Genomic DNA, 106,425 nt, shown 5'->3' on the forward strand with positions numbered 1-106,425 from the left:
TAGCCCGAGACGATGATGTCCGGTTCGAACTCCTCTGCGTGCGCGCGTACCTCGTCGTAGTCGATGCGCCCCGTCTCCGGGTCGACCTCGTACTGCTCGACCTCGTAGGTCTGGCCGGTGAAGTTCGCCGGGTGCCCGTGGCTCAGGTGACCACCGTGAGTCAGGTCGAGCGAGAGGATCTTGTCGCCGGGGTCGAGTACCGCGAGGTAGACCCCCATGTTCGCCGACGAACCGGAGTGAGGCTGGACGTTGACGTGGTCTGCACCCCACAGCTCTTTCGCGTACTCGATGGCCTTCTCCTCGACGGCGTCGGCGTTCGCACAGCCGCCGTAGTAGCGCTTGCCCGGATAGCCCTCGGCGTACTTGTTCGTAAGGACCGAACTCTGGGCCTCCAGCACCGCCTTCGAGACGTGGTTCTCGCTCGCGATCATCGCGAGCGTCTCCTCCTGCCGCGTCACCTCGTCTTCCAGCGCGTCTGCGATGTCGGGGTCGACCGCCCGAACGTGCTCGTACTCCATACTGGATTGGCCGGTCGGTCACTTCATAAGTGTACCCTCTTCGGGGAAACGTGACGGTGCCTGCTATGGCGAGACGCACCCCCGCCCGATACATTGAACTGTCACTGGTGGTATCTACCAATTCGAATGATAGAGTGGGAGGAGAGGCAGGACGAGCTCCGGGTGGTCGACCCGGGTACCGCCGAGCTCACCCTCTCCGCTCCCCGGTTCTCCGTCGTCGGTGGGGAGACCACGCTCCCGCGACCGGTCGACACCACGCTCGACTGCTCGGTGAGGGAGCTTCGGTTCCCCATCTGCGTCGTCTACGCCACCTCGCTCACCAGCGACGAGACGTTCCGGTTCGAGAACGACGTCGACCGGCTCGAACTCCCGGCGGATGAGTACGTCGTCGACCTCGACGCTCGAATCAAGACGTACCTGCTGGTCGAGGGGCCCGTGACGCTCTCTCGGACGGGTGACTTCGAGGAGGTCGTCGTCTCCTTCCCACCATCGACCGTCGTCACGCTCGGGTTCCGGAGCCGGAGCGACCACCCGCCGGGGACTCTCACCGTGCCACCGACTCCTCGGGGCGTCGCGACCGCACTCTCGCACCTCTCCTCGGCCCACCGGACCGACGGTCCGAACCGGACCTATCCGACGCTCCGGGGTCACCCACCGCTCGTCGAGACCGGTGACGCGGTGGAGATTCCCGACGCCATCGCGAGAGCCACGCCCGACGTCGGTATCGAACTGCTCGTCCCGCCGTCGTTCCCGGAACTGTTCGTCACCGCACCCCTCGCGTACTACCTGCAGGCGGACGTCGAGGTCGTCGACTCCCTCGACGCACCGATGCTCTGTGCTCCCGGCGCCGGTATCAGACACGACCTGGGCTCCCTTCCCGCGCTCGAACGGACGGCCGCAGCCCTCCTCCGGAAGGTGTTCTTCCTCGACTGTCTGGTCCGAAACGCGGGACCGTACGGGACCGCGCTGGCAGAACAGAACCTGCTTCACGCGCTCGACCTCGACGCCGACCGACTGTACCACGGCTCCCCCGTCGACCGACTGGAGACGTACCTGTCGGTCCCGCAGGCAGCGATCGAGCACCGGCTCCCGGACTGGCACCTGTCGATGTACGTCGACCCGGAGCCGTCGATGGTGCAGACGCTCCCCTTCCTGCTGGACTCGCTCGCGCTCGTGTACCCGCCCAGAACCTCGGAGCTAGAAGGTGCAGAGCTCGTCAAGCGGTCGCTCGACGACTTCTATCGGGGTGGCTCCAGGAAGGGCCCCGGACAGGTCGCCTCGGTCGACGTGGTGAAACCCGAGTTGCGCGGCGGGCGCGTCCACGGCTGGCTCGCGGACGGGGTCCCAATCGACGTGTTCAAGTCGACGCCGGTGGCGTACCAGAACCGACTCGCGTTCCTCGACCACGGCCGGGAGACGGCACGGGTGACCGTCGTCCTCAACGACAGCGAGATGGACACCGAACAGGCGGACGTCGCGGCGATATACCACGAACGGAGCGAGGACCTCCCGCTCTCCGTCGACGTCCGCGACGACCTCTCTACGGCCGAGCTGGCCCGCGTCTTCGAAGCCGACAACGACTTCGTCCACTACATCGGCCACTGCGAGGAGGCCGGTCTTCGCTGTCCCGACGGCTACCTCTCGACCAGGTCGCTCGCCAAGTGCAACACCCAGACGTTCTTCCTGAACGCGTGCGGCTCGTTCCACGAGGGGATGGGGCTGGTCGAACGGGGTGCGGTCACCGGCGGCGTGACGTTCACGCAGGTCCTCAACGACCACGCGGTGAAGGTCGGCTCCGCCTTCGCTCGGCTGCTCATCCACGGCTTCTCGTTCGAACGGGCCCTCAGAATCGCACGGCGGCGCATCATGATGGGCAAGGACTACGCGGTCGTCGGCGACGGGACCCACGCGCTCGCGCAGACGACCAACCGGATTCCGACGACTGCGGAGGTCCGACTGCTCGACGAGGACCGGTATCACCTCTCGTTCGACCAGTTCTCGCTCCAACACGCCGGGAGCTACTACCAGCCGTACGTCGACGAGAACGAGTTCTCCTACCTGTGCGGGAACCAGTCCGAGTTCGTCCTGAGCCGGACGTCGCTCGTCGACTTCCTCGAACGGGCCGACAGCTGTGTCATCTACGACGGGGAGTTCTACTGGTCCGACGACCTGGCCGCACGTCTGTGAGAAGAGTCGTGCCGTGCAGCCGATTCCGCTTCAGGGGCCGGTCTACAGGTTCATGGCCCGGTGTACGGGCTGCTTCCTTTCTCCTTCGCTGGCGCTTCCGTCGAGCCCTGGTCGTGTATGTTACCCGTCCCCATGAGTAGTTGTTCACACAGTCCACGGGAAGATACCTTATAGTTTCTGGATGAAACGTTCACTTCTGCTCGGCCGAATCCGGGCGGATTCAACGCGCATACGGCAAGATTTGAGTATACTGAAGCCAATAAAATTAAGTATCTATCCGGCGTTTTGTTGTGTATAGGCATGACTTCGAATTTACTAGACAGGCAGATTGACGATATCCTCGAGAGCGTCCTCGAAACCTCGTCCGGGACGCTCCTCGTGGTCAACCCGTCCGCCGACGCCATCGAAGAGTTCGTCCGCGTCGCGACGGCGTTCGATGGCGACCTTCCGGCGGTCCGGATGCTCGCCGACGAGCGGACCCTCAAGGACGTCATGGACGACTTCATCGTCGCCTCGAACGCAGCGGACCTCATCGACCAGGAAGCACTCGAGCTTCGCACCGTCGCGGAGACGCCCGAGAACTCGCTCCTCATCACGGAAGAGAGCGTCGTAGCGCTCGTCACCGCCGGCAACCGCGTCGGCGGCCTGACCACCGACGACGAGGAGTTCGTCAGCACCGCGTACGACGCCTACGAGGCTGAATGGGCTGACGCCTCCTCGTTCAAGCTCCGGACGCCCCCGATCAGCCGCGTCCGCGAGACGCTCGAATCGGACATCTCCCCCGAGGCGGAGCAGGACTTCACGAACATCCTCAACTCGCTCGAGACCGCCCGCGGTGACGGCGAGGGGCTCGACGAGGTCACCATCTCGCTGCTGGTCGCCGCGAAGAACGAGGCGCTCCTGTACGACATCAGCAAGTGGGGCGAGGACGTCGGCATCGCGTCGAAGGCCACCTTCTCCCGCACGAAGACGAAGCTCGAGGACATGGGCCTCATCGATACCGAGAAGGTCCCCATCGACGTCGGCCGCCCGCGACTTCGCCTCAAGATCGGCGACGAGCGCCTGCGCACCGCCGACAACGGACAGCTCGCGACCGTCGCACAGTCGATTCTCAACTGAACCGGTTTCTCTCTCCGTCCCTCGCTCGAACCAGCAGCGCCGTCGCTCGATCTGCCGAGACCGCCACAGAACCACGACACGACTTCCTCGGTCGGTACCTTTAAGACATACCAGCAGTATGTTTCAGGTGACGCTTCGTCTGGAGGGCCGAAGCGTCAGCGGGGACCAATTCAGGGCGGCAAGCGGGCACGCGGGCACTATTTCCCCCGCGTGCTCCGCTTTCCTGTTTCGATACAGAACCACCAGCGACGAGTCTCTACGTACCGATTACTGGAACCCGTCCGTCGAAAGAAGAGTCTCTCCGCAGCCGCTGTCCCGTCTCACTCGACACTGACGTCGGCGTCGCCGCCTTCGTCTCGCTCGTCCCACTCGAGTTCGAACTCCACGCTGAGTTCACCCTCGGTCGCACCGCGGGAGGTCTCTCGTTCTGCTTTTATCTCGAACGTGGGCTGGGCCGGGGGGTCGAGCGTCACGGACTGATCGCCCGCAGACAGCGTTATCGAGTCGCCTGCTTCCAGTTTGTCCGCGACAGTTCGGAGCAGCGCTGCGATGTCAGCTCGGCTCTTCCGCGATTCGGTTTTGAACAACACTTCTTCTGGCATCGTCCGATGTACGTGGCCGGTGGACATAAAGACCAGCAGCGAACGAACATGAACGGCAAACATACATGACAGAATCGCAAGTGTATCCCCCTACACAAGCGAGGCGGTTGCTAACCAATGGTTACCGGAATCAGGTTTATCAAGCAGTTCTTTTTAAATACTCGGGCCGACACGTTTATTTCACCCCATGGCCAAATCTCAACAGGACATTTCCAATGTACGACTTGACAGGATTCCAGCGAGACTTATTGTATGTAATCGCAGGGAAAGAAGAGCCGCATGGACTGGCTATCAAAGAAGAGCTGGAGCAGTACTACGAGAAGGAGATCCACCACGGTCGGCTGTACCCCAACCTCGACACGCTCGTCGACAAGGGCCTCATCGAGAAGGGCCAGCGTGACCGGCGGACGAACTTCTACGTCCTGACCCGCCGTGGCCGTCGAGAGATCGAGGCCCGGAGCGAGTGGGAAGGACAGTACCTCAGCGCAGAAGCCTGAACTGAGTCAGACCGTCCCCACGGGGGGAGCCGAGCGAACGATTTTCTTTCACCGCCCACGTACGTCGAGCAGATGCCATCGCGCAAGACGCTCCTCGCGCTTGGACTCCTCCTGAGTGTCGCCATAACCGTCGTCCTGTGGGTGGTGTTCGACACGCTCGCCGTGTTCCTGTTCCTTCCACTGGTACCGTTCGTCCTCGGACGAGGGGGCGACGGAGCACCCGTCCGTCGCTGTCCCGTCTGTGGATTCGAGACGGCCGACGACGGGTTCGAGTACTGTCCGCGAGACGGTGAACGGCTGGAGTGAGGGTACTACGCCGCGTCCTGCCCCTCGTCCCCCGTCGGCTCGTCGTCCTCGGCCAGGACGAGTTCCTCTTCGACGTCGACCGGGGGCTCTACCTCGTCGACGTTCGCGCCGTGCTCGGGCGAGGTGAAGTACGTGGGGTCGACCGCATAGGGTTGGAGCGTCTCGCTGTGGAGCAGCTCAGGGAGGACGAGTCTGGCGAAGTGGACAGAGCAGACGAGCAACATCGGGCCGAGGAAGATACCGTACCAGCCGAACATGAGCGGCCCGAAGATGTACGCGAACATCACGGCTCCCACGTGGAGATTCCGCCCGGAGACGTACGGCCGTAACACGAGGTCGGGGATGACGTCGACGATGACGAACGAGACGGCGACGAACAGGATGGGGAACCAGAACTGTCCCGAGGCGTCGGCCTGTGCCGTCTCGTAGAACATGAACGCCGCGACCGGAAAGTAGACCAGTTTCATGCCGACGACGGGGATGAGACTCGCAGCACCGGCGAGCAGGCCGACCAGTGCCGCGTAGGGTATCGCAAGGCCTTCGGGCGCGTAAACGTTGAGCACGCTGTACGAGAGCGCGCCGATGACCCCGGTGAGGATGGCGTTCAGGATGTTCCCGAAGAAGATGTTCCGGAAGTCGCGGTCGACCGCGTCGAGATACGCGCCGAGCACGCCGCGTTCGTCGCCGAAGGTGCCGCGGAACCAGCGCGACAGTCGGTGGCCGTCCCTGAGCAGGTAGAACGCGAGGGCGATCATGATGAACAGGTGGAGCGCACCGGTCCCGACGATGCCGAGGAAACGCTGACTCTGGGTCAGGAGGTCGGCGATGACTGAGATGCCCTCCTGGTCGGTGAGCAGGTCCTGAGGATTCTTGATTCCTTCTGACAGCTTGAAGTACGGTTCGAGCAACGCCTGTATCTGACCGATGTCACCGTTCTCGGCCTGCAGCGCCTCGGTGAACGTGTTGAGCTCCTGCAGCCCGATCGCGAGTGCGTAGGCGAACAGGAGCAAGAACGGAAGCGCCAACGTGAATATCGCGACCGTTGCGGCGAGGCTGGGCGGCCGGATGCGCCGCTTCAGGCGGGAGTAGACGGGACGGGTCGAGTAGTAGATGAAGATTCCGAACACGAACGTCCCGATGAACGAGTAGACGACGAACAACAGCGCACCCCCCAGGAGGAACGCGAGCCCCCACCACGGCGCACGCGACCTGTCGATATCGAACCCACCGAGCATATGCGTGCAGGCGCGCGGAACCGTGAAAAACCTGTCGTGGACGTGAGAGCCTCAACGTCCGATTCGGCCGGTCTTTTATATGTCACCGTACGAAACGAACACCGTGGACGTCGTACTTCAGCAGTGGGCAACCTCGTCCTTGGACTTCGAAGTGGCGCGGATACTTCTAGCCGCTGCCCTGGGGCTGTTCCTCGGCCTCGAGCGAGAGTGGTCGCAGAAGGCCGCCGGCATCCGGACGTTCGCGCTCATCAGTACGGTCGGTTCCGTCTTCGCCATCCTCGCCGCCGAGACGGACCACGGCGAACTGTTACTCGTCGTCGGCGGGCTCCTCGTGGTCGCACAGGGAATCATGCTGGGCGTGAACGGGCTTCTCGGGGACGAGAAGAACACGCTCGCACTCACCACCTCGGTCTCGATGCTCCTCGCATACAGCATCGGGATTCTCGTCGCGAACGACTTCATCATCGAGGGGGTGACCGTCGCCGTCCTGTCGTCGACGGTGCTCGTCCTCAAACGCGAACTTCACTCGTTCGCGGACAACCTCTCCCGCGAGGAGGTCCGCTCGGGAGCGGAGTTCGCCATCCTCGCGTTCGTCGTCTACCCACTGTTACCGGCCGGTGAACAGGAGTACCCCATCCCGGGGTTCCAGGGTGAGACCATCACCATCGAACCGCAGGTCGTCTGGCTGATGGTCGTGACCGTCGCGGCCATCGGCATCGTCAACTACATCATCGTCCTGACCTACGGCGGTCGCGGGATAGCCGTCACCGGCTTCTTCGGCGGACTCGCCTCCTCGACGGCCGTCGTCGGGACGATGCTCGACCAGGTTCGACAGAACGCCGACGCCGTCTCGTACGCCGTCGCGGCCATCATCCTCGCCGACGCCGCCATGGCGCTCCGGAACATGCTCATCGTGGTCGCGTTCACCCTCTCGCGCGACTTCCTCCTCACCGCGACCGTCCCGTTGGTCGCCATCATCCTCGCCTCCATCGTCGTCGCCTGGTTCACCGCCGACTGGACGAAGTCGGTCGACCTCGAACTCGACAGCCCGTTCTCACTCCGGTACGCGCTCGGCTTCGGCCTGATGTTCCTCGCCGTCCTCGTCATCGGTGCCATCGCCGAGGCACAGTTCGGCGCCGCCGGGTTCCTCGCGACGGCGCTCATCTCCGGGCTCGTCTCCAGCGCCGGTGCGACGACCTCGGCCGTCCTGCTGTTCCGCGGTGGGACGCTCGACGCGAACACCACCGTCCTCGCCGTCCTCCTCGCGACCGGGTCGTCGGTCCTCGTCAAGGCCGGCCTCGCGGCCGCCAGCCCGAACGAGGACTTCGTCCGCCGAGTCGCAATCTACAGCGGCGTGCTCGTGGTCGTCGGGAGCCTCTCGACGGCGCTCGTGGTCCTCTCGTAGTAATTGCGGCAAACAACGAGAGTATTAAAGGGGGGCTTTCCCAACAGGTCTGCATGGACCGAGATACGGCCGAACCGCGGGTAGACACCATGCCCGGGCCGAAAGCGCAGGAGTGGGCGGAGTACCACCACCAGTTCGCCGCCCCCAGCACGTACGTCTACGACTTCGTCTGGGACATCACCGCCGACGCTGAGGGACCGTTCTGTACCGACGTCGACGGCAACGTCCTCCTCGATTTCACGAGCCACGTCGCAGCCGCACCCCTCGGGTACAACAACCCGAAGGTGATGGACAAGCTGGAGTCTCTCGAACTTCTCGACCCCGTCAAGATCGCAGGGCAGGACTTCTACGCCAGCGGTGGCTGGCCGCCGGAGGACCCCGACATCCCGTCGCCGACCCAGCTGATGGACCGCCTCATCGACGCGACCGACCACTACGATATGGACCGCGTCTTCCTCTCTAACTCCGGCGCGGAAGCCGTCGAGAACGCCATCAAGATCTGCTACAACCGCCGGGGTCACCGCGGCGTCTGCTTCGACGGTGCCTTCCACGGCCGAACGCTCGGCGCGCTCTCGCTCAACCGCTCGAAGGTCGTCCACCGGAAGGGCTACCCCGAGGTTCCCGGCATCATCTCCGTCCCCTACATCTCGACCGAGACGGACTATCGCGAGAAGTGGCGGACGGACGGCCCCGGTGGCAACGTCCTCGCCGACAAGCTCCACGAGAAGGTGGGCGTCATCGACCCGGCTGAGGTCGCCTACCTCATCCTCGAGCCCGTCCAGGGCGAAGGTGGCTACCGCGTCCCCCACGAGGGCTTCATCGACGACATCGAGACCATCCGCCGCGAACACGGTATCTACGTCATCGCAGACGAGATCCAGGCCGGGATGGGCCGAACGGGCAAGATGTGGGGCAGCGACCACCTCGAACTCACGCCCGACGTCATCACCAGCGCGAAGGGACTGCGCGTCGGTGCGACCATCTCACGCGCCGACGTCTTCCCCGAGGAGACGGGGCGTCTCTCCTCGACCTGGGGTGCCGGCGACATCATCTCCGCCGCACAGGGCGTCGCGACCATCGACGCCATCCACGAGTACGACCTGCTCGACAACGCGACCGAGCGCGGCCGCCAGCTGTGGGAGACCATCGCCGACGCCGACATGGACTCCGTCGTCGACATCCGCGGCCGCGGCCTGATGTTCGCCGTCGAGTTCGACACCAAGGACCGCCGCGAGGAGGTCATCAAACAGGCACTCGGCCGCGGCCTGCTGACGCTCGGCTGTGGCTACAAGAGCCTCCGTCTGCTCCCGCCGCTCGACGTGACCGAGCGCGAGATAGACATCGGTGTCGACATCTTCCTCGACGCCATCGAGTCGGCAGAACGGTCGGCACCGATGACGACGACCGACTCGAGCGACGCCTCGTAGTCGGACGGAAGACACCTCCTCGACTACGGAAGACACCTCCTCGACTGCGGAAGACACCTCCTCGACTACGGAAGACACCTCCTCGACTGCGGAAGACACCTCCTCGACTACGGAAGACACCTCCTCGACGGACGGGACCGACGACCGCTCTCCTCACTGCTACGCCGGTGTCACAGCGGGTTGATACTCTCAGCCAGCGATAGGTATCGTATGACTCTCTCCCGAAGACAGCTTCTGAGCGCCATCTCGGTCGCCGGAACCACGGTTCTCGCCGGCTGCACGTTCTCCGCGAATCTCGGCGGCGATCCATCGGGAACGCTCTTCGTCGACGTCGTCAACGAGGGCGAGGAGGACCAGACGGTGACGGTCGTCCTCCTCGACGACTCCGACTCTCCCGTCGACGAATGGCCGGAGACGGTCGTCCCGGCGAATACGAGCAAGTCGTTCCGGTTCGACAGCTCGGGCGGCCCGTTCGAGGCTCGCGTCGAGTCTGCCAGGTTCGCGTCCGCAGGGCGGTGGGACCCGTCGACCTGTACGAAAGAACGGTTCGTGACCCGCGTCGGCGTCCGTGACGGGACGCCGTACGTCACAGCCGAATCACGGTGTGAAGCGTAACTCCAGCGGAGATGCCGTTCAGGCGGCGATACGAGCGAAGTGCCGGCCGTACCACTCGACCGCGAGAGCGGTGACCTCGTTCAGCGCGCCCGGACGCTCGAACAGGTGACCCGCCCTGGGAACGACTGCCAGCTCCTTCTCGCAGGTGAGCCGCTCGAACGCCTGCTTGTTCAGCTCCAGTATCTGGTCATCGTCGCCGCCGACCACGAGGAGCGTGGGGCTTGTCACCTGGCCGAACACGTCGCTCGCGAGGTCCACCCGTCCACCGCGGCAGACGACCGCCGCGACATCCGTCCGGCCGATGGAGGCGCGGAGCGCGGCAGCCGCCCCGGTGCTCGCGCCGAAGTACCCGACCGGGAGCTCGGCACTCTCGTCCGTCTCACCCAGAACCTCGGTCGCAGCGACCAGCCGTTCCCGAAGGAGTTCGACGTCGAACCGCAGTGCCCGGTCGAGGTCTTCCTCTGGCGTGAGCAGGTCGAACAGGAACGTTCCGAACCCCTCCTCGCGAAGCGTCTCGGCGACCGCGTTGTTGCGCGGACTCAGCCGACTGCTGCCACTCCCGTGGGCGAACACGACGGTCCCACTCGCATCCGCCGGGACCTGTAGCTCGCCCTGAAGGGTCACTCCACCGACCGGTACGTCGACGAACCGCTTCTGTGCCCCAGTCATATAGCTACTTCGCGCGTGCGAGGCTTCAACCGAAGCCATGACCGACCAACCCACTCATTACCGTCTCGTGACCGTCTCGACGGCTGACAGCGGGGAGGTGGATTCAACAGGGAGTACACGTGCTCGACCACGTGGAAAAGGGTCGTCGCGCCGAGCGACACTCCTCGCCGGCCGTGGCGCTCAGCGGGGGCCCGGCTGGAATCCGCCCGGCGGGGACATCTCGCTGTAGGACATCCCGCTCAGGTACTCGTCGTAAGTGAGGTCGTACTCGGCCCGGAGGTGGAAATCGAGTGTACCGTTGCGGATCGTCGTCTCGAACAGCTGGTGGACCGCACGCTGGACGAGGTCGTTCGCGTCGGCCCCGAGACCGGTGACGAGCATGGCGAGCTCCTGACGGGTCTGGCGGTCCAGATCGGCCTGATAGCCGGCGAGTTCGGACGCGGTCCGTTCGAGGTCGGTCTGGAGATCGCCGAGGTCGTTGACGTCGTTCATACCTGATAGAAAGTCACTATCGCTAAAGTTGGTTATGCCCCGGAAATGGGGGTTCTGTGGCCTCACAGTCCCGTTCTATCGGCTGATGGTCGCGTCTCGACCACGCCGGAAACGGCACCACGGTCGGTCCCGAAGCAGCACGTTCAAAGGCCATCGACCCGGAGGAGCCAGCAATGACAGCGGGTGAGGAGTGGACGTTCCCGGTTGCAGACCTCGACGCGGTGCGCGACGCACTGGTCGAGTGGTACGAGGCCGACCATCGCGACTTCCCGTGGCGGCGGACCGACGACGCCTACCCCATCCTCGTCTCGGAGGTGATGAGCCAGCAGACCCAGCTGGAGCGGGTCGAGGCCGCCTGGCACGACTTCCTCGAGGAGTGGCCCACCGTCGCGGACCTCGCAGCGGCCGACCGGGCCGACGTCGTCGGCTTCTGGACCGAGCACTCGCTGGGCTACAACAACCGTGCGAAGTACCTCCACGAGGCCGCCCGACAGGTGGTCGAGGAGTACGACGGTTCGTTCCCCGAGTCGCCCGACGAACTCCAGGAGCTGATGGGTGTCGGACCCTATACGGCCAACGCGGTGGCCAGCTTCGCCTTCAACAACGGTGACGCGGTGGTCGACACGAACGTCAAACGCGTGCTGTACCGCGCCTTCGATGCCCCGGATGACGACGCGGTCTTCGAACGGGCCGCGAGCGAGCTGATGCCCGAGGGCGAGTCCAGGGTCTGGAACAACGCCATCATGGAACTCGGCGGCGTCGCCTGCGAGAAGACGCCGAGCTGTGACGAGGCGGGCTGCCCCTGGCGGACGTGGTGTCACGCCTACGAGACCGGCGACTTCACCGCCCCCGACGTCCCGACCCAGCCGAGCTTCGAGGGGAGCCGGCGACAGTTCCGCGGCCGGGTCGTCAGCGTACTGAACGAGCGCGACGAGGTTCCGCTCGACACGCTCGGCCACCAGATACGCGTCGACTACTCTCCCGACGGCGAGTACGGGCGGGAGTGGCTCAGGGGACTCCTCGCAGACCTCACCGACGACGGACTCGTCGCGGTCGACGAACGCGACGGCGAGGCTGTCGTCCGGCTGTCGTAGTTCTGCGACGGCGAGGTCAGCGTCTTCCGCCAGTAGCGTGAGCCCGAACCAAGCGAGGCGCTTCCCGCTGGAACGTCGAGACGAGATGGTCACCCTCACCTCCAGTGACCATCCGACCACACGACGACCGTTCCCTCATCACGAATCGCCATCAGAGGCCCGATACAAGGACGTTAGCGCCGTTATAGGGAGGCTCGACCTTACCGCACATGTACCACAAACAGTATGTCAACTGGACTGCTCGTAGGTGGTATGGGTGGTAGCGGTATGGACGAAACGATGTCGGCGGTGGCGAAGCGTCGGGGGTTCCTGGCAGCGCTAGCGGATGCACCGCACCAGAAGCCGGCGCTCGCGGACACGTGTGACGTTGCTCGCTCGACCGTAGACAGGGCGATTCGCGAACTCGAACTCGCAGGACTGGTCGAACGTGGGAACGACGGGTACGAGCTGACCGTCGTCGGCGAACTCGCCTACTCGCAGTTCAAGACGTACGAACAGGCGATGGAGGCCATCTGCGAGACCGCGGACGTTCTCGGACTGCTGCCACAGAGCGACCTCGTCGACCCCGCGATGCTGATCGGTGCGAACGTGACGCGGGCCGACATGCACGCACCGGACCGACCCCTCCAGGAGATCGTCGACCTCGTCTCCGACGCCGTCCAGGTTCGCGGTGCCTCTCCGGCGGCACACGGGGCGTACGTCGAAGCCTTCGACGAGCGTATCCACCAGGCGAACATGGCGGTCGAGCTCGTCTTCACGCCGGACGTGTTCACCGAGCTGGCGACCACATACGCGGAGTACATGGAGAAGTCGACGCCGGAGTGGGTCACCTTCTACGAGATTCCCTCGCTGCCACCGCACGGCGTGATGGTCGTCGAGCACGCCGATGGGACGCTCGAGGCGAGCTTCAGTATCTACACCGACAACGGCATCCAGGCCGTCGTCAGGAACACCCGCGAGGAGGCTGTGGCGTGGGCGATGAACCGCTTCGAGCAGTTCCGTGACCAGTCCACCGAGTTCCAGCTCTAGTTTTTTGGTTCATCGCCCCGTCGGTCCCGCCGTGACCGACGATACGCACGTCATCGCCCTCTGTGGGAGTCTCCGGGACAAAAGCTACACGCGAATCGCACTCGAGACGGCGCTCTCGGCAGCGGCGGACGTAGGCGCGACGACCGAGCTGGTCGACCTTCGCACCCTCGACCTGCCGGTCTTCGATGCCGACGACGACGAGGCGGGCGACGCACCAGAGCTCACTGCCGCAGTCCGTGCCGCCGACGCCGTCATCCTGGGGACGCCGATGTACCACGGTTCGTACTCCTCGCCGCTCAAGACCGCCCTCGACTACTGCGGTTTCGACGAGTTCGAGGACAAGACCGTCGGCCTGCTCGCCGTCTCTGGTGGGAGTTTCCCCGTGACCGCGCTCGAACACCTCCGTTCGGTCTGCCGGTCGCTGAACGCCTGGGTCATCCCGCACCAGGCCGCGATTCCGTCGGCGCACGCTGCTATCGACGAGGGGGCGTTCCTCGACAGCGGACTCGAGGACCGGGTCAGGACCCTCGGAGTACGGGCAGTCCAGTACGCGAACATCGAACCCGACCCGGACTCGTTCGAGAGCCGCGAGAACGTCGGTGCCGGCGACTGAGAGACCAGACACGAGTCGCCAGTCCGCGAGCGTCGTGACGATGAGCAACCGTTTTGGGGGTCCATCGTGGCAGTGAACCTATGCACGCCATCACGAACAGTGGGTGGATCGAGGTCATCACGGGCAGTATGTTCTCGGGGAAGACCGAGGAGCTGCTCCGTCGCCTCCGTCGGGCCGAGATCGCCGGGCAGGAGGTCGCAGTGTTCACACCCAAGCTCGACCACCGCTACGGTGAGGAGGTCATCGGCTCGCACGGTGGCCGGTCGTGGGAGGCCGTCCCCGTCGAGTCCGAGGGCGAGGACGTGTGGGAGGTCCTCGACCACCTGAACGGCGAACAGGTCGTCGCCATCGACGAGGCGAACTTCTTCGAGCCGTCGCTCGTCGACCTGTGCGAACACCTCGCCGACGACGGCCGCCGGGTCATCGTCTCGGGACTGGACCAGACTTTCCGCGGCGAACCGTACGAGCCGGTTCCCCAGCTCATGGCGATGGCGGAGTACGTCGAGAAGCTCCAGGCCATCTGCGTCGAGTGCGGCGAGCCCGCGACCCGGAACCAGCGACTCGTCGACGGCGAGCCCGCCCACCGTGACGACCCGACCACGCTGGTGGGCGCAGAGGAATCCTACGAGGCGCGCTGTCGGAGCTGTCACACCATCCGGAGCGAGTAGATGACCCAGTGGACCGAAGACCCCACCGGGGGTCGTGACCGCGGCCCGGTCGCACTCGCCCGGGCGTGGGTCGAAGTGCTGGTCCGTCCCCGGCGGTTCTTCCGGACCGGAATCGCACCGGGCGACCAGGCCCCCGGGCTCGTCTTCGCGATGGTGGTCGTCCTCGTCGAGGAGGCTATCCGTTTCACGCTCGTCGAGGGCGCGTACCCGGTCGTCGCCGGGAACGCCACGCTCTCTGCCGTGCTGTGGCTGGCGCTGGCGGTGCTGTTCGTGACGCCGGCCACCCTGCACCTCGTCGCGGCCCTCCAGACGCTGCTGTTGATTCCGTTCGCAGGCGAGCGGCGAGGCGTGAGCGAGACGGTCCAGTTGCTCGGCTACGCGACCGCACCCTGTCTCCTCTCGGGGATACCGGACCCGCGGCTCCGGGCGGTCCTCGGTCTCTGGGGTGGTATCCTCGTCGTCGTCGGCCTCTCGACCGTCCACGGGCTCACCTGGAAGCGGGCGGCGGTCCTGGGTGCCATTCCGGCCAGTCTCGTCTTCGGCCTGGGGTTCCGGGCGTTCGACGCCATCGGCGTCCTCCTGCGGCAGTGGTACATCATCTGACCGCATCCGAACGGGCGTGACAGATTCACGCCGGCCCGTCTTCTCCTTCTCGGGTTCCAGAATCAGCGTCCGATTCAGCGAGGTTGGTAGGTGACCCTGTAGCCGGAATCGGTCTCCTCGACCGTCTCCGCCTCGTAGAACCGTATCTCTCGCTCCATCTTCGTCACGACCGGGAAGTCGTAGTGTTCTGCCTCGTACCCGACGTCGTCGCCTGACTCCTGCCGCCGTTCGACGAACTCGCGGTGGCGCTCGAGTCGCCCATCGACCAGGGCTTCCGAGCGAGCCGGGAGGTCCTCGAGTCGGTCGTCGAAACTCGCGGCCACGTCGGGGTCGAGTTCGACGCCGACCGAGTCGCGGCCAGCCAGCATCGCCGCGAGCGTCGTCGTCCCCGTCCCCCAGAACGGGTCGAGGACGGTGTCGCCGTAGACGGAGTACATGTTGATGAGCCGGTAGGGTATCTCGACCGGGTATGCGGCCGACCGGTTCCGGGCGTCGCCGCTGTCGAACCGCTGGAGCGTGCCCGCGATGTCGGTCCAGACGTCCGAGAACCACTCGTTCCGCTCCTCCCAGAAGTAGGCGCTCTCGTACCGTCGTTCACAGCCCGGCTCGAACTGGCGAGTCTCCCCACCCTTGCGGAAGACGAGGATGTACTCGTGTTCGAGGGTCACGTAGGCGTTCGTCGGGAGCATCCCCGACCCCATGAACTTGCTCGCCTTGTTCGTGGGCTTGCGCCAGAGCACGTCCGGTAGCGGTCGGAAGCCGAGGTCGGTCATGTGCTCGACGACCCGGGCGTGGTTGGGGAACTGCGAGAAGGAACCGTCGACGCTCCGGGTGGCATCGCCGACGTTCAGGCAGACGATACCGCCGGAGCGGACGACCCGCGCCAGCTCCGCCCAGACGGCCGCGAGCTCCTCGTGCATCAGGTCGAACGCCCGGTCCGCATCGCCATCTTCCAGTGCGTCTGCGATAGCGGGGTTCAACGAGGCGAAGGCGTCGTCCCACATCTCTATCATCGGGTACGGCGGCGACGTGACCACCAGGTCGATCTCGCCGTCGTCGACGCTGGCCATGTCGCGTGCGTCACCTACCACACAGACGTGTTCACCCTCCATCTCGTCGGTCATTCTCCCCCTTACAGGGAGCATCACCTAAACCTGTGCATCACGCCGCACACCCGTGCCCCGAATCGACAGGAAAGCTATCACATTCGCAATATGCTTATAATCTCTCCCAGCATACTAATCGGTGATAGGATTATGACAGTACCGCTATTCATCGGGGGAATTGGCGGCCCAGAACTCATCGTCATCTTCCTCCTCGTGATACTCCTCTTCGGTGCGGACAAACTGCCGAAGCTGGCACGAGCGAGCGGTGAAGCGATGGGTGAGTTCCAGAAGGGTCGAGAAGAGATCGAACAGGAGCTGGAGGAGGCCCGGACGAAGGCGACGGAGAGCGTCACTCCCAGCACCAGCACCACGGTCGACGACGAGCCCGTGACGACCGAAGAGGTCGAGGCCGAACTCGAGACCGAGACCGACGACACCGACGCGTCGCCGGCCTGAACCGACCTCGGGACGACCGGCGGCCGATTTTTCCGGAAGCTGCTCGCGAGAGATCTCTCACGCACCTTGTCTCGACACGATACCTCCCCTACCGCCCGAGCCTGACGACGTAGCCGCTCCTCGTGGCGACGTAGACGCCCGACTCGGCGACGACGGGCTGACCGAGACTCCCGTCGTACCGGAACGACCAGCGCTCGCTCCCGTCCGGACCGAACGCGTACACGCCGGGCACGGACTTCCCGCTGGTCCAGACGACGACCGAATCACCGGTCGTCGCGACGCCTCGTGGGATGCCGGTTATCGACGACTGCCAGCGCCTCTCACCGGTCTCTCGGTTCACGGCGTGGAGCGACCCGTCCATCCCAGTGACGAACGCCGTGTCGGCCGTCACCGCCGGCGCGTCGCGAGTCTCACCCGAGACCGGGTAGGTCCACTGCTCTGCGCCGTCGGTGGCGTCGAGCCCGAACAGGAGTCCACCGTACTCGGTACCGACGACCTGTCCGCCGTCGATGACGCCGCCGGGGCAGACGAACGGCCCCTCGTCGCCCTCGTCGCTGGCGTACCGCCAGCGCTCGGTCCCGTCGGACGGGTCGACCCCGAGGACGGGGTAGTCACCGTTCCCGTCCTGTTCGACGGCATCGAGGAGGAGCAGCCCGTCCCCGAGCTCCGGTTCGCCGCCGACCGGCGCACCCGGATGGGTCCAGACCGTCTCGCCGTCCGCCGCAGAGATCATCGTCGTCACGCTGTTGGCGACGGAGTAGACGAGGTTCCCCTCGTGGAGGGTCGCGTCGCGGACGTCGCCCGACTCCATGCGCCACGCCTCGGTGCCGTCACCGTCGAGCGCGAACATCGACTCGCCCGACATCCCGATGGCGTCGTCACCGGTGCAGACGAACACCCTGTCGCCCTCGGTAGCCAGGAGCGAGAGATAGCTGCCCGTCTTCTCGGTCTGCCACCGCGACTCGCCTCCCTCGACGCGGACCACCCGCTGGTCGACCCCGTGGGTCCCGGCGTTCCAGCCGGTCGCGACGTAGACGCCCGACTCGGCCACCGTCGGCTCGAACACGCCGGCGTCGGCCTCGAACCGCCACCGCTCGCTTCCGTCGGTCCCGAGCGCGTAGAGGTTCTGGCCCGTCTTCGGCCGGATGTGCGACCCGCTCGGCGGGTCGCCGTTCCCGTTCGCGCCGCCGGCCACGAAGACGGTCCCGTCGGCGACGACGAGCCGTTCGCTTATCGGCCCGCCGGCGTCGAACCGCCACTGGACGGTCTCTCCCGTCGGCGGCTCGGTTCCGGGGCCGGTCGTTCCGCGGTTCCCCGTGCCGGTCGAGCTCGTCCGTTTCTGCTGACTGTTCGGCCCCTGGTCGGTATCCGTCGTACATCCCCCGAGCAGGACCGCTGCGCCTGCGAGGAACGTTCGTCTGGAGGGCATGACCGGAAATTGACGGGTGTGTGGAATAAGCTTCGTGTTGGGTGAAATAGATTTTTCGGGCGGCGTCGGGAGTGAGGCGTCGACGGGTGGGAGACGAGGGCTGAAGAGCCGCGCATCGCCGAGGGGCGTCGATATATCACCGCGCGACGCGCGAGGGAGGCTGGTCGGTAGATGCGCTCGCACAAGGCCAACCAGTACGGGACCGCCGCCGAGCACTACGTAATCGAGAAGCGGAATCTGGAGCCTGCTCGGTGCTACTGGCACGATGCCGTCTTTCAAAACGGGACGCCCGTCGAAATCAAGGCGTGCGACGTAGATTCGACGGGCTACTTCCAGATTTACGAGGAGGCACATCGGAAGCTGAGACGATCTGGTGGCTGGTACGCTTTTGCACCGTATCGGAGGTCATGGTCAAGTGCGCGGATTATCGAAGTGAGGTTGCGGCAGGCGAGTAAGATGCCGCTGATGCGGTGGTCAGAGACGGGTGGTCATCGAAGTAGCCGGAAGGCCAAGGTCGATGTGTCCCGAGTGGTGTGAAAATCTGGAAAGCTACCCTAAACCAAGCTTAGAATCAGCTATCTGCGGTCTGGCTCGCTTCGTATACCTGCTGGCGCAGGTGCTTCGTAATCACTTCTTGAACCTCCTCGTTGTCCATGAATTTCGCGAAGAGTTCCTGATTCTTCTTTCGACGGTCGATGAACATATTCGTGAGGATGTCATCGAATTCGAGAGCGAAGTTCTCTCTACTGCTCACTCGGGCCGTTTGGCGGAGGTCGTCATTTTCGAGCGCGTCTTCTTTGATCTGGTCAAGGAAAAGCTGGTCTGCTTCGGTGAAGTCGGTCCCAAGCTTCTCGTTGATCTTGTCGACGATAGTAGAGAGTTCAACTTCTTCGTCATCTTTTCCTCCCGTGCCAGTCTGCGTCGGGACAGACACCTCTCCGCCAGTGGAGTCCAATTCGATTTCACCCTCGTCGGATTTCTCCAGCCTATAGTATTGCAGTGCGAGTTCGTCGTTGAACTCTACGCGCGGGTCTTGTGAGTCTCTCGGGAGTTCTTTGTAGAGGAACCGACCGAATGTGTAGAGCTTCTCCAGCGTGGTATCATCATATGCGACCACCTGTGACTGGAATTTATACAGACGCAAGAAGGACCGAAGCTTAGAACGGAACTCGTCTTGCGTCTCCTCATCGGCAACCATGAACTTGTCACGCGCAGGCTGGATGAGACTACTTAGCTTCGCATGGGCCTGTTCAGTTCCCCTGTTATTGGGGCTGAAGAACGCCTCTGCAAACTGGTCTACCTGCTGTTGCGAGTATATCTGGAACGCATTGAGTTCACTTTCGAGCTGGTAGATGTGCTGCGGATCGGTTGACTCCTCTACGGTGGTCTTCTCGTAGTAGGGCTGGAACGCGTCGTAGATATCCTCTTTGTCGTTCTCAAAGTCGAGGACAAACGTGTCCTCTTTTCCAGGATGAGTCCGGTTCAGTCTAGAGAGTGTCTGGACGGCTTTTACGCCAGAGAGCTTCTTGTCGACGTACATTGTGTGGAGCAGAGGCTGGTCGAATCCAGTCTGGTACTTATCAGCGACGACGAGGACCTGATACTCGGACGTGTCGAACCGATTGGGAAGCTCAGACTCTTTGATACCGTCGTTCATTCCCTTCTCAGTGTATTCGAACCCGTCGTCTTCGACGGTTCCGCTAAAGGCGACCAGCGCGCTGAGGTCATAGTCGTTCTTTTCGATGTAGTCGTCGATGGCGTTCTTGTAGCGAACGGCGTGTACTCGCGAGGAAGTAACGACCATCGCTTTCGCCTTTCCACCGATCTTGTGCTGGGTGTGATTGCGAAAGTGTTCGACGATGATCTCGACCTTCTGTGAGATATTGTGAGGATGCAGCTTAAGAAACCGCGAAACAGCCTTTACCGCCTTCTTTTGTGGAACCTGTGGGTCCTCCTCGATGACCTTCGCGATATTGTAGAAGGTGTCGTAGGTCGTGTAGTGCTTGAGTGCGTCCAGAATGAATCCTTCCTCGATGGCCTGGCGCATCGAGTAGAGATGGAAGGGTTCCGGCTTGTCGCTCCCCTCGGGTTTGTGCCCAAAAGCTTCCAGCGTCTTCCCCTTCGGTGTCGCGGTGAAAGCGAAGAAGCTGAGGTTCTCCTGGCTACCGCGAGCTTTCGCGCTTTTTGCGAGTAGATCTTCCCAGTCGTCGTCCTCTTCGACGTTCTGCCCCGAGAGAATTTGCTTCATCTCCTTAGCCATCTCACCGGTCTGGCTGCTATGCGCCTCGTCGACGACAACCGCGTAATCCCGTTCTGGTAGCCCCTGTGTGTGCTCGATGACGTAGGGGAACGTCTGGAGCGTGGTGATGATGACGGGCTTCCCGTCTTCGAGCGCCTCAGCAAGTTCCTGAGATTTCGAGCCTTGGTCTCCCTTGATTGCTTCGACGACACCAGTCCTGTGGTCAAGTTCGTAGATGGTGTTCCGGAGCTGTTCGTCGAGTACCGTCCGGTCTGTGACGACGACAACGCCATCGAAGACTGAGTCGTCGTCATCGTCGTGGAGTGAGACAAGGCGGTGGACGAGCCAAGCGATAGACTTGCTCTTCCCGCTGCCGGTTGAGTGTTGGACCAGGTAATCCTCACCTGCGCCGTTCTCCCGCGCACTCGCGACCAGCTTCCGAACGCACTCCAGCTGGTGATACCGCGGGAAAATCATCGTCTCCTTCTCATCGACCTTCACACCGTCTTTCCTGATCTCCTCAACGTCGATGTGGATGAACCGCTGAATTATGTCCATCCAGCTGTCCTTCTCCCACACTTCTTCCCACAGATACGCAGTTCGGTGGCTCTCTTCGCGAGGTGGGTTTCCACGCCCGCCCTCGTGACCCTTGTTGAACGGGAGGAAGTAGGTATCTTCACCGTCCAGCTTGGTGGTGTATTCGATCTCATGCTGGTCGATGGCGAAATGAACTAACGCACCTCGCTTGAACTTCAGTACCGGTTCGCCGGGGTCGCGGTCGTTCTCATACTGTCTCTTCGCGTCCTTGATGCTCTGATCCGTTGACTTGTTTTTCAACTCCCCGGTGGCGACTGGAATCCCGTTGATACTCAAAGCGAGGTCGATACTCTTGTTTGGGTCAGTTGTTGAGTAGTACAGTTGGCGTGTGACTCCCAGGCGGTTTGCCTCGTAACGACGCTGGACTTCTGGATTAAGCCCGGTGTTTGGCTTGAATGCTGCTAGGTCGATTTTGGTGCCCGTCGTCCTGAGGCCGTGACGGAGCAGTTCGAGTGTCCCTCGACCTTCAAGCGCACTGGTAAGGTCCTGAAGGAACCGCTTCCGGGCATTTCCCTTGTACGCCGTTTCCAATTTATCCCATTTGTTAGGTTGAGTCTCCTTGACAAACGAAACGATGACATCTGGGAAGATGCCTCTTTGGCGGTCGAACTCTTCGTGAGGGACCCTTTCGTAGCCGCCTTGTTCAACCAGACAAGTTTCGATGTTTTTCTCGAAGCTTTCCTCGTCGTGTATTTTCGGGGTCATTGAGCGACTTCTTGCTTGTCAGTGGACTGCCATTCACTTAAATTAATTTGCCCCGTGACGGCCTTGGTTATCATAGATTGTCGCTTTTCACGAAGCAAATCTATTGATTTCTCAACCTTTCCATGTAACTCATCAATATCATTGACTTCGGTGTTGATTTTATCTACAATCTCCTTTTGCTCGTCAATTGGTGGCAAAACCGTGTCCATGCGAAGGAATTCATCAGGATATAGTCGACTTCTAGACTTCCATACGCCTTTAGAAAATCTCTCCATCTGCGTAACGTATGGTGGAGTTCGGTAGAGATAGTCGGCATATTCTGGATTCATCAGCTCGTTCGGTCGATACACGTGGTATGAGGGACTAACTAACCCTCGCTGGGGAGCTGACCCGACAGCGCCCATCCATGCCCACATTGTATTGATTACTAGATCTCCCTGATTAGCCCATTTATATCCCTCCAAAGAATCTGCCTCAAACATATTTACGTCTTTTTCTGTCCGTAGAGTGACACCAGTTTTATGAGAAACAGTCAATAGTTCTCCCTCCCCAGTTTCCGATTTATTGTCAATTTCCTGGAACACTGCTCGGTTGGGAACCACTCTCCAGTGCGATGGAATTTTCCCAATGGTTGGAATCCCAGAATCTTTAAGAAGTGTCTGTTCATCTAACCCACCAGTCACTGACTCAACAATTATCGCTTCTTTCTTTTCATCAAGTAAGTCAAGCAATCTCTGCTTTTTATCAATGAGTACGTCGATCTCCTTGGTATTCTCGTCTAGAAATCTAGCAATTCTGCGTTGAACAGGTATCGGAGGAATTGGGAGAGGTATCTCCTTCATGTCGGCCTGGGTAAGCTTATCACGAGTACTCCCACTAAGAAACGGATGGTAATCCACCGAGTTTAGGGCATAACAAAGGAATTTTTCATCGTAATTCTTCCTTGCCCGGAGAACGTGAATATGATTATTCACCCATACTTTTTCGTTCACGTAATGAGCTACAGGGCGATGCAGGTCGTCAAAAGGGGCTCCATCTTCGCCTAACAGAATGAGTGGTTCGTCAAATATCCACTCGTCAATATGGTCCACTACTCCACCTGCACCCCAATACGGAATCTCTCCTTGCCTCTCTGAACGTTCAGTTGAATTTAATGGAACGCGATCCCCATCAAGGCAGTCCATACAATATTTTAAAGATATCGAGTCCCAGTCTTCTGGTAGCTCAGGTAACCAGCGTCTTCGGGAACGAACCTCATCATCCATGTTACTCATTTTCCACCCCACAAATCAATCTCTCGGCTGTTAGATTCCTTCGAAGCGTATATAATTCCATTATTTACTCACCTCCGTCAGTAGTTCTCTAATTTCTCTTTCAAGTGATTGGATGTCTGCGTCAATTTCACCCACTTGGCGCGTCTGTTCTTTTTCGTAAAAATATCGGTTGAAATTAATTTCATATCCGACTATACCGAGCTCGCCGTCTTTGTCATCGTACCGCTTGGACTCCTCATTAATCCATGCATGAGGGGCATAAGGCTTTACCTCACGTTCGAAGTATTCGTATGGATCTTCCCCAAGTGGCACTAATTCGTACTCACGAAGATTCGTATCATACTCCGGGTTTCCGTTACTATCACGACAAATCTCGGCGTCGGGGTCACGCTCACCGAGTGCGTTCTCAATATTACCAATTACACTCTTTGTCACGCTGATTCCTTCGGATTCAAAAACGGTATTTACTTCCTGAAGGAACACTTCCCGGTCGTTCCAAACTTTGTCACTCGGAAGTTCGGAGAGTGCATCTTTTACCGCTTCTTGTTTCTTTTCATCTCTGTTAGTGAATGCACGCTCCTCATCCAAGTCATTAATTCGTTCTGAGGTCGCTCTGAAGCTTAGACGTAGAGGGCGGTCGATGACGATACGTCGGTATCCGAACTCTTCATTTGGGAAAATCTTTGAACGGCCATTGGCCTCTAAGTCGCCAAATATATTGGTTATCTCCGAGATGTGTTCTTCGGATATCTCGTGGCTCTTATCACCCAAGTTTTTATTCAACTCATCGTACATTTCTCGCGCATCGATTAGTTGGATTTTCCCCTTGCGTTGCTCTGGCTTGCGATTTGAGAGGACTAAAATGAATGTCGGGATACCAGTATTATAGAATAGGTTTTCGGGTAGTCCAACTATGGCTTCGAGCCAGTCGTTTTCAATAATCCACCGCCGAATCGCTGCTTCACCGCTGTTCGCACTGCCAGTAAATAATGGAGAACCATTAAAAACGATGGCCATACGCGATCCCCCTTCGGAGGGGTCTTTCATTTTACTGAGCATATGTTGAAGGAACAGAAGAGAACCATCGCTTGTTCGAGGGGTCCCAGCCCCGAATCGGCCTCCAAAGCCCATCTCCTCATGCTCACGTTCAATCCGGTCTTTTACTTTTTTCCACGATACGCCGAACGGTGGGTTTGACAACATATAATCAAACTCCCGATCAGCGAATCCATCAGCAGTGAATGAGTTGCCGTAGACGATGTTTTCGGGCTGCTGACCCTTGATGAGCATATCTGAATTACATATAGCGTATGTTTCGGGGTTCAACTCTTGCCCAAAGACATGGATTTTGGCGGCTTCGTTTAAATCTCGGACGTGGTCCTCAGCAACGCTCAGCATCCCCCCTGTCCCACAAGCGGGGTCGTAAACAGTCCGTACAGCTCCTTTCTGCGTTAGTGCATCGTCATCCTCATCGAAAATGAGGTTGACCATCAGTTCGATGACCTCACGCGGGGTGAAGTGTTCACCAGCCGTCTCGTTGCTGAGTTCGTTGAACTTCCGGATGAGCTCCTCGTAGATGTATCCCATCTCCTCGTTGGGAACCTCGTCGGGATGAAGGTCAAGTGTCTCGAACCGTTTGACTACCTGGTAGAGTAAATCCGCGTCTTCTAGTCGTTGAATCTGGTGGTCGAAATCGAACTTGTCGAAAATCTCCTTCGTCTCCTCGTCGTAGGAGTTGATGTAGTACTGGAGGTTTTCAGCGATAGAGTCCGGATCGTCGCACAGCTTCTCGAACGTGAACTCACTCGTGTTGTATACCTTCTCGCCTGATGCTCGCTTCAGCGACGGGGCCACGTTCTCAATACCAGCATCCTGAAGTTGCTCATACTCTTCGAGCACTTCTTCCTTATTCGGCTCAGTCACACAGTCGAGCCGCCGAAGTACAGTGAGCGGGAGGATAACTTTCTGATACTCGGACTGCTTGTAATCTCCTCGAAGAAGGTCCGCTATAGACCAGATAAAGTCAGCTTTCTCGTTGAAATTGTCGACCATCTATCTCACGGGTCGTAATTGATTCTCATAAGTGATGTGGACGCTGTCTGTCAGTCAGTGGTAGAAATTTTTCGCGCACCCCCAGGGGTGCAGTTCGCGTGCGCCGCCACGAGGGCGGCTGTGTACTTTCAACAGGTGCGCCTTAGCCACACGCTCTAACGGGAAACCGGAATTCCGGTTTCCGGTTCGGGTGGCCAGGGCACGACGGTCTGTGCCCTGGCCTACCCGCGCCGAGGTCATGGTCATGGCTCAGAAGGGGCTGAAACGGGCAGAATACGCCGAAAAAGAGGAGTCGAGAGAGTGTTGCCACTCTCCAGTCCCCCGCTATCGGGGCTCGTGGTCCGAGTCGGTGCCGCCGTAATACTCGGCCAGCTCGTCGCGAACCCGGTCGAACTCCTTGCCGTACTTCTGGAGGACACCACGAATCCCGGTACTCGAAGCAAAGCCCTCCAGGTCGGTGATGACTTCGCGAACACCGTCGATCTCGACGACGACGTGAATCCCGGTCGTACTGTGCCGACCGGTCTCGGCCTCGAACGCGGCTCGACCGGACTGGAGGATACGACGCGCTTCCTGCTCGTCGCTGGCAACGTACTCGATACGCCACGTCTGATAGTGCGTGTCCACCTCATCGGCCGTCACGATGTACCGGCGTCGCTACTGGGCCACTACTGCGCTCAGCTGCACGCTGGCGGTCGACGACGTCGACGACCGTCGCCTCACCATCTGTCCGAACTCCTCGCCTCCTACACGTACATCCGGTCGAGCAGCAGCCGTCGCTGGATGTCGTTCACGACCTCGGTCTTCCCGCTGACCCACTTCATCGAGTCTCCCGGACAGTGCCTCGCGAATGGTCCAGTAGCAGTCGCTCGACGATTACGGAATATCGTAGGGTACGGCGGGTTGGGGCAGATTTGAACCTCACTCGCACCGCTTCGCGGTGCTCGCTGGTTCAAACTGCCCGTCCCCCATTTCTGACGACGAAGCTCCTCGCTCCGCTCACGGCTTCGCCGTTCGCATCGCTCGTCGCGTTACGTCGTCAGAAATGGGTTGGGGCAGATTTGAACTGCCGACTTCCTCCGTGTGAAGGAGGTGTCATAACCGGACTAGACCACCAACCCGCGGTATACCATCGGCTACCCGGTTGGCGAACTTAAGGATTGCTTTCTCGACTACGCCTTCTGCTTGCGGTAGTCCGAGATGCGGCGCTTGGCGACGGTGGCGTTCTCCTTCACCTTGCCGCCGGCCTTCTTCTCGAACACCTTCAGGTCCTTCTTGACGCGGTCGAGACGCGCGGGCTCGGGTTCGACCTCCTTGCCTCGGAGCTGGTTCACCTTCGCTTTGACCACGGCGAACTCTTCTTTCACGCCCACTTTCGCGTGCTTGGCCGCTCGCTTCAGGTAGTAGTATGCGTCTTCGAAGTTCTTGTTCATCGCTGTCAATAGGCATGATACGCGCTTAACCCTTTCTCAACGACGGGTTACAGCGAGGTAGCATCGGTACCCGGGACTCAGGGTACTTTTAGGCCGGCCGAAACCACAGGCTTTTTCTAATTGTTAGGCACACCTAAAACCACGGCCGGCGACGAACGCGACGGTCCGGCGCTTCCCATAGCACCCGTCCGATTCGCCGTCGAAGGTGCGGCGAAGCGGGGACTACCGTGGGCATCACCAGCGGGCGTCCCCGAACTCCTGCTACTCGTCGGCCGATTTCTCCCACAGGTTTACCCCACAGCGGTGGGAATCGACTGTCATGTTCCAGCGGTTCCCCATCCCGACCCCGTTCCAGGTGGGTCCGGTCAACGCCTACCTCGCCGGACGGACCCTCGTCGACCCGGGTCCCGACAGCGAGGAAGCGTGGTCGTCGCTGCTCACCGCGCTCGAGACGCAGGACCTCGGTCCCGAGGACGTAGAGCGGGTGCTCATCACCCATCCGCATCCCGACCACTTCGGCCTCACGCATCGCTTCCGCGAGCTCGGCGCCGAGGTCTACGCGAGCCAGCCCTGTGCCGACCTCATCGGCGACTTCGCCTCCCGGTGGGAGTACGAGCGCTCGTACTTCGTCGACTTCTTCGAGGCGAACGGGATGGCCCGGTCGACCGCGAGAACCGTGACCGAGCTCCCGGAGGTGTTCCTCCAGTACGCCCCGAGCGTCGAGACCGACCGCGTCCTGACCGACGGCGACGAGATATCGGTCGCCGACACGCCGGTCACCGTCTCCCGCGTCGAGGGACACGCCCCCGGTGAGGTGACCTTCTCGTACGACGACGGTGGCGACTACGTCGGCGTCGTCGGGGACAACGTCCTCCCGGACATCACGCCGAACCCGTTCCTCCAGCCGCCGCCGGAAGCTGGTGCCGACCGGCCGCGCGTACTGCCCCGGTACAACGAGTCGCTGGCGCGCCAGCGTGACGCCGGTTACGACCTGCTCTTGCCGGGTCATCGCGAACCCATCACCGACCCAACCGGCAGGATCGAGGAGATGCTCGCCGCACACGAGTCCCGGAGCAGGGACGTCCTCGAACTGCTCGACGGGCCGACGACGGCGGTCGACGTCATGCACGGCCTGTTCGACGACCTGCCCGTGACCGAGCAATTCTCCGGGATGAGCGAAGCGATCGGACACCTCGACGTCCTCGAAGAACGTGGCGACGTCGCCCGACGCGAAGCCGGAGGGATGTGGGTCTACGAGCCCGTCTGAAGACCGCTCAACAGAAGTTCTGGGTGACGTAGACGGAGAAGTTTCCCGTCTCCTCTTCGAGGACCGTTACGCCGACGCCCTGGCGGAACCAGTGGTCTGCGAGCAGGTTCTCGCGGTGCCCGGTCGAGTTCAGCCAGCCCTCGACGGCGCGGTTCGCGATGTCCTCGTCCGTGTAATCGACCCCACCGAACCTGATGAAGAAGACGTTCTCACCGCCGTGGATGACGTTCGAACCCTGCAGTCGGATGCGGCAGTCGTAGTCGAACCGCTCGTACCGGTCGCGTACGCCCTCACCGCGTGGCGACTCGTGGCCGACGTAGTCGGACTGCGCCATGTCGGCGCTATGGTACCGTCCGATCTGCTCCAGCTCGTCGTCGTACACCAGCGGCCGAAGTCCCTGCTCGGCGCGAATCTCGTTGACCTGTTCGTGGATAGCGGCCTCGATACGGGTCTCGTGGAGGTCGGCGCGGGGGGCGTCGAACTGCGACTGGTCCGGGAGGTAGGCCGGGTTCAACGACATCACGAGCGAGACAGCTGCGAGGGCGAGCAGGACTCGAGCCAGGGAACTCACGTGGAAGATGAGGTGTCGAGCAGGATTAAATTCGCCGTGGGTCGTCAGTAAGTGGGGTTCTCTTCGGGAACACCGTCACGTTTGTTGACGACCCGGGCCCACACGAACAGGCCGTCGGAGAGCCGGTTCAGGTACTGGATGGCCTCCTGGTTCACGGCATCTTCGGCCGCCATCCCCACGGCCCGTCGCTCCGCCCGGCGGCAGACCGCACGCGCGTGATGGAGTTTCGAGCCCTTCTCCGAGCCGGTCGGCAGGATGAACGAGGTCAGCGGGTCGAGTTCGTCGTCGTAGCCGTCGATCCACGTCTCGACCTGCTCGACGTGCTCCCTCCGGATGACCGGGTCGTCCTCGTCCGGCTCCGGATTCGCGAAGTCGGCCTGGACGATGTGCAGGTGGTTCTGGACGCCCTGGAGTATCTCGTCGACGTCCTCGTGACCGGTCGGTCGCACCGTTCCGAGTAGTGCATTCAACTCGTCGACGGTCCCGTACGCCTCGATGCGTGGGCTCGTCTTCGAGACGCGAGACATGTCCTGAAGGTCGGTCATCCCCTCGTCGCCTCGACCCGTGTATATCTTCATGGGCGCTGCTTGGGCCGGCGGCCACTTAACTGGCGTCGCACGCGGGGCGTGCAGGGACGAGCACTGAACGAACCACAGATATTCTGTATCGCGCTATAGGATTTATCCCGGACTGGGAGAACGAACTGGACCGCCTACGCCACCCGGCCAGAGAACGGTTCTTCCGTCGAAATCTTCCGGAGGTCCGGTGGGAGGACCGTCGAAAGCGGCAGAGCACCACGAACCACCCGAGAACGGGGACGGTCTCAGGGACGACGGCGACGGTCCGAACGAATCAAGTGCTCACACGACGGACCAGCAGGTATGACCCTGGAGATCGAACACTACTGCCCCACATGCGAAGAGGAGGAGACGTTCTACAAGGCGGCGAGCACGAACGTCCATCTCGGGAAGAAGATGAAGTGGCACTGCACCGAGTGCGACTACGGGTTCGTCAAGATCGACGGCGCGGTCGACACCAGCGAAGCCTGAGAGATAGCGACCTGCGGATTGTTGCGACGGAGATCACCTACTCTTCCTGCAGTGCAGCCTGCAACCCGGTATCCACGGTGTACCACCACGATTGCTCGGGCTCTAGCCGGTGGCCGTTCACGAAGAACGTCGGCGTTCCTTCGACGCCGAGCGATTCACCCAGTTTTCTGTCCGCCTCGACCGTCTCGTAGTAGGTGGCGTTCTTCGCGTCCGTGACCACGGTCTCCGGGTCCGCACCCACCTTGCGCGCGAGCGAGCGGATGGTCTCCCAGCTCATCTCCTTCTGGGCCGCGAACGCCCCCTTCGAGAACTCGAAGAACGCCTCATCGCCAGCGGTCGCCTGGACGCTTCTGGCCGCGAGCGGGACGTCCCACGACCACTCGTTCAACGGGAGGGGGAAGTCGTGCTGTTCGTAGCGGACCTTCCCCGTCGCGATGTACTTCTCGTAGACCTGCGGGACGGTCTCGACGTGGTATGTGCTGCAGTGGCCACACTGGTAGTCGGAGAAGGATGCCAGGGTGACCGGCGCGTCGGCCACGCCGAGCGTGGGGACCGCCAGTTTCGCGACCGTGTCGGCGGACGGGTTCCCGTCCGACGTGGCGTTCACGAGGTTCGTACAGCCCGAGAGCGAGGCGACGACTCCACAGCCGAGGCCCGCGAGCAGACGTCGACGAGTTGTGCGGTCGGTCATACGACCGTCTAGGCGAGGTTTCGAGATAAGGTGTAACCGCGCCGTGATGGGGAATCGGACCGGTTATCACTCGGAATAAATCGTATATCGCGATATCAAATTGGGGTGCCGAGCGAATCGCCACCCGTTCCGTCGGGGACTCCGGCGGCCAGCGCCTTCGCCGGGCGAGACTCTCTGAAAGTGACGGCACCGGCAGAGCCGACGCTCGGGAGGCAAGAGAGTACGGTAGGAGGCGAAAACGGGTCGTAGCCGGGGATTACTCGTCGTCGAGCGCGTGCCACGACAGCCGCAGGTCGCGTGCCGCCGAGGTCTGGTCGATGCGACGGGCGGTCGTCCGTTCCGGCGCGTTGTGGAGCGTCTCGTCGTCCTCGTTCGCCACGGCGTTGAACGCGTGGGCGAGCTGGTCGAGCGTCTCCATGTTCTCGATCTCGGTCGGTTCGGTCATCAGCGCCTCGCTGACGATCTCGGGCCACTTCGTGGTCGGCGGGTGGACGCCGTAGTCGAGCATGCGCTTCGCCACGTCTGCTGCATCCTGGTCCCCCGCGCTGGCGACGAACTCGTGGTGGAACGGTCCGTAGGGCACCTCGTACTCGATCTGGCTGGCGAGGTAGTTCGCGTTGAGCACGGCCTTCGCACTCGCGTCGTGCAGTCCCTCGTCACCGAGCCGGGCGATGTAGGCGTACGCCTTGACGAGCACGAGCCAGTTGCCGAGGTAGCCGTGGACCTTGCCGACGGAGTGCTCGGGGTCGACGAGCTCGTACTTGTCGCCGTCCTGTGTGACCTGCGGGCGCGGCAGGAACTCGGCGAGTCTGTCGACGACACCGACGGGACCGGCCCCTGGGCCACCTCCACCGTGGGGAGTGGCGAACGTCTTGTGGACGTTGTAGTGCATGATGTCGAAGCCCATGTCGCCCGGGCGAGCCTGACCGAGCAGCGCGTTCAGGTTCGCACCGTCGTAGTAGAGCAGGCCGCCCGCGTCGTGGACCATCTCGGCGATCTCCTCGATGTCCCGCTCGAACAGCCCGAGCGTGTTCGGGTTCGTCAGCATGAGGAGGGCGGTCTCCTCGGATAGCGCGGCTTCGAGCGCGTCGAGATCGACGCGACCGTCCTCGCCGCCGGGCAGTTCGACGACGTCGAAGCCGGCGAGGGCTGCGCTCGCGAAGTTCGTCCCGTGAGCGCTCTCCGGGACGATGATCTCAGAACGGTCCTCGCCGTTGTGTTCGTGGTAGGCCTTCGCGACGAGGACACCGGTGAACTCACCGGCCGCGCCCGCGGGGGGCTGGAGCGTGACGGCGTCCATCCCGCCGATGCGACCGAGGTAGTCCTGCAGGTCGTACAGGAGCTTCAGGGTTCCCTGCACCGTCTCGGGTGACCGGTCCGGGTGGACTGCCGCCGACGGAAGCGCAGCGACGTCCTCGGTGAACTTCGGATTGTACTTCATCGTACAGGAGCCGAGCGGGTACGGTCCGGACTCGACGCCGTAGTTCATCTCGGAGAGTCGGGTGTAGTGACGCGCGAGCTCCGGCTCGGAGAGGTCGGGGAGCTCCAGCGAGTCCCGCGTGAGTTCGTCCGGGAGCGGCGAGTCGTCGAGGTCCGCCTCCTTTGTGTGCTTCTCGGAAAGCAGCGGTTCGAACCGCTCTTCGTCGTGGGTCCAGCGTGCCTGGTCGTATCTCATTTCGCCACCTCCGCGAGGGTCTCGACGAAGCCATCCAGCTCGGCGTCCGTCCGACCCGTCACGCAGATCTGGATCTCGTGTTCCCCCAGAACGTGGACCGCGTAGCCCTTCGCCTCGAGGTCCTTCGCGACCGCCTGTGCCGGCTGGTCGGTGTGGGCGACGAACTCGCGGACGTGGTGCCGGTCGTGGACAGGCGCCTTCACGCCGACGATGTCGGTGATGCGCTCGGCCAGCGTCGCTGCGCTCGTCACGGAATCCTTCGCCAGGTCGGCCAACCCGTCCGGGCCGAGCATCCCCGCGTGCATGGCGGCTCGCAGGGCGACCCACGCCTGGTTCGTACAGATGTTCGAGGTCGCACGCTCGCGGCGGATGTGTTGCTCGCGCGTCTGGAGCGTCAGCGTGTAGGTCCGTTTGCCACCGGCGTCTTCGCTCGCGCCGACGAGACGACCTGGTACCTGCCGCACGAAGTCCTCGCGCGTCGCGAACAGCCCGAGACCCATCCCGTAGCTCGTCGGCATCCCGAGGACATCCGCGGGGCCGACGACGACGTCCGCGCCGACGCTGGCAGGCTCCTGCAGGAGTGCCAGCGAGACGGGGTCGGTGCCGAGCGTGAACAGTGCGTCGTGGTCGTGGGCGAGGTCACCGATCGCCTCGAGTCCCTCTTCGACGCAGCCGCGAACCGTCGGGTTCTCGGCGTAGACCATGACGGTCTCCTCGTCGACGAGGTCCGCGAGGGCCTCCTGGTCGACGTTCCCGTCGTCCATCGGGTACTCCTCGACGGTGAGGTCGGTCCCCGAAACGTAGTTGGCGAGGACCTCCCGCCGTCCCTCGGCGAGGTGGGTAGGGACGAGTACGCGCGTGCCCGAGGTCTGGCGCAGGCGGTCGGCAAGGGTCGCGGCCTCGCCGAGCGCGGTCGCCGCGTCGTACATCGAACAGTTGGCGATCTCGAGGCCGGTCAGCTCGACCAGCATCGACTGGTACTCGAACAGTGCCTGCAGGAAACCCTGCGTTATCTCGGGCTGGTACTGCGTGTACGAGGTCAGGAACTCAGACCGGAGCGAGAGGTGGTCGACGAGCGACGGGACGTAGTGGCCGTAGTGGCCACGTCCGAGCAGCTCGGTCAAGTTCTCGTTCCGGTTGAGCGTCGCGGCGACTTCTCGCCGGACGGTTCGCTCGTCGCGCGCCTCGATGCCGAACTCGCCGTCGAACTGGACGCTCTCGGGGATGTCGAAGAGGTCGTCCTCGTCGTCGACGCCCAGTTCGTCGAGCATCGCGGCCGTCTCCACCGGAGTGTGTGGGGCGAATGGACTGCCTGTGGTATGGTTGCCGGTCATGGGTACGTAAAGGGTGAAAGAACGGGTGCCAGCCGTCGCCGCGTCTCGCTCGCCGGTCCCCGCGTGGACCGACCGAGACCGACAGACGGGGGTCCACTCGTATGGACCGACCGTCCGTCGTTGGCGATGGTCGTGGTCACAACGTTCGTGGCTTTCGAGCGGGAGGGTATGATACGTTTGGTTTCGCGTCGGTACCCGCCCGTTCACGTCTCGCTCTTGCGGCTGGGGGTACAGGTAGGCCCGACCTATTCCTCTAGGGAAGGAGATATATGCCGGTTCCAGTAGATACTGGAGTCATGTTAACACTCCCCGTCGAATCGGCGCGTGCCAGAACGCTCGTCGAGCGGGCGATGGACGCGTACGAGCCCATCGAGCGCGTCGCAGAGCGGGATAGCCGACTGTGTGGTAGGACGCGCCGGCTGAACCAGAACCACGAGGTCGTCGTCGACTTCGGCTCGTCCGAATGGGGCGCCGACGGCGAGACGGTCGTCGCCGTCTTCGTCAGAGCGTCCGCCGGCTACGCCGAGACGGTGCCGACCGACCGCTACCGGGAGGAGTTCCTCGAGACGCTCGGGACGCTCGTCGACGAGCCGATCCGCTCGTAGTCGGTCTCAGAAGAGGGACTGGCCGCCTCAGGCGACCTGGTCGCTGTACTCGTCGGCGCTCAGCAGCTCGTCGAGCTCGGACTCGTCGGCGAGTGTGACCTCCAGCATCCAGCCGTCACCGAAGGGGTCATCGTTGACGAGCTCCGGCGCGTCGAACAGCTCCTCGTTGACGTCCGTGACCTCGCCCGAGACGGGCGCGTACAGGTCGGAGACCGCCTTGATGGACTCGATGACGCCGAACGCCTCGCCCTGTTCGATGTCGTCGCCCTCGCCGGGCAGCTCGACGAACACGACGTCGCCCAGCTCGTCCTGTGCGAAGTCGGTGATGCCGATGCGAGCAGTGTCGCCGTCGACAAGTATCCATTCGTGCGATTCCTCGTACTTCCGGTCGTCAGGTGTCTCGAAGCTCATTGTTCTCGTTTGTAGAAGGGGATTGATTCCACGGCGGCGTCCTTCGACCGACCACGCACGACGATTCGGAGCCGGGTGCCGGGGTCGGTGTACTCGACCGGGACGTAGCCCAGGCCGATGGGGTCGCCGAGGGTCGGACTCATCGTCCCGCTCGTGACGGTCCCGATGACGATGTCGTCCGTGTTCGTGATGTCGTAGCCGTGCCGGGCGACCCCGCGGTCCGTGAGGCGGAAGCCGACGAGTTTCTCGTCGACCCCCTCCTCCTTCACGCGGGCGAGTGCGTCGCGCCCGACGAACTCGGTGTCGAGCTTGACGGTGAAGCCGATGCCTGCCTCGTAGGGGTTACGCGGCTCGTCCTCGGGGTGGAAGTCCTGTCCGGAGAGGAGCAGCCCCGCCTCGAGCCGCAACGTATCGCGCGAACCCAGGCCGCAGGGCTGGACCTCGTCGAAGGTCTCCCAGACGGTGACCGCGTCGTCCCACGGGACGACGAGTTCGACGCCGTCCTCGCCGGTGTACCCCGTCCGGGCGACGAGGCAGGATGACCCCGCGATGTCGGTCCGCCTGCAGGAGAACCGTGACAGGTCCGCCACGTCCGCCGCTGCGACCTCGTCGACGATGCCGACCGCGTCCGGCCCCTGCACCGCGAACATGGCGTAGTCGTCGGTCCGGTCGTGGACCGTCGCGTCGAGGTCCCACTCGTCCCGGTGGTCGGTCCACCGCGAGTGCATCTCCTCGTTGTGCCCAGCATTCGGCACGAACAGGTAGACCGGTTCGGCCGCGTCGGGGTAGCGGTAGACGACCGTGTCGTCGACGATGACGCCGTCGTCACGGCAGATACAGGAGTACTGCGCGTCGCCGGGGTCGAGTCGCTCGACGTCGTTCGTCGTCAGCCGCTGCATCAGTTCGGTCGCGTCGGGCCCTGACACCTCTATCTCGCCCATGTGCGACACGTCGAAGATGCCAGCAGCCGTGCGAACTGCCTCGTGCTCGGCGCGGATACCCTCGAACTCGACGGGCATGTCCCAGCCGCCGAACTCGGTGAACTTTGCGCCCGCTGCGTCGTGTTGGTCACGCAACGGCGGTGTCCTGAGGGCCATACTCGGACCCTCTCGTGCCGGACAGTAATGTTTTCGTATCGAGGATGACCGCGGTCGGCACCGAGTAGCGCGGACGCCGTAGTTGGAACCAGACGCCTCCTGCGGGCGTCCAGCCTGGATAAACCGTAAGCGACTACACCAAATCGACCCAACCGTGGAACGTGCCCATGACACGTTTCGATGCCGCCGACCCGGACGCCCGTGTGGAACTCGTCGTCGACGCCATCACTGCCCACCGCGAACGGGCGAGTGGCTTCGCCGAGTTCACGACGGACCCGGCACCCGACGACGACGAACTCGGTCACGGCGCGCCGTGGGTGCAGTTCTTCGACGGAACGGTCGCCGTCGACTGCACCGACGAGGAGCTCGACCGGCTGAAGTCGCTCTGTGGTGAGTTCCCGGCAGCCACCATCGACGAGCTGGTCAGTCCCGAAGAGGCGGAGGGAACCCACGCCAGGGTCACCATCAGGACCGACGACGAACGCGTCGCCCAGTTCGTCGACCGCGTGTTCACGGACGCCTTCGAGCGGCCGGAGGACTACCGGCTCTGGGTTGCGGCAGTCTGAAACCGAGAAAGAGAACTATTTGGTCGGGGGGCCACAATGGCCCGCCATGAGACATTCGTCTAGAGAGGATTCCGTCCTCGAACCATCGCACCGATGCAACTACTCCGTCCCCGGCGGGGGTGGTGGGTGATGTCTGACTCCCTGCTCACCCACGCCCTCGTCCCGGTCGCGAACGACGACGACGCTGCCGAGACGCTCGATTCCCTCCTGCCGTATCTCGACCAAGAGTGTCGACTGACCGTCGTCCACGTCATCGAGAAGGCCGGAGGAGCACCCGACAAAGCATCCGTCGAACAGCGCGAAGAAGAGGCCGAAGTGGCGTTCGACCACGTCCGTGAGCGCTGTGCCGAGGCGGGCATCGACTGCGAGACTCGGCTCGCGTACGGAACCGACGTCCCGGAGACGGTGTTCGAAGTCGCCGAGGAGATAAACGCCTCTTCCATCGTCTTCGTCCCCCGGAAGGGGAGCCGGTTCATCCGATTCCTGACGGGCGACACCGCCCTCGACATCGTCACGGATTCGAACCGCCCCGTCATCACACTGCCGGGAGGTGACGAATGAGCGACGAGGAACTCGCGAAGGACCTCGGCCCGCTCGCCGCCCTGACCATCGGGGTCGGAACGATGATCGGGGCGGGAATCTTCGTCCTGCCAGGCCAGGCGATCAGCGACGCGGGCTCGCTCGCGGTCGGTTCGTTCGTCCTGGGCGGCGTTATCGCCATGCTGACGGCGCTCTCCGCGTCAGAACTCGGCACCGCGATGCCCAAGTCCGGCGGCGCGTACTTCTACGTCAATCGCGCACTCGGCCCGCTGTTCGGCTCCGTCGCCGGCTGGTCGAACTGGATGGGCCTCGCGTTCGCCTCCGCATTCTACATGGTCGGCTTCGGTGAGTACATCCGGAACATCGCCGGCCTCGCCGACGGCTACGCCATCGGTGGCCTCGTCACGGTCCCGTCGGTCAAGCTCATCGCGCTGTCCGGGGCGGCCCTGTTCGTCCTCGTCAACTACGTCGGGGCGAAGGAGACCGGACGGCTGCAGAACGTCATCGTCGTCATCCTCGTCGCCATCCTCGCCGTGTTCACGACCATCGGCTCGCTCAGCGCCGACCCCGTGAACCTGCCCGAGAGCAACGGGACCATCCCGATGCTGGAGACGACCGGACTCATCTTCGTCTCCTACCTCGGCTTCGTCCAGATCACGAGCGTCGCCGAGGAGATAAAGGACCCCGACCGGAACCTGCCCCGCGCAGTCATCGGCAGCGTCCTCATCGTCACGGCCATCTACGCGCTCGTGCTGTTCGTGATGAGCGCCGCCGTCCCGGCCGGCTTCATCAACGACCTGGACCCGAACAAGATCGCCGTCGTCGAGGTTGGCCGCACGCTCCAGGGCGGTCTGCTGGCCGGCGCACTGCTGTTCGGTGGCCTGCTCGCGACCGCCTCCAGCGCGAACGCGAGCATCCTCGCCTCGTCGCGAATCAACTTCGCGATGGGTCGTGACCGCATCGTCACGCCCTCGCTCAACGAGATTCACGACCGGTTCGGGACGCCGTACCGTTCCATCGGTATCACCGGCGGGCTCATCCTCGCGTTCATCGTGGTCGCACCCATCAACATGCTCGCCGAGCTCGGCAGCGTCCTCCACCTGATCATCTACGGCCTGCTCAACCTGGCGCTCATCGTGATGCGCGAGGCAGACGTCGAGGACTACGACCCCTCGTACACGGTTCCGTTCTACCCGTTCACGCCGATACTGGGCGCCATCTCCTCGTTCGCGCTCATCTACTTCATCTCCGACACCGTCCAGTGGCTCGGTCTCGGTTTCGTCGCGTTCGCCGCGGTCTGGTACATCGGCTACGCCAGGACGAAGACGACGGAGCAGGGTGCACTCTCGGACTGGATTCTGTCACGGGCCGACGAGATGCCCGACTCCGCCGTGAGCGCCGCCAACTCGGTCGCCCCCGACGGTGGCCAGTACCGGGTGATGGTCCCGCTCGCGAACCCCGAACACGAGAAGGACCTCATCTCCCTCGGTAGCGCCATCGCCAAACAGCGCGGAGGGAAGGTCGTCGCGACCCACATCGTACAGGTCCCCGACCAGACCTCCCTCTCGTACGCCCGCGACCACATCGACGAACTCGACGCGAACTCTCGGTCGCTGCTCGAGCAGGCCCGGATAGACGCCGAGGCCTACGACGTACCCGTCGAGACGCACACCATCCTCTCACACCGGTCGTTCGAAGAGGTGTTCGACGCGGCGAAGACCCACAACGCGGACCTCGTCGTCATGGGCTGGGGGAAACACTCCCACGGCCGTGCCGAGTCTCGCGTCGACGAACTCACGCAGGACGTCCCGTGTGACTTCCTCGTGCTCAAGGACCGCGGCTTCGACCCGTCGCGCATACTCGTGCCAACCGCGGGCGGTCCCGACTCCGACCTCTCCGCGGCCGTGGCGCGGTCGCTCCAGTCGCAGTACGGGTCCGAGGTGGAACTGCTGTACGTCCGCCGGCCGAAGGAGGAGAGTCAGGAAGACGCAGAGCGGTTCCTCGACGAGTGGGCGGTCGACCACGGCCTCTCCGACGCGACGTACATCGTGGACGACAGCGGCGAGGTCGAGGAGTCCATCGAACGGCACGCCCGCGACGCCACGATGCTCGTGGTCGGTGCGACCGAACGTGGCCTCCTGTCCCGACTGCTCCGCGGCTCGCTCGTCATGGACGTGGTCGACGACGTCGACTGTTCGGTCCTGCTCGCCGAGAAGGAGCGCAAGACCAGTCTTCGCCAGAGACTGTTCGGACGCCAGTAACGGCGTCTCCCACTCGACTTCCAGCCCCCGAGACGGGGCTGGGTAACCGCTCTCTCGTTTCGTCCCGGTTCCCTGCACGCTCAAGTTCTCGCATCGACTACATTCACCATCGACTACATATCGGTCGCGGGGGGACCACGTGTCGGTCGACGGGGGAGACATCGTGTACAGAGGCGCCAACACCAGGACGGAGCGGTGTATCGCGAGTGAGGGTCGGAGGGGACGATGAATGTAGGGCAAGCTCTGGACGTCGCGAGACGGTCACTGAACGCCGTCGTCGCGTGGCTGCTCGTTGGGGCCCTCTTCGGCCTCGCATCGGTCGCCTACCAGCGTGACGCGGTCTACTGGGCGGTCCTCATGGGTTTCGTCGCTCTCGTCGCCGTCGTTCCAGCGCTCCTCGACCGGTCCGTTACGAGAGTCCCCCCGTGGCCGTTGCTCATCGTCGCCGGACTCGCACCGACCACCCGCATCTTCGGAAGCGGGACGGTATGGTCGAGCGCTAGACGGGCGAAGACCCGGACAGTCACCGCGGCGGCCGAGCGCGGCTACGACGTTCCCTTTATCGACGCCGCGACGCTCGACGCATACTACCTCACCGGGCTCCGCGTCATCGGTCGGGGCGTCAGGTACGTCACGACCTTCGCCGATGCCGCAGCCCTGGCAGCCATCGCGTTGCTCTTCGTCGCCCTCCTGCAGTGGCTCACGAGACTCCGGATGACGACGGGCTTCGGTATGCTGTTCGTCGGCGTCACGACCATGGGGATGAACGGCTTCTGGGCCATCGTTCGGTGGAGAGCCGCGGACGTCCTCGGTGTGGCGTTCGTTCCGACCAACGAGGCACTCATGCACGAGTTCGCCGCCGCGGGACTGGCAGGAATCCTCGTCGCCATCTGCTTCGGCGCGTACTTCGGACGGGCCAGACCCGAGACGCGGGTTCACTGGTCGGCCGTGACCGACGGCGGCCACCCCGCTACCGACGGTTCGGATCCCGCCACCGATGGCGGAGACCCCCCCACCGACGAGGAGGACCAGCCTCCCGTCGAGGGTTCCAGGGTGTGCAATCACTGTGGAGGAGAGAGACCGTGAGGCTCGCTCGTCTCCTCCAGCTCGTCGCGTCGCTGCTCGTCCGACTGATGCAGCTCGCGTTGTTGGCCATCGCCTACGTCGGGTACGAACAGGAGAACGTCGGCATCATCGTCAACGCCGTCGGCGCCTTCGCCATCACCTTCCTGCCGGCGATACTCAGGCGCGACCACCGGTTCACGATGCACGTCTACCTGACGTTCTGGCTCACCGGCGCGGTTCTGTTACACACCGCCGGGATGCTGGGGCCGTACAGCGACTTCGTCTGGTACGACAACCTGACCCACGCGACCTCCGCCTCGGTGGTCGCGGCGGTCGGCTACGCCGCTGCCCGCTCGCTCGACGTCCACAGCGAGACGCTCCAGCTCACGCCCTGGTTCACCTTCCTCTACCTGCTGTTGTTCGTCATGGCGGCTGGCGTGGTGTGGGAGCTGTTCGAGTACGGCGTCACCATCCTCGCCGCGAAGCTCGGCCAGCCCGCGCCTCTCGTCCAGTCCGGCCTCGACGACACGGTCTCCGACCTCGTCTACGACACGGTCGGTGCACTTGTCGTCGCCCTGTCCGGTTCGCTGTACCTGACCGACGCGATGGGTGAACGGCCGCCCACACCCGAACCCAGAACTCGCTGAACTCAGTTCGTGTTTCTGAGGTTTTCCAACGACAGTGCCATCCGTGAACGTGACCTACTGTATCAGTAGCGAGGAAAGACATGACGACGAGAGCAGAACGGAAGGAGGGGTGGGGAACCGGCGACGCGGCTCGACGGCGGGCACTTCTGACCTACGTCGGCGCGGCGGGCGTCGCAGCGACCGCAGGCTGTCTGAGTGGTGAGCGTCCGGCCGAGCGAGAACCCGCTGGCGACCCCGCGGCACCAGCCAGATACGCCCAGGACGCGACCGTCTCGATCGTGACTCCGCGGGACGGAGAGACGGTCCACGGGTTCGTCTCGGTGGTGATGGCCGCGGAGAACGTCGCGATAGAGTCCGCAGGCAAGGCCCGCGACGGCGCGGGACACTTCCACCTCATCATCGACGGCGAGCCGACCCCACGCGGCGAGATAATCCCCGCCGACGCGACGCACAAACACTTCGGCGAGGCCTCGAAGGAGACCGTCCTCGACCTCGAACCCGGCGAGCACCGGCTGGTCCTCCAGCTCGGCGACGGCAACCACCGGGCGTCGAGGCTCACCGACGAGGTCACCATCACGGTGGTCGACGACGCGAGCATCTCGTTCGTCGACCTCGAGGACGGTGCGTCGGTTCCGACCCCCGTCGCCCTCCGGTGGGAGACGAAAGGCGTCACGCTCGAACCGGCCGGTACCGTCAGACAGAACGCCGGATACGCACACGTGCTGGTCGACACCGACCCGATACCCGTCGGCAAACGCATCCCGAGCACGCCGCGCATCCACCACTTCGGCGACGGTGGGACGGACGCCACGCTCGACCTGACACCCGGCGAGCATCGGCTGGTCGTCCAGCTGTCGAACGGAAGCCGACTGGCGACGCCGCTGACGGACGAGGTTCGTGTGACCGTCACCGAGCCGGTCTCAGAGGGCGACGGCGTCTGACGCCGTCGCTCGTCGAATAGCGTCCGAAGAAAAACTGCAGCGAGAGATGCGTCGGCGTCAGTTGCCGAACATCTGGCGCATCATCGGGTGCATCTCCATGAGCTGTTCCTCGGCGATCTCCTCGTACAGCTTGTACGTGATGGAGACCGTGAGCAGCAGCCCGGTCCCGGTGACCGCACCGATGGTGCCGAGCATGTTCGCCATGACGGCGAGCAGCCCGACCAGTGCGCCGCCGATGACGGTGACCTGCGGGATGTACCGCTCCATCACCTTCTCGATGACGCCGACGTTCTGGCGGAAGCCGGGAATCTGCATCCCGGAGTTCTGTATCTGCCGGGCGGTCGACGCCGGACCCATGTCCGTCGTCTCGACCCAGAAGATGGCGAACAGTGCGCCGCCGCCGATCATGAACGTCAGGTCGATGCCGGTCCGGAGCAGCACTTGCCAGACCTCCATCGAGGCCGCCTGTCCAGTGCCCCACCACATCCAGTCACCGGGCGACTGGATGGGTGCGAGGTAGTAGAACAGGCCGCCGACGGCCTGTCCGTTGTTGTACTGGGCGGCCCACGCTGGGAGGCCGACCGCGCTGTCCAGCCCGCGCCCCAGGAACTGGATGTTCGCCTGGAGTGCGCGGACGAGGATCATCGGCAGGACGCTCGCGTAGATGAGCTTCACGGGGAAGCGACCGCGAGCACCCTTGACCCTCGCGTGACTGAGCGGGATCTCGACCCGAACGGACTCGGCGTAGACGACGATCGCGAAGATGAGCAACGTCGTCACGAGGGCGATGATGTGTCCCTCACTGCCGAGCAGCTGGGCGAAGCCCGATGCGGTCAGCACGTCGAAGTTGGCCTGACCCGCCACGATGGCGAACCAGTCGCCGAACATCTGGATGACGCCGGTGACGAGGCTCTGGCTCACGCCTGCCACGATGAACAGGCCGATACCGGAGCCGACGCCCCACTTCGAGACGATCTCGTCCATGAACAGGACGAGGACGCCGCCGACGAAGATCTGGGCGAAGATAAGCCACTTCGCGACGGCGACGGCGTTCGCCGCGCCGACGAAGCCGGCCAGCGTGTTGGCGGCTGCGGTCTCGACCGGGAGGATGGCGTTCGAGAGGAACACCATCGGCAGCCCGGTGAGACAGATCATCACCAGCACCAGTAGTTTCTGGAGGCCCTGGTAGAGCACCTGGTCACGCGGATCGTCGGTGTCCAGGCCGAGCAGGTTCGCCCCGCCGAGCAGCTGTAGGACGATGCTCGCCGTGACGATCGGCCCGATGCCGAGGTGCAGTATCGAACGATTCGCGCCGGCCAGTATCGACCGGAACTGACCGAACGCGTCGCCGCCTCCTCCTGCACCAAGCGTCTGCGTCCCGTAGACGGTGACGGTGGTGAGGAAGAAGTACAGTACCAGCACGCCCGCGGTCCATCCCAGCTTTCGCTTGAACGGGACGTGACCCTCGGGCCGCTGCACTGAAGGCATCCGCGTCAGGACCGGTTCGGCAGCCTCCTTCCATCCCATGGCTTATTCCTCGTCTGCCTCGGCCTCTTGAGTGTCTTCCGGTTCCGCTTCCTCGGCGCGCTCCGAAAGCACTGCCTCGCCGCCGGCCTCTTCGATGAGACCGCGGGCGGAAGCCGTGAAGGCGTCTGCGGTGACCTCGAGCTCGTTCCGGACCTGGCCGTTGCCGAGGACCTTCACGACGTCGACCTCGTGACCGTCCTCGACGACGTCACGCGCGTCGATGACGTAGCGGTCGCCGTCCTTCTCCGCGAGGTCGTCGGCGACGTAGAGGACTGCGTCCTCGTCGAGCTTCTGGACCGAGATCTCGACGACCTCGTCCTGCACGCCCTGCGGGCGCTTGAAGCCGTGTTTGCCGAGCGGTTCGTAGTTGTGGAACTCGTGCTTGGCTCGACCGGCACGGCCGCGGCCACCGCGGTGACCGGCGCCACGCCGGTTCTTGTGCGTACCGCCACCGTGCGTGCGCGAGCCTCGCTGGCGTCGTTTCTTGCTCGTCATGGTTATCGCATCGCGTTGAGGAGTGTGTCGATCTCCTCTGTCGTGTGTTTGCCGAGTGCGCCACCCTCCTTGGTCGGGTGCTTGATGCCGTCGTGACCCTTCCGCGGCGGGTGCAGGCGCAGGACCGGGGAGAGACCCTGCTCGCGCAGCGTCGTCTCCTCGGCCAGCAGTGCAGCTGCGAGGCTCTGGAAGTCCTCGTAGTCCGTGTTCTCCGCGAGCCACGCCTCGTCGACGTCGGCCGAGCCCTCCTCGGGCTGGGCGCGCTTCGAGAGGACCGTCGCCAGGACGTCCTCGCTGGGCTCGCCCATCGCGACGTAGTCGTTGACCTTCGCGAGCATCCCGCGGTAGGTGTCCGTCTCGGGGACGAGCGTCGCGTGGTTGACGCGGTGGAGGTTGAGCATCTTCAGGGTGTCGTCGATCTTGCCGGTCCGATCGACTTCACCGCGAATCTGGACGACTGCCTTCATCAGTCAGCCACCTCCTCTTCGGCGACGTTCCGTGCACGGCGCGACTGCGAGGCGTTCTCGAGCGCGTTGAACGTCGCTTTCGCGAAGTTCACCGTGGTACGGGTGTTGCCGTAGGACTTCGTCCACGCGTCCTCGATGCCGGCGAGTTCCAGCACCTTGGTGACCGTCTCGCTGGCCGCCAGGCCCAGCCCGAGCGGGGCGGGGATGAGGTCGACCTCGACCGAACCGGCCTTGCCGGAGGTTCGGTGGGTGAGCGAGTGCGGCTTCGTGGAACGGTCCTCCCAGGAACCGGAGCCACGGGGCACGTCGATGATGTTCAGTTTGGCGATGCCGATAGCTTTCTGGATGGCTGCGCCCACCTGGTCGTCACGTCCCTCGGCGTACCCGACGAATCCGTCGCGGTTGCCGATGGCGACGACACAGCGGAACTTCACACGCCGGCCAGAGTCGGTCATGCGCTGGACCATGTTGATGTCCAGCACTTCGTCGTCCAGTCCGGGAAGGAGCTGGTCGACGACCTCGGGTTCCTTCAGCGGGAGTCCCGAGTCGAGGGCCTGTCGCATCGAGTCGATCTCGCCCTCCTGTACCTTCTTGCCGAGCCGCGTGACGGGCTCCCAGCCGTTGTCGTAGTCGTTTCGGGCCATATTGTTAGAGCTCCATCAGGGCTTCCCGCACTTCGTCGAAGTGCTCGGGAAGGTCTGTTGCGTCGAAGTCGCCGCTGTACAGCGGCTCGTCGAGTTGCTCTGCGTACTCGGCGATGTGCTCACCGCGGTTCCGCTCCCAGTCAGCGAGCACGTCGTCGTTGTGCGGGATGTCGAGACCAGCGTCGATCGCGCCCTCCTGCACTGCGAACACCTTGGAACCGGGCGTCGCCGTGTTGAGGCCGATATCGAGCACTGCTTCCTCGATTCCTGCGTCGAGTGCACGCTTGCCAGCCAGCAGCCCGGTCAGGTAGGCCGCGGAGATGTTCCCCGTGGGGGCCTCCCAGCCGAACTCTGCCAGGTCGGACGAGTGTGCACTCGCGTGTGTGTTGTCACCGTTGGGTCCAGGAGAGACCAGCTGCGCCGTAGTGTGCTTGTTGCTCTTTCGAGCCACGAGCCGGGGTTTCCCGGATTTCAGCAGGCGCAACCTTTGATGGTAGTCCGTCCGGACCTCACGGCGACGTCGCATCGGAACCTTGTATCGTGGTCCTGTCGCCATTTATTCGTCACCGTAGTTGTTGTCGATGTAGTTCAGCAGGTACTGGACGCTGCGGAACTCGCCACCGCGAGCCTTGTTGTAGAGTTCGCGGTACTGGGTTCGGGTGATCTCACCCTCACCACGGAGTTCGTTGAGCTTCTTTCGCTGCGCGCGAATCCGCTGCTGCCACTCCTCTTTGGGGTCCTGCCGACCGCCCTTCTTCCCCTTGCGCTTGCCCGGGCCCTTGCGGTGGCCGTAGGCGCGCTTGGCCTTGCGCTCTCGCGCGCGACCCTTGGAGTTGCCTTTCTTCTGCTTCGCTCGAATCGAGCCCTCGTCGACGAGCTCGCGGATGTCCTCACGGGTGATCGCTTCCGCGATCTCGCCCTGGGACTCGGGGTCGAACCAGACGCGGCTCTTCCCGACTTCGAGGACGTCCGAAGCCAGTCGCTTCTGGGCGGAGAGATCAGTCATCCTGTTCCACCTCGACTTCGACGTAGGTCGGGTTCAGCACCCGAATCTCGTTCTCTTCGGCCCGCTCCTCGATGCGCTCGCGCTTGCGAGCGCCGACGGTCGACGCGATACGGACCGCTTCCGTGTCGCCGTCGACGCCTTCGAGGTCGTCCACGTTGTGGACGCGAACCTCTTCGAAGCCCGAGGGGTGCTTGCCGCGAACCTCGGTGGGCGTGCGGTAGCCGGCCTCGACCTTCGGACCCTTGCCCTTGATACCGCGGCGCTGCTTGGACAGGCCACCGCGGGGCTTGCGCCAGGACGTCGGGATGCGCTTCTTCTTGTGGTAATCCTGCCGGTTGAACTGCGGCTTCCCGTCCTTGTGACGCTTCTTGAGCAGACGCTGCTCTTCGTCGTCGAGTTCGGGGGTCTTGTCGACCAGGCCGCGCGGCTGGAGCTCGGTTTCGACCTCTTCCTCGGCCTCCTCGGCCTCGGCGGTCTCTTCCTCCTCGCCTTCGATCTCTGCCTCGGTGTCCTCGGACACCTCGAGGTCGCCGACGTCGGCCTTGATACGCGCAGCGAGCGCGTTACCGATGCCTTCGACCTCTGCGAGGTCGGACTGGGAGGCCTTCTTGATGTCTTCGACCGTCTCGTAGCCAGCGTCGCGGAGCGCTTCGGCTTTCGCCGCGCCCACGCCGCTGATGTCTTCGAGTTCCTGTTTGTCTGCCATACGTTAGGCACCTCCCTTGGCGGGTTTCTGTGTGATGTAGACGCCGTCCTGGAAGACACGCGTGTCCTTGCCGCTGACGCGGGTCAGCTGCTCGATGTCTGCGGCGGTCTGTCCGACGTGCTCCTTGTTGGGGCCCGACAGGGACAGCTCCTCGCCGTCGACGGTGACCTGCGTGTCGCCGTGGATGGTCGTTCGTCGCGGTGCTTTCTCACCGAGGAAGTTCTCGATGACGACCTCGTTACCTTCGACGTTCACCTGCATCGGGAAGTGAGAGTAGTAGACTTCCATCTGGTACTCCCATCCCTCGGTGACGCCGTGGAACATGTTCTCGATGTGGCTCTCGAAAGTGCCGACGGTTGCACGCGTCTTCGCGTTCTCCTCGTCGCTCTCGATGACCACCTGGTCGTCCTCGACGCTCACCGTGATGTCGGGGTACCAGAGACGTCGTGTGACCGACCCCTCGGGACCTTCGACGGTGACGTCGAGATGGTCTACCTCGGCGCTTACCTCGTCCGGAATGTCCAGTTCTACTCGCATTGTTAGTAGACGTATGCGATCACCTGGCCACCGACGCCCATGTCGCGTGCTTCGTAGTGGCTCATGACGCCGTGACTCGTCGTCACGATGAGCGCACCGTAGTCACGCGCGGGGAGATATCGCTTCTCCCACTTCTCGTACTCGTCGACGCTGACGGAGTAACGGGGCTTGACGGGGCCGCATTCGTTGATCGCTCCTTTCAATTCGACCTCGAACCGGCCGGACTTACCGTCGTCGACGAACTCGAAGCCGTCGATGTACCCGCGGTCGTAGAAGACCTCGAGGACGGAGCCGATCTGGTTCGAAGCGGGCTCAACTACGTGGGTGAGATGCCCGACGCTCTCGGCGTTGTCGAGGCCGGAGAGCGCGTTGCTGAACGGATCGTTCGCTGTCATGGTTATCGGTACTTTTTGAAGCCCATGTCTCGGGCAATCTCCCGGAAGCACTGTCGGCACAGCCAGATGTCGTACTTGCCAACGAGGCCCTGCTTACGGCCACAGCGCTGGCAATCTTCCATCTGACCGGTGCGCTTTGCAGCCTGCTCGCCGGTCTCTTGTTCTTCGCTTTCACTCATCGGATGTCACCTTGACGTCGAATTCGGATTCGAGGAACGCGATGGCGTCCTCGGGGGTGAGGCGGTGGCTCGAGGGGATCTGCCGCGTGCGCTTGTCGCGCTTGCGGACGCGGTATCCCGGGCGGACGAGGTTGACCGTCACGTCCAGCCCGAAGATGCCGACGTTCGGGTCGTACTCCTGGGACGGGAACTCGGTGTGTTCCTCGACCCCGAAGCTGAAGTTGCCCGTCTCGTCGAACTGCGTCGGCTTGATCGTCGCGAGCGGCAGTGCCGTCTCGAGGAACTCACGTGCGGCGTCGCCGCGGAGCGTGACCTTCGCGCCGATCGGGTCACCCTCGCGGATGCCGAAGTCCTGCAGAGTCTGCTTCGCCAGCGTCCGGACGGACTGCTGGCCCGTGACGTCCTCGAGGATGGCCTCTGCGTTCTTGAGTTCGCGGCCACCTTCGCCGACGCCCATGTGGACGACGACCTTCTCGATGGTGGGTTCGCGCATCTCGTGGAACTCGGCCTCGCTCATTCGTCATCACCCGTGAATTTCTCGTCGATGACGACGACGTAGTCCTCGATGGTCTCGTACGAGTCCTCGTCCTGCTCGACGACGACCGTGTTGTTGCCGGAGCCCGCGGTGACCTGGATCTCGGCGACGGTGCCGACCTGGCCAGCGTGGCTGCCCTTGATGGCGGTCACGAGCGCGCCCTCCTCGTACGGGAAGTGGGCGACGATCTCGTTGGTCTCGTTGTCGATGACGAGGGAGTCTTTCGTGCTGTACTCGCTGGCATCGTCGAGCTGCAGGGTCTGGCCGTCGTGCAGCGCGAGCTGCGTGGCACCGCCAGTGACCTGCTGCTTGCCGACGACCTTACCGAGCTTGGAGTCGGCAGCGTCCGCCTCGATGGGCGTGAGCGTGAGGCGTCCACCCTCGTCGGGGAAGACGCGGTAGTGCTCGTCACGCTCGACGAACGAGAGGATGTCGAACATCCCGATGGGACGCTGTTCGTCGGAGACCGCCTTGCCGTTGACCAGGACGCTGTCCTGATTGAGGGCGTAGCGGGCTTCCTTCTTCGAGTCGACGTAGCCGAGCACGTCGCGAAGGAGGATGACCAGCGGGACACCCTCTTCACCGTGCGGGCCGGCGTCGGCCTTGACGGTGAAAGTCGCGGTCTTGCGCTCGACGGGCCAGGACTTCGGAACGGAGAGTCGCTTCTGGTGTTTGGTCATTCGTCATCACCTGCCAGACGCGCCTCGCGACGCTCGTCTTCGAGGTCGAGCTCCGTGATACGGACGTTCGACGGCTCGAGCGAACGAGGGACCTCCTCGCCGTCGGCCTTCTCGACCGTGACGCCCTCGACCGTGATGGTCGCGGACTTCAGGTCGACGGCCAGGACCTCGCCTTCTTCGCCGGCGAAGTCGCCGCGAAGGACCTCGACCGTGTCGCCCGCGTTGACGCGGGCTCGACGACGGCCGTACTCCTCACGGAGGTCCTCGGTCAGCGTCGCGCGGACCTGCTTCTGCTTCTTGTGCAGGGGAGCGCGTTCTGCCTGGTTACGCTGTTTTCGTGGTTGTCGTGTCATACTATCATCGTAGCCGTGGAGGCGATACTTCCGAATCGCTCTGCGACTTCACGCGCGATGGGGCCCTTGATCTCCGAGCCCTGCGGCTCCTCGTTCTCGTTGATGAGGACGGCCGCGTTGTCCTCGAACTTCACGCGCGTGCCGTCGGGACGACGGATGGGCTTGCGCTGTCGGATGATGACGGCCTCTTTGACCTGGCGACGCTCTTCGGGCGTCCCCTTGGTCACCGAGACGGTCACCTTGTCACCGAGACCCGCCTTCGGGTGGCGGTTCTTGGTGCCGTGGTAACCAGCGACCGAGATGACCTTCACCTCGCGTGCGCCGGTGTTGTCGGAGCACGTCAGCAGCGAACCCTTCTCGAGGCCCTGCGTGACGTCAGCCTTCAGCGCTTCCATCAGGCGTCACCTCCTTCGATTATCTCGACGACCACGTGCGATTTCGTCTTCGACAGTGGTCGGCACTCTGCTATCTTGACCGTGTCACCGACTTGCGGGTCGAGCACGCCCGGCACGTGTGCCGGAACGCGCGAGCGACGCTTCATGTACCGGTCGTACTTGGGTACACGAACGTCGTACTCCCGCTCGACGATGATGGTCTTCTCCATGTCCGTCGAGACGACCTTCCCCTCGAGGGTCTGACCTCGAACGGAGAGCTCGCCGTAGAACGGACACTTCTCGTAGTCGTATGTCTCCGGATCGTCTGGTTCCGGAGGCGTTGTAACGTCAAGTCCTATCGCCATTTCGAATCACCTTTCGTTTCGGTGCGTAGGGCGGGTCGTGAGAGCAGTCTGACTCCATCCACCGTAACGTAGGCCACGTCGTCGCCGGTAGGGATGTCCGGTTTCGACGCGGTCCCCGACTCCTTCTTGGAGTCGGCGGTTTCATCTGTGAGTCGGAACTCGAATACCGTGCCTTGCTTCGGCACCTGGCGCACCCGAGACTCCCCGTCGACGCGGTCCTCGATGTGGACCGTGTGCATCGTCTCGATGACGATGCGCCCCGCTATCCCGACGAGGTCGGGGTTCGGGGCGTCGACGACCTCCACGTAGAGGCCGTTGAGTTCGTGTCGTGGGAGCGTCTCGGGTGTCAATGCCATATTATTCTTCGTCTTCGACGTCGCCTTCTTCCTGTTGGATCGTCTTGATCCGTGCGATGGTCTTGCGCAGTTCACCGATGCGGCCCGGGTTCTCCGGGGCACCACCGGCGGCCTGCACGGCCTTCGCGTTCAGGAGTTCGGTTTCGAGCTCCTCGAGTTCCTCCTCGCGTTCCTGCGCGGAGAGCTCGCGGATCTCGTTGGGGTGAAGTATCGCCATCGATTACTCCTCCTCCTCGTCGTCTTCCATCTCTTCGACCATCGCGGCGGCTTCCTGCTCGACGCTCTCGTCGAGCTCGTCGAGTTCGTCCTCGATGTCCTCGTCCTCGCCGGGGAGTTCGACCTCTTCGTCGTCGAACTCTTCGTCGGCGTCGTCGAGGACCTCTTCGACGACCTCCTCGTCCGCTTCGGTGGGCTCTGCTGCCTCGCTCGGCTCGCCGTCCTGGACCTCTTCCTGGATGGCTTCGAGCTCTTCGTCCGAGGGCTCCTCGAGGAGCTCCTCGACGGCCTCGTTGGCCTCGACGGCCTCGGGGGCGACTTCGTTGACGTCCTCGCCCTCGTAGATCTCGAAGTCGTCGGGGAGTTCGGCCTCCGGCGGGATGATCTTCACCGTGACGCCGATGGTCCCGAGCTTCATGACGGCGACGCCCTGACCCTCGTCGACGATGGTCTCCGCGGGCTCACCGTTGTGCTTGATGTAGCCGTCGTTGAACTTCTCGACGCGCGAGCGGGCGCCGGTGACCTTCCCGGACAGGACGATCTCGGCGCCGAGGGCGCCGGAGTCCATGATGCGTTCGAGCGTGGTGTGGCCCGCCTTGCGGAAGTACCAGCCACGTTCGAGCGCGTTCGCGAGACGGTCGGCGACGATGCGTGCGTTGAGGTCGGGTTCGTCGACCTCCTGCACGTCTATCTGCGGGTCCTCGAGGTCGAACTTCTCCTCGAGCATCGTCGTGACCTTGCGGATGTTCTCGCCGCCCTTCCCGATGACCATCCCGGGCTTCTCGGCCTTGAGCACGATCTGGGTTCCCATCGGCGTCTTGGCGACCTCCATGCCGCCGTAGCCGGCTCGGCCGAGTTCTTCGGCGAAGAACTCGTCTATCTGGGACCGCTGCATTCCGTCTCGGATGAACTGGTGTTCGTCTGCCATTAGTTCTCCACCTCCTCGACGATCATCTCGACGTCGACCTGGGGGGTGTTCCAGGCCGTCGCGCGGCCCATCGCTCGAGGCTTGCGACCGGGCGATTCGCCGACCTTGTGGGCGGCGACGTGGACGATCTTCATCGATTCGCCATCGAAGCCCTGGTGGTCGGCGTTCGCGGCGACGTTCTCGAGCAGGTCGAGGAACGCGTTGCTGGCCTTCTCGGGGTAGCGACCGGCGTCCCAGCCGTCGATGTCTCCCTTGTGGCCAACGCCACTGTTGTGCTGTTTGAACGGAACGGACCGTTCGCCACGGACGACCGCCTCGAGGTACTCCTGTGCCTCGGCGACCGTCTTGCCCTTGATCTCTCGGGCGATGGCCTTGCTGTGCTTGTTGCTCATGTGACGCTCCCGGAGCATGGCCTTGGCCGTCTTGTCCGGGTCGGCGTCGACGCTGTAGTTGATTCCCATGGTATCACTTCAGTGGCACGAACTTCGAGGAGCGCGTCGCACCGATACCTGCCTGTCCGTGCGTGACGGACTTGCGGGTGAGCTGGAACTCGCCGAGGTAGTGCCCGATCATCTCGGGCTTGACCTTGACGCGCTCGAACTCCTGACCGGTGTAGACCGCGAACGTGAGGTCCACGAACTCCGGGAGCACCGGCATGTCGCGCAGGTGCGTGCGGATCGGGTTGTTCGCGCTCTCCTGTTCGTCGAACTCGCGAGCCTTCTCCAGGAGCTTCTCCTTCTCCACGGAGAGGCCGCGCTTGATACTTCGCCGCTGGCGTGCGGGGAGCAGTTCTGCGACCTCGTCGAGGTCCATCTCCTGCAGCTCGTCGAGCGTGTGGCCGCGGTAGGTGAACTCCTCGTCACTGTCACGGCCGGTTCGGTATTCAGAACTCATTTGTTACCACCTCGGCCGGTACGCCGAGACGCGATGTCACCGACCTTCCGGCCCGGCGGGGCGTCCCGCGAGACGGACTTCGGTCGGCCCGGGTGCTGGCGGCCACCGCCACCGAACGGGTGGTCGACGGCGTTCATCGCCACACCACGGACGTTCGGCCACTTCGTGCCGCGCGCTTTCATCTTGTGATACTTCTTCCCTGCCTTGACGAACGGCTTCTCCGTGCGACCGCCACCCGCGACCACACCGACCGTGGCGCGGCACTGCGGGTCGAGTCGCTTCATCTCGCCGCTGGGCAGCTGGACGACCGTCGCTTTGCGGTCGTGGGTGATGATGTCGGCGCTCGTCCCGGAGGACCGGGCGAACTTGCCGCCGTCACCGGGCTGGCGCTCGATGTTGCACACCGGGACCCCTTCCGGAATCTCGGCGAGCGGGAGCGTGTTACCCGGTGCGATCTCGGCGGACACACCGACCTGCAGTTCGTCGCCGATGGTGATGCCCTCGGGCGCGAGCACGAGGCGCTGGTCGCCGTCTTCGAACTCGACTGCCACGACCGGTGCGGACCGGGCGGGGTCGTGCTCGATGTCGACGACGGTACCGCTGACGACGTCCGTGTCTTCGGGCGTCTTGTGCTTGAGGTCGGACTTGTAACGGTGCGACGGAGCCCGGAACGTGGGACCACCGCGACCGCGTCGTTGACCCTGAATTCTTCGTCCCATTCTTAGAACACCCCGATTCGAGAGGCGACTTCCTGTGCGTCGTCGTCCTCGGAGAGTCGGACGATCGCTTTCTTCTGTCCCTTCATCGTCACCTGCGTGTTGACCTTGGCGACGGAGACGTCGAACTTCTCCTCGACCTCCTCACGGATCTCCGGCTTCGACGCGTCGGTGTCGACGACGAACTGGAGCTTGTTCTCGAAGTCCATGTCGTTCATGGCCTTCTCCGTGACGAGCGGGTACTTGACGACGCTCATCGGTCTGCCACCTCCTCGATGGCTGCCTCGGTGAAGACCGTCAGACGTCCGGCGTGTGCGCCGGGCGCGAGGTCTTCGACGTTGACGTTCTGGGCGGTCGCGACGTCGACACCGGCGAGGTTACGGGCGGCCCTCGACGGGCCGGCCTCGCTCGAGGTGACGAACAGGATCGACTTGGGTCGCTTGTACTTGCGGCCACGGGTCGTCCCGCGACCGGCTCGGACCTTCTTACCCTCGTCTGCGCGCTCGACGTCGTCGTGTGCACCGACGGCCTCGAGGAAGGAGACGACCTCCTTCGTCTTCAGCAGCTCCTCGAAGTCGTTGCTGACGACCAGCGGCAGGTCGAGGTCCTCGTCGAAGCGGTGTCCGCGCTCGGCGACGCGCTCGGCGTCGACGGTCGCGGCCAGTGCGCTACGGAACGCGAGCTTGCGCTCCTTCTTGTTGACGGACTCGCCCTGTTTCTTCTCTTCTTTCGGCGGGTGTGCCTTGCGACCCCCGACGGTCTGGGGGACGCGGGCACCCTGCCCGTTCGAGCGCGGCACGTGTGCCATACCGCGGCCCGAACCGAACGATTCTGCGGATGTACGCATGCCGGCGTAGTCGTCGGCACCGTACGGCTGTTTTCGGTTGGCCTGGGCGGCGCGGACAGCACGCGTGATGAGGTCCGGGCGGTAGCCCGTCTCGAATACCTCGGGGAGGTCGAGCGTGCCGGCGTCGGAGCCGTCCAGGTCGTAGATGGTTGCCTGCATGGTTTATCCCTGGTTCGATGCGGTGGAGACGAAGCGCACCTCGGGGTCGAGGCGCGGCTGGTCGTTCGGCCGGATGGCCGGGCGGAAACGGAGGAGACGCTTGTCCGGACCGGGGAGCGAGCCCTTCACGAGCGTGAACGGGCCGCTGACCTCGCCGTAGTTGACGAAGCCGCCGTCGACGTTGATGTCCTCGACGTCCTCGTCGTCACCGATCTGGATGACGCGCTTGTTGAGCTCCGTGCGCTGGTGGTACCCCATCTGACCCTGCTGCGGAACGGTCGAGCGGACGCGGCTCGGGTTCCACGGGCCGAGGTTACCGATGCGACGCCGCCATCCCTGGCGGGCGTGCTTGCCCTTGCGCTTCTGGACGCCCCAGCGCTTGACCGGGCCCTGGGTGCCCTTGCCCTTCGTGACGCCGGAGACGTCGGTGTACTCCCCGTCACGGAACTGGTCTTTCATCTCGTGCACGCCACCCTCGGCGATGAGTTCGAGCCCGAAGTCGACGCGTTCCTGCATGGAACCGCCGCCGATTCGAGTCTCCATCACGTCGGGCTTCTTCTTCGGCACGGAGGCGACGTCGCTCGGGACCGTGTGCGTGATGGCACGAAGGTCCGAGACGTCACCGGCCTCGACTGCGTCGCGGAGCTCGTCCGCGGCCGCGTCGAAGTCCGAATCCTCGGGAAGGTCCAGGACGCGGTCGAGTTCGTCGTGGAACTCGGTCGTCCAGACTTCCGTCAGCGGCTTCTTTCCGTACGGCGTGTCCTCGTACGCTCGCAAGGCGACTGCTCGCATGGGCGGCGTCTCCACGATGGTGACCGGGACGGTCTCCTCCATCCCTTCGCGGGGGGAGTTGGACTCGTCGTTGATCATCACCACGTGGGTCATACCAGCCTTGTAGCCAGCGAAGCCCTGCAGCGTCGGCTGTCCGTCGTCGTCCGGCCACGAGTTGAAGCGCGGGACCTCCGAGGTCGCACGCTTGCGCGGGCCGAACCCGAGCGAGCCTTTGCGTGGTCTGCTAGGTTGTGGCATCGTTGTTCACTCTCTGAGTGTGAGGCAGCCGAGCGTGGCGAACAGAGCTTCCTCCGTTCGCACCACCTCGCTGCCCTGGTGCGGAATCGAGTTTAGCCAAAGGTCGAACCCTCCGGCGGTGGGTTCGGTGGCGTCCTCGTCGAGCGTGGCCTGTACGTCGGCCACGTCGATTCCGAGTATTTCCGGCAGCCCTCGTCCCGGTGAACCGAAGACGACGGTCATCCCGTCGTCGTCGATTCGTGACACCAGACCTGCGAGTCGCCCCACGGAGAGATGTTCCCCGTGGCGCGAGGTCGCGATGCGCAGTCCGGCGTCGTCTCGTTCGAGCGCTGTCGTGAGGTCCGTGCGTTCGACGACCAGCCCGGAGATGGGCTCGTCGACGAGTTTCGCACGGACCGGACGTCGCGAAGATACCCTGACGGTTACGCGCTCTCCCTCGTCGGGCACATCCATCGTGGATGGCACGATGAGCGAGATCGGGTGTTGCAGTCCGCAATTGACCCGAACGCGCCTGTCAGGTCCGACCTCGGTCACGATTCCCTGTCTTAACGACTCCGAATCGTCAGATCCGGAGCCGGTCTGTGACGTGGCACGAAGCGGCGGCAGTATCCCAGCGTACTCCAGTTCGCTGCGGTGCCCCCATGCCTCCTTCTTGAGGTAGGGGGGCGTCGCGGCGTACTGCAGCACGGTGCTGACGAACTCGCCGCCCCATCTGGTCTCGCCGTCTTCGTCCGGGAAGACGACCAGCCTGTCTGCCCGGAACACCGTCGCCGCGCGGGCGACGTAGCCGACCTTGCGAGTTGCCTCGCGTTTGTCTTCGGCTTCCCGGACCAGGGACGACGGCACGAGCACGGTAGTGGTCATGCCGAGAGGCTTGGTTGCCTCGTCACTAGACTGTGCCGGATTTATTCTGACGAAGGTTAAAAGGGTGCCGGAATGGATTCCGGGTTGAGACGCCCCCACACGGCCGTTCGAGAGTGTTTGACGTTCACATAGTTGAATAGTCAGGCTCCCGTACGTGCGTGGGTCAAAACTTTACATCCTCCCTCCCGGCGGGGAGCAGCGCAGACGGAGGCTACCGGCCGGTCGTCGACGTCGAGGTGGCAACCTGCTTACCGAGCTCCGGTCCCCGTTACGGCCCGTATCCCGCCGCCCGATGGTAGTTTTTCGCGCGTCGACCGTCCCGATTCGCAACCCTTATCACTCGGCCAGCAGTTAGTGGAAATTGAAGCCACACTGCGCTGGTAGTGTAGTGGTATCACGTGACCTTGCCATGGTCACAACCTGGGTTCAAATCCCAGCCAGCGCACTTCTCCGAAACTCACTCCCGCGAGCGACCGCGATAGCGTGTCGCGAGAATGGACGAGTTTCGGTGAAAGCGAATCCTGGGATTTGAATCAGGGAGCACGCAGCCGAGCGAAGCGAGGTCGTGCGACCGGGGTTCAAATCCCAGCCAGCGCACTTCTCCAGGACCACCGACGAGGAGCGGAGCGACGAGTCCGGTCCTCGAAAAGTTGGAACGCTGGTGTTTGAACCCTGTGAGCCGCAGCATCCGAACGAAGTGAGGATGACCGTCTCACATCGGTTCAAATCCCAGCCAGCGCACTTCTCCGGAACTCACTCCCGCGAGCGACCGCGATAGCGTGTCGCGAGAATGGACGAGTCTCGGTGAACGCGGACACTGGGGTTCGCATCAGGGAGTACGCAGCCGAGCGAAGCGAGGTCGTGCGACTTGGGTTCAGCTCCCACCCAGCGTACTCCTGTCGACGATGGATTCTGTCGACGACGGACCGCCATATAGTCAAAGGGAAAACATTCTTTGCCAACTGTTCTTTCCGTTTCACATTCACTCTGGGGTCGAGGTTTTTGGTCGGACCACCCACTCTGTGAGCCATGAACCTGCTCCAGCGGCTCTCTGAGCTCCTCGGTGGTGGCGAGCAGACGGCGTCTAAGACGCCGCCCGCCGACGAGGAACGGGAGAGCGACGAGGAACAGTACGCGGGCCAAGCGCACGAGACGGCTCGGGCCGGGGCGGCTCCCGAATCCGAGCCCGTGGCGGCGACGACAGCCGACGAGTCACGGGGCCGGACACAGGCTTCGTCCACGACGACGGAGTCGCCGCCTCCGGAGCGCCGACCGCGCGAACGGAAGGCCGTCTTCCGTGAGCAGGGGAAGCGGTTCGCCGACCGGTGGCCGGAGTACGAGCTGGATTTCTCCGTCGAATCGCTCACGCGCTGTGACGAACTGGTCGGTGAGCTCGCCGCCGCCGGGCAGGTCGACCAGGAGCTCGTGCTGTCGGTCGGGAGCTACGTGGGCGAGACGTTGCTGACGGTGGAAGACGGTCGCTGGGAACGGCCGGATGGGGGTAACTGGGCCGTCGTCCTCGAAGGAGAGGAGACGGACGTCACGCTGAGCGTCTTCCAGCTCGCAGCGAGCGGACTCGGGGGAACCCCGCAGTTCGCGGCGACGTACCGGTCGGTCGAACGGCGGGTCTGATGGTGCACCGTACCCCTGCTGGCGGGAAGGCATTTATTCTAACTCGCTGACAATATCGCATGGCTGTACTACCGGTTCGCTCGGTCTGGGCGTTCGCTCGTGACTCCACGTTCGTCAGGTGGGTCGTCGCGCCGATGCTCATCCTCGGGATGCTCACACTCGGTATCGGCATGGCGGCGTCCCGGCTATCCACCGCACGGATTCTCGAGGTCACCGGCTACTTCCTCGGACTCGGGTCCGTGGTGATGGTGACCGTGCTCACCCTGGAGTACGTCCTGAGACGGCTGCTGGCGACGACGAACCCAGAGAGTACTACTGATGAGGTGCGAGAGGTGTGTGAACGCGTGGTCCGGTAACTTTTTTCCACCGTTGCGACAACAGGTGGGGGTATGGAACGCGCACTCGCCATCATCCGTGACGACTCCGCACAGACACAGTCTCTCGTCCGCGAAGCCGGACGGCTGGCAGCCGGAGTCGGCGCGGAGCTCTACCTGTTGCACGTCTTCCCGGAGGAGAAGTACGAGGACATCATGTCCTCGAGGCTCGAGAGCGACGGCAGGAGTTTCCCGCTCGACGAAGCGGAGATGGAGGCCGAACACTTCGCGACGCAGGTCGGCCACAGTGCCCTCGAGGAGGTCGACGTCGAGTACGACGTGCTCGGGACCGTCGGCCGGGAGGAGATGGCCATCCTCGACGTTGCCGAGGAACGAGAGTGTGACCACCTGTTCGTCACGGGTCGCCGCCGCTCTCCCAGCGGGAAGGCGCTGTTCGGCGACCTCACCCAGCGGCTCCTGCTCAACTTCGACGGCCGTGTGACGGTCCAGCTGCACGACGAGGAATGACGGTCGTCGCATTCCTCTCGGTCGCCCCGGTCGTCGAAGGGAGCATGGCGAGCGAGGTCGCGAAGGCGGTCGCCGCGCTCGACGACTTCGACGTGACCTACGAGACGACCCCGATGGGGACGACCATCGAGGCCGACGACGTCGGGACGGTGTTCGCCGCCGCACAGGCGGCTCACGAGGCGGTGGACGGCGACCGCGTCTCGACGTTCCTGAAGATAGACGACAAACGGACGAAGACGTCGACGGCGGCCGACAAGGTCCGGGCAGTCGAGGAACACCTCGGGCGTGCTGCCCGGAGCGGAAGCGGAGCAGTTCGAAACGAGAGCGAAGCGGCAGGGAACGGGAGCGAGGAGTAGGGGCGGACGAGCAGTACGACCGGACGGGCGGCACTGCCGAGGACGAGACACCGACCGTCGGCCGCTGCGACAAGAACTGAAACCCTTTACCGCGAGACGAACAACCCCCGTCTATGGAGAGTCTCAACCGCATGGCCATCGAACTCGTCGACGAGGCCATCGACTTCGCAGAGGTCCTCGGGACGGGGGCGTACGAACTGGAAAACGGCGCGACGGTACTCGACTTCGGCGTCGACTTCGACGGCGGGGTCGAGGCCGGCCTCCTGCTCTCGGAGATACAGACCGGCGGGCTGGCCACGGTCCAGACCAACGTGGGCGAACTCGGCGGTGCACCGATTCGCTACGTGGAACTGACGACGGATCACCCGGACCTCGCACTGCTCTGCTCGCAGAAGGCGGGCTGGGAGGTCTCCATCGGCGAGTTCGAGGGGCTCGGAAGCGGCCCGGCCCGTGCCCTCGTCGGAACCGAGGACGTGTTCCACCGCGTTGGCTACCACGACGCCTTCGACCTCACCGTCCTGACCGTCGAGTCCGACGACCTCCCCGACGAACGGGTCGCAGAACACGTCGCAGACCTCGCGGAGGTGAACGAAGAGAGCGTCTTCCTGGTCGGCTTCCGGACCGCCAGCATCGCCGGAAGCGTCAGCATCGGCGCCCGTGCAGCCGAGCTCGCCGCGTTCCGGCTGTCCGAGCTGGGCTACGACCCGACCGACATCGTCTCCGCCGCCGGGAAGGCACCCGTCGCCCCAGTCGCCGCCTCCGAAGAGGAGGCGATGGCCCGGACGAACGACGCCCTCGCGTACGGCGGACAGGTCCACCTGACCGTCCGCGAAGACTTCGACCGGTTCGACGAGATCGTCTCGACCGCGGGCGAGCGGTACGGCGAGCCGTTCGCCGACATCTACGAGACCGTCGACTGGGACTTCTACGAGCTCGACGAGGGCGTCTTCGCGCCCGCGAAGGTCACCGTCGACGTCATCGGGGGTCCGACTCACGTCCACGGCGAGACCGACGAGGAGCTGCTGGCCGACTCGTTCGACCTGTGAAGGTCAAACTCGTTCCGCGGGCACCCGACTCGCTCGAGACGGTCGCGACCGTCCAGAAGGCGGTGCCGCTGGTCCCGGGCTCCGAGGACGACTGCTGTGCGCGGGTCCTCGACCGGACCGAAGTGGTCGGTCGCGACGAGGCCGCGAAGTGGCTCACCTTCCTCAAGGGGCTCGGGCTGGCGAGGGAGGGAAGCAACGGGTTCTCCCGCATCCGGACCGACCCGACGACCGACTCGCTCCGGGAGGCGTTCCTCGATGGCGTCTTCGGGGCCGAGGACGTGCTTTCGGTGCTTCAGGAGGCCGACCGGCCGCTCGGCGCCGACGAAGTGTTCGCCCGGTTCGAGGACACGGTCCCGCAGTGGGAGCGCCACAAACATCCGAACAGCTGGGATGACGTCTGGAGCGAACGGGTCGAGCGTCTCCTCGACTGGCTCGTCCTGCTGGAACTCGCGGTGCGGACGGACGCTGGGTACCGGGCCGACTGACGGGTCGGGAGACCGAGCAAACTGACGGGTCGGGCTACCGGGGCGCCGCGGTTCCGGTCCCCAGAACTACTCTATCTCTATCGTCGTCCACGACGCCTCTGCCCGGTCGACGAGGCGCTGGATACGGTCGGTCATCGGCGGGTGCGTCGCGAGCAGCTGTCCGAGAGCGCTCTCCTCCTCGCCGTGGATGTACAGCGGAGAGAGCAGGCCACCCGGCGGCTTGGACGCACGCTCGATTCGGGCCAGCGCTCGAGCGAGCGTTATCGGCTTCCCGGTCACCGACGCGGCCCTGTCGTCGGCCGCGAGTTCGCGACGGCGGGAGTGCGCCCGGAGCGCGAGCGTCACCACGAACAGCAGCCCGAAGACGACGGTCGCGACCTGTGCGTGGGTCCGCCGGAGGTGGCTCGCGAACGACTCCGTCCGTCGGCCGGTCATCCACCGCAACGACCGACGGATGCCAGCGACGAACAGCCCGACCGGGAGGAGGAAGAGGAAGATGACGCCGCCGACCGTCTCCGCGAGGCTGAGACCCAGCGTCTGGACGAGGCTGTCGCGACTCTCGATATGTGCCAGCTCGTGGGCGACGATGGTCTCCAGTTCGTCGAGCGTCAAGAGCCGGAAGAGACTCGTGCTGAGGACGACCGTCCCCCCGTCGCGGCCCCCGATGGCGAGCGCGTTCGGCGCCGGCATCTGCGCGACGAGGAGCGTCGGCGATTCGACCTGCATCCGGTCGCAGAGCCGGTCGACCCGGGCGTACAGCTGCGGGGCCCGATCTCGGGGGAGTTCCCAGGCGTCGAGCGAGCCGAGTATCGCGGCGGTTCCGCCGCGGTAGCTCACGTAGCCGAACAGGAGGGAGCAGACGAGCAAAGAAGCGAGGAACACCAGCGGGTGGAGGGACGTGGTCGCGACCGTGGTCAGCAGTTCCACGACGGCGGCTCCGACCGCGAGGTAGACCACGAAGAGAACGGCCCCAGTAACAGCCAACAGGAGCCGCACGGAGAACGAGCGTGACTGCATTCCTGACAGTCCGTTCGGCTGGGGAGAAGAAACCGTTACCGGGTACCGGGTCTCGAGCCCCTCAGTCGGTGTAGATTTCGGTCACGGTTCCGACCCCCTTCGACTGTCCCTCGCGGAAGACGAAGCGCTGGCCGACCTCGACCATGTAGGGCTGGAACTTGAACCGGACGCGAGTCTTACCCTTGTCGCCGGGCAGGAGCTGTCCGCCTTCGGGGTGGAAGACGGCCGCCTCGGAGATGGTCTCGAGGTGCACGACGGGCTCGTAGCCGTCGCCGATGTTGGTCGGGTGGTTCAGCACCATCACCTCGGCTTCGAACTCGCGGACGCTCGCCGGTTCCGAGTCTCGCGGGACGAGGGCCATCCCGCGCTTTATCTCGGCCTCGGCGGCACCCTTCAGGGCGATACCGACGATGCGCCCGGCCTTGGCGTGGTCGACGCGGTGGTAGTGCATCTCGATGGAGCGCGCCTCGACCTCGCGCCAGGAGCCGTCCGGCATCGGCCCGAGAAGGAGCTCGTCGCCGGCTTCGACCTCGCCCGACATGATGGTGCCCGAGGCGACCGCCCCGACCCCGGTGACGGCGTAGGTCCGGTCGATGTACATCCGGAAGTCCCCCTCGTCGCGGGAGGTCTTCGGCAGCCGCTCGAACAGCTCGTCCAGCAGATCGAGTCCCTCCATCGTAACCGAGCTGGTCGTCAGGATGGGCACGACGGTCTCGCTTATCTCCTCGACGGCGGCGTCGACCCCGTGGCGGTCGACCCGGAGCGGCGTCTTACCCACGTCCCGGAGCAGCCGCTCGACCTCGCGCTCGACCTCCTCGAGTCGCTCCGGCGTCACCACGTCCATCTTCGTCAGTGCGACGATGGTCGGCAGCTCCGTCGCCAGCAGGACGCCGAGGTGCTCGCGGGTCGTCTTCGTCGGGCCGTCGTCGGCCGCCACCGTGAGGAGACCGTAGTCGAGTTTCTGGCCGACGAGTCCGCGTATCGTGGTGCGGAGCCACGGCTCGTGCCCGACCGTATCGACGAACGAGACCAGCCGCTTGGACTCGGTGACGACACGCGCCCTGTCCTCCTTCCGGTTGGGGTTGTGCAGGTGGACGGGGCCGTCTTCGTCGAAGCCGTAGACCGCGTAGGAGAGGTCCGCCGAAAGGCCGCGCTCGACCTCGTGCGGTTTCACGTCGAGGTAGGCGCGTGTACTCCCGTTGCCGTCATCCGGGCGGCCCGTGACGAGCGAACCGACGAGCGTCGACTTTCCGTGATCGACGTGGCCGGCCGTGCCGACCACGATGTGGGCGTCGTCGGTCTCGAGGACGCTCCCTTCGCGGATCATCGCGACGCCGACGATGCCCTTGCCGCGTGGCTTGCCGTCGCCTTCGACGCCCCAGGTCTGGACGTCCTCGATGTGGGCACCGGCTTCCTCGGCGAGCAGGCTCAGCACGTCGAGCGATTCCGAGAACACGGCCGGTTCGATGCCGGCGAGGCCGCCGTCGTCGGTCACCCCGACCACGTACATCGCTTCGCCGTCACCGGAGAGGACCCGGTGGCGTAACTGTGCCGCGAGACTCTCGCGTCTCCCATCGGCCAGGTGGACGTCTCGAGTCAACCGTTCTTTGAACTCGACGTTGCCGCCCTCTTGCTCACCGCGTTCGAGGGCTTTCTCCAACACGGCCCGGTCAGGGCTCATATGACGGATTGTAGGAGACAGGTGGCAAAAGGCTTCTCGTCTGGTGACAACGTATCACACAGTGCGGCTGGTGAGTCGGCGACGGACACCCCAGGAACCCCTGGAGCACCATCGGCCGGTCCCACGAGCCGTCAGTTCTCTCGAAGTCGTTCGTACGCGTCTTTCACCCGCTTGAACTGCGTCTCGTCGCCGTTCTTCGTGTCCGGGTGAACCTCCTTGACACGGGACCGATAGGCCGTTCGGATAGCCGCCTGGTCGGCGCCGGGACCGACTCCCAGCGTCCGCCGGGCCTCCTCTAGCGTCGGCCCGTCACTTCTGGGACGTCGGCGTCGCTGGCGCGTTCGCCCCGTCTCGGAGACGCGGCCCGCCGCCCGTGCCCGTTCGCGGCGGCGGCGCTCGTCGGCGGCCCTGCGGGCCTCTCTCGCGAACCGGCTTCGGCCACCGCGGGCGGCCTCGCGGGCCTTCCGTTCGGCGGCCCGCCGTCGCTCGTCGTCCGCATCGACGTGCGTCGACGCCGCCACCTTCTCCATCAGTCGCCCGCTGGCCTGGAACCAGATGAAGTAGGTCGTCGCCGCGAACGGCAGCGCGATGCCGAGGACGACGAGCTGGTGGGTGACGATGGCGACGATGGCGAGCACCGTCGTCAACCCGGCGAAGACGGCCGCGAGCCCGAACAGCAGGGGCGTATCTCGCACGAGCGCGACTACGTGCCACGCCACCCTAAACCACTCGGTGGCACACACCGTCGGGAGACTCGACAGCGTACGCCACCACGGGTCGTTGTACGAGGAGATTCCCCGTGGGTGGACCGACAATGGCAGGCACTGGCAAGGTGTGGACTGAAGCGCTCCGGACCGCTATAGAGCGGTATGAGCGTCGAGTCACTCTGTCAGATCTGCGAGAAAGAGCGCGCCGAACAGCACTGCGAGCACTGTGGTGCGATGGTCTGTGAGCGGCACTTCGATGCCGAACATTCGATGTGCATGGACTGCGTTCAGAGCGTCGATCCCACCGGCGTCGACCCCACCAGCGGCGAGGGGGAGACCTACCAGTTCTGATAGCGGTCTCCGCCGCGGGCTACCGGTACTGGTTCAACCGTTGTTTCAGCCGCCGCGCCGCCTGTCCGGCCGCTCCGAAGAATCCCTCCTCGTCGCGGGCGTTCTCTCCGGCGAAGATGATTCCCCGTGACGAGTTGACGAGGCCGATATCGTCTGCGAGCCCGTACTCGACCGCGGCCTCTGCATCGCCGCCCTGTGCGCCGACCCCGGGGACGAGGAACGGCAGATCCGGAACCTGCTCGCGGAGCTCTTCGAGTTCGTCCGGCGTCGTCGCGCCGACGACCAGCCCGACGTTGTCGTGCTCGTTCCAGAAATCGGCGACTGCGGCGACCCGCTGGTACAGCGGTTCTCCCGAGGACAGTTCGAGGTCCTGGAAGTCCGCACCGCCGGGATTCGACGTCCGGCAGAGGACGAAGACGCCTTTGTCCGCCCGCGAGAGGAAGGGGTCGAGCGAATCACGGCCCATGTACGGGTTGACGGTGATGGCGTCCGCGTGGTCGAGCAGTTTGGCGTACTGACGCGTCGTGTTCCCGATGTCGGCCCGCTTGGCGTCGAGTAGAACGGGTACGTCCTTCCCGTGGGCATACGCGATGGTCTCTCGCAGTGCCGCCCAGCCGTCGCCGTCCTCGTAGAAGGCCGCATTCGGCTTGTAGCACGCCGCGTGCTCGTGAGTCGCGTCGATGATGCGACGGTTGAACGCCCAGCGGGGCATGTCGTGGTCGGCGAGGAACTCGGGGATACGGTCCGGGTCGGGGTCGAGGCCGACGGAGACGACGGTGTCTTTGGCGTCGATCCGCTCGCCGAGACGCTCGAAGAAGCTCATTTGATTGGCGTGGGTGGGGGTCGGTTATGGAAGTTGCTATCGCGTGCGAGAGCGATGTACCCATCCCGAGCAGGTCGGTTTTATACAGCAGCGGGACGCCAGTTACCGGCATGACGGTCTACGAGACGGACGTCCCCGGCGTCGGACGAAAGTTCGAGCTCGAACTCGACGACGGCGGACGCCTCATCACGCTGTTGCACCACGACGGCCGACGCGAACTCTTCCACCGGGCGACGCCCGAAGCCGACAGCACCCGCATCACCGGCCTCACGGGGGAACAGGCCCGTCAGCTCGGGGCCATCCTCGGCGGCGCGTACTTCCAGCCGGTCGAACTCCAGCAGCCGCAGGTTCCCCTCGGCGACGCGATAATCGAGTGGGTGACCATCGACGAGGATTCGACGCTAGCGGGCAAGACCCTGGAAGGGTGTGACGTGCGGACCGCGACCGGCGCATCCGTCATCGCGGTCCAGCGTGACGACGAGACCATCGCCAACCCCAGCCCGGACTTCGAGTTGCGAGCCGCGGACATCCTCGTCGCGCTCGGCACACGCGAGGAACAGGAGAAGCTTCGTACGTTCGTTCACGGCGACTGACGATGGCCGGGTTACTCCTGGAAGCAGGAATCACGCTGACGATCCTCGCCATCGGTGGTGTGCTCGCCCGCCAGCTCCGGCTGTCGGTCATCCCGGCCTACATCGTCGTGGGACTACTCGTCGGCCCACACGCACCCATCGCGGGCGGCATCTCACTCGGACTCATCGAGGACGAAGCGTTCGTCGACCTGCTGGCAGAGCTCGGTATCATCCTGTTGCTCTTCTTCATCGGCATGGAGTTCAGCGTCGACCAGCTGCTGGCGAGCCGCGACAAGCTCGGCGTCATCGGCGGCATCGACCTCGCGGTGAACGCAGGAGTCGGCATCGCGCTCGGGGTCGCCTTCGGCTTCTCGCCGCTCGAAACCGCCTTCGTGGTCGGTATCGTCTACATCTCCTCGTCTGCCATCATCACCAAGACCCTCATCGACCTCGGCTGGGTCGCCGACCCCGAGAGCGAGGTCGTCCTCGGGACCCTCGTCGTCGAGGACATCGTCATCGCGGTGTATCTCGCCTTGCTCTCGGCCGTGGCCGTCGGCGATGGTGGCTTCGCTGCGGTCCAGTCGGTCGGCATCGCGCTCGCGGTACTGACCGCACTGGTCGTCTTCGCCCGGTTCGGGACGCCGCTTCTCCAGCGAGCCCTCGACATCGACTCCGACGAGCTGCTCTTGATCGGCCTGCTCGGCGTGACGACGGTGGTCGCAGCGGTCGCGCTCGACCTCGGTGTCAGCGAGGCGGTCGCGGCGTTCTTCGTCGGGACGGCCGTCAGCGAGACCGACGCGGTGCACCGCGTCGAACGGGTTATGAGCCCCGCCCGCGACCTGTTCGCGGCCGCGTTCTTCTTCGCCATCGGGCTGCAGACCGACGTGAGCCAGCTCCAGGGCACCGCACTCCTGCTCCTCGGCATCGCCGTCGTCGTCACCACCGCGAGCAAGCTCGTCAGCGGTTACTGGAGCGGGAAGCGCTACGGCCTGAGCGACCGTCGGTCGCTCCGGGTCGCCGTCGGGCTGGTCGCACGAGGTGAGTTCTCGCTGGTGCTCGCGGCGCTGGCAACGTCCGTCGGGACAGGTGCGCTCGCGGACGTGATTCCCGCCTTCGCCGTCGGCTACGTGCTCGTGATGAGCGTGCTCGGGACGGGCCTGATGCGGGCGTCCCCCCTGTTGGAGAAGTACGTTGGTTCAGTGTCGGGGACGGACGTAGGAGCGGAGACCTGAGACGCCCAGGGGGGCGACGGCTACCCGAGCAACAACATCGGCGCTCGTGCCGCTACGGACGTCGGTCACTCGGTGTCGGCCGCCTGACTCGCCGCATCGAAGACGTCCGTCGCCCGCTTCACTTCGGCACCCGATTCGACGAACAACAGCGTCTTCGGCGGCGTGGTTCCCTTCGGTCGGACCCGGAGCTCACCCGCCTTCGCGGCCTCGACGGCCGCATCGAGTCCCATCGAGAGGTCGACCCTGACGCGGTCGGGCTGGACGTACACCACGGCGAACGGCTCACCGTCCCGGGTAACGTCGTAGGCGCGGGCCCCGTCGTCGGTCGGCTCCACGTCGGGGTCGGCGTTCACCACGGCGAAGCGGTCGAACTCACCGTCCTCCCGGCCGTCGAGTTCCGACGAGAGGAGCTGGGCGATGCGGATACCGTCGGTGACGCGACGTTCGGTCATACCGCTTCCTCACCCCGCAGTTCCGCGACCGCCTTCCCACGGACCTCGCTCACGTCGATACCTTGTTTCCGGGCGTAGACGAGTGCTGCAGCCGCGATGGTCACGTCGAGCTCCTGCTGGAGCTGGTTGATGGCCCCGACGACCTCGTGTTTCTCGTGGCCGTCGGCGACGAGGTCGTCGAGCACCTGTTCGAACGCCGACCGCGAGCGAAGGACGTCGTCGCCTGGGACGAAGTCCTCGGGTATCTCGACCTCGGACGGTTCGAACGTGCACCGGAGCGTGTTCTCCTCGCGCTCGAGCAATCCCTCGCCGGTCGCCACGTCGACCAGCCGCTTCGCCTGGTCGGGCGAGAACCAGTCCCGGTCGAGCGAGAGCGCGACCACGAACTCGTTCTCCGCCAGTTCTCGTTTGCCGCGCTGCCGGAAGGGAGCGGCGACGGCGACGCGCAGACTCATGTCCGTTGGGTGGAGAGTCGATGGCCTAAACGTGACGATTCACCCCGTCACAAGTCGAGCGATTCAAGTAGCTCCTGAGACTTTTCCCGGATATGCAAGATCAGGGACGCTCTACGCGCAAGCGGACCGGCGGTCGACTCCGCCCCATCAAGAAGCGAAAGAAGCACCAGCTCGGTCGGCTCCCGACCGAGACGCAGGTCGGCGAGGGCCGATTCCGCACCATCGACTCCCGCGGCGGCACCGAGAAGGTCCGTGCGCTCTCCACCGACGTCGCCAACGTGAACAAGGGCGGCGAGACGGTCCACGCGACCATCCAGGACGTCACCGAGAACGACGCCAACCCGAACTACGTCCGTCGTAACATCATCACGAAGGGCGCCATCATCGTCACGAACGAGGGCAAGGCACGCGTCACGTCCCGACCCGGTCAGAACGGGCTGGTCAACGCGGTCCTCCTCGACGAGTAAGTCGCTTCTTATCGGACGCGACGTCGGTCGCGTCTTCACACTCTGCGTCTCCACACCCAGTAGTCGAGACACTAAGTCGAGACACTACGTAGCCAGCAGTCAAGACGCCGTGCAGCTGGTGTTCGGTACAGTGCCGGAAGCGAGATAGCCGAAAACGCTATACAGCGAGAATGAGCCTCGTCTACGGTCGCGGCGCGGCCTTCTGCAGTGCGGTCTCGGCGACGTTCCCAGCGTAGTCGGCACTTCGCGAGAGCGAGTCGAGTACGAGGCCGAGCGACTGGGCGGTCTGGGCGTCGTACTCGCGCAGGAGTTCGTCGATGGTCCGGGCGTGCTCGTCCATCTCTCTGACGGACTCGCGTGCGGCGTTGGCCAGTCGGGTCGCCTCTTCGCTGTCGTCGGTGAACAGCGCGTCCATCGCCTTCTCCAGCACGTCCCGCGCGTCGTCGTGGAGTTCGATGAACGCCTCGGAGAGGTCGTCGTCGACGTCTTCGAGGTTCTCGGCGGTCTTGGCTATCTTCGCGGCGTGGTCACCGATGCGTTCCAGCTGGCGTGCGCTGGAGTGGTAGTCGAAACAGACCTCGCGTGGGACACCGAGTTCCTCAGCGGCGTGCGGCGAGCGCAGGGTGGCCCGGAAGATACGGGAGACGACGTACCAGAGTCGGTCGACGTCGTCGTCGCGTTGGTGGACGTCGCGTGCCAGGTCGTCGTCGTTCTCGACGAGTGCGGTCAGCGCGTCGTGGAGCATCGACTGCGCGATGAGGTGCATCCGGGTCACGGCGTTGTGGATGCTGAGCTCGGAGGAGTCGAGCAGGTCCTGGATGACGACGCTGTCGCTCGTCTCTTCGAGGACCTCGACGCCGACCAGGCTCTGTGTGGCCGAACGGATGGCCCGGCGCTGGTCGGTCGTGATGCGACCGGCTTCCAGCGAGATGATGTCGAAGCCGGAGACGTACATCGTCATGACCGCGCGCGTGAGTCGGTTGCCCTCCAGGTCCGAGACGTCGAGCGTACCCTCCGTGCGCTCGGTCTCGCTCTTCGGTGTCAGTAACAGGGAGTCGTCCTCGGGATAGAACTCGACGGTTGCGCCCGCGGAGATGCCGTTGTCGGTGGCCCACGATTTCGGTAGCGATACCGTGAACGTCGACCCGCCCGTGACTTGCACCTTGCGCGTTTCCATGTCCGGCAATGAGGACAGCGAGAAAATAAATGTACTTGTTTCTATATAGTGTTCGGCTTTGCACAGGTGGCGAGGTTGTCAAAACCGGCCCCGGTGTATAGAGCCCTGGTCTGAGCGGTGTTCTGGGGGGAAGAAACCATTACATATTCTATCCCGACAGGTGTTCCGACGGGCGAACCGGGGCGGGCCCCGGACCGCCTGGTACCAGCCTTGAGACGGCGTCTCGTGCCTCCGGAGATGGCGTGGACCCCATTGTGATACATACGAATATATAGCGAACATAGCGAGGTATTTATCCGTATCTGCCTCTCGTCTACGTGATGACAGACGAATCCGACACCACCTACGACAACCTCTCCCGGCGTAAGTTCGTGACCGCTGCTGGCGCTGCAGGCCTCGCTGGCCTCGCAGGCTGTGCGAAGCGCGGTGCGTCCGGCGGCGAGAACGGTGATGGCGGAAGCGGCGGCGACGGTGGCAGTGGTAGCGACGGCGGCGACGGAAGTGGCTCCCAGAAGCTCTCCGGTAACATCGACATCTACGGGAGCTCCACCGTCTTCCCGCTCGCAACGGCAGTCAAAGAGGGCTTCAACGAGGAACACCCCGACGTGAAGATTTCCGTGAGCTCGACCGGCTCCGGTGGCGGCTTCTCGAACTACTTCTGCAAGGGCGACGCCGACTTCAACAACGCGTCGCGCCCGATCAAGGACAGCGAGAAGGAAGCGTGTTCCGGCAACGGTGTCGACTGGATCGAGCTCAAGGTCGCCACTGACGCGCTGACCGTCATCGTCAACGAGGAGAACGACTGGGTCGACTGCATCACCGTCGACGAGCTCAAACAGATATGGAAGCCCGGCGGGGCGAAGAAGTGGAGCGACATCCGCTCCGAGTGGCCCGACAAGGAACTCGAGCTGTACGGACCGACCTCCGCCTCCGGTACCTTCGACTACTTCACCGAGGCCGTCATCGGCGAGGAGGACAGCCACACGCAGGACTACTCCGCGACGGAGCAGGACCGTCAGATCATCCGTGGCGTCAGTGGTTCGAAGAACGCGATGGGCTACCTCGGCTTCGCCTACTATACCGAGAACAAGGACAAGGTCAAGGCGCTCGCCATCGACAACGGCGACGGCAAGTGCGTCAAGCCCTCGCTCGAGACCGCGAAGAAGGGCGAGTACAAGCCGCTCTCGCGCCCGCTGTTCACGTACCCGCGCGTGCAGTCGCTCCAGAACAAACCGCAGGCCCGCGCCTTCGCCGAGTACTTCGTCCAGCAGTCCGGGAAGAAAGAGGTCGTCGCCGACAAAGTCGGCTACGTCCCCAACGACGAAGAGACCGTCCAGAAGCAGATGGACAAGCTCTCGAAGTACCTGGAAGAGAACTGAGGGCTTTCCGCACAGAGTAGAAGCGTTTTTCGGCACGTCTGAATACCTCTCGAACACAGAACCAACTTCATGAGCACGGACAGGGTGACACAGGACATCACGGAGACCGCGAGCGATACGCCCGAAGAGAAGGTGATGAATGCCTTCTTCTTCGCGTGCGCTGCGCTCTCCGTACTCACGACCGTAAGTATCGTTCTCCTGCTCGCCTCGGAGACGGTGAAGTTCTTCGAGCCGACGGCAGGGCTGATAGGATACTCGGGTGATACCGTCTCACTCGGGGAATTCTTCCTCGGAACAAACTGGGCTGCAGGGTTCAAACCGTACGCATTCGGCATTCTCCCACTGATTATCAACACGCTCGTCATAACCATCGGAGCGGCGATCGTGGCGATGCCCCTGGGGCTCGCGACCGCCATCTACCTGAGTGAGTACGCGAGCAAGCGCAAGCGAGCCGTCCTCAAGCCCGCGCTCGAGATTCTGGCGGGCATCCCGACGGTCATCTACGGCTTCTTCGCGCTCGTGTACGTCACACCGTTCCTCGACGGATTCCTCACCTTCCTGAACAACGACGTCCCAGGGCTCTCTGGAACCGTCTTCAACTTCCCCGAGCTCGGGACGTTCAACGCCCTGTCGGCCAGTATCATCGTCGGCATCATGATCATCCCGATGGTCTCCTCGATCAGTGAGGACGCGATGAGCGCGGTCCCCGACGACCTGCGCCGCGGCGGCTACGGGATGGGCGCGACGAAGTTCGACGTCTCGGTCGGTATCGTCGTTCCTGCCGCAGTGTCCGGTATCGCCTCGTCGTTCATCCTCGCGCTCTCGCGTGCTGTCGGTGAGACGATGATCGTCGTCGTCGCCGCCGGTTCGACGCCGACGATGCCGGACTTCGGTCACATCTCCCTGCTCGGGACCCAGATTCCGTACCCGAACCTCGGCACGCTCGCCGTCTACTTCGAGCCCGTGATGCCGATGACGTCCGCGATGGTCAACATCGCGACCGGCGACATGCCGACGAGCGGTATCGCATATCACAGCCTGTTCGCGGTCGGATTCACCCTGTTCGCCATGACGCTCGTGATGAACATCGTCAGTGACCTTATCGCCAGACGCTACCGGGAGGAGTACGAATAATGGCGACCGAACGAAAACACATCGAGAGCTTCGGTGAGGTCAGCCGGACCGTCGGGACCGTCTTCCGGTACCTGCTACTGGCCTCGACGCTCATCGGAATCGTCTCGCTGGGTGTCCTGCTCGCGTACGTCGGCGTGCAGGCGATTCAACCGTTCAGCGCCGACCCAGCGTGGTACGCCTTCTTCGTGGCCACGCTCGTCCTGCCGACCATCGTCGCCGGTGGATGGGTCTGGTACAACCACCAACCCGCGATTCAGACCGCACTGGCCGCGACGGGAATCCCGTTCGCTGGCCTGTTCCTCGGGGCGGCAATCGTCATGCTGTTCCTCGACGTGTTCGCTCCGACGACCTGGCTCGGCTACTGGCTCGCGATGGTGCTCGCGGCCGGTGCACTCGTACTCTATCGCCGCGAGCGACAGGCTGGCTTCCTCGAAGAGGTGCTCGCTAGCCTCGTCGCCTTCGCCGTGTTCGTCGCGATCGTTCCCCGCCTCATCGACGCATTCCCGTTCTATCTGCTGCCGTGGTCCATCATGTGGGTCACCTTCACCCTGCCGATGGCCGCCGCGGTCACGTGGTTCGTCGGCGGACAGCTCGAAGACCAGCAGACTGGCCGCCTGGCTGGCGGTGCTGCTGCCGCCCTCGGGCTGCTGGCCGCGTTCGTCGGCCCCTACCTGTGGTTCTTCCCGATGCCGAGCGTGGTCCTCGCGACGACGGTCGTGATTCCGACGTTCGCGTACGCGTTCGTCGTCCTCCGCGACCGGCCGACGCAGGTCCCGGGACTCGTCTTCGCCGGTGTGTTCGTCCTCGGCGTCCTCGGCATCCGGTATCTGGCGCCCGTACTCGGCCTCGCCGGACCGGAGTCCTGGGTCGACTGGCAATTCCTCACCAGTTCGCACTCCTCGAACCCGGTCGACGCCGGCCTGTATCCGGCGATCATCGGTTCGGTCCTCCTGATGGTCGTCGTGACGCTCATGTCCTTCCCCATCGGTATCGGTGCGGCAGTGTACCTCGAGGAGTACGCGCCGAACAACCGCATGACCCGTATCATCCAGGTGAACATCTCCAATCTGGCAGGGGTTCCCTCGGTCGTCTATGGCCTGCTCGGATACGGTGTGTTCATCAACGCGGTCGACCTCCCGGTCGGCTCCGTTCTCGTCGGTGGGATGACCCTCTCGTTGCTCATCCTGCCCATCGTCATCATCTCCGCACAGGAGTCCATCCGGTCCGTCTCTGACTCCACGCGTCAGGCCTCGTACGGCCTCGGCGGGACGAAGTGGCAGACCGTCCGGCGGGTCGTCCTTCCACAGGCGATGCCCGGCATCCTGACGGGGACCATCCTCGCGCTCGGACGCGCCATCGGCGAGACGGCTCCACTCATCTTCATCGGCTACGCGGCCATCGCACCGGTTCCGGGTGGTTTCCTCTCCAAGGGGAGCGCCATGCCCATGCAGCTGTACTCGTGGGCGACCCTGTTCGCGAGTGAAGCGTTCTACACCACCGCGCTCGCGGCCGGTGTCGTCGTCTCACTCGTCGTACTGCTCACGATGAACGGTATCGCAATCGTACTGCGCAACAGGTATCAGCGAGAAACGTAACCATGACACAAGAGATGAGTAACGAAGAGGCTGAATCGACCGCGAGAAAGGACCCGGTCAGCGAAGACGACGGCTCGATGCTCGAGACCGACGTGACCGCTGGCATCGACGACGACGCCACCACGAGACCGACCCGCACCATCGTGGAGGCCCAGGACGTGAACGTCTGGTACGGCGACGACCAGGCGCTCAAGAACATCTCGATGCAGGTGCCCGAGAACAAGGTAACCGCCATGATCGGGCCGTCGGGCTGTGGCAAGTCGACGTTCCTGCGGTGTATCAACCGCATGAACGACCTCATCGACAGTGCCCGGGTCGAGGGCGACCTCTACCTCGGCGATAAGAACGTCTACGACGACGACGTGGACCCGGTCGCGCTCCGCCGCCGCGTCGGGATGGTGTTCCAGAAGCCGAACCCGTTCCCGAAGAGCATCTACGACAACGTCGCCTACGGCCTCGAGATCCAGAACAAGGAGGGCGACTACGACCAGATAGTCGAAGAGTCGCTCAAGCGCGCTGCACTCTGGGACGAGGTCAAAGACCGGCTCGACGAGTCCGGTCTCGAACTGTCCGGTGGCCAGCAGCAGCGACTCTGCATCGCCCGCGCCATCGCCCCGGACCCGGAGGTCCTGCTGATGGACGAGCCGGCGTCCGCACTGGACCCCGTCGCCACCTCGCAGATCGAAGACCTCATCGACGAACTCGCCGAGGACTACACCGTCGTCATCGTCACGCACAACATGCAGCAGGCGGCGCGTATCTCCGACAAGACGGCCGTCTTCCTGACCGGCGGCGAGCTGGTCGAGTTCGGCGACACGAAGCAGATCTTCGAGAACCCCGAACACGACCGCGTCGAGGACTACATCACCGGCAAGTTCGGATAGCGAACAGAACTATAACTTTGGATACATAACGGCTTTACCGACACCGCTAATCGATTCAATAAATGGCACGAGAGAGCTACCAGGAGAAGCTCCAGTCGCTCGAAGACGACGTCCTCTACATGGGGGAGGTCGTCCTCGACCGGCTCCGCGACACGCTCGTCGCACTGGAGAACAAGGACGAAGAGACCGCGAACCGCATCATCGAGACCGACGACGAGGTGAACCAGCTCTACCTCGACATCGAACAGGAGTGTATCGACCTGTTCGCACTGCAACAGCCCGTCGCGGGTGACCTCCGGTTCATCGCCGCCTCGTTCAAGATCATCACCGACCTCGAACGCGTCGCCGACCTCGCGACCAACCTCGGCCAGTACACCCTGGACGCGGAGCGCGACGTGTTCGCCGAGGTGGACATCCAAGAGATCGGCAACCAGACGATAGCGATGATAGAGGACGCACTCGATGCCTACGCCGACGAGGACACGGAGGCGTGCTACGACGTCGCCTCGCGCGACGACGAGGTCGACGATCTGTGTGCCCACGCGAGCGAGATGGTCGTCCGCGACCTCATCGAGACCGAACACGAGTCCGGTATCGAGGACGTGATGAGCGACGTCTCCCGACTGCTACTCACCATCCGCGACCTCGAGCGCGTCGGCGACCACGGCGTCAACATCGCCGCACGTGCCCTCTACATGATCGAGAACGACGACGAACTCATCCGGTAACCGTTCTTCCGAGCTGTTTTCCGCATCCGCCGATACCGAACGGGTGACCACCGTCTTCGACCGGAATCCCGAATGGAACCACGACACCCCTGTCGACGCTCGGACGCTCTATACTCTCGATATACCATCGAGAACGACGACTTGCACCTCTCAAGGAATCACAATCCCCTGTGTAGTAGACGCAGAACGGTGCCCGGGACGTGACGAGCAGACTGTCACTTTCTCCGACATCTGGTCGAGGAGAGGCCAAGTTTTAGATGGGCACCTTCCGTGATGTCTCTCAATGCTCGACGATATCGCGACACGGGTGGCACACGTCACCAACCGGACAGTGGTGGCGGTGGATCGATGAGTTCCATCACCATCGAGGTCGACGACCCCGACGACGCCTACGAGAACGTCCAGGCGATACTCGACACTGCACCAGTCGACTTCTCCAGGGTCACGTCGATCCGGCTGGAGATAGAGTACGCGGACGAGGCAGCCACAGCAGACCCAGCAGGAGAGCCCGCCGACGATGCCGACGAACCGAGTGCGCACCGTTCCGTGGCTGGGTCGGACGAACGGGTCGACGCTGCCCGCGACCAGGTATCCATGGAGGAGCAAGAGGGCGATGAGACGGGGACAGACCCATTCCCGTTCGACGACGAACCCTCGATCGCAGACGCCGAGGGTGGAACCGTCTCGTCGACGGAGGACGAAGCCGCCGACCTCGCTCGCAAGGCCGAGGAGATACGGTTCAACGAAGAACCCACGACCGACGAAGACGTCTTCGGGACGCCGACGGACCGAACCCCCGACGAGTCCATCTTCGAGGACGACGGCGACCAGGCAGATACGACCAGCCGTGACTCCATCTTCGATCGCTCGTCCGTCTCGCGGTCGACGACCGTCGACGAGTCCGAACGCGACGACATCGGACTCGATGGCGTGACCTTCGACGCCCCATCCGAGGGTGACGACCTCCCGGCCGACGGGACAGGCTCTCCGGCAGACGAGACCGACACCCCAGCAAACGAGACTGGCTCCCCGACAGACGAGACCGACACCCCGTCCGAGTCGGAGCAGTCCCAGTCGGAACCCGCCGGTACAGACACGGGCCGGTCGGACCCTGGAACGAAACCGGGCGCACCGGCCCAGCCGTCGCTCGACGTCTCGCCCCGCACCTACAACAAGGTGATGCGCCTCCTCCAGAACCGCGAGTTCCCGGTCGAGCGGTCGGCCATCGAGGAGATCGCCGTCGGTGCCTACGGCGTCGACCCCGACGAGTGTCGAAGCATCGTCGACACCGCCATCGAGAAGGGGCTCGTCGGCGAGTCCGGTCCGAAGCTGGTCGACCCGACAGAGTAACGTCTCTTCGCTGCGCCCGGTTCTCCACCGCCGTCATTGCGTCCGCTGCACTCGTTCCGTGTGGCTCGGTGACGGATGCACTGGTCACTCACTGTCGTTCGTGACATCGTCATGAAGTAGTGGCCGGGGCGGGCTCCGAACTTCAGTCGGAGACGAGCTCCGACTGCTCGCCGGCTCACGTCCGTTCGCCGGCGACCGTAAACGGGTTCGTCGCGTCTACCGGCACATTTTCACGGAGTTATCACTCGGCTCCGTCTCGTGATGTCAGTGAAAATGGCCGGGGCGGGCTCCGAACCCGCGATCTCCGCATGACCCAGGTCCGAGACTTGGCGGGTCTCGTGGGGGCATGCATGAGCCTTCCCAGGCAGTTACCGCACCGAATCTCTAAACCCTATGAGTGCGGCGCTATGTCCAGCTAAGCCACCCGGCCTCACTCGTTCGTTTACCGGTGTGAAACTTAAGCCTTCTCAACTGTCCCGACCCTGTCTGGCAGTCTCACGCCGGTTTCCGGAATCGTGGCTCGCCCCACGGTTTTATACCATGAGGTGGTAAAGCAGTCATCATGGACGTTCCGGGGATCGTGGAGTCGTCGCTCGGCGGCGAGGCGGTCGCAGCAGCAGTCTCCCTCGGTGGAGAGAACGTACTGTACGTGACACCCTCTCGCACCCTCATCTACCAGTCTGAGGGCTTCCTGAGCGACGAGTCCGTCGACGAATACCCACACGATGCCGAACGAATGACAGTCAAGGAGGGCCGGCGCAAGACGCGCATCACGCTGGAGTATCCACTCTCCGGGTCGAAGGACTTCACCGTCCCCGCCAACGCGACGGAGGAGGTCATCCACCCCATCCTCGCCGGTGTGCTGAAAGAAAGCGGGGTGACCAACGAGGGAGAGACGGTCACCCGCACGCTTCGATTCTCCGAGCTGACCCTCGTCATCACCTCAGAGCGGCTGGTCAAACACGTCGGCAACGCGGTGTGGGACGAGGATTACGAAGAGTACCACTACGAGAACGTGACGGGTCTCGACTTCGAGGACGGGAGCGTGGCGACACAGGTCGTCCTCGGGGTCAGCGGGCGGCCCGAGCGCATCAAGGTCTCCAACGAGCGGGCGGCGGAGGCGAAAGAGTACCTCCAGCAGGCGCTGTTCGCGTACTACGACGTCTCTTCGCTGGCAGCGCTGAACGAGGTCGTCCGACCGGACGAGGACGAGGAGGACGACCGTCCCAGCCCCGTCGACTTCGGTGAGGGCGTCGACCCGCTCGACGCGGGTAACACGGTTCAGCCGAGCGAGACGCCCACGGCGGAGCCGGAATCCGCCCTGGACGAGCACGATGTGAACCTGCGGGACGACCACGGGGCACACGCCGGCGCAGATACAATGTCGGCCGACCAGCAGGCGTCACTCGACGACCGGCCCGCGGATGACCGTCGCCCAGACCCCGGTCACGTCGACCGGTCCACTCCCGAGCCGACACGGTCGGATACCCCTGAGGAGACACACCACGCCCAGGAGTCGGAGCGGCCGGTACGCGAACAGCGGACCGCTGGTTCCGCCGCACCGTCGGAACAGTCGGAAACATCGGACCCGGCGGCTGAAGCGAAGCAAGTCCGGCACTCGGCCGCAACGGAGGCCGATGAGCCGGCGACGTCGGACACCACCGTGACGGACACCGCGACGGCCGACCCCGCCTCTGCCTCCGCTCCCGTCGATTCGACTGCTGCTGGCACGGACGTCACGTCCGACGCCGCTTCCACCGACGCCAGTGCTGGTACCGCGACCGAGTCCAACGCCAGTTCGACGGAGACGACGGCGGCTCCCAGCGAATCGGTCGACTCGGCGGACGTTCCCGATGAACTCGACGACTCGACGGAAGACGGTCAGAACGAGCGAAACGAAGCCGACGCACCGGCGCAGGAGGAAGAGGAGACGGACGGCATCGCCGACGAACGCTTCGAACAGGCCGGGTTCGAGCCGGCGAAGACGGCCGACGACGAGATACTCGAACGGCTCGACGACCTCGAACAGCAGGTGGTGCGACAGAACGAGCTGCTGGTCAAACAGCAACGGACCATCGAACGGCTGGTCGAACGGCTCGACCAGCGTAGATAGCGAACCGTTACTTGACGGTTCCGACCGCCGGTCGCGTCGGACGAAAGCGCGATGTGACTGCGCCGTATTTCGTGTCTCTCGCCAATCGGTAGCTCTCACTCCCGTCCGGTGACCTTCCGCACGCAAAACGAGCCGAACGGACCCAGCTCGCCCGCTTCGAGCTCGATGAAATGGCCCGTCGTGATACCGGTACCGCAGCGTCGGCACTCGAACTCGCCGTCTCGCGCGACCACGTCGCTCGTCTGGCTGACGAAGCCACTCGCCGTCGTGTGGACCACCCCATCTTCTCGCTCGATGACGCCACGCATGACCGCGGTGTCGAGTATCTCTCGGACCGTCGCCGGGTCCGTCGTCACCACCTCGATGCGGTCCATCGCGTCGGCGAGCGACAGCTCTGGGTCCTCCAGCTTCGACAGGAGTTCGACCCCGAGTTCGACCCTGTCGGTCTCTCCGTCCATCGTTCTGCCCTCCCGCGGCCAGCCGATTAAGCCTTGCGCGCGACCGAAAGGCCGTTACTCGTCGGGGACAGAACTCGGGTCGATGCGCTGGGACGCCCGCCGCCGTGCCGCCCTCGGTGTGCTCGTTGTGGTCGCCGTCGTCGCCACGAGCCTGTTCACGTCGACAGCCGCGGTGTTCGCCCGCGTCGAGGCGGTGTCGAACGACCCCTGGCTGTTCGGGGCGTGCCTGTTCGTCCTCTACCTGTGCCGCCCGTTCCTCGCGTGGCCGACGACCCTCCTCGCGGTGGCCGTCGGCTACGGCTACGGCGTGCTCCTCGGCGTCCCGCTCGGACTCGCCGGCGCCGCCCTCACCTCGGTCCCGGTGTTCGCCGCGGCACGCTGGGTCGACGGACCTGACGACGCGGGTCGACTACTCGCGGGCGTCCCTGCGGTCGATGGCGTTCGCTCCTCGGTCGAGGGGTACTTCGACTCGGCGGGCGACTTCCGCGGCGTCACCGCGGCACGACTCGCACCCATTCCGGCCGACGCCGTCACCGCCACGGCCGCCGTCAGCGGGGTCCGGCTCAGCACCTTCCTCGCGGCGACGGTCGTCGGCGAGCTCCCGTGGACCGTCGCGGCCGTGGTCGTTGGGAGTTCTGCCTCGACCCTGTCAGCGTCTGGCCTCGGCGCTGTCGGCCTCCCGCTCGCGGTCGCGATGGTCGTCTCGTCGGGCGTGCTGCTCGCCGGACCAGCTTACGAACGGTTCGCCGGGTCGTCGGAGTAGAGCTCTGTGAGTCGCCGCGCCGCCTCGTCTGCCTCGGCTGTCCGCTCCGCGTGCGGCGTTTCGAGCCGTCCCGACGGGTCGTCATCGGCCGCCGTCACGATGTCGTCGACGTCGAGACTCGCTTCGAGCGCGGCCAGCTTGTTCGCCGCCTCGTCAGCCGCCACCTGCTCGCAGTCGAACCGGTCCTTCACGAGGAGTGATTCGACCAGCCGGACGAGGGTTGTCTCCGAGACCGGCTTCGTCAGGTAGTCGTGGACGTCGAGCTCGATAAGGTCCAGACCGGGATCGACGGCCGTGACCATCACGACCCAGCAGTCGTAGCCCTGCATGCGGAGCTCGTCCAGTACCTCGTCGCCGGACCAGTCGGGCATGCGCCGGTCGAGCAGCACGATGTCGGTCGCCTCGTCGATCATCGACAGTGCTTGCGCTCCGCCGTAGGCCGTCTCCGTCTCGTACTCCTCGCCCAGCCACGTCGCGTACAGGTCAGCGAGGGTCTGTTCGTCGTCCACCACCAGTATCGTCGGCTCGTCCATCCAGAATCGCCCCAATCGTCTCGGACTCGCCGTACGGTAGGGTAGTGTTTTCGGCCGTAATCGCCCGACGGCCGTAAGCTACAAACGGAACTATCCGACCGCTCAGAGGTAGAACGGGTCCGAGCAGTCCATGATGACGCCGTGCTGTTCGCAGACGTACTTGCAGTGGCGCTTGTACAGCGGTTCGCCGCAGAGCGGGCAGGGACGACCACCGTGAGCCGTCTCCTGACCGCCCGAACCGTCATCGTCCCCGGTCATGCGTCCGCGTTTCGAGCCGACGGCATTCAACCTGTCGAGGGAGAATATATCACCCTTCCGTGCGACTGTGTGTGTATGCGCTGGCCACACGTCGACGACCGAATGGCGGCCGTCCTTCGCCGGAGCAACCAGAACGCGTACCGGGTTCTTCGGTTCGTCCTCATCGGGCTCCTCGTCCGTGGACTCGTCCGCGACCGCGAGCTCGACCGCGGCATCCTCGGTGCCCTGCTGCTCGCCACGGCGGTCGACGCGATCTTCCAAGTGTACTACCAGACCGGCGGACTCGACGAGGTCGACGACGAGACGGGCCGCAACTCGGTGAAGCTCAGACTGGACTAATCTCGGTCACGACGGCGAGCGAGAACAGAACGAAAGAGAACAGAGCGAACGAAGACGACGTTTCGAGACTCGTCGCCCGGATTCAGTTCGATTCAGCAGGTTCCCGTTCTAGCACTCCGACCAGCCACAGGACTCGCAGGTCTTGCAGCCTTCGGAGTAGTAGAGCGAGAGCGCGCCACAGTCGGGACACTCGGGACTCTCACCGGCAGCGATGAGGTCGTCGACGGCGTCCGTGGTGGAGCTCGCATCGGCGTCCGGGGTCTCGGCCGTCGCGGCACCGCCGTCGGTCTCGCGTGCGCCCGCCCGGCGCTCGGCGGCCTCCTCGGCCGTCTCGTCGAGCGTCTTCTGCTGCGGGTAGGTTCGGTCTATCTCGTCGTCGAGGTAGCGGCGCAGGGCGGTCCCGAAGGCGTCCGGGATGGAGTTGATCTGCTCACCCTTGTCCCAGGCGACCTTCGGCGACCGGATGCCCTGGAGCTTGTCGACGACCTCGTTCGGGTCGACGCCCGAGCGAAGTGCGATGGAGATGGTCTTCGCGAGTGCGTCCGTGAAGGAGTTCGTGAACCCGCCGGAGTGGCCGGTGTTCGCGAACAGCTCGAACGGCTCTGCCGTCTCCGGGTCCTCGTTGATGGTGACGTACAGCTTGCCGTAGCCGGTGTCGATTCGCTGGGTGACACCGTGGAGCTGGTCCGGGCGCTCCTTCTTCTTCGCGTAGGCACGTTCGCCGTCACTGACGATGTCGGAGACGTCTGCCTCCAGCTTCGCGCGGACCTCGCCGTTGTCGAGGAAGCCCTCGATGCCGCCGAAGGCGGCCTCGATCTGCTCGACGATGACCTCGGCGGCCTCGTCTTCGTCGGCGAAGTCGGCGTTGTCGGCGCGCGTGGTCAGGACCTGCTTCGAGCGGGTGCCGTCGCGGTAGACGGTGACGCCCTTGCCGCCGTTGTCGTAGATGTAGCGGTAGACCTCGTCCATGTCCTCGACGGACGCGTCGTTCGGGAAGTTGCAGGTCTTGGAGATTGCGGAGTCGACGCCCTCCTGGCAGGCGCACTGGACCGCGGCGTGCTGCTTGCCGGTCAGGTCCTGCGTGGTGACGAACAGCTCCGAAATCGAGTTCGGGACCGTCGAGAGCGACTCGACGCCGTCGAACTCGTTGTTCGCCATCTGCTCCTGTGCCTCGGCCTTGACGGCGTCGACGTCGATGTCGTTGGCCTCCAGTACGCGCAGGAAGTAGTCGTCGAACTCGACGAGCATCTCGTCGCCCTGGACGTCGTCGGAGACGTTCTTGTAGTAGGCGACGTTGTAGATGGGCTCACAGCCGCCCGTCGTGTTGCCGACCATCGAGGTCGTCCCGGTCGGGGCGATGGTGGTCGTGTTGTGGTTTCGGATGGGGAAGCCGTCCTCCCAGTCCTCGGGGTCGAGCCCGGTGTGGTGCTCGAACCACTCGGGGTAGTTCGTCGGGTTCGCGTACTTCGAGTCCTCCCAGTCGGCGAACGAACCGCGCTCGTTCGCCAGCTCGTGGGACGCCCACTTCGACTCGTGGTTGATGTGCCGCATGAGCTGGCGGGCGACCTCGTTGCCCTCGTCGGAGCCGTACTCGATGCCGAGCTGGACGTAGAGCTGTGCGAGGCCCATGACGCCGAGGCCGATTTTGCGCATCTCGCGGACCTTCTGCTCTATCTTCTTCACGGGGAAGTCCGACATCGTGACGACGTTCTCGAGGAAGCGCGTGCCGTACTCGATGCGGTGGTCGAACTCCTCGTAGTCGATTGCCTCGTCGAGGAACGCGGAGACGGCGGCCTCCTTCGAGTCGTACTCGTCCGCGTGCTCGGCGGACCAGACGCGCCAGTCGGGCGCGTCGAGGTCGGCGAGCGTCGAGAGGTTGATGTGGCCGAGGTTGCAGGCCTCGTACTCCTCGAGCGGCTGTTCACCGCACGGGTTGGTCGCCAGGATCTCGTGGTCCGGGTGCTCCTCGACGTCGAACGAGTGCTGCTTGTTGACCCGCTCGAGGTAGATGACGCCCGGCTCGCCGTTCTCGTGGGCGCCCTCGACGATGTCCTCCCAGATGACCTCGGCGGGCATCGACAGGACCTCGCCGACCTCGACGTACTCGCCGAGGCCGAACATGTCATACAGCTCTTTCGTCTGGGGCGTCGCGACGTGGGGTTCCTCCGTGCGCGGGTTGGTGAAGGTGAACTCCTCGCCGTTCTTCAGCGCCTCCATGAAGTCGTCGGTGACGCCGACGGAGATGTTGAAGTTCGAGAGGTGCCCCTCGACGGCGTTGCGGAGGTGTTTGGGCACCTTGCCCTCGTCGTCGATGAGCTCGCGGGCCTCCTCCAGCGCGTCCGCGAAGGAGGTGTGCGTGTAGTCGTCGGGGTCGTTCAGGCGAAGGGACTGTGCGAGGGAGACGTCCTTGTTCTTCGCGTGGATGAACTGGATGACGTCGGGGTGCGAGATGCGCATGACGCCCATCTGTGCGCCGCGTCGCGCGCCACCCTGCGCGATGGTCTCGCACATCTGGTCGAACGTCCGCATGAAGGTGATGGGACCGGATGCGATGCCGCCGGTCGAGCCGACGGCGTCACCGTAGGGCCGGAGCTTCCAGAACGCGTAGCCCATGCCACCGCCGGACTGGAAGACCTGTGCGGCCTCCTTCGCGGTCTGGTGGATGTCGTCGATGTCGTCGCCCGGGGAGTCGACGAAACACGCCGAGAGCTGCTGGAGCTCGTCGCCGGCGTTCATCAGGGTCGGCGAGTTCGGCATGAAGTCGAGGTACTCCATCATCGACTGGAACTCGTCGGCGACGGACTCGACGTGCTCGCGAACCTCGTCGGGCAGTTCGGGAACGACCGTATCGTACGCGAACTTGTTGACGTTGTAGACGGTGAGTTCGGTCTCCGTGTCGTCGTCGACCGAGGTCCCCATCCCGAAGACCTCCTCGGCGAGCTCGTCACGGCGCGGGTGGTCGGGTTTGAGCTGGTCGGGCGTGACGGTCACCGTCACGTCTCGCTTTCGTGCCTCGTAGACGGCCTCGGCCAGCGCGATGTTCTTCCCGACGCGGACGAACAGGTCCTCCTGGGACTCGACGGGCTCGCCGTCGGCGTCCTTGCGAAGGTAGCGAGCCGGGAGGATGTTCTCGTACGCGTTTCCGGTGAGCCGATCTGCGAGCGTGTCCCCCTCGGTTCGCTTGATCGGTAGTTCGAGTTCGTCGGCGGTCAGTTCCGACTCGCTCATGCGGTCCCCTCCCCGGCCGTACTGCGGCCTGTACAGCCAGAATCGTCGTCGAAGCGTAGTGTCTGCGTCATCGTTCGTAACGAAGGTTGGTTACTCGATAATCCGCCATAAATGGTCTGGATTACGATTTTCTTTGCCTAGTTCAACCGTACTTGTCCACAGCGTGGCCACTGTGCGTATATATCACAGCGCTGCGGTGTCACGGCAACTGCGGTCGTTCACCCCTAGTGGATGGACCACTATAACTCCCGTCAAACCGGAGTGAAAGTGTTTCCGGACCGAAGGCTACGACGGGTGTGACTTCCCGCTCGAATCAGTTTCACCCGTTCGACTTCCAACAGACGAATGCCGGACTCTGTTCGGACCCGATGGCCAGTCCTGTTCGCCCAGCAACAGGCTTATACCGTCGCCGCCTACCCTGTCTGGTATGTCGGTACTTCCAGCCCTGCTGCCGCTGCAGGTCGAAACCATCGGTGGGGTGGTGCTCCTGGTGCTCGCGCTGATTCTCGTGTACAAGGCCATCCAGCTCGCGTTCAGTCTCGCGATAAAGATCGTCGTCATCGCCGTGACAGCGCTCATCATCCTGTACGCGCTGTCGCTCGTCGGAATCAACCCGCTGGGGCTGCCCTTCGCGGCCCTGGTGCTCTCCTAGACGCTTTCGAGGAAGTTCTCTACCACGTCGTGTCCACGGGCAGTGAGCACCGACTCCGGGTGGAACTGGACGCACTCTATCGGGTACTCACGGTGTCTGACGCCCATGACGAGTCGTTGGGAGCCATCGTCGCCGGTAGTTGCCTCTCGGCCGCCGTCGGTCGCCATCGTCGACGCACTGGTGGCACCGGCCGTGTGGTCGGCCATCGCAGAGACCTCGAAGCAGTCTGGGACCCGCGTGGCCACGAGCGAGTGGTACCGACCCGCCGAGAACCCCTGTTCGATGCCGGCGAAGACGCCCTTCCCGTCGTGCTGGATGGGCCACGCCTTGCCGTGCACCGGGGCGGGTGCCCGCCCGACGTCGCCCCCGTACGCGTAGACCGCCGCTTCGAGCCCGAGGCAGACGCCGAATGTCGGCACGTCCGGGCTGACCTCGCGGAACACGTCGAGGGTGACGCCGACGTCGCGGGCGTTCGCCGGGTGGCCGGGCCCCGGTGAGACGACGATGGCGTCCGGCTCGAACGCACGTATCTCGTCGAGACTCGCGGTGTTACGCAGGACCTCGACCGTCGGGTCGTCGCCGGCGGCCAGCAGCGAGGATTCGACGTACTCGACGAGGTTGTAGGTGAACGAGTCGAAGTTGTCGACGAACAGGACCCTCATCGCGGCACCTCCGGCTCCGGCGTGGCGAGTTCGTCCGTATCGTCGTCGGCTGCCGATTCGTCGCGGTCGTCGTCGGCCTCGACTCCAGACTCACCGTCTCCAGCCGACTCCTCGATGCGCTCCAGTGCGGCGAGGACGCCGCCCATCTTCTTCTCGGTCTCCTCGTACTCGCGGGTCGGGTCGCTGTCGGCGACGACGCCCGCACCCGCGCGAACCGTCACGCGGTCGAGGCCGTTCTCCGCGCCTCGCTCGACCGTCGCGGTCCGGATGACGATGGCCACGTCGGCGTCGCCGGTCCACGAGTAGTAGCCGACGCCGCCGCCGTAGAGGCCACGCGGCTCGGTCTCGAGCGCGTCGATTATCTCCATCGCGCGTATCTTCGGCGCGCCGGTGAGCGTCCCAGCGGGGAACGCCGCACGGGTCGCGTCGAACGCGTCGAACCGGTCCGCGAGCTCGCCCGTGACGGTCGACTCGATGTGCTGGACGTGACTGTACTTGAGGACGTTCATGAACTCCTCGACGCGGACGGTCCCGGGGTTCGAGACCATCCGCACGTCGTTGCGCGCCAGGTCGACCAGCATCGTGTGTTCGGCGCGTTCCTTCTCGTCGGCGAGCATCTCGCCGGCGAGGCGACGGTCCTCGACCGGGCTGTCCCCGCGGGGGCAGGTTCCCGCGATCGGATTCGAGACGACACGGCCGCCGCCGACGGAGACGAGCGTCTCCGGACTCGCGCCGACGACGTGCAGGTCGTCGTGGGCAAGCAAGTACATGTACGGCGACGGGTTCACCGCCCGCAAGGCGGCGTACAGTCCGAGCGGGTCGCACTCGCCGAGTAATTCTCGCGTGCGCGAGACGACGCCCTGGTAGATGTCGCCGTCGAGAACGTGTTCTTTCGTGCGGGCGACCGCCTCCTCGTAGTCGGCCTGCGAGCCAACGCGTTCCGACTCCCGGACGAATCCGCCCGGCGTCGGCTCGGTCGCGTCCTCGAGGGTCGTCGCGACCCGGTCGACCTCGGCGGCGAGTTCGTCGTAGACGGCTCCAGCGTCCTCACCGTCGCGGACGACGGGTGTGAAGACGAGCGAGAGCGCGTCGGCACGGTGGTCGAAGACGAGCGTCCGGGTCGTCAGGACGAACTCGGCGTCCGGGAACCGCGAGTCGGGTCTGGTCAGGCCGACCTCGTCGAGGTAGAGGTCGTAGACGGAGTCGTAGCCGAGGAAGCCGACCAGCCCGCCGTCGAGCTGCTGGCGCTCGTGGGGCGGGAAGTTGACCGGCGTCACGTCGGGCATTGCCGCCCGAAGCGAATCGAGCGTGTCGTACTGCTCGTCGTCTGGGACGCTGACGAGTCCCTCGTACCGGTCGTCCCGGATGGAGACACTCGGCCCGTCGGGGCCGACGGTCACGACGGCGGCTGGGTCGTAGCCCACGAACGAGTAGCGGGCGTGGCGGTCGCCGTCCGAACCGATGTCCGTCGTACCGGTCGCGTTGAACGCACCGGCCGGGTCGCTGGAGGCGGTCTTCTCCGCGCTCTCCAGCAGGAAGGAGTGGCTCGACTCGCCCGACCCCGCGAGCGCGGCGTAGGCACCGAGCGGCGATACCTCACGGTCGAGCGTCGCCTCTACACGGACGACGACCGGCCGTTCGGGCGTCGCGGACTCCTCGACGAGACGGACGAACGACTCGCGGTCGAGGTCGAGCGCACTGCGGTCGTCTTCCCGTCGGTCATCTGTCGCCGGCGTCATGCCCGGAGCGGCCTCCGTCTGCGGGTCGCGGCCTCGACGAACCGGTGCATCGCGTCGTGGTCCTTCACGCCCCCCGCAGACTCCACGCCAGAGGCCACGTCGACGGCGAACGGCTCGACCGTCTCGACCGCTCTCGCGACGTTCTCCGGGGTGAGTCCGCCGGCCAGGACGATGGGCACGTCGAGTCCGGCCGTCTCGGCCCGGGTCCGCTCCCAGTCGTGGGTCTTCCCGGTGCCGCCCGCACCCGATTCGTCGACCGAATCGACGAGCAGCGCGTCGGCCACGTCTGCGTACCGACGGGCGGTTCCGGGGCGAGCCGCGTCGACGTGTTTGAGCACGTCCGCGTCGACCTTCGAACGGAGGTAGGCCACGTCGCCGGGTGAGAGGTCCGAGTGCACCTGTACGACGTCAGGGTCGACCTGTTCGACGAGTTCGATGGCGCGGTTCGGCCCGCCCGGCATCGTCACGAGCACGGTGGTCACGAACGGCGGGACGCGAGCGACGAGTTCGGCCGCTCGTCTCGCCGTCACCTCTCGCGGGGTGTCGACCGGAACGTCGACGACGAACCCGACCGCATCGGCCCCCGCGTCGATCGCGGCATCGACGTCCTCCTCGCGGGTGAGCCCGCAGATCTTCACGCGCGTCATCGTGCGGGAACCGTCGTAAGGTCGTTCAGCTTCTGCTCGGCAGCCCCGGAGTCGATGGCCTCGCGGGCCTTCGCGACGCCGGCTTCCAGGGTCTCGGCGAGGCCAGCGACGTAGATAGCCGCTCCCGCGTTCGCCAGGATGATGTCGCGCTTCGCGCCGGTCACCTCGCCGGTGAGGATGCCCCGCATGTCGGCGGCGTTCTCCTCCGGCGTGCCGCCGGCGACCGCCTCGACGGGAGCGCGTTCGAGGCCGAGGTCCTCGGGCGTCAGGGTGTACTCGGTTATTTCGTCGCCGTTCACCTCCGCGACGACCGTCTCGCCGTGGATGCAGATCTCGTCCATGCCGGAGCCGTGGACGACGAGCGCCCGCTCGACCTCCATCCGCGCGAGTGCGCGGGCGAGGACGGGGACCAGCTCCGGGTCGTAGACGCCGACGACCTGCGCGTCGGCACCGGCCGGGTTCGTCAGCGGGCCGAGGATGTTGAACAGGGTCCGCATTCCGAGCTCCTTGCGCGGGCCGATGACGGCCTTCATCGCCGGGTGGAACACCGGCGCGAGCATGAAGCCGATGCCGTCGTCTTCGATTCGTGCTTCGACGGCCGCTGGTTCGGCCTCGACGTCGACGCCGGCGACCTCCAGCACGTCAGCACTACCCGAAGAAGAGGAGACAGAGTAGTTGCCGTGCTTGGCGACCGCGACGCCAGCCCCTGCCGCGACCATCGCGCTGGTCGTCGAGACGTTGATGGTGTCGTAGTCGTCGCCGCCGGTCCCGCAGGTGTCGACGAGCGGGCTGCGGTTCGGCCGGATGGTCCGCGCGACGTCGCGCATCCCCTGTGCGAAGCCGGCTATCTCGGCCTCCGTCTCGCCTTTCGCCCGGAGTGCCGCGAGGAGCGCGCCCATCTGGGCCTCCGTCGCGTCCTCGAACACCATTCGTGCTGCCTCTCGCGCCTCCGTCTGCGTGAGGTCCCCGCCGTCGGTGACCCGTTCGATGAATTCCTGCATAGTGGACACCAATGTAGTATTTCGTCTTACGATGTACAAATTCGTACATCGACTTAAGACTGACGCTGCGCGCAGCGCAAACGTGCTAGCACGGGACGAACACCGGTGGCGGTTCCAGGGCGAGAGTTCATGTACGAAGGAGGGGCCAACACCGGCGACGATGTCGCCTCAGACGGCTGGTCGACGGACGCTCCTCGCGACACTGGTGGGTGGAGCCCTCGGCGGACTCGGGGTCGGCCGTGGGACGGGGAGGAAGAAGCGAACGAGAACCACAGCTCGAGACGCCGTTCTCGACCGATGCAGAGGCGGTTACAGGGACGCTCGCGCCGTCTCGGTCGTAGTTCGGGGTGCGGTTCGCGGCGCGAGTGACGACGACGGTCGGGAGCAGGCGCTCGCCGGCCAGCATCGGACGTCCGTCAGGCGGTATCAGACCGTCGTCGGCAGACCGGTCACGCTGGCCATCTCGGTCGACCGACCCGCCGGGGTCCCGCTGTCAGAACCGGCGCTCGCGTCGTGTCGCTGGCGGTTCGACGACGGAACGGGTCGGGAGGGAAGGCGTATCGTCCATCGTTTCGACCGCCCGGGCGAGTTCACGCTGTCCCTGGCTGCAAGGTTCGGGAACGGCACGACGGTCTCACGGTCGCTCAGATTCGTGGCGTACCCACTCGATAGCCTGCCAGCCCCCATTCCGCGGTACGATGTCTGGCCGAGCGAGCACTTCGACGATGGCGTCGGCGTCGAGCCCGGCCAGCCGATAACGTTCGACGCCAGCCGCAGCTCGGTTCTCGACGGCCGCATCGTCGCCTCCGAGTGGGTGTTCGACGACGGCTGTCGCTCGGGGAGGGTGGTAACCCGGGAGTTCGACGACGGTGGCCCACACGATTGCACCTTACGCGTGCGGGCGCACGACGGCCGCCGCGGCGAGGTTCAGGTCCCCCTGTTCGTCGGCACCCGATGACGGCCGGAGAATCGTGGGCGGGCGCGGCATGGGCGAAACCATCACACCGCAGTCGATTCGAAACCCTTTTTTATACCACCGGCCAACGAAGAAATGCAGGCAAGCGAGGACCAGTACGCCACTGGGTTGGTGGTCTAGTCTGGTTATGACACCTCCTTGACATGGAGGAGGCCGGCAGTTCAAATCTGCCCCAACCCACTACTTCTGCGCCGAACAACTTCGTGAGGCGCAGAATCGTTCTGTTGGGCAGTTTGAACTCGGGAGCAAAGCGAACGTAGTGAGCGGAGTGACCAAAGTTCAAATCTGCCCCAACCCATTTTCTGATTTCTCACACGACGAGCGATGCGAGGTCACGGAGCGATCTCGGATGCGGACGGCGAAGCCGTGAGCGAAGCGAGCACGTCTCGGCGAGGGTCGAACCTGCCCCAATCCGACATACAGCGCCGACGAATCCGGGCACCTCGCCAGTCTTTTGAGACTCTCGGCCCAACGACGACCCATGCCCAAGAAACTCGAGTGCATCATCCCCGGCTGCGACGCAACCATCGAGGCCGAGACGGAAGAGCTGGTGATGGCACAGGTCGAGACGCACGCGAAGAAGGCCCACCCCGAGATGGACCTCGACAGAGAGACCATCGACTCGATCCGCGCGAACATCGAAGACGAGTGACTCCTGGACGGTCCGTCGACGACGACGATATCCGCCGGTGATGCCTCTTTCTCTCATGGCACTCAGTGCGCGGAACCGCATCCACGGAACCGTCACGTCGGTCGAGACGTCGGGCTTGATGGCCGAAGTGGTCGTCGAGACCGCCGACGGCCAGACGGTGACCGCCATCATCACCAGCGGGTCGGTCGCCCGGCTCGGTATCGAAGTCGGCGACGAGGTCGACGCCGTCGTCAAGGCGACGGAAGTGATGATAGAGAAGGCCTGACCCGCGCAGTTCTCGTCAGCCTGCTGTCTAGGTCACTCGTGGCCGCGACCGGACCATCGCATCCGGCCGAACGGCCATCGGGGCGTCTGAAAGCCCCGTTTTCGACTGTTCAGGACGTATTGGACAGGGGAAAGACATATCGTCTCACCGTGTCTGGGACGGCCTGTAATGCGACTCTCACGCCGCCGTGTCCTCCAGGCCGGAACTCTGCTCGGAATCTCGGCCGTTCCGGGCTGTTTCTCCGGAGAGAGACCGCTGACCGTCACACTCCTGAACTTCACCGACGAACCCCAGCGGCTCGCCGTGGAGTTGCTGCGGATGGACGCCGACGAGCGGAGCGACGCTCTCGTTCTGGACCGGCTCTACGAGTTGGACCCACGACCAGCGGGTGGTGCCGCGTCCGAGCTGAAGAAGCGGGACGTCGTGACGAGCCGTCGGTACTTCGTTCGCGTGCAACTCGACGACGACCGGTCCGTGACGGGGACCTACCGATTCTTCCCGGACTGTACCGAGCGCGACGAACCACCTGAGGAGCTGTACGTCAAGATCAACCGCGACGGCGATGACGACGAGCCGTACATCGGTTTCCAACAGAGCGCGTGTGGCGGCGAGGCGGGATGGTTCTGACCCTTCAGGTGTGTGAGCGACCGAAAGCGGTTCGAAACGGCTTCGGTCACCGAAGTGCGCTCCGGGCGTCTGGTTACGACCACAGGCGCGCGGTGAACCGTGTCGGCTTTTCGTAAAATACGGTTAATATTTCACTCGTCTTATATCGAATGATGACGAGAGCGTCGACAGACGAACGGGCAGTGAGCGGCATCTGGAAGGGATATAGAGAACTCGTCGCGGAAGCTGAAGCGGTCGTCCCGGTCATCTCGGTCGAGGAGGCACTCGAACGGTACGGGTCGCCGGACACCGTGTTCGTCGACGTCCGCGACGAGAACGAACGCTGGCGAGACGGGGAGATTCCCGGGGCGCTCCACGCCTCGCGAGGGATGCTCGAGTTCCACATCGACCCCGAGAGTCCGTACTTCGTACCAGGGTTCGGGGCGGACGCGGAGTTCGTCTTCGTCTCCGGCGTGGGAAGCCGGTCGCTCCTCGCCGCCCAGCGGGCAGCGGAGATGGGCGTCGGGTCGGTCGCCAGTCTCGAAGGCGGGTTCAGGGAGTGGCGGGTCCGTGGCGGCCCCGTCCGCGAAGTGACACCGGTCGTGTGACGGCCTCCCGACGGAGCCGCGAGCGGCTGGACTATCCGGACTTCGACTCGTCCTCGTACTGCCGTTCCAGCGTGTCGCCCCCACCGACGAGACCGCTCAGCCGCCGAGTCAGCACGTCGAAGACGACGACGACGGGGAGCAACGCGAGCTCGATCAGGTACAGCGGCCGGGCGACCCTGCGCGCCCAGCGGCGGGCGTTCCCCAACCCGTAGGACTTCGGGACGATCTCGCCGAAGACGAGCACCGCGGAACTGGCGATGAGCGTCGCGGCCGTCACCGCGATTCCGGCCGAGACCGTTTCGACGAGGACGACCGTGATGACGCTCGAGATGGCCATGTTGACCAGGTTGTTGCCGACGAGCAGGGTGACGAGCAGTCGATGCGGGTCCGCGCGGAGTTCGGCGAGACGTGCGGCGCGAGCGTCGCCACTCGCCACGTCGGCGTCGAGGACGTCGCGCGGGAGCGAGAAGATGGCGGTCTCGCTGCTGGAGAAGAAGGCGCTACAGGCGAGAAGGGCGAGGACGGCGGTGAGACTTATCCAGAGGACCGCTGATGTGACCATACCGGGATGATACGGCCTGGTCGGAAAAACGTCCGTTCGCCGGTGAATCCCGCGCTCAGTTCGGAATCTCGATGTCGTCCTCAGCTCAGAACCACGACGTCGGCCTCAGTCCAGGACTTCGACGCCCTCGTCGGTCACGCGCACGTCGACGAGGCTCTTTACCTCGTAGTCCATCGGGACCTGCTCGGTCTCGGTGCGGCGGATGACGGTGACGACGTCGACGACGTTCGCGCCGACGTCGTCGAGCGCCTCGGTGATGGCCGCGACGGAGACGCCGGTGTTCGTCAGGTCATCGAGGACCAGCACGTCGTCGTCGGCCGAGACGTCGTTGAGGTAGTAGTCCTCGCCGTTCAGGTCGAACGGGACCTCGTCGTCGAAGCCGTACTCGCGGTTGCGGATGACAACGAGCGGGATGTCGGCGACGAGGGAGACGGCCGTCGCGACGTGGACGCCCATCGTCACGGGCGTCACGATGACGTCGACGTCTGCGAGGTCTGCGACCTGGCAGATGCCGTTGACGACCTCTCGCATGAGGTGGGGATCGAGCGTCGGGATGCCGTTGCTGATGGGGTGGACGAGGTAGCGATAGCCGTCCTCGTCGATGACGGGTGCCTCGTGAATCGAGCGGCGAAGCGCGTCCATACTGGTGCCAACGGGAGCGAGGCGAAAAACCGACCGGTTTCTAGGCGATGTCCCGACTGGTATCGACCCGCACACCGTCGGTGAGCTGGAGTTTGACGGGTTCGCGGAGCGCGCGGCCACCGCGGAACTTGGTGACGGCGAGCCGGTTCTCGATGGCGTAGGTGGTGAGGCGCAGGTCGAGCGTCCAGACGATATCGGCGGCGACGAGGGTGACGTCCCTGCGAGGGGTCGACTTGCGGTCGCCCGTGCAGTGGAGCATCGCGATGGACCCGGATTCCCTGAGACGGCGCTGGAGCGCGTTCACCATCGAGACGTACTCCCGGCGGGAGACATCCTCGAGCGGGTTCTGCTGGTCGACGACGACGAGCCCGTTCTCGGGGACGTGCGAGAGGGCACTGGTCAGGTCGTCGGGCGAGGGGCTGGCACCGAGGTAGACGACGTTCGTGTCGGTGGCGGCACGGCCGAGACCGTCCTCGACAGCGTCGGCGGTCCGTGTTGTGGAGAGGTAGAGCGCCTCGTGCTGGGCGGTGAGCATGTTCACCAGCAGTTCGCTCTGGCTCTCCGGCGGTGCGAGCAGGGCGACGACGTTTCCGGACGGAACACCACCCTCGTGCAACCGGTCGAGCGTGTCCATCCCCGTCGTGAACCGCGGAGGCATACCCCGAGGGTTCTCGAGGGAGTGGATTACGTCTTTGGGTCGGTGGCCGCCTCGTCGTCTCGGGACCGACCACCGTGAATCGTCTCGTGGATTCCGAGGACGAACGCGGGGACGACGACGATGAACACGTGTTCTTCGAGCGGGATGCCCAACAGTTCGACACCGGTCCTGAGCGGGATGGAGAACACGCCGACCTCGAGCGTGTACCAGTCCCAGACGTACGCAACCGGGTAGAGCGTGAGAATGGTACGCACGGCTCGTGAGAGCGCGTTCGCCCGCACGAGCAGTGCGAACGCGACCGAGCCGAAGACGACCTCCGTCGCGAGGTAGGTCCAGGGCCCGAGAATCGTGATATCTGGGAGCATACCGCACTATACGGGCCGAATCCCGAAAATGTCACGGACGGAAGCGGGAGAGGGAATCCATCTTGGCGGTATCTTGAAGGTCAGTGGCGGTGAATCACAGGGTGTACTATGGATATTTCTGATATCGCGACCCCGGAGTTCATCGAAGTGGACGTCCAGGAGCGACTTGGGAAGGTGCGGTCTCTGTTCGAGAACGAGAACCCCAAGGGGATCATCGTCACCCGGGACGGTGAGTACGAGGGAGTCGTCTCGGAGCGAGAGATACTCCAGTCACACGTCGAGGACGACGCGAAGGTCGCGGCGCTGGTCAAGCCGAGTCGGAACGCACCGGCTCCGAAGGTCGACCGGCACGAAGACATCCGCGAGACGGCGCGCGTCCTCGTCGAGGGGGGTGTGAAGATCGCGCCCGTGTTCGAGGACGACGAGCTGTGGGGAATCGTCACGGTAGACGCGATTCTCGAGGCCGTCCTCGAGAACCTCGACGCCCTGGACGTCGAGCAGATATACTCCGACGAACCGGTGACCGTCCACGAGGAGGACAGCCTGGGGAAGGTCATCAACCTCCTCCGCGAGCACGGCATCTCGCGTATCCCGGTCGTCAACGACGAGGGATACCTGACCGGGGTCGTGACCCGTCACGACATCGCCGACGTGGTCATCCGGAACATGTCGAAGATGACGACCGGGGAGCGTGCAGGTGACTCCGACCGCGTTCTGGACATGTCCGTCTACGACATGATGTCGAGTCCGGTCCGGACGACGACGGTCGGCGAGTCGGTCGAAGACGCCGTCTCCCGGATGCTCGAACACGACCTCGGTGGGCTCGTCGTCGTACAGAGCGACGACGACCGGCTCATCCAGGGCGTCGTCACCAAGACCGACGTCCTCCGTGCCCTCACCTTCACCGAGGAGGAGCGCATGGACATCCAGATCACGAACGTCAGCCTGCTCGACACCATCTCCCGGGAGGACATCCACGACTCGCTCGAAGAGGTCCTCAGCAAGTACCAGAAGATGAAGGTCCTGCACGTTCACGTCCGGTTCCAGGAGCACAAAGAGAAGCTCCGTGGCACGCCACTCATCTACTGTCAGATCCGCGTCCGCACGACGAGCGGACAGGTCGCCGGCTCCGGTGAGGGCTACGGCGCCGAGTCCGCCTTCCGCGTCGCGCTCGACAAGCTCGAGCGGAACGTCCTGGAGATGAAGAACTACCGCTCCGACGAACAGTACCGTGGTCAGCTGCTGCGCAAGCTGAACGAGCTGTAGCGGAGCCAACGGGTCGCAGGACAGAGAATCCGACACTCCGATTTTCCGACGTGCAGTACCGTTACGCCACGTCGCTCGCAGTGATGCCGGCGTCCGTTATCTTGAACTGGACCGTCTGACCGGCCGGCTTCGCCCGGTGCTTCTCGAGCGTCGCACGCCGGTTCCCCCCACGGAACCGGTCGATACGGACGACGCTCCCCATCCAGTGTTCGAGGGTGTTCCCGCCGAGCGCCCGCGTCCGGTCGCTGTCGATGTCGGAGAAGACCTGGTTGGTGACGAGGACGGCGAAGTCGTGACGGCGCGCGAGCGAGAGCAGGTGCGTCACCTGTCGTCCGACCTTCCGAAGCGCCTCACCTCCCTCCGAGTCCTCGCCCCGAGCGAGTCGGTAGAACCCCGTTATCGAGTCGACGACGACGAAGTCCGCGCGGTCTGCGAACTCCTCGACGTCGCGCACCGCCTCCTCCTGCTCCTCGAAGTCGAACGCCTCCTCGACGACGATACGGCCCGTGATGTCCTCGACGGACTCGTCGGCGCGGCTCGCTCTCGACTGCGCGACCTGTTCGAACCGGTCCAGCGACAGCCCTTCCGTGTCGACGTAGACGACGGTTCCGCCCCGTGCCGCCGTCTCGACCGCCGTGACGAGCGCGACGTTCGTCTTCCCTGCCGCGGGCGGCCCGTACACCTGCGTGACCGTCCCTCGTTCGAACCCGTCGCCGAGCAGGTCGTCGAGGTCGCCACACCCGGTTGAGATACTCCCTTGCACGTTGGCTCCTCGGTTGGCCCGCGGCAAAAGCGCTCTGACCCGTGGGCAGGTGTTGAGTTTTATACTGTTCGGCGCGAAGTATCAGGGAGTGATAGTCGTCGCCACTGCAGACTTCGAGGTCTACCACGGCGTCGTCAACGAGTTGCGCGACCGCGGCGTGTCGTTCACCACCATCGAACCTGACGACGAACTGCCCGACCGGACCACGGTCGTCATCACAGGCGAAGACGAGTCGGTCGAGGGACCGCACGTCGTCCAGGCCGAACCGGACGAACCCCGGCGCGCGGTCGACGCCGCCCTCATCTACCTCCGAGGCGGTAGCGGACAGACTATCGTCGGCGTCGACCCCGGTCGCCGGCCGGGAATCGCGGTGCTATCGGGCGAGATGGTCGTCGCGGCGTTCCAGGTCCCTGCCGACGACGCCGTCGCCGCCATCCAGCGCGAGGTCGCCGACGCGGTGGACCCCATCGTCAGAATCGGTGACGGTGCACGCCTCGACGGGGCGAACATCGTCAACGCGCTCGAAGACGTCCGGGTCGAACTCGTCGACGAGACCGGGACGACGCCCTACCTCGGGACGGGCGCTCGCGGGATGGGTGACGTCCTCGCCGCGGTGAACATCGCACGCATCGAGGGCGAGGTCATCGAGAAGCGCGACATCGAGCCGACGGCTGGCGAGCTGCAGGTCATCAAGAACCGGTCGCGCGAGCGCTCGAACGAGAACCGGGCCATCGACGAGGAACTGGCGCGGCGAGTGGCGTCGGGTGAGTTGAGCATCGACGAGGCGTTGGACCTGCACAAGAACTCTGTCCCACCGATGCAGGAGACTGACGAGGATGAGGAGTGAGCGGTTTCGAGCAGAGCGAGAAACCGCTACTACCGAACGGGGAGCGAAGCGACTCGTGAGGAGTAGCGAGGTTCCGAACGCAGTGAGGAACCTCGAAAGGCGAGCGGTGAGTGAAACGAACCGCGAGCAGTAGGGAGGTTCGGAGCGAGTGAAACGAGCGAGAACCTCCAGAAAGCGAGCGGCGTAGCCGCGAGCAGGAGTGAGCGGTTTCGAGCAGAGCGAGAAACCGCTACTACCGAACGGGGAGCGCTTCACTTTCCGACGGGCGCGTCGCACACGAACAGCGACGGCTGTTCGTCATCCGAACGAGAACCGCACCGGGAGCTAGCCGGTAACATCGAACGAAACAACCGAGGACGAAAGAATCCGGGCGGAGCTGGCGTATCGGTTACCGCGCCGTCCAGTCGCACTCCGTGCAGGCAGGGACGCCCTGCACGTTGACGAGCGGTGCGTCACAGCCAGGGCATGCCGTGGTGACGGCGACGCCACCGTCGGCGACGATAGGCTTCTTCTCGCCGGTCTCCTCGGTGTCGGCGGCCTCCTCCGTCTCCTCCGGTTCGTCGACGACGGGCTCGCTGTGACGCCACATGCCGAACGTGAACGGGTGGTTGCTGTAGACCGATTCGCGCTCTTCCTCTGCAGCCTCGTCCCCCTCGCCTGTGGTGGTAGTGGTGGATGAAGTCATGGCCTCGGTATCTAGGTGAAACGATGAGAGCAATCCATATAATGCTACGGCCTGATGTGTATAACCATCTAAGGCCAATTATCAGAATATAAGGTCGGTGCAGATGTTGGGTAGGTCCTTGGTCAGGTTTCTCGTGGTATCGACTACCGCTGGCGGCCACGGACCGGGCACATCACTACTCGTTGTCGGGCGGGTGATTCGCCGCGACGTCCACGGAACACGGAGGCGGTAGGGCTTTGTAGCCCGCAGAACCAATGTAAATTGTTACCAAAAAACACTGTCGGCGGTGGGTGTACCGTCTACCCCCGGTACCAAAAACCATATCGGCACGCGAGACGCAGTTCAATCCATCCCCGTAGCTTTAAAATCATGAACGAAGTTCAATTGGAGGTCGCCAAGGCGTACCCGAACGACTCGGGTCGCGGTATCGCCAGGCTCGACCCGGATACGCTGTTACATCTCAAGCTCAGCCCGGGCGATATCATCGAGATCGAAGGTGCAGACACGACCGCAGCGAAGGTGTGGCGGGCCGACCGGCAGGACTGGAACACCGACACGGTCCGGATCGACGGTTTCACGCGCCAGAACGCGGACGTCGGTATCGGTGAACGGGTCACCATCCGGAAGGCCGAGGCCACGAAGGCCGAGAAGCTCGTCCTCGCACCCCCCGAGGAGGCATCGGTCCAGTTCGGCTCCGACGCCGCCGGCATGGTCAAGCGACAGATTCTGAAGCGGCCCGTCGTCGAGCGCGACATCGTGCCCGTCATGTCGAGCACGAACCACCCCTTCATGCGCTCGCCCGGACAGGCCATCCCGCTCATCGCCGTCGAGACAGAGCCGGAGGGCGTCGTCCTCATCACCGAGGATACCGAGGTCGAGCTGCGCGAGGAGCCCATCTCGGGATTCGAGAAGGCAGGCGGCGGTATAACGTACGAAGACATCGGCGGCCTCCAGGGCGAGATTCAGCGCGTGCGAGAGATGGTCGAGCTGCCGATGAAGCACCCGCAGATCTTCAAGAAGCTCGGCATCGAGCCCCCGCAGGGTGTCCTGCTCTACGGGCCGCCCGGCACCGGGAAGACCCTCCTCGCGAAAGCGGTCGCCAACGAGACCTCCGCGAGTTTCTTCTCTATCGCTGGTCCGGAGATCATCTCGAAGTACTACGGTGAGTCCGAACAACAGCTCAGGGAGATCTTCGAGGACGCCGCCGAGGAAGCGCCGTCCATCATCTTCATCGACGAACTGGACTCCATCGCGCCCAAGCGCGAAGACGTGACCGGCGAGGTCGAGCGCCGCGTCGTCGCCCAGCTCCTGACGATGATGGACGGGCTCGAAGCCCGTGGCCAGGTCATCGTCATCGCGGCGACGAACCGCGTCGATTCCGTCGACCCCGCCCTCCGCCGTCCCGGCCGGTTCGACCGCGAGATAGACATCGGGGTCCCGGACGAGGAAGGTCGCGAAGAGATCCTCCAGATCCACACCCGCGGGATGCCGCTGTCGGACGACGTGAGCCTCGAGGGCCTCGCCCACGAGACCCACGGGTTCGTCGGCGCGGACATCGAGTCCCTCACCAAGGAGGCCGCGATGAAGGCGCTCCGTCGATACCTCCCCGAGATAGACCTCGACGAGGAGGACATCCCACCGAGCCTCATCGACCGGATGATCGTCAAGGAGAGCGACTTCGACGGCGCGCTCGCCGAGGTCGAACCGAGCGCGATGCGCGAGGTGCTCGTCGAACTACCGAAGGTCTCCTGGGACGACGTCGGTGGACTCGACGCGGCGAAAGAGAACATCCAGGAGTCCATCGAGTGGCCGCTGAACAACCCGGAGAAGTTCGAGCGGATGGGCATCGACCCGCCGAACGGCGTGCTCCTCTACGGACCGCCCGGGACCGGGAAGACGCTGATGGCGAAGGCGGTCGCCAACGAGACGAACGCCAACTTCATCTCGGTCCGTGGCCCGCAGCTGCTGTCGAAGTGGGTCGGTGAGTCCGAGAAGGCCATCCGGCAAACGTTCCGGAAGGCGCGACAGGTGGCCCCGACGGTCATCTTCTTCGACGAGCTCGACTCGCTCGCGCCCAGCCGGGGCGGCGAGATGGGCTCGAACGTCTCGGAGCGCGTCGTCAACCAGCTCCTGACGGAACTGGACGGGCTCGAGGAGATGGGCAACGTCATGGTCATCGGCGCGACCAACCGGCCGGACATGATCGACCCGGCGCTCATCCGCTCGGGGCGGTTCGACCGTCTCGTGATGATCGGCCAGCCCGGCGTCGAGGGGCGCGAACAGATCCTGAAGATCCACACCAAGAGCATCCCGCTCGCGCCGGACGTGAGCCTGCGCGAGCTCGCGGAGTTGACCGACGGCTACGTCGGCTCCGACCTCGAGTCCATCGCCCGCGAGGCCGCCATCGAGGCGCTCCGCGAGTCCGACGACGCAGACGAGGTCGAGATGCGCCACTTCCGGTCCGCGATGGAGTCGGTGCGGCCGACCATCACGGAGGACATCCTCGACTACTACGAGAAGATGAAAGAGGACTTCAAGGGCGGGACCGCAGACGTCGGTCGGGACCGCCAGAGCAGCCGCATCGGCTTCCAGTAGGTCGTTTCGGCCTCCACTGAACAGCTCTTCTCACCGACTTCGGGACTACCCCGTCGGCCCATCCTGACGCTCTGGGGCCACGTGTTCCGATAGCGACCGCTTTCGGCGGCGAACGCTTTTAAGTCAGTGCCCCTCGGACCTCCTACCGGATAGCAGATGCAGTGTCACGAACCCGTTCGGTCCCCCGAGTCCGGCCCGGTCGCCGCCCGCAAGGACGGCTCCTACCGGCCACATCGTGACCCACAGGTCATCCTCCTCGTCCTCATCGTGCTCGGTACGTTCGCCGTGATGGTGGGTGGTCTGGGAACCGGCCCCCCGTTCGGCGACGGTGGCTCGTCGGGACCGGTGTTCCCGGTCTGGGATTTCGACGGCGAGGATAGACCCGACGCCGAGGAACTCGTCCTGACGGCGAACCGCACGACGGTCGACCCGGGAGACGCAGTCCGGTTCCGGGTGACCGCGAAGGACAAACCCGTCGCCAACGCCACGCTCAGGGTCGGGGGACGGACCGTCGAGACAGACCGGAACGGTACGGCGGTCGCCGTCTTCGAGGACCCTGGAAGCGAACGGGTGACCATCGCAGATTCGGGGGGCGGTGACGGGAGTGGGGAAGCAGTGACGGTGAGAGTCCGTCGGCACGAGATCGCTCTGACGGTGTCGGCTCCCGAGACGGCCGTCACCGGTGAGCCGGTCGAAGTGACGGTCACCCGGGCGGATACGGGTGAGGCGGTGCGGGGAACTGTCGTCGTGGACGGTAGACGCTTCGAGACGAACGACGCGGGCGTCGCCGAGGTCACGTTCCGGACGGCCGGCGACCGGTCCGTCCGGGCGGTCCGCGATACGACGAACACCGAGCGGTTCGTCACGGCGACGGCGACGGTCGCCGTCGAGCGACGCGTCGTCCCGCTGGTCCTCGAACTCAGCGCGAGCGAGACCGTCGTCGGCGAGGAGGTCGAGCTTCGCGTGCATCGGCGCGACACGGGCGCGCCGGTGAACGCGACGGTCCGCGTCGGGACCCGGACGCTCGTAACAGGAGACGACGGGAACAGCTCGTTCGTCGCCGAGGGCCCGGGGACCGTCACGGTGACCGCGACTGCCCCGGAGACGCCGGCGGTACGGTTCGATTCGGGAACTTCGGAGCTCACGGTCGACCGGCGGACCGCGGCACTCGAACTCGAGGTCGACCGGCCGACCGTCCCCGAGGGTGAGCGCGTCACCTTCACGCTCCGGGTCGCCGAGACGGGTGAACCCATCGCAGGGACCGTCCGGCTGTTCGGAACGCCGTACAGGACCGACGACGAGGGGCGGCTTCGCGTCGCCTTCCAGGTACCCGGCACGGTGACAGCCGTCGGTTCGGCACCCCCGAACCGGACGACCCGATTCACGGACGCGTCTCGCCAGCTCACGGTCGAGGGACCGGAGTTCGTCGTCTCGGAGATGACGGTCCCCGAATCCGCACGGGCGGGAGAACGCGTGACGGCCCGGGCGACCATCACCAACGAGGGGAACGTCGGGTCGACCGAGACGGTTCGCTACCGCATCGGCGGCGAGCTCGTGGCGAGTCGCACGGTCTCGCTCGCACCCGGCGAGTCGACACGCGTCGTGCTCGGTGGGACGGTCCCGTCGCTACCGTCGGGGACGTACGACCAGCGAGTCACGGCCGAGGACGGCGACGCGAGTTCGACCATCACGGTGACGGCCAACGAGTCGTTCGTCGACGGCAGGATGTCTCAGCGTCCGTCGTCTTCACCGGACGTGACCACGGCGACCGGTCTCGTTTTCGCCCAGTATGGTACTCCAGCCGTGCTCCCGTGGACAGCCCTTCCGTCGGGCGTCCGTGCCGTCCACTGACGGGTTACCACGCAGCCGGCTGAACCATCACGAAGTTACCTGAACCATCGAACGGGTATTTGTGGACTGGTCGCGTACTCAGAGCTATCGTATGGGGGGTGTGATCGACCAGGTAACGAGGGGTACCGGGAAGCGACGACAGCGGTCGCTCGTGGCGATGTTGGGGTTCTGGACGGCCGTGACGCTTCCGTTCATCCAGGTCGGGATGCTCGCGTACGGGCTGACGACGCTGGAGATGACGCTCCTGTTCGTCGCCCTGCTGGCGGCGAATCTCGTCGCGCTACTCGTCGGCCACGGCTACGAACCCTGATTCTCAGACGATTCCGTTCGTAGAACCGCGAGTTCGTCCGAGAGCGCGCGGTGTTTGACGACGACGAACCCCGCGAAGATCACCACGAACCCGACGACAGTGTAGACGGTGATCGGTTCGTCGAGGACGAGGAAGCCCGAGAGGGCGGCGAAGATGGGCGCGACGTACGAGACCATATTTATCTCGACCGGGCCGAGCCGGTCGAGCAGGTCGAAGTAGAGCAGGAAGCCGACCGCACTCGCCGCCAGCGAGAGCCACGCGAGCGAGAGGATGGCCGTGGTCGTCCACTCGATAGCCGCGAACGACTCCGAGGGCATGGCGACGCTCACTCCGTGCATCACGAGCGCCCCGAGGAGCATCGACCACGCCTCCATCGTCTCGATGGGGAGGTCGCCGTTGACCCGACGAGAGAGGACGCTCCCGAAGGCGAACGAGACGGCGGCCGCGAACACGAGCAGTTTCGAGACGACGGCGTCCGTGAGGAGGTTGGCGGGGTCCGGGTGAAAGAGCACGGCCACGCCGACGAGCGAGAGGAACATCCCGAGCCACGTCGAGGCTGTGACGGGCTCGTCGGGGAGCAGGAGGCGCGCGAACGCGGTCGTCAAGACGGGCGAGAGGGCGATGAGGACCGCGGCGGCGGCACTGCTGACCGGCCCGGTCTCGCCAACGAAGAGGAAGGCGTGGTAGGCTGCGATCATGAACACCCCGCCGATGACGACCTCAGCCCAGCCGTCGCGCGTCCGGGGATACCAGTCGTCGACGACGACGGCCGCGTACGCGAGCATCAGCACGCCCGCGACGTCGTAGCGAAGCGCGGCGAACAGGACGGGCGGGATGAACTCGACGCCCGCCTTTATCGCCATGAACGCGCTCCCCCAGATCGCCGCGAGGACGAGGAAGAGGACGGCGTTGCGGTGTCTGGTCACACCGAGTGAGAGACAGGGTTCCGTCCTGAAGGTTTCGAATCGAGACATCACTGCCACTGCGGGCACATCCTTTAAGACCAGTTATCCCCAAATCGTATCTATGGCCGCTCATGGCCGGCCCGCACTGCGGGACCTGTTCGACGAGTCGCCGACCCCTCACATCGCCCACCCGCCCACGACGCACCATCGTGATTTCTACGTCGCCACAGACGGTTCGTACAGAGCCGCAGAACCCGGTGGACTCGGCGTCATCATCGAGACGCGTGACGGGACCCGCGTCGCACGCATCGCCGTCGCCGATGCACCGCCGGACAACAACGTCGCGGAGTACCGCGCACTGCATCTCGGGCTCGACGTGCTCGCCGCACGGGCACCGCACGACGCACGAGTCGGCATCCTCGTCGACCACGACGACCTCGCGGCGAACGTCAATAACGCCGTTCTCGCGATGCGCCACCCGGACTGGAAACCGACGAAACCGTTCTCCGTCCCCCGGGCGAGCGAGAACCACTGGCGCGGCATCCGCGCCCGGCTCTGCGGCTTCGACGAGGTCCGAGCCGCACGCATCCACTCGGACCAGAACCCGGCGCATCCGCTCGCGAACGAGCCGTCGCGGTACGCACACGTGAACCAGGAGCCGGAGCGCTGTGTCCTACCCGAACCACCGGGCCCTGCCGAACCCGCCGGGCCGCAGTACCCGCCGCCGTCGCGTGCCGACCGACACGCGTCAGATTAGCTCGGCCGCCACCCGGTAGCGGTCAGGTCTCATCGAGCCTGCGGTGTTCGACGAGCGCGACCGACTCGGGGGCATCTATCTCGAGGACGAGTCGTTCACCGGCGTGAACGGTCCGTTCGAAGATGAACTCGTTTTCGACGTACAGGTAGAGCTGGTAGTCCGTGTCCCTGTCGAGGACGCCGCTCAGGTAGACCCGTTCCGCGTAGCTGAGACGCCGTCGCCGGTCGTACATCGTGGTGAGGTCGGCCACGCGGACGAGTTTGAAGCGGACGTCGAGGCTCCCCGAGACCGTCGACAGGACCTCGAGCTGGGGGGCCGGCCGCTGCTGCGAATCCGGCTGGTTGGTCGTCCCTCGAGTGCTCTCCGGCGTGGCGAGTGAATCCCGCTCCCGGGACGACTCGTCGCCGGTGAGCCGGCCGAGGCAGCCGGCCGTTCCGGTTGCCGCTGCGGCTGCAGAGACGAGGAACCGACGGCGTTGCATACGCGAGGATAGGTGGAGGGGACCAAAAGTACTCAGAAAAGACAAACAGGCGTTTGAGTCACCATCGGCGGTAACGGTACGCTCACCGGGTGGACACGACCGATGGCGGCCGGCCACCGGGTCCGCGACGGTGTCGCTCAGTCGTTCTGCTGGGCGTCGACGACCGCCACGCCGGCGAGGTTGACGATGTCCTTGACCTCGTCGCCCCGCTGGAGCACGTGGACCGGCTTGTCCATGCCGACGAGCATCGGACCGATGGCCTCCGCGCCGCCGAGACGCTGGAGGAGCTTGTAGCCGATGTTCCCCGCTTCGAGGTTCGGGAAGACGAGCACGTTCGCGGGCTCGTCGAACTCGGCGAAGTCGTAGGTGCCTTCGAGGATCTCCTCGACGACGGCCGTGTCGGCCTGCATCTCGCCGTCGACCGGGAAGTCGACGTTCGCGTCCTCGCGCAGCATGCGGGCGGCGCGGCGCGGCTTCCGGGTGCCGGGGTTGTCGACCGAGCCGAAATTGGAGTACGAGAGCATCGCGACGCGCGGCTCGACGTTGAACCGGCGGGCGAGGTTCGCCGTGTGCTCTGCGACCTCCGCGAGCACCTTCGCGTCGGGGTCCTGGTTGACCGTGGTGTCGGCACAGAAGATGACGCGGTTCTTGAACGTCAGCATGTAGACGCCGGCCGCGTAGTTGGCGTCCTCACGGGTGCCGATGACCTGGAGCGGCGGGCGAAGCGCGGACGGGTAGTGGTGGGTCAGGCCGGTCAGCATCGCGTCGGCGTCGCCGCACTCGACCATCACGCTGCCGAAGTAGTTGGTGTCGCGCCGGATCATGTCGACGGCCTCGCTCTTCGTGAGGCCCTTGCGCTGCCGAATGCGGTGGAGCCGGTCGGCGTACTTCTCGTACTTGCCGTCGGCCTCCCGCGGGTTCGCGATCTCGGGGTCGAAGTCGAGGCCGAGGCGCTCTTTCGTCTTCTCGATGCGGCCCGGGTTCCCGATGAGGATGGGGATGGCGATACCCTGCTCCTGCAGCTGGTAGGCGGCGCGGATCATCTTCTCGTCGGTCCCCTCCGCGAGCGCGATGCGCTTCGGGTCGGTTTTCGCCTTGTTGAGGACGACGCGCATCATCTCGCGGGACTTGCCGAGACGGGCCTCGAGGCGCTCCTCGTACTCGTCGGTGTCGAGTTCGACGCGGGCGCAGCCAGCGTCCATCGCGGCCTGTGCAACGGCGGGTGCGACCTCGAAGAGGACGCGGGGGTCGAGCGGCTTCGGGATGATGTAGTCGGGACCGAACTGGAGCGGCTGGTCACCGTAGGCCTTGACGACTGCGTCCGGGACGTCCTGTTTCGCGAGGTCGGCGAGCGCCTTCGCGGCGGCGACCTTCATCTCCTCGTTTATCTCCGTCGCACGGACGTCGAGCGCTCCGCGGAAGATGAACGGGAAACCGAGGACGTTGTTGACCTGGTTCGGGTAGTCAGAGCGGCCGGTCGCCATGATGACGGTGTCGTCGCGGGCTTCCTTGGCCTCCTCGTAGCCGATCTCCGGGTCGGGGTTCGCCATCGCGAAGACGATGGGGTTGTCGGCCATCGACCGGACCATCTCCTGGGAGACGAGACCGCCGATGGACAGGCCGACGAACACGTCCGCGCCCTCCATCGCGTCGGCGAGGTCCCCGCCTTCGACGTCGCGGGCGAACTCGCGCTTGTACTGATTCACGTCGCCGGACTCGGCGCGCTCTTTCGTGATGATGCCCGAAGAGTCGCACATCGTGATGTTCTCGCGCGTGGCGCCGAGGGAGACGTAGAAACGGGCCGTCGCGAGCGCGGAGGCGCCGGCGCCGGAGAAGACGATGTCGAGTTCCTCGATGTCCTTGTCCGCTATCTCACACGCGTTGACGAGGGCGGCACCGGAGATGATGGCGGTCCCGTGCTGGTCGTCGTGGAAGACCGGGATGTCCATCTCCTCTCGGAGCGTCTCCTCGATGGTGAAGCACTCGGGCGCGGAGATGTCCTCCAGGTTGATGCCACCGAAGGTCGGCTCCATCGAACTGACGGAGTCGATGATCTTCTCGGGGTCGTCCTCGTCGAGTTCGATGTCGAAGACGTCGATGTCGGCGAAGCGCTTGAACAGGACACCCTTCCCCTCCATGACGGGTTTCGACGCCTGCGCGCCGATGTCGCCGAGGCCGAGGACGGCCGTTCCGTTCGAGACGACGCCGACCAGATTGCCCTTCGCGGTGTACCGGTAGGCGTCGTCGGGGTTCTCCGCGATTCGTCGGCACGGCTCCGCGACGCCCGGCGAGTACGCCAGCGAGAGGTCTCGCTGTGTGTTCGTCGGTTTCGTAGTCGATATCTCCAGTTTGCCCGGTGGTTCCTGTTCGTGATATTCGAGTGAATCCTCGTCGAGTCCCATACCGAACCCATCACGGTCGGCACCAAAAAGGTACCCGAAAGCCACATTCGACAGCCGTCGAACCCTTCCCGAGAACCACGCCATCGTCGACGCCGTTCCCGGCTCGTGA

121 protein-coding genes, 4 tRNA genes and 1 pseudogene (1 of these 126 cut by a window edge) are annotated in these 106,425 nt (G+C 64.4%); 56 read left to right on the forward strand and 70 right to left on the reverse strand.

All coding sequences use genetic code 11. The annotated features are described in order from the left end of the window. Positions 1-518: the 5' end (the start) of a serine hydroxymethyltransferase gene (gene glyA / locus ACSC1Y_RS04130; RefSeq protein ID WP_435333423.1), read on the reverse strand. The gene continues 730 nt to the left of window position 1, outside the view; 518 of the gene's 1,248 nt are visible here — the first part of the coding sequence; its start codon is at positions 516-518; the stop codon falls past the left edge of the window. Between the two features lie 126 nt (positions 519-644). On the opposite strand from glyA, the gene ACSC1Y_RS04135 reads away from it, so the two are divergent. Together ACSC1Y_RS04135 and tbsP are read left to right on the forward strand one after the other, a co-directional pair. Beyond that, on the forward strand, positions 645-2,705 hold the full coding sequence (locus ACSC1Y_RS04135; RefSeq protein ID WP_435333424.1) for a hypothetical protein: 2,061 nt from the start codon (positions 645-647) through the stop codon (positions 2,703-2,705). A gap of 300 nt (positions 2,706-3,005) precedes the next feature. After that, complete coding sequence (gene tbsP, locus ACSC1Y_RS04140) at positions 3,006-3,824, forward strand: transcriptional regulator TbsP (RefSeq protein ID WP_435333425.1); 819 nt, start codon at positions 3,006-3,008, stop codon at positions 3,822-3,824. A gap of 320 nt (positions 3,825-4,144) precedes the next feature. On the opposite strand, the gene ACSC1Y_RS04145 is transcribed toward tbsP, so the two are convergent. Further along, on the reverse strand, positions 4,145-4,426 hold the full coding sequence (locus tag ACSC1Y_RS04145; RefSeq protein ID WP_435333426.1) for an amphi-Trp domain-containing protein: 282 nt from the start codon (positions 4,424-4,426) through the stop codon (positions 4,145-4,147). 215 nt (positions 4,427-4,641) lie between these two features. On the opposite strand from ACSC1Y_RS04145, the gene ACSC1Y_RS04150 reads away from it, so the two are divergent. Further along, the gene (locus ACSC1Y_RS04150) at positions 4,642-4,923 is read left to right on the forward strand and encodes a PadR family transcriptional regulator (RefSeq protein WP_435333427.1); all 282 of its coding nucleotides are present in this window, start codon (positions 4,642-4,644) and stop codon (positions 4,921-4,923) included. A gap of 72 nt (positions 4,924-4,995) precedes the next feature. After that, the gene (locus tag ACSC1Y_RS04155; protein ID WP_435333428.1) at positions 4,996-5,229 is read left to right on the forward strand and encodes a hypothetical protein; all 234 of its coding nucleotides are present in this window, start codon (positions 4,996-4,998) and stop codon (positions 5,227-5,229) included. Positions 5,230-5,234: 5 nt separating this feature from the next. On the opposite strand, the gene ACSC1Y_RS04160 is transcribed toward ACSC1Y_RS04155, so the two are convergent. Next, on the reverse strand, positions 5,235-6,464 hold the full coding sequence (locus tag ACSC1Y_RS04160) for an AI-2E family transporter (RefSeq protein ID WP_435333429.1): 1,230 nt from the start codon (positions 6,462-6,464) through the stop codon (positions 5,235-5,237). Between the two features lie 103 nt (positions 6,465-6,567). Between ACSC1Y_RS04160 and ACSC1Y_RS04165 the strand changes: the two genes are divergently transcribed. The 3 genes from ACSC1Y_RS04165 to ACSC1Y_RS04175 all read left to right on the forward strand — a co-directional run bounded on the left by ACSC1Y_RS04165 (position 6,568) and on the right by ACSC1Y_RS04175 (position 9,911). Then, a complete protein-coding gene (locus ACSC1Y_RS04165; protein ID WP_435333430.1) occupies positions 6,568-7,869 on the forward strand; it encodes an MgtC/SapB family protein in 1,302 nt (433 codons plus the stop codon). 53 nt (positions 7,870-7,922) lie between these two features. Next, positions 7,923-9,296 carry an aminotransferase class III-fold pyridoxal phosphate-dependent enzyme gene (locus tag ACSC1Y_RS04170; RefSeq protein WP_435333431.1) on the forward strand — a complete coding sequence of 458 codons (1,374 nt, stop codon included), beginning with the start codon at positions 7,923-7,925 and terminating at the stop codon, positions 9,294-9,296. A gap of 210 nt (positions 9,297-9,506) precedes the next feature. After that, on the forward strand, positions 9,507-9,911 hold the full coding sequence (locus tag ACSC1Y_RS04175; RefSeq protein ID WP_435333432.1) for a hypothetical protein: 405 nt from the start codon (positions 9,507-9,509) through the stop codon (positions 9,909-9,911). 18 nt (positions 9,912-9,929) lie between these two features. Here the strand turns inward: ACSC1Y_RS04175 and ACSC1Y_RS04180 are convergent, their stop codons facing one another. Both ACSC1Y_RS04180 and ACSC1Y_RS04185 read right to left on the reverse strand, forming a co-directional pair. After that, a complete protein-coding gene (locus tag ACSC1Y_RS04180; RefSeq protein WP_435333433.1) occupies positions 9,930-10,580 on the reverse strand; it encodes a dienelactone hydrolase family protein in 651 nt (216 codons plus the stop codon). Between the two features lie 180 nt (positions 10,581-10,760). Next, entirely contained in the window at positions 10,761-11,072 is a 312-nt protein-coding gene (locus tag ACSC1Y_RS04185) for a ribbon-helix-helix protein (protein ID WP_435333434.1), read from the reverse strand. Positions 11,073-11,245: 173 nt separating this feature from the next. Between ACSC1Y_RS04185 and ACSC1Y_RS04190 the strand changes: the two genes are divergently transcribed. From ACSC1Y_RS04190 to ACSC1Y_RS04210, 5 genes are all read left to right on the forward strand, one after another. Continuing rightward, the gene (locus tag ACSC1Y_RS04190) at positions 11,246-12,166 is read left to right on the forward strand and encodes an HhH-GPD family protein (protein WP_435333435.1); all 921 of its coding nucleotides are present in this window, start codon (positions 11,246-11,248) and stop codon (positions 12,164-12,166) included. Positions 12,167-12,433: 267 nt separating this feature from the next. Continuing rightward, a complete protein-coding gene (locus ACSC1Y_RS04195) occupies positions 12,434-13,195 on the forward strand; it encodes a helix-turn-helix transcriptional regulator (protein ID WP_435333436.1) in 762 nt (253 codons plus the stop codon). 31 nt (positions 13,196-13,226) lie between these two features. Continuing rightward, on the forward strand, positions 13,227-13,808 hold the full coding sequence (locus tag ACSC1Y_RS04200; RefSeq protein ID WP_435333437.1) for an NADPH-dependent FMN reductase: 582 nt from the start codon (positions 13,227-13,229) through the stop codon (positions 13,806-13,808). A gap of 80 nt (positions 13,809-13,888) precedes the next feature. Further along, on the forward strand, positions 13,889-14,476 hold the full coding sequence (locus ACSC1Y_RS04205) for a thymidine kinase (RefSeq protein ID WP_435333438.1): 588 nt from the start codon (positions 13,889-13,891) through the stop codon (positions 14,474-14,476). After that, on the forward strand, positions 14,477-15,079 hold the full coding sequence (locus ACSC1Y_RS04210) for a YIP1 family protein (protein ID WP_435333439.1): 603 nt from the start codon (positions 14,477-14,479) through the stop codon (positions 15,077-15,079). A gap of 74 nt (positions 15,080-15,153) precedes the next feature. On the opposite strand, the gene ACSC1Y_RS04215 is transcribed toward ACSC1Y_RS04210, so the two are convergent. Next, entirely contained in the window at positions 15,154-16,191 is a 1,038-nt protein-coding gene (locus tag ACSC1Y_RS04215; RefSeq protein ID WP_435334640.1) for a DNA-methyltransferase, read from the reverse strand. A 144-nt stretch (positions 16,192-16,335) separates the two neighbouring features. Here ACSC1Y_RS04215 and ACSC1Y_RS04220 point away from each other — a divergent pair, with 144 nt between their 5' ends. Continuing rightward, positions 16,336-16,641, forward strand: coding sequence for a Sec-independent protein translocase subunit TatA/TatB (locus ACSC1Y_RS04220; protein WP_435333440.1), 306 nt, complete (start codon positions 16,336-16,338; stop codon positions 16,639-16,641). Between the two features lie 88 nt (positions 16,642-16,729). Here ACSC1Y_RS04220 and ACSC1Y_RS04225 read toward each other — a convergent pair whose 3' ends face one another. Next, positions 16,730-18,070 (reverse strand): PQQ-binding-like beta-propeller repeat protein, encoded by a 1,341-nt coding sequence (locus ACSC1Y_RS04225; protein ID WP_435333441.1) that lies wholly within the window; start codon positions 18,068-18,070, stop codon positions 16,730-16,732. A gap of 171 nt (positions 18,071-18,241) precedes the next feature. Here ACSC1Y_RS04225 and ACSC1Y_RS16150 point away from each other — a divergent pair, with 171 nt between their 5' ends. Then, positions 18,242-18,607: a PD-(D/E)XK family putative nuclease gene (locus tag ACSC1Y_RS16150; protein ID WP_492772533.1), complete on the forward strand. Its 366-nt coding sequence runs from the start codon at positions 18,242-18,244 to the stop codon at positions 18,605-18,607. A gap of 34 nt (positions 18,608-18,641) precedes the next feature. Here ACSC1Y_RS16150 and ACSC1Y_RS04230 read toward each other — a convergent pair whose 3' ends face one another. From ACSC1Y_RS04230 to ACSC1Y_RS04255, 6 genes are all read right to left on the reverse strand, one after another. Further along, positions 18,642-21,611, reverse strand: coding sequence for a type I restriction endonuclease subunit R (locus tag ACSC1Y_RS04230; protein WP_435333442.1), 2,970 nt, complete (start codon positions 21,609-21,611; stop codon positions 18,642-18,644). Continuing rightward, positions 21,608-22,876, reverse strand: coding sequence for a restriction endonuclease subunit S (locus tag ACSC1Y_RS04235; RefSeq protein ID WP_435333443.1), 1,269 nt, complete (start codon positions 22,874-22,876; stop codon positions 21,608-21,610). The genes ACSC1Y_RS04230 and ACSC1Y_RS04235 overlap by 4 nt, the downstream gene beginning before the upstream one ends. A 69-nt stretch (positions 22,877-22,945) precedes the next feature. Further along, positions 22,946-24,937, reverse strand: a complete 1,992-nt coding sequence (locus ACSC1Y_RS04240) for a type I restriction-modification system subunit M (protein WP_435333444.1) — start codon at positions 24,935-24,937, stop codon at positions 22,946-22,948. Positions 24,938-25,261: 324 nt separating this feature from the next. Further along, the gene (locus ACSC1Y_RS04245; protein ID WP_435333445.1) at positions 25,262-25,579 is read right to left on the reverse strand and encodes a hypothetical protein; all 318 of its coding nucleotides are present in this window, start codon (positions 25,577-25,579) and stop codon (positions 25,262-25,264) included. 404 nt (positions 25,580-25,983) lie between these two features. After that, positions 25,984-26,058, reverse strand: a tRNA-Val gene (locus ACSC1Y_RS04250). Positions 26,059-26,109: 51 nt separating this feature from the next. Continuing rightward, on the reverse strand, positions 26,110-26,370 hold the full coding sequence (locus ACSC1Y_RS04255; protein WP_435333446.1) for a DUF7553 family protein: 261 nt from the start codon (positions 26,368-26,370) through the stop codon (positions 26,110-26,112). A gap of 319 nt (positions 26,371-26,689) precedes the next feature. Between ACSC1Y_RS04255 and ACSC1Y_RS04260 the strand changes: the two genes are divergently transcribed. After that, positions 26,690-27,637, forward strand: a complete 948-nt coding sequence (locus ACSC1Y_RS04260) for an MBL fold metallo-hydrolase (protein ID WP_435333447.1) — start codon at positions 26,690-26,692, stop codon at positions 27,635-27,637. A 7-nt stretch (positions 27,638-27,644) separates the two neighbouring features. Here the strand turns inward: ACSC1Y_RS04260 and ACSC1Y_RS04265 are convergent, their stop codons facing one another. After that, positions 27,645-28,208, reverse strand: a complete 564-nt coding sequence (locus tag ACSC1Y_RS04265; RefSeq protein WP_435333448.1) for a CAP domain-containing protein — start codon at positions 28,206-28,208, stop codon at positions 27,645-27,647. Between the two features lie 44 nt (positions 28,209-28,252). After that, positions 28,253-28,786: a cob(I)yrinic acid a,c-diamide adenosyltransferase gene (locus ACSC1Y_RS04270; protein ID WP_435333449.1), complete on the reverse strand. Its 534-nt coding sequence runs from the start codon at positions 28,784-28,786 to the stop codon at positions 28,253-28,255. 303 nt (positions 28,787-29,089) lie between these two features. On the opposite strand from ACSC1Y_RS04270, the gene ACSC1Y_RS04275 reads away from it, so the two are divergent. Then, entirely contained in the window at positions 29,090-29,257 is a 168-nt protein-coding gene (locus ACSC1Y_RS04275; RefSeq protein ID WP_435333450.1) for a DUF7838 family putative zinc beta-ribbon protein, read from the forward strand. Positions 29,258-29,294: 37 nt separating this feature from the next. Here the strand turns inward: ACSC1Y_RS04275 and ACSC1Y_RS04280 are convergent, their stop codons facing one another. From ACSC1Y_RS04280 to gcvPA, 3 genes are all read right to left on the reverse strand, one after another. Then, positions 29,295-29,948, reverse strand: a complete 654-nt coding sequence (locus ACSC1Y_RS04280) for a DsbA family protein (RefSeq protein ID WP_435333451.1) — start codon at positions 29,946-29,948, stop codon at positions 29,295-29,297. A 256-nt stretch (positions 29,949-30,204) separates the two neighbouring features. Beyond that, on the reverse strand, positions 30,205-31,623 hold the full coding sequence (gcvPB, locus tag ACSC1Y_RS04285; protein WP_435333452.1) for an aminomethyl-transferring glycine dehydrogenase subunit GcvPB: 1,419 nt from the start codon (positions 31,621-31,623) through the stop codon (positions 30,205-30,207). Then, positions 31,620-32,957 carry an aminomethyl-transferring glycine dehydrogenase subunit GcvPA gene (gene gcvPA / locus ACSC1Y_RS04290; protein WP_435333453.1) on the reverse strand — a complete coding sequence of 446 codons (1,338 nt, stop codon included), beginning with the start codon at positions 32,955-32,957 and terminating at the stop codon, positions 31,620-31,622. The genes gcvPB and gcvPA overlap by 4 nt, the downstream gene beginning before the upstream one ends. A gap of 296 nt (positions 32,958-33,253) precedes the next feature. Here gcvPA and ACSC1Y_RS04295 point away from each other — a divergent pair, with 296 nt between their 5' ends. Continuing rightward, entirely contained in the window at positions 33,254-33,562 is a 309-nt protein-coding gene (locus ACSC1Y_RS04295) for a hypothetical protein (RefSeq protein ID WP_435333454.1), read from the forward strand. 27 nt (positions 33,563-33,589) lie between these two features. Here the strand turns inward: ACSC1Y_RS04295 and gcvH are convergent, their stop codons facing one another. After that, on the reverse strand, positions 33,590-33,973 hold the full coding sequence (gene gcvH / locus ACSC1Y_RS04300) for a glycine cleavage system protein GcvH (RefSeq protein ID WP_435333455.1): 384 nt from the start codon (positions 33,971-33,973) through the stop codon (positions 33,590-33,592). Next, positions 33,970-35,070, reverse strand: a complete 1,101-nt coding sequence (gene gcvT / locus ACSC1Y_RS04305) for a glycine cleavage system aminomethyltransferase GcvT (RefSeq protein ID WP_435333456.1) — start codon at positions 35,068-35,070, stop codon at positions 33,970-33,972. The genes gcvH and gcvT overlap by 4 nt, the downstream gene beginning before the upstream one ends. A gap of 167 nt (positions 35,071-35,237) precedes the next feature. Here gcvT and ACSC1Y_RS04310 point away from each other — a divergent pair, with 167 nt between their 5' ends. The 6 genes from ACSC1Y_RS04310 (at position 35,238) to ACSC1Y_RS04335 (ending at position 41,090) form a co-directional block, all read left to right on the forward strand. Next, positions 35,238-35,636 (forward strand): DUF7975 family protein, encoded by a 399-nt coding sequence (locus tag ACSC1Y_RS04310; protein ID WP_435333457.1) that lies wholly within the window; start codon positions 35,238-35,240, stop codon positions 35,634-35,636. A gap of 129 nt (positions 35,637-35,765) precedes the next feature. Continuing rightward, complete coding sequence (locus tag ACSC1Y_RS04315) at positions 35,766-36,197, forward strand: universal stress protein (protein ID WP_435333458.1); 432 nt, start codon at positions 35,766-35,768, stop codon at positions 36,195-36,197. Continuing rightward, positions 36,194-38,437, forward strand: coding sequence for an amino acid permease (locus ACSC1Y_RS04320; RefSeq protein WP_435333459.1), 2,244 nt, complete (start codon positions 36,194-36,196; stop codon positions 38,435-38,437). Before ACSC1Y_RS04315 ends, ACSC1Y_RS04320 begins: the two co-directional genes overlap by 4 nt. 225 nt (positions 38,438-38,662) lie before the next feature. Then, a complete protein-coding gene (locus tag ACSC1Y_RS04325; RefSeq protein WP_435333460.1) occupies positions 38,663-39,523 on the forward strand; it encodes a hypothetical protein in 861 nt (286 codons plus the stop codon). After that, positions 39,520-40,149, forward strand: coding sequence for a DUF2238 domain-containing protein (locus ACSC1Y_RS04330; RefSeq protein ID WP_435333461.1), 630 nt, complete (start codon positions 39,520-39,522; stop codon positions 40,147-40,149). The genes ACSC1Y_RS04325 and ACSC1Y_RS04330 overlap by 4 nt, the downstream gene beginning before the upstream one ends. Positions 40,150-40,229: 80 nt before the next feature. Continuing rightward, entirely contained in the window at positions 40,230-41,090 is an 861-nt protein-coding gene (locus ACSC1Y_RS04335) for a DUF4399 domain-containing protein (RefSeq protein ID WP_435333462.1), read from the forward strand. Between the two features lie 57 nt (positions 41,091-41,147). Here the strand turns inward: ACSC1Y_RS04335 and secY are convergent, their stop codons facing one another. The 25 genes and pseudogenes from secY to ACSC1Y_RS04460 all read right to left on the reverse strand — a co-directional run bounded on the left by secY (position 41,148) and on the right by ACSC1Y_RS04460 (position 55,362). Then, on the reverse strand, positions 41,148-42,617 hold the full coding sequence (gene secY / locus ACSC1Y_RS04340; protein ID WP_435333463.1) for a preprotein translocase subunit SecY: 1,470 nt from the start codon (positions 42,615-42,617) through the stop codon (positions 41,148-41,150). 3 nt (positions 42,618-42,620) lie between these two features. After that, entirely contained in the window at positions 42,621-43,112 is a 492-nt protein-coding gene (locus ACSC1Y_RS04345; protein WP_435333464.1) for an uL15m family ribosomal protein, read from the reverse strand. A 2-nt stretch (positions 43,113-43,114) separates the two neighbouring features. Continuing rightward, a complete protein-coding gene (gene rpmD, locus ACSC1Y_RS04350; protein WP_435333465.1) occupies positions 43,115-43,579 on the reverse strand; it encodes a 50S ribosomal protein L30 in 465 nt (154 codons plus the stop codon). Beyond that, a complete protein-coding gene (locus tag ACSC1Y_RS04355; RefSeq protein WP_435333466.1) occupies positions 43,579-44,223 on the reverse strand; it encodes a 30S ribosomal protein S5 in 645 nt (214 codons plus the stop codon). Before ACSC1Y_RS04355 ends, rpmD begins: the two co-directional genes overlap by 1 nt. Positions 44,224-44,227: 4 nt before the next feature. Beyond that, positions 44,228-44,779, reverse strand: a complete 552-nt coding sequence (locus tag ACSC1Y_RS04360; protein WP_435333467.1) for a 50S ribosomal protein L18 — start codon at positions 44,777-44,779, stop codon at positions 44,228-44,230. Further along, positions 44,780-45,229, reverse strand: a complete 450-nt coding sequence (locus ACSC1Y_RS04365; protein ID WP_435333468.1) for a 50S ribosomal protein L19e — start codon at positions 45,227-45,229, stop codon at positions 44,780-44,782. It lies immediately after the preceding gene. Beyond that, positions 45,222-45,935, reverse strand: a complete 714-nt coding sequence (locus tag ACSC1Y_RS04370) for a 50S ribosomal protein L32e (protein ID WP_435333469.1) — start codon at positions 45,933-45,935, stop codon at positions 45,222-45,224. The genes ACSC1Y_RS04365 and ACSC1Y_RS04370 overlap by 8 nt, the downstream gene beginning before the upstream one ends. A 3-nt stretch (positions 45,936-45,938) precedes the next feature. Then, positions 45,939-46,472: a 50S ribosomal protein L6 gene (locus tag ACSC1Y_RS04375; protein WP_435333470.1), complete on the reverse strand. Its 534-nt coding sequence runs from the start codon at positions 46,470-46,472 to the stop codon at positions 45,939-45,941. Positions 46,473-46,474: 2 nt separating this feature from the next. Then, positions 46,475-46,867, reverse strand: a complete 393-nt coding sequence (locus ACSC1Y_RS04380; RefSeq protein ID WP_435333471.1) for a 30S ribosomal protein S8 — start codon at positions 46,865-46,867, stop codon at positions 46,475-46,477. A 2-nt stretch (positions 46,868-46,869) separates the two neighbouring features. Continuing rightward, positions 46,870-47,046 carry a 30S ribosomal protein S14 gene (locus tag ACSC1Y_RS04385; RefSeq protein ID WP_435333472.1) on the reverse strand — a complete coding sequence of 59 codons (177 nt, stop codon included), beginning with the start codon at positions 47,044-47,046 and terminating at the stop codon, positions 46,870-46,872. Then, a complete protein-coding gene (locus ACSC1Y_RS04390) occupies positions 47,039-47,563 on the reverse strand; it encodes a 50S ribosomal protein L5 (protein ID WP_435333473.1) in 525 nt (174 codons plus the stop codon). The genes ACSC1Y_RS04385 and ACSC1Y_RS04390 overlap by 8 nt, the downstream gene beginning before the upstream one ends. After that, a complete protein-coding gene (locus ACSC1Y_RS04395; protein WP_435333474.1) occupies positions 47,560-48,261 on the reverse strand; it encodes a 30S ribosomal protein S4e in 702 nt (233 codons plus the stop codon). The genes ACSC1Y_RS04390 and ACSC1Y_RS04395 overlap by 4 nt, the downstream gene beginning before the upstream one ends. Next, entirely contained in the window at positions 48,258-48,614 is a 357-nt protein-coding gene (rplX, locus tag ACSC1Y_RS04400) for a 50S ribosomal protein L24 (protein ID WP_435333475.1), read from the reverse strand. Before rplX ends, ACSC1Y_RS04395 begins: the two co-directional genes overlap by 4 nt. Continuing rightward, positions 48,611-49,009 carry a 50S ribosomal protein L14 gene (locus ACSC1Y_RS04405; RefSeq protein ID WP_435333476.1) on the reverse strand — a complete coding sequence of 133 codons (399 nt, stop codon included), beginning with the start codon at positions 49,007-49,009 and terminating at the stop codon, positions 48,611-48,613. Before ACSC1Y_RS04405 ends, rplX begins: the two co-directional genes overlap by 4 nt. Positions 49,010-49,011: 2 nt before the next feature. Beyond that, a pseudogene (locus ACSC1Y_RS04410) lies at positions 49,012-49,353 on the reverse strand (30S ribosomal protein S17); the annotation flags it as partial. Beyond that, positions 49,344-49,709: a ribonuclease P protein component 1 gene (locus ACSC1Y_RS04415; protein WP_435333477.1), complete on the reverse strand. Its 366-nt coding sequence runs from the start codon at positions 49,707-49,709 to the stop codon at positions 49,344-49,346. The gene ACSC1Y_RS04415 and the pseudogene ACSC1Y_RS04410, both read right to left, overlap by 10 nt. Position 49,710: 1 nt before the next feature. Further along, complete coding sequence (rpmC, locus tag ACSC1Y_RS04420; RefSeq protein ID WP_435333478.1) at positions 49,711-49,926, reverse strand: 50S ribosomal protein L29; 216 nt, start codon at positions 49,924-49,926, stop codon at positions 49,711-49,713. 3 nt (positions 49,927-49,929) lie between these two features. Beyond that, positions 49,930-50,853, reverse strand: a complete 924-nt coding sequence (locus ACSC1Y_RS04425; protein WP_435333479.1) for a 30S ribosomal protein S3 — start codon at positions 50,851-50,853, stop codon at positions 49,930-49,932. Next, positions 50,853-51,314, reverse strand: a complete 462-nt coding sequence (locus ACSC1Y_RS04430) for a 50S ribosomal protein L22 (RefSeq protein WP_435333480.1) — start codon at positions 51,312-51,314, stop codon at positions 50,853-50,855. The genes ACSC1Y_RS04425 and ACSC1Y_RS04430 overlap by 1 nt, the downstream gene beginning before the upstream one ends. Before the next feature lie 4 nt (positions 51,315-51,318). Continuing rightward, positions 51,319-51,747 carry a 30S ribosomal protein S19 gene (locus tag ACSC1Y_RS04435; RefSeq protein ID WP_435333481.1) on the reverse strand — a complete coding sequence of 143 codons (429 nt, stop codon included), beginning with the start codon at positions 51,745-51,747 and terminating at the stop codon, positions 51,319-51,321. Beyond that, positions 51,744-52,466 (reverse strand): 50S ribosomal protein L2, encoded by a 723-nt coding sequence (locus ACSC1Y_RS04440; RefSeq protein WP_435333482.1) that lies wholly within the window; start codon positions 52,464-52,466, stop codon positions 51,744-51,746. The genes ACSC1Y_RS04435 and ACSC1Y_RS04440 overlap by 4 nt, the downstream gene beginning before the upstream one ends. Before the next feature lie 2 nt (positions 52,467-52,468). Next, positions 52,469-52,720, reverse strand: a complete 252-nt coding sequence (locus tag ACSC1Y_RS04445) for a 50S ribosomal protein L23 (protein ID WP_435333483.1) — start codon at positions 52,718-52,720, stop codon at positions 52,469-52,471. Continuing rightward, positions 52,717-53,469: a 50S ribosomal protein L4 gene (rpl4p, locus tag ACSC1Y_RS04450; protein WP_435333484.1), complete on the reverse strand. Its 753-nt coding sequence runs from the start codon at positions 53,467-53,469 to the stop codon at positions 52,717-52,719. The genes ACSC1Y_RS04445 and rpl4p overlap by 4 nt, the downstream gene beginning before the upstream one ends. Positions 53,470-53,472: 3 nt before the next feature. Beyond that, positions 53,473-54,498 (reverse strand): 50S ribosomal protein L3, encoded by a 1,026-nt coding sequence (locus ACSC1Y_RS04455; protein WP_435333485.1) that lies wholly within the window; start codon positions 54,496-54,498, stop codon positions 53,473-53,475. 6 nt (positions 54,499-54,504) lie between these two features. After that, entirely contained in the window at positions 54,505-55,362 is an 858-nt protein-coding gene (locus ACSC1Y_RS04460) for a putative RNA uridine N3 methyltransferase (protein WP_435333486.1), read from the reverse strand. Between the two features lie 374 nt (positions 55,363-55,736). Here ACSC1Y_RS04460 and ACSC1Y_RS04465 point away from each other — a divergent pair. The 7 genes from ACSC1Y_RS04465 (at position 55,737) to ACSC1Y_RS04495 (ending at position 59,723) form a co-directional block, all read left to right on the forward strand. After that, positions 55,737-55,807, forward strand: a tRNA-Gly gene (locus ACSC1Y_RS04465). A 584-nt stretch (positions 55,808-56,391) separates the two neighbouring features. Next, positions 56,392-56,994 carry a hypothetical protein gene (locus tag ACSC1Y_RS04470; protein WP_435333487.1) on the forward strand — a complete coding sequence of 201 codons (603 nt, stop codon included), beginning with the start codon at positions 56,392-56,394 and terminating at the stop codon, positions 56,992-56,994. Positions 56,995-57,053: 59 nt separating this feature from the next. Beyond that, a complete protein-coding gene (locus tag ACSC1Y_RS04475; RefSeq protein ID WP_435333488.1) occupies positions 57,054-57,350 on the forward strand; it encodes a hypothetical protein in 297 nt (98 codons plus the stop codon). A 33-nt stretch (positions 57,351-57,383) separates the two neighbouring features. Then, positions 57,384-57,836, forward strand: a complete 453-nt coding sequence (locus ACSC1Y_RS04480) for a universal stress protein (RefSeq protein ID WP_435333489.1) — start codon at positions 57,384-57,386, stop codon at positions 57,834-57,836. Continuing rightward, entirely contained in the window at positions 57,833-58,192 is a 360-nt protein-coding gene (locus ACSC1Y_RS04485; RefSeq protein WP_435333490.1) for an MTH1187 family thiamine-binding protein, read from the forward strand. The genes ACSC1Y_RS04480 and ACSC1Y_RS04485 overlap by 4 nt, the downstream gene beginning before the upstream one ends. Positions 58,193-58,305: 113 nt before the next feature. Further along, the gene (gene mch, locus ACSC1Y_RS04490) at positions 58,306-59,238 is read left to right on the forward strand and encodes a methenyltetrahydromethanopterin cyclohydrolase (RefSeq protein ID WP_435333491.1); all 933 of its coding nucleotides are present in this window, start codon (positions 58,306-58,308) and stop codon (positions 59,236-59,238) included. Continuing rightward, complete coding sequence (locus ACSC1Y_RS04495) at positions 59,235-59,723, forward strand: double winged helix-containing putative transcriptional regulator (protein WP_435333492.1); 489 nt, start codon at positions 59,235-59,237, stop codon at positions 59,721-59,723. The genes mch and ACSC1Y_RS04495 overlap by 4 nt, the downstream gene beginning before the upstream one ends. A gap of 66 nt (positions 59,724-59,789) precedes the next feature. Here ACSC1Y_RS04495 and ACSC1Y_RS04500 read toward each other — a convergent pair whose 3' ends face one another. The 3 genes from ACSC1Y_RS04500 to ACSC1Y_RS04510 form a co-directional block, all read right to left on the reverse strand. Beyond that, complete coding sequence (locus tag ACSC1Y_RS04500; protein WP_435333493.1) at positions 59,790-60,740, reverse strand: M48 family metallopeptidase; 951 nt, start codon at positions 60,738-60,740, stop codon at positions 59,790-59,792. A gap of 61 nt (positions 60,741-60,801) precedes the next feature. Beyond that, positions 60,802-62,421, reverse strand: a complete 1,620-nt coding sequence (locus ACSC1Y_RS04505) for a GTPBP1 family GTP-binding protein (protein WP_435333494.1) — start codon at positions 62,419-62,421, stop codon at positions 60,802-60,804. Positions 62,422-62,552: 131 nt separating this feature from the next. After that, positions 62,553-63,116 carry a J domain-containing protein gene (locus ACSC1Y_RS04510; protein WP_435333495.1) on the reverse strand — a complete coding sequence of 188 codons (564 nt, stop codon included), beginning with the start codon at positions 63,114-63,116 and terminating at the stop codon, positions 62,553-62,555. Between the two features lie 174 nt (positions 63,117-63,290). Between ACSC1Y_RS04510 and ACSC1Y_RS04515 the strand changes: the two genes are divergently transcribed. Next, a complete protein-coding gene (locus ACSC1Y_RS04515; protein ID WP_435333496.1) occupies positions 63,291-63,479 on the forward strand; it encodes a hypothetical protein in 189 nt (62 codons plus the stop codon). Positions 63,480-63,498: 19 nt separating this feature from the next. On the opposite strand, the gene pyrF is transcribed toward ACSC1Y_RS04515, so the two are convergent. Continuing rightward, complete coding sequence (gene pyrF, locus ACSC1Y_RS04520) at positions 63,499-64,302, reverse strand: orotidine-5'-phosphate decarboxylase (protein ID WP_435333497.1); 804 nt, start codon at positions 64,300-64,302, stop codon at positions 63,499-63,501. A gap of 110 nt (positions 64,303-64,412) precedes the next feature. Between pyrF and ACSC1Y_RS04525 the strand changes: the two genes are divergently transcribed. Continuing rightward, on the forward strand, positions 64,413-64,895 hold the full coding sequence (locus ACSC1Y_RS04525) for a cation:proton antiporter regulatory subunit (RefSeq protein ID WP_435333498.1): 483 nt from the start codon (positions 64,413-64,415) through the stop codon (positions 64,893-64,895). A gap of 2 nt (positions 64,896-64,897) precedes the next feature. Continuing rightward, positions 64,898-66,106, forward strand: a complete 1,209-nt coding sequence (locus ACSC1Y_RS04530) for a cation:proton antiporter (protein ID WP_435333499.1) — start codon at positions 64,898-64,900, stop codon at positions 66,104-66,106. A gap of 65 nt (positions 66,107-66,171) precedes the next feature. On the opposite strand, the gene ACSC1Y_RS04535 is transcribed toward ACSC1Y_RS04530, so the two are convergent. Both ACSC1Y_RS04535 and ACSC1Y_RS04540 read right to left on the reverse strand, forming a co-directional pair. Next, positions 66,172-66,558 carry a DUF7993 family protein gene (locus tag ACSC1Y_RS04535; protein ID WP_435333500.1) on the reverse strand — a complete coding sequence of 129 codons (387 nt, stop codon included), beginning with the start codon at positions 66,556-66,558 and terminating at the stop codon, positions 66,172-66,174. Beyond that, the gene (locus ACSC1Y_RS04540) at positions 66,555-67,013 is read right to left on the reverse strand and encodes a DUF2240 family protein (RefSeq protein WP_435333501.1); all 459 of its coding nucleotides are present in this window, start codon (positions 67,011-67,013) and stop codon (positions 66,555-66,557) included. The genes ACSC1Y_RS04535 and ACSC1Y_RS04540 overlap by 4 nt, the downstream gene beginning before the upstream one ends. A gap of 92 nt (positions 67,014-67,105) precedes the next feature. Here ACSC1Y_RS04540 and ACSC1Y_RS04545 point away from each other — a divergent pair, with 92 nt between their 5' ends. Next, positions 67,106-67,480 carry a 30S ribosomal protein S8e gene (locus tag ACSC1Y_RS04545; RefSeq protein WP_435333502.1) on the forward strand — a complete coding sequence of 125 codons (375 nt, stop codon included), beginning with the start codon at positions 67,106-67,108 and terminating at the stop codon, positions 67,478-67,480. Positions 67,481-67,661: 181 nt separating this feature from the next. On the opposite strand, the gene ACSC1Y_RS04550 is transcribed toward ACSC1Y_RS04545, so the two are convergent. Next, positions 67,662-68,657 (reverse strand): PhoU domain-containing protein, encoded by a 996-nt coding sequence (locus tag ACSC1Y_RS04550; RefSeq protein WP_435333503.1) that lies wholly within the window; start codon positions 68,655-68,657, stop codon positions 67,662-67,664. Between the two features lie 320 nt (positions 68,658-68,977). Between ACSC1Y_RS04550 and ACSC1Y_RS04555 the strand changes: the two genes are divergently transcribed. The 6 genes from ACSC1Y_RS04555 to ACSC1Y_RS04580 all read left to right on the forward strand — a co-directional run bounded on the left by ACSC1Y_RS04555 (position 68,978) and on the right by ACSC1Y_RS04580 (position 75,727). Further along, a complete protein-coding gene (locus tag ACSC1Y_RS04555; RefSeq protein ID WP_435333504.1) occupies positions 68,978-70,036 on the forward strand; it encodes a PstS family phosphate ABC transporter substrate-binding protein in 1,059 nt (352 codons plus the stop codon). A 69-nt stretch (positions 70,037-70,105) separates the two neighbouring features. Further along, on the forward strand, positions 70,106-71,170 hold the full coding sequence (pstC, locus tag ACSC1Y_RS04560) for a phosphate ABC transporter permease subunit PstC (protein ID WP_435333505.1): 1,065 nt from the start codon (positions 70,106-70,108) through the stop codon (positions 71,168-71,170). Then, positions 71,170-72,765: a phosphate ABC transporter permease PstA gene (gene pstA, locus ACSC1Y_RS04565; RefSeq protein WP_435333506.1), complete on the forward strand. Its 1,596-nt coding sequence runs from the start codon at positions 71,170-71,172 to the stop codon at positions 72,763-72,765. Before pstC ends, pstA begins: the two co-directional genes overlap by 1 nt. A gap of 77 nt (positions 72,766-72,842) precedes the next feature. After that, positions 72,843-73,649, forward strand: a complete 807-nt coding sequence (gene pstB, locus ACSC1Y_RS04570; RefSeq protein ID WP_435334641.1) for a phosphate ABC transporter ATP-binding protein PstB — start codon at positions 72,843-72,845, stop codon at positions 73,647-73,649. Positions 73,650-73,711: 62 nt separating this feature from the next. Further along, the gene (gene phoU, locus ACSC1Y_RS04575; RefSeq protein WP_435333507.1) at positions 73,712-74,377 is read left to right on the forward strand and encodes a phosphate signaling complex protein PhoU; all 666 of its coding nucleotides are present in this window, start codon (positions 73,712-73,714) and stop codon (positions 74,375-74,377) included. 348 nt (positions 74,378-74,725) lie between these two features. Continuing rightward, complete coding sequence (locus ACSC1Y_RS04580) at positions 74,726-75,727, forward strand: hypothetical protein (protein ID WP_435333508.1); 1,002 nt, start codon at positions 74,726-74,728, stop codon at positions 75,725-75,727. A gap of 274 nt (positions 75,728-76,001) precedes the next feature. Here ACSC1Y_RS04580 and ACSC1Y_RS04585 read toward each other — a convergent pair. Continuing rightward, positions 76,002-76,157 (reverse strand) — tRNA-Met (locus ACSC1Y_RS04585). 132 nt (positions 76,158-76,289) lie between these two features. On the opposite strand from ACSC1Y_RS04585, the gene ACSC1Y_RS04590 reads away from it, so the two are divergent. Continuing rightward, on the forward strand, positions 76,290-77,840 hold the full coding sequence (locus tag ACSC1Y_RS04590; protein ID WP_435333509.1) for a DUF7115 domain-containing protein: 1,551 nt from the start codon (positions 76,290-76,292) through the stop codon (positions 77,838-77,840). Between the two features lie 95 nt (positions 77,841-77,935). On the opposite strand, the gene ACSC1Y_RS04595 is transcribed toward ACSC1Y_RS04590, so the two are convergent. Continuing rightward, a complete protein-coding gene (locus tag ACSC1Y_RS04595) occupies positions 77,936-78,298 on the reverse strand; it encodes a DUF5830 family protein (RefSeq protein WP_435333510.1) in 363 nt (120 codons plus the stop codon). An 82-nt stretch (positions 78,299-78,380) separates the two neighbouring features. On the opposite strand from ACSC1Y_RS04595, the gene ACSC1Y_RS04600 reads away from it, so the two are divergent. Continuing rightward, positions 78,381-79,061 (forward strand): TVP38/TMEM64 family protein, encoded by a 681-nt coding sequence (locus tag ACSC1Y_RS04600; protein ID WP_435333511.1) that lies wholly within the window; start codon positions 78,381-78,383, stop codon positions 79,059-79,061. Here ACSC1Y_RS04600 and ACSC1Y_RS04605 read toward each other — a convergent pair. Together ACSC1Y_RS04605 and ACSC1Y_RS04610 are read right to left on the reverse strand one after the other, a co-directional pair. Continuing rightward, the gene (locus tag ACSC1Y_RS04605; RefSeq protein WP_435333512.1) at positions 79,031-79,594 is read right to left on the reverse strand and encodes a response regulator transcription factor; all 564 of its coding nucleotides are present in this window, start codon (positions 79,592-79,594) and stop codon (positions 79,031-79,033) included. The two genes, ACSC1Y_RS04600 and ACSC1Y_RS04605, sit on opposite strands and share 31 nt — an antisense overlap. Before the next feature lie 102 nt (positions 79,595-79,696). Next, complete coding sequence (locus ACSC1Y_RS04610; protein ID WP_435333513.1) at positions 79,697-79,852, reverse strand: HVO_2523 family zinc finger protein; 156 nt, start codon at positions 79,850-79,852, stop codon at positions 79,697-79,699. Positions 79,853-79,927: 75 nt separating this feature from the next. Here ACSC1Y_RS04610 and ACSC1Y_RS04615 point away from each other — a divergent pair, with 75 nt between their 5' ends. Then, positions 79,928-80,191 (forward strand): hypothetical protein, encoded by a 264-nt coding sequence (locus ACSC1Y_RS04615; protein WP_435333514.1) that lies wholly within the window; start codon positions 79,928-79,930, stop codon positions 80,189-80,191. 108 nt (positions 80,192-80,299) lie between these two features. Here the strand turns inward: ACSC1Y_RS04615 and ACSC1Y_RS04620 are convergent, their stop codons facing one another. After that, positions 80,300-83,419, reverse strand: coding sequence for an adenosylcobalamin-dependent ribonucleoside-diphosphate reductase (locus tag ACSC1Y_RS04620; protein WP_435333515.1), 3,120 nt, complete (start codon positions 83,417-83,419; stop codon positions 80,300-80,302). Between the two features lie 427 nt (positions 83,420-83,846). On the opposite strand from ACSC1Y_RS04620, the gene ACSC1Y_RS04625 reads away from it, so the two are divergent. Then, entirely contained in the window at positions 83,847-84,071 is a 225-nt protein-coding gene (locus tag ACSC1Y_RS04625) for a hypothetical protein (protein WP_435333516.1), read from the forward strand. Here ACSC1Y_RS04625 and ACSC1Y_RS04630 read toward each other — a convergent pair. Genes ACSC1Y_RS04630 through trpD form a run of 4 tightly spaced genes read right to left on the reverse strand, consistent with a single transcriptional unit; the run spans position 84,068 to position 88,120 of the window. Further along, positions 84,068-84,733, reverse strand: a complete 666-nt coding sequence (locus ACSC1Y_RS04630) for a glutamine amidotransferase-related protein (RefSeq protein WP_435333517.1) — start codon at positions 84,731-84,733, stop codon at positions 84,068-84,070. The genes ACSC1Y_RS04625 and ACSC1Y_RS04630 overlap by 4 nt on opposite strands. Continuing rightward, the gene (trpE, locus tag ACSC1Y_RS04635; RefSeq protein WP_435333518.1) at positions 84,730-86,472 is read right to left on the reverse strand and encodes an anthranilate synthase component I; all 1,743 of its coding nucleotides are present in this window, start codon (positions 86,470-86,472) and stop codon (positions 84,730-84,732) included. The genes ACSC1Y_RS04630 and trpE overlap by 4 nt, the downstream gene beginning before the upstream one ends. Next, a complete protein-coding gene (locus ACSC1Y_RS04640; protein WP_435333519.1) occupies positions 86,469-87,119 on the reverse strand; it encodes a phosphoribosylanthranilate isomerase in 651 nt (216 codons plus the stop codon). Before ACSC1Y_RS04640 ends, trpE begins: the two co-directional genes overlap by 4 nt. Continuing rightward, positions 87,116-88,120, reverse strand: coding sequence for an anthranilate phosphoribosyltransferase (gene trpD, locus ACSC1Y_RS04645; protein WP_435333520.1), 1,005 nt, complete (start codon positions 88,118-88,120; stop codon positions 87,116-87,118). Before trpD ends, ACSC1Y_RS04640 begins: the two co-directional genes overlap by 4 nt. A 160-nt stretch (positions 88,121-88,280) precedes the next feature. Here trpD and ACSC1Y_RS04650 point away from each other — a divergent pair, with 160 nt between their 5' ends. From ACSC1Y_RS04650 to ACSC1Y_RS04675, 6 genes are all read left to right on the forward strand, one after another. Next, the gene (locus tag ACSC1Y_RS04650) at positions 88,281-89,078 is read left to right on the forward strand and encodes a PKD domain-containing protein (RefSeq protein ID WP_435333521.1); all 798 of its coding nucleotides are present in this window, start codon (positions 88,281-88,283) and stop codon (positions 89,076-89,078) included. Positions 89,079-89,201: 123 nt separating this feature from the next. Then, a tRNA-Val gene (locus ACSC1Y_RS04655) sits at positions 89,202-89,276 on the forward strand. A gap of 301 nt (positions 89,277-89,577) precedes the next feature. Further along, positions 89,578-89,748 (forward strand): DUF1059 domain-containing protein, encoded by a 171-nt coding sequence (locus ACSC1Y_RS04660; RefSeq protein ID WP_435333522.1) that lies wholly within the window; start codon positions 89,578-89,580, stop codon positions 89,746-89,748. 55 nt (positions 89,749-89,803) lie between these two features. After that, positions 89,804-90,013 (forward strand): TOBE domain-containing protein, encoded by a 210-nt coding sequence (locus tag ACSC1Y_RS04665; RefSeq protein ID WP_435333523.1) that lies wholly within the window; start codon positions 89,804-89,806, stop codon positions 90,011-90,013. A gap of 168 nt (positions 90,014-90,181) precedes the next feature. Further along, positions 90,182-90,640, forward strand: coding sequence for a hypothetical protein (locus tag ACSC1Y_RS04670; protein ID WP_435333524.1), 459 nt, complete (start codon positions 90,182-90,184; stop codon positions 90,638-90,640). Between the two features lie 152 nt (positions 90,641-90,792). Continuing rightward, positions 90,793-91,227, forward strand: coding sequence for a rhodanese-like domain-containing protein (locus ACSC1Y_RS04675; protein WP_435333525.1), 435 nt, complete (start codon positions 90,793-90,795; stop codon positions 91,225-91,227). Positions 91,228-91,258: 31 nt separating this feature from the next. Here the strand turns inward: ACSC1Y_RS04675 and ACSC1Y_RS04680 are convergent, their stop codons facing one another. The 4 genes from ACSC1Y_RS04680 to ACSC1Y_RS04695 form a co-directional block, all read right to left on the reverse strand. After that, positions 91,259-91,789, reverse strand: coding sequence for a CNNM domain-containing protein (locus ACSC1Y_RS04680; protein ID WP_435333526.1), 531 nt, complete (start codon positions 91,787-91,789; stop codon positions 91,259-91,261). A 105-nt stretch (positions 91,790-91,894) separates the two neighbouring features. Further along, a complete protein-coding gene (locus ACSC1Y_RS04685) occupies positions 91,895-92,431 on the reverse strand; it encodes an adenine phosphoribosyltransferase (protein WP_435333527.1) in 537 nt (178 codons plus the stop codon). 40 nt (positions 92,432-92,471) lie between these two features. Beyond that, positions 92,472-93,089: an RAD55 family ATPase gene (locus ACSC1Y_RS04690; RefSeq protein ID WP_435333528.1), complete on the reverse strand. Its 618-nt coding sequence runs from the start codon at positions 93,087-93,089 to the stop codon at positions 92,472-92,474. Positions 93,090-93,115: 26 nt separating this feature from the next. After that, positions 93,116-93,454 (reverse strand): lycopene cyclase domain-containing protein, encoded by a 339-nt coding sequence (locus ACSC1Y_RS04695; protein ID WP_435333529.1) that lies wholly within the window; start codon positions 93,452-93,454, stop codon positions 93,116-93,118. Between the two features lie 108 nt (positions 93,455-93,562). Here ACSC1Y_RS04695 and ACSC1Y_RS04700 point away from each other — a divergent pair, with 108 nt between their 5' ends. Continuing rightward, complete coding sequence (locus ACSC1Y_RS04700; RefSeq protein ID WP_435333530.1) at positions 93,563-94,720, forward strand: CBS domain-containing protein; 1,158 nt, start codon at positions 93,563-93,565, stop codon at positions 94,718-94,720. Positions 94,721-94,781: 61 nt separating this feature from the next. Here the strand turns inward: ACSC1Y_RS04700 and radB are convergent, their stop codons facing one another. After that, a complete protein-coding gene (gene radB / locus ACSC1Y_RS04705) occupies positions 94,782-95,483 on the reverse strand; it encodes a DNA repair and recombination protein RadB (protein ID WP_435333531.1) in 702 nt (233 codons plus the stop codon). A gap of 88 nt (positions 95,484-95,571) precedes the next feature. On the opposite strand from radB, the gene ACSC1Y_RS04710 reads away from it, so the two are divergent. Beyond that, complete coding sequence (locus tag ACSC1Y_RS04710; RefSeq protein ID WP_435333532.1) at positions 95,572-96,330, forward strand: hypothetical protein; 759 nt, start codon at positions 95,572-95,574, stop codon at positions 96,328-96,330. 388 nt (positions 96,331-96,718) lie between these two features. Here the strand turns inward: ACSC1Y_RS04710 and ACSC1Y_RS04715 are convergent, their stop codons facing one another. Further along, positions 96,719-97,015, reverse strand: a complete 297-nt coding sequence (locus tag ACSC1Y_RS04715; RefSeq protein ID WP_435333533.1) for a hypothetical protein — start codon at positions 97,013-97,015, stop codon at positions 96,719-96,721. Between the two features lie 369 nt (positions 97,016-97,384). On the opposite strand from ACSC1Y_RS04715, the gene ACSC1Y_RS04720 reads away from it, so the two are divergent. From ACSC1Y_RS04720 to ACSC1Y_RS04730, 3 genes are all read left to right on the forward strand, one after another. Then, complete coding sequence (locus tag ACSC1Y_RS04720; protein WP_435333534.1) at positions 97,385-99,610, forward strand: CDC48 family AAA ATPase; 2,226 nt, start codon at positions 97,385-97,387, stop codon at positions 99,608-99,610. 156 nt (positions 99,611-99,766) lie between these two features. Beyond that, entirely contained in the window at positions 99,767-101,461 is a 1,695-nt protein-coding gene (locus ACSC1Y_RS04725; protein WP_435333535.1) for a CARDB domain-containing protein, read from the forward strand. Between the two features lie 91 nt (positions 101,462-101,552). After that, entirely contained in the window at positions 101,553-101,771 is a 219-nt protein-coding gene (locus ACSC1Y_RS04730) for a DUF8028 family protein (protein ID WP_435333536.1), read from the forward strand. Here the strand turns inward: ACSC1Y_RS04730 and ACSC1Y_RS04735 are convergent. Further along, the gene (locus ACSC1Y_RS04735) at positions 101,759-102,697 is read right to left on the reverse strand and encodes a DMT family transporter (RefSeq protein WP_435333537.1); all 939 of its coding nucleotides are present in this window, start codon (positions 102,695-102,697) and stop codon (positions 101,759-101,761) included. The genes ACSC1Y_RS04730 and ACSC1Y_RS04735 overlap by 13 nt on opposite strands. 100 nt (positions 102,698-102,797) lie before the next feature. Between ACSC1Y_RS04735 and ACSC1Y_RS04740 the strand changes: the two genes are divergently transcribed. After that, on the forward strand, positions 102,798-103,433 hold the full coding sequence (locus ACSC1Y_RS04740; protein ID WP_435333538.1) for a ribonuclease H: 636 nt from the start codon (positions 102,798-102,800) through the stop codon (positions 103,431-103,433). A gap of 22 nt (positions 103,434-103,455) precedes the next feature. Here the strand turns inward: ACSC1Y_RS04740 and ACSC1Y_RS04745 are convergent, their stop codons facing one another. Both ACSC1Y_RS04745 and ACSC1Y_RS04750 read right to left on the reverse strand, forming a co-directional pair. Next, positions 103,456-103,914 (reverse strand): hypothetical protein, encoded by a 459-nt coding sequence (locus tag ACSC1Y_RS04745; RefSeq protein ID WP_435333539.1) that lies wholly within the window; start codon positions 103,912-103,914, stop codon positions 103,456-103,458. Positions 103,915-104,051: 137 nt separating this feature from the next. Beyond that, positions 104,052-106,316 (reverse strand): NADP-dependent malic enzyme, encoded by a 2,265-nt coding sequence (locus tag ACSC1Y_RS04750; RefSeq protein WP_435333540.1) that lies wholly within the window; start codon positions 106,314-106,316, stop codon positions 104,052-104,054. Positions 106,317-106,425: the final 109 nt, after the last annotated feature.

It is taken from the genome of Haloarchaeobius lipolyticus, assembly GCF_051208015.1.
Lineage (GTDB): Archaea > Halobacteriota > Halobacteria > Halobacteriales > Natrialbaceae > Haloarchaeobius.

Bases quoted from the DNA above. Each gene is read 5' to 3' on its own strand.
- ACSC1Y_RS04135 (WP_435333424.1), top strand. From the start codon at position 645: ATGATAGAGTGGGAGGAGAGGCAGGACGAGCTCCGGGTGGTCGACCCG.
- tbsP (WP_435333425.1), top strand. From the start codon at position 3,006: ATGACTTCGAATTTACTAGACAGGCAGATTGACGATATCCTCGAGAGC.
- ACSC1Y_RS04145 (WP_435333426.1), bottom strand. From the start codon at position 4,426: ATGCCAGAAGAAGTGTTGTTCAAAACCGAATCGCGGAAGAGCCGAGCT.
- ACSC1Y_RS04150 (WP_435333427.1), top strand. From the start codon at position 4,642: ATGTACGACTTGACAGGATTCCAGCGAGACTTATTGTATGTAATCGCA.
- ACSC1Y_RS04155 (WP_435333428.1), top strand. From the start codon at position 4,996: ATGCCATCGCGCAAGACGCTCCTCGCGCTTGGACTCCTCCTGAGTGTC.
- ACSC1Y_RS04160 (WP_435333429.1), bottom strand. From the start codon at position 6,464: ATGCTCGGTGGGTTCGATATCGACAGGTCGCGTGCGCCGTGGTGGGGG.
- ACSC1Y_RS04170 (WP_435333431.1), top strand. From the start codon at position 7,923: ATGGACCGAGATACGGCCGAACCGCGGGTAGACACCATGCCCGGGCCG.
- ACSC1Y_RS04175 (WP_435333432.1), top strand. From the start codon at position 9,507: ATGACTCTCTCCCGAAGACAGCTTCTGAGCGCCATCTCGGTCGCCGGA.
- ACSC1Y_RS04180 (WP_435333433.1), bottom strand. From the start codon at position 10,580: ATGACTGGGGCACAGAAGCGGTTCGTCGACGTACCGGTCGGTGGAGTG.
- ACSC1Y_RS04185 (WP_435333434.1), bottom strand. From the start codon at position 11,072: ATGAACGACGTCAACGACCTCGGCGATCTCCAGACCGACCTCGAACGG.
- ACSC1Y_RS04190 (WP_435333435.1), top strand. From the start codon at position 11,246: ATGACAGCGGGTGAGGAGTGGACGTTCCCGGTTGCAGACCTCGACGCG.
- ACSC1Y_RS04195 (WP_435333436.1), top strand. From the start codon at position 12,434: ATGGACGAAACGATGTCGGCGGTGGCGAAGCGTCGGGGGTTCCTGGCA.
- ACSC1Y_RS04205 (WP_435333438.1), top strand. From the start codon at position 13,889: ATGCACGCCATCACGAACAGTGGGTGGATCGAGGTCATCACGGGCAGT.
- ACSC1Y_RS04210 (WP_435333439.1), top strand. From the start codon at position 14,477: ATGACCCAGTGGACCGAAGACCCCACCGGGGGTCGTGACCGCGGCCCG.
- ACSC1Y_RS04215 (WP_435334640.1), bottom strand. From the start codon at position 16,191: ATGGAGGGTGAACACGTCTGTGTGGTAGGTGACGCACGCGACATGGCC.
- ACSC1Y_RS04220 (WP_435333440.1), top strand. From the start codon at position 16,336: ATGACAGTACCGCTATTCATCGGGGGAATTGGCGGCCCAGAACTCATC.
- ACSC1Y_RS04225 (WP_435333441.1), bottom strand. From the start codon at position 18,070: ATGCCCTCCAGACGAACGTTCCTCGCAGGCGCAGCGGTCCTGCTCGGG.
- ACSC1Y_RS16150 (WP_492772533.1), top strand. From the start codon at position 18,242: ATGCGCTCGCACAAGGCCAACCAGTACGGGACCGCCGCCGAGCACTAC.
- ACSC1Y_RS04230 (WP_435333442.1), bottom strand. From the start codon at position 21,611: ATGACCCCGAAAATACACGACGAGGAAAGCTTCGAGAAAAACATCGAA.
- ACSC1Y_RS04235 (WP_435333443.1), bottom strand. From the start codon at position 22,876: ATGGATGATGAGGTTCGTTCCCGAAGACGCTGGTTACCTGAGCTACCA.
- ACSC1Y_RS04240 (WP_435333444.1), bottom strand. From the start codon at position 24,937: ATGGTCGACAATTTCAACGAGAAAGCTGACTTTATCTGGTCTATAGCG.
- ACSC1Y_RS04255 (WP_435333446.1), bottom strand. From the start codon at position 26,370: ATGAACAAGAACTTCGAAGACGCATACTACTACCTGAAGCGAGCGGCC.
- ACSC1Y_RS04260 (WP_435333447.1), top strand. From the start codon at position 26,690: ATGTTCCAGCGGTTCCCCATCCCGACCCCGTTCCAGGTGGGTCCGGTC.
- ACSC1Y_RS04270 (WP_435333449.1), bottom strand. From the start codon at position 28,786: ATGAAGATATACACGGGTCGAGGCGACGAGGGGATGACCGACCTTCAG.
- ACSC1Y_RS04275 (WP_435333450.1), top strand. From the start codon at position 29,090: ATGACCCTGGAGATCGAACACTACTGCCCCACATGCGAAGAGGAGGAG.
- ACSC1Y_RS04280 (WP_435333451.1), bottom strand. From the start codon at position 29,948: ATGACCGACCGCACAACTCGTCGACGTCTGCTCGCGGGCCTCGGCTGT.
- gcvPB (WP_435333452.1), bottom strand. From the start codon at position 31,623: ATGAGATACGACCAGGCACGCTGGACCCACGACGAAGAGCGGTTCGAA.
- gcvPA (WP_435333453.1), bottom strand. From the start codon at position 32,957: ATGACCGGCAACCATACCACAGGCAGTCCATTCGCCCCACACACTCCG.
- ACSC1Y_RS04295 (WP_435333454.1), top strand. From the start codon at position 33,254: ATGTTAACACTCCCCGTCGAATCGGCGCGTGCCAGAACGCTCGTCGAG.
- gcvH (WP_435333455.1), bottom strand. From the start codon at position 33,973: ATGAGCTTCGAGACACCTGACGACCGGAAGTACGAGGAATCGCACGAA.
- gcvT (WP_435333456.1), bottom strand. From the start codon at position 35,070: ATGGCCCTCAGGACACCGCCGTTGCGTGACCAACACGACGCAGCGGGC.
- ACSC1Y_RS04310 (WP_435333457.1), top strand. From the start codon at position 35,238: ATGACACGTTTCGATGCCGCCGACCCGGACGCCCGTGTGGAACTCGTC.
- ACSC1Y_RS04315 (WP_435333458.1), top strand. From the start codon at position 35,766: ATGTCTGACTCCCTGCTCACCCACGCCCTCGTCCCGGTCGCGAACGAC.
- ACSC1Y_RS04320 (WP_435333459.1), top strand. From the start codon at position 36,194: ATGAGCGACGAGGAACTCGCGAAGGACCTCGGCCCGCTCGCCGCCCTG.
- ACSC1Y_RS04325 (WP_435333460.1), top strand. From the start codon at position 38,663: ATGAATGTAGGGCAAGCTCTGGACGTCGCGAGACGGTCACTGAACGCC.
- ACSC1Y_RS04335 (WP_435333462.1), top strand. From the start codon at position 40,230: ATGACGACGAGAGCAGAACGGAAGGAGGGGTGGGGAACCGGCGACGCG.
- secY (WP_435333463.1), bottom strand. From the start codon at position 42,617: ATGGGATGGAAGGAGGCTGCCGAACCGGTCCTGACGCGGATGCCTTCA.
- ACSC1Y_RS04345 (WP_435333464.1), bottom strand. From the start codon at position 43,112: ATGACGAGCAAGAAACGACGCCAGCGAGGCTCGCGCACGCACGGTGGC.
- rpmD (WP_435333465.1), bottom strand. From the start codon at position 43,579: ATGAAGGCAGTCGTCCAGATTCGCGGTGAAGTCGATCGGACCGGCAAG.
- ACSC1Y_RS04355 (WP_435333466.1), bottom strand. From the start codon at position 44,223: ATGGCCCGAAACGACTACGACAACGGCTGGGAGCCCGTCACGCGGCTC.
- ACSC1Y_RS04360 (WP_435333467.1), bottom strand. From the start codon at position 44,779: ATGGCGACAGGACCACGATACAAGGTTCCGATGCGACGTCGCCGTGAG.
- ACSC1Y_RS04365 (WP_435333468.1), bottom strand. From the start codon at position 45,229: ATGACTGATCTCTCCGCCCAGAAGCGACTGGCTTCGGACGTCCTCGAA.
- ACSC1Y_RS04370 (WP_435333469.1), bottom strand. From the start codon at position 45,935: ATGGCAGACAAACAGGAACTCGAAGACATCAGCGGCGTGGGCGCGGCG.
- ACSC1Y_RS04375 (WP_435333470.1), bottom strand. From the start codon at position 46,472: ATGCGAGTAGAACTGGACATTCCGGACGAGGTAAGCGCCGAGGTAGAC.
- ACSC1Y_RS04380 (WP_435333471.1), bottom strand. From the start codon at position 46,867: ATGACAGCGAACGATCCGTTCAGCAACGCGCTCTCCGGCCTCGACAAC.
- ACSC1Y_RS04385 (WP_435333472.1), bottom strand. From the start codon at position 47,046: ATGAGTGAAAGCGAAGAACAAGAGACCGGCGAGCAGGCTGCAAAGCGC.
- ACSC1Y_RS04390 (WP_435333473.1), bottom strand. From the start codon at position 47,563: ATGAGCGAGGCCGAGTTCCACGAGATGCGCGAACCCACCATCGAGAAG.
- ACSC1Y_RS04395 (WP_435333474.1), bottom strand. From the start codon at position 48,261: ATGACCAAACACCAGAAGCGACTCTCCGTTCCGAAGTCCTGGCCCGTC.
- rplX (WP_435333475.1), bottom strand. From the start codon at position 48,614: ATGACACGACAACCACGAAAACAGCGTAACCAGGCAGAACGCGCTCCC.
- ACSC1Y_RS04405 (WP_435333476.1), bottom strand. From the start codon at position 49,009: ATGGAAGCGCTGAAGGCTGACGTCACGCAGGGCCTCGAGAAGGGTTCG.
- ACSC1Y_RS04415 (WP_435333477.1), bottom strand. From the start codon at position 49,709: ATGGCATTGACACCCGAGACGCTCCCACGACACGAACTCAACGGCCTC.
- rpmC (WP_435333478.1), bottom strand. From the start codon at position 49,926: ATGGCGATACTTCACCCCAACGAGATCCGCGAGCTCTCCGCGCAGGAA.
- ACSC1Y_RS04425 (WP_435333479.1), bottom strand. From the start codon at position 50,853: ATGGCAGACGAACACCAGTTCATCCGAGACGGAATGCAGCGGTCCCAG.
- ACSC1Y_RS04430 (WP_435333480.1), bottom strand. From the start codon at position 51,314: ATGGGAATCAACTACAGCGTCGACGCCGACCCGGACAAGACGGCCAAG.
- ACSC1Y_RS04435 (WP_435333481.1), bottom strand. From the start codon at position 51,747: ATGAGTTCTGAATACCGAACCGGCCGTGACAGTGACGAGGAGTTCACC.
- ACSC1Y_RS04440 (WP_435333482.1), bottom strand. From the start codon at position 52,466: ATGGGACGAAGAATTCAGGGTCAACGACGCGGTCGCGGTGGTCCCACG.
- ACSC1Y_RS04445 (WP_435333483.1), bottom strand. From the start codon at position 52,720: ATGAGCGTCGTCAAGTACCCGCTCGTCACGGAGAAGGCCATGAACGAC.
- rpl4p (WP_435333484.1), bottom strand. From the start codon at position 53,469: ATGCAGGCAACCATCTACGACCTGGACGGCTCCGACGCCGGCACGCTC.
- ACSC1Y_RS04455 (WP_435333485.1), bottom strand. From the start codon at position 54,498: ATGCCACAACCTAGCAGACCACGCAAAGGCTCGCTCGGGTTCGGCCCG.
- ACSC1Y_RS04460 (WP_435333486.1), bottom strand. From the start codon at position 55,362: ATGACCACTACCGTGCTCGTGCCGTCGTCCCTGGTCCGGGAAGCCGAA.
- ACSC1Y_RS04470 (WP_435333487.1), top strand. From the start codon at position 56,392: ATGAACCTGCTCCAGCGGCTCTCTGAGCTCCTCGGTGGTGGCGAGCAG.
- ACSC1Y_RS04475 (WP_435333488.1), top strand. From the start codon at position 57,054: ATGGCTGTACTACCGGTTCGCTCGGTCTGGGCGTTCGCTCGTGACTCC.
- ACSC1Y_RS04480 (WP_435333489.1), top strand. From the start codon at position 57,384: ATGGAACGCGCACTCGCCATCATCCGTGACGACTCCGCACAGACACAG.
- ACSC1Y_RS04485 (WP_435333490.1), top strand. From the start codon at position 57,833: ATGACGGTCGTCGCATTCCTCTCGGTCGCCCCGGTCGTCGAAGGGAGC.
- mch (WP_435333491.1), top strand. From the start codon at position 58,306: ATGGAGAGTCTCAACCGCATGGCCATCGAACTCGTCGACGAGGCCATC.
- ACSC1Y_RS04500 (WP_435333493.1), bottom strand. From the start codon at position 60,740: ATGCAGTCACGCTCGTTCTCCGTGCGGCTCCTGTTGGCTGTTACTGGG.
- ACSC1Y_RS04505 (WP_435333494.1), bottom strand. From the start codon at position 62,421: ATGAGCCCTGACCGGGCCGTGTTGGAGAAAGCCCTCGAACGCGGTGAG.
- ACSC1Y_RS04515 (WP_435333496.1), top strand. From the start codon at position 63,291: ATGAGCGTCGAGTCACTCTGTCAGATCTGCGAGAAAGAGCGCGCCGAA.
- pyrF (WP_435333497.1), bottom strand. From the start codon at position 64,302: ATGAGCTTCTTCGAGCGTCTCGGCGAGCGGATCGACGCCAAAGACACC.
- ACSC1Y_RS04525 (WP_435333498.1), top strand. From the start codon at position 64,413: ATGACGGTCTACGAGACGGACGTCCCCGGCGTCGGACGAAAGTTCGAG.
- ACSC1Y_RS04530 (WP_435333499.1), top strand. From the start codon at position 64,898: ATGGCCGGGTTACTCCTGGAAGCAGGAATCACGCTGACGATCCTCGCC.
- ACSC1Y_RS04535 (WP_435333500.1), bottom strand. From the start codon at position 66,558: ATGACCGAACGTCGCGTCACCGACGGTATCCGCATCGCCCAGCTCCTC.
- ACSC1Y_RS04540 (WP_435333501.1), bottom strand. From the start codon at position 67,013: ATGAGTCTGCGCGTCGCCGTCGCCGCTCCCTTCCGGCAGCGCGGCAAA.
- ACSC1Y_RS04545 (WP_435333502.1), top strand. From the start codon at position 67,106: ATGCAAGATCAGGGACGCTCTACGCGCAAGCGGACCGGCGGTCGACTC.
- ACSC1Y_RS04550 (WP_435333503.1), bottom strand. From the start codon at position 68,657: ATGGAAACGCGCAAGGTGCAAGTCACGGGCGGGTCGACGTTCACGGTA.
- ACSC1Y_RS04555 (WP_435333504.1), top strand. From the start codon at position 68,978: ATGACAGACGAATCCGACACCACCTACGACAACCTCTCCCGGCGTAAG.
- pstC (WP_435333505.1), top strand. From the start codon at position 70,106: ATGAGCACGGACAGGGTGACACAGGACATCACGGAGACCGCGAGCGAT.
- pstA (WP_435333506.1), top strand. From the start codon at position 71,170: ATGGCGACCGAACGAAAACACATCGAGAGCTTCGGTGAGGTCAGCCGG.
- pstB (WP_435334641.1), top strand. From the start codon at position 72,843: ATGCTCGAGACCGACGTGACCGCTGGCATCGACGACGACGCCACCACG.
- phoU (WP_435333507.1), top strand. From the start codon at position 73,712: ATGGCACGAGAGAGCTACCAGGAGAAGCTCCAGTCGCTCGAAGACGAC.
- ACSC1Y_RS04580 (WP_435333508.1), top strand. From the start codon at position 74,726: ATGAGTTCCATCACCATCGAGGTCGACGACCCCGACGACGCCTACGAG.
- ACSC1Y_RS04590 (WP_435333509.1), top strand. From the start codon at position 76,290: ATGGACGTTCCGGGGATCGTGGAGTCGTCGCTCGGCGGCGAGGCGGTC.
- ACSC1Y_RS04595 (WP_435333510.1), bottom strand. From the start codon at position 78,298: ATGGACGGAGAGACCGACAGGGTCGAACTCGGGGTCGAACTCCTGTCG.
- ACSC1Y_RS04600 (WP_435333511.1), top strand. From the start codon at position 78,381: ATGCGCTGGGACGCCCGCCGCCGTGCCGCCCTCGGTGTGCTCGTTGTG.
- ACSC1Y_RS04605 (WP_435333512.1), bottom strand. From the start codon at position 79,594: ATGGACGAGCCGACGATACTGGTGGTGGACGACGAACAGACCCTCGCT.
- ACSC1Y_RS04610 (WP_435333513.1), bottom strand. From the start codon at position 79,852: ATGACCGGGGACGATGACGGTTCGGGCGGTCAGGAGACGGCTCACGGT.
- ACSC1Y_RS04615 (WP_435333514.1), top strand. From the start codon at position 79,928: ATGCGCTGGCCACACGTCGACGACCGAATGGCGGCCGTCCTTCGCCGG.
- ACSC1Y_RS04620 (WP_435333515.1), bottom strand. From the start codon at position 83,419: ATGAGCGAGTCGGAACTGACCGCCGACGAACTCGAACTACCGATCAAG.
- ACSC1Y_RS04625 (WP_435333516.1), top strand. From the start codon at position 83,847: ATGTCGGTACTTCCAGCCCTGCTGCCGCTGCAGGTCGAAACCATCGGT.
- ACSC1Y_RS04630 (WP_435333517.1), bottom strand. From the start codon at position 84,733: ATGAGGGTCCTGTTCGTCGACAACTTCGACTCGTTCACCTACAACCTC.
- trpE (WP_435333518.1), bottom strand. From the start codon at position 86,472: ATGACGCCGGCGACAGATGACCGACGGGAAGACGACCGCAGTGCGCTC.
- ACSC1Y_RS04640 (WP_435333519.1), bottom strand. From the start codon at position 87,119: ATGACGCGCGTGAAGATCTGCGGGCTCACCCGCGAGGAGGACGTCGAT.
- trpD (WP_435333520.1), bottom strand. From the start codon at position 88,120: ATGCAGGAATTCATCGAACGGGTCACCGACGGCGGGGACCTCACGCAG.
- ACSC1Y_RS04650 (WP_435333521.1), top strand. From the start codon at position 88,281: ATGTCGCCTCAGACGGCTGGTCGACGGACGCTCCTCGCGACACTGGTG.
- ACSC1Y_RS04660 (WP_435333522.1), top strand. From the start codon at position 89,578: ATGCCCAAGAAACTCGAGTGCATCATCCCCGGCTGCGACGCAACCATC.
- ACSC1Y_RS04665 (WP_435333523.1), top strand. From the start codon at position 89,804: ATGGCACTCAGTGCGCGGAACCGCATCCACGGAACCGTCACGTCGGTC.
- ACSC1Y_RS04670 (WP_435333524.1), top strand. From the start codon at position 90,182: ATGCGACTCTCACGCCGCCGTGTCCTCCAGGCCGGAACTCTGCTCGGA.
- ACSC1Y_RS04675 (WP_435333525.1), top strand. From the start codon at position 90,793: ATGACGAGAGCGTCGACAGACGAACGGGCAGTGAGCGGCATCTGGAAG.
- ACSC1Y_RS04680 (WP_435333526.1), bottom strand. From the start codon at position 91,789: ATGGTCACATCAGCGGTCCTCTGGATAAGTCTCACCGCCGTCCTCGCC.
- ACSC1Y_RS04685 (WP_435333527.1), bottom strand. From the start codon at position 92,431: ATGGACGCGCTTCGCCGCTCGATTCACGAGGCACCCGTCATCGACGAG.
- ACSC1Y_RS04690 (WP_435333528.1), bottom strand. From the start codon at position 93,089: ATGCCTCCGCGGTTCACGACGGGGATGGACACGCTCGACCGGTTGCAC.
- ACSC1Y_RS04695 (WP_435333529.1), bottom strand. From the start codon at position 93,454: ATGCTCCCAGATATCACGATTCTCGGGCCCTGGACCTACCTCGCGACG.
- ACSC1Y_RS04700 (WP_435333530.1), top strand. From the start codon at position 93,563: ATGGATATTTCTGATATCGCGACCCCGGAGTTCATCGAAGTGGACGTC.
- ACSC1Y_RS04715 (WP_435333533.1), bottom strand. From the start codon at position 97,015: ATGACTTCATCCACCACTACCACCACAGGCGAGGGGGACGAGGCTGCA.
- ACSC1Y_RS04720 (WP_435333534.1), top strand. From the start codon at position 97,385: ATGAACGAAGTTCAATTGGAGGTCGCCAAGGCGTACCCGAACGACTCG.
- ACSC1Y_RS04725 (WP_435333535.1), top strand. From the start codon at position 99,767: ATGCAGTGTCACGAACCCGTTCGGTCCCCCGAGTCCGGCCCGGTCGCC.
- ACSC1Y_RS04730 (WP_435333536.1), top strand. From the start codon at position 101,553: ATGGGGGGTGTGATCGACCAGGTAACGAGGGGTACCGGGAAGCGACGA.
- ACSC1Y_RS04740 (WP_435333538.1), top strand. From the start codon at position 102,798: ATGGCCGCTCATGGCCGGCCCGCACTGCGGGACCTGTTCGACGAGTCG.
- ACSC1Y_RS04745 (WP_435333539.1), bottom strand. From the start codon at position 103,914: ATGCAACGCCGTCGGTTCCTCGTCTCTGCAGCCGCAGCGGCAACCGGA.
- ACSC1Y_RS04750 (WP_435333540.1), bottom strand. From the start codon at position 106,316: ATGGGACTCGACGAGGATTCACTCGAATATCACGAACAGGAACCACCG.